The sequence below is a fragment of the Arthrobacter cryoconiti genome, from assembly GCF_020905375.1.
GTDB lineage: Bacteria > Actinomycetota > Actinomycetes > Actinomycetales > Micrococcaceae > Specibacter > Specibacter cryoconiti.
In genome coordinates this window covers 1-94,783 of sequence record NZ_JAJJBU010000032.1, presented here as the reverse complement: position 1 = coordinate 94,783, position 94,783 = coordinate 1, and the positions used below count along the sequence as shown (strand labels likewise).

Annotated in this window: 86 protein-coding genes; 30 read left to right on the top strand and 56 right to left on the bottom strand. The window is 56.9% G+C overall.

The window, feature by feature from the left end; all coding sequences use genetic code 11:
* Positions 1-254 precede the first annotated feature (254 nt).
* Both LOH53_RS15360 and LOH53_RS15355 read left to right on the top strand, forming a co-directional pair.
* Complete coding sequence (locus tag LOH53_RS15360) at positions 255-455, top strand: ribbon-helix-helix protein, CopG family (protein WP_230068637.1); 201 nt, start codon at positions 255-257, stop codon at positions 453-455.
* A complete protein-coding gene (locus LOH53_RS15355) occupies positions 452-820 on the top strand; it encodes a type II toxin-antitoxin system death-on-curing family toxin (protein WP_230068636.1) in 369 nt (122 codons plus the stop codon). The genes LOH53_RS15360 and LOH53_RS15355 overlap by 4 nt, the downstream gene beginning before the upstream one ends.
* Before the next feature lie 360 nt (positions 821-1,180).
* Here LOH53_RS15355 and LOH53_RS15350 read toward each other — a convergent pair whose 3' ends face one another.
* Positions 1,181-1,867, bottom strand: coding sequence for a FadR/GntR family transcriptional regulator (locus tag LOH53_RS15350; RefSeq protein WP_230068635.1), 687 nt, complete (start codon positions 1,865-1,867; stop codon positions 1,181-1,183).
* A gap of 238 nt (positions 1,868-2,105) precedes the next feature.
* Between LOH53_RS15350 and LOH53_RS15345 the strand changes: the two genes are divergently transcribed.
* The 4 genes from LOH53_RS15345 to LOH53_RS15330 all read left to right on the top strand — a co-directional run bounded on the left by LOH53_RS15345 (position 2,106) and on the right by LOH53_RS15330 (position 6,515).
* A complete protein-coding gene (locus LOH53_RS15345; protein WP_230068634.1) occupies positions 2,106-3,320 on the top strand; it encodes an aminotransferase class V-fold PLP-dependent enzyme in 1,215 nt (404 codons plus the stop codon).
* A gap of 79 nt (positions 3,321-3,399) precedes the next feature.
* Positions 3,400-4,704: an ABC transporter substrate-binding protein gene (locus LOH53_RS15340; RefSeq protein ID WP_230068633.1), complete on the top strand. Its 1,305-nt coding sequence runs from the start codon at positions 3,400-3,402 to the stop codon at positions 4,702-4,704.
* Between the two features lie 6 nt (positions 4,705-4,710).
* Positions 4,711-5,682, top strand: coding sequence for a carbohydrate ABC transporter permease (locus LOH53_RS15335; RefSeq protein ID WP_230068632.1), 972 nt, complete (start codon positions 4,711-4,713; stop codon positions 5,680-5,682).
* Positions 5,679-6,515, top strand: a complete 837-nt coding sequence (locus tag LOH53_RS15330) for a carbohydrate ABC transporter permease (RefSeq protein WP_230068631.1) — start codon at positions 5,679-5,681, stop codon at positions 6,513-6,515. The genes LOH53_RS15335 and LOH53_RS15330 overlap by 4 nt, the downstream gene beginning before the upstream one ends.
* Positions 6,516-6,705: 190 nt before the next feature.
* Here the strand turns inward: LOH53_RS15330 and LOH53_RS15325 are convergent, their stop codons facing one another.
* The 5 genes from LOH53_RS15325 to LOH53_RS15305 all read right to left on the bottom strand — a co-directional run bounded on the left by LOH53_RS15325 (position 6,706) and on the right by LOH53_RS15305 (position 11,447).
* Positions 6,706-7,827, bottom strand: coding sequence for an NAD(P)/FAD-dependent oxidoreductase (locus LOH53_RS15325; RefSeq protein ID WP_230068630.1), 1,122 nt, complete (start codon positions 7,825-7,827; stop codon positions 6,706-6,708).
* 19 nt (positions 7,828-7,846) lie between these two features.
* Entirely contained in the window at positions 7,847-8,947 is a 1,101-nt protein-coding gene (locus LOH53_RS15320) for a Gfo/Idh/MocA family protein (protein WP_326832800.1), read from the bottom strand.
* Positions 8,947-9,717, bottom strand: a complete 771-nt coding sequence (locus LOH53_RS15315) for an amino acid ABC transporter ATP-binding protein (protein WP_230068629.1) — start codon at positions 9,715-9,717, stop codon at positions 8,947-8,949. Before LOH53_RS15315 ends, LOH53_RS15320 begins: the two co-directional genes overlap by 1 nt.
* A complete protein-coding gene (locus tag LOH53_RS15310) occupies positions 9,714-10,502 on the bottom strand; it encodes an amino acid ABC transporter permease (RefSeq protein WP_230068628.1) in 789 nt (262 codons plus the stop codon). The genes LOH53_RS15315 and LOH53_RS15310 overlap by 4 nt, the downstream gene beginning before the upstream one ends.
* An 87-nt stretch (positions 10,503-10,589) precedes the next feature.
* Positions 10,590-11,447: an ABC transporter substrate-binding protein gene (locus tag LOH53_RS15305; protein ID WP_230068627.1), complete on the bottom strand. Its 858-nt coding sequence runs from the start codon at positions 11,445-11,447 to the stop codon at positions 10,590-10,592.
* A 179-nt stretch (positions 11,448-11,626) separates the two neighbouring features.
* Between LOH53_RS15305 and LOH53_RS15300 the strand changes: the two genes are divergently transcribed.
* Positions 11,627-12,727, top strand: a complete 1,101-nt coding sequence (locus LOH53_RS15300; protein ID WP_230068626.1) for a LacI family DNA-binding transcriptional regulator — start codon at positions 11,627-11,629, stop codon at positions 12,725-12,727.
* Positions 12,728-12,817: 90 nt separating this feature from the next.
* Here LOH53_RS15300 and LOH53_RS15295 read toward each other — a convergent pair whose 3' ends face one another.
* From LOH53_RS15295 to LOH53_RS15285, 3 genes are all read right to left on the bottom strand, one after another.
* A complete protein-coding gene (locus LOH53_RS15295; RefSeq protein WP_230068625.1) occupies positions 12,818-13,921 on the bottom strand; it encodes a LacI family DNA-binding transcriptional regulator in 1,104 nt (367 codons plus the stop codon).
* Positions 13,922-13,928: 7 nt separating this feature from the next.
* Positions 13,929-14,831, bottom strand: a complete 903-nt coding sequence (locus LOH53_RS15290) for a PfkB family carbohydrate kinase (RefSeq protein ID WP_230068624.1) — start codon at positions 14,829-14,831, stop codon at positions 13,929-13,931.
* 78 nt (positions 14,832-14,909) lie between these two features.
* On the bottom strand, positions 14,910-15,911 hold the full coding sequence (locus tag LOH53_RS15285; protein ID WP_230068623.1) for an SIS domain-containing protein: 1,002 nt from the start codon (positions 15,909-15,911) through the stop codon (positions 14,910-14,912).
* A gap of 323 nt (positions 15,912-16,234) precedes the next feature.
* On the opposite strand from LOH53_RS15285, the gene LOH53_RS15280 reads away from it, so the two are divergent.
* The 6 genes from LOH53_RS15280 (at position 16,235) to LOH53_RS15255 (ending at position 21,741) form a co-directional block, all read left to right on the top strand.
* Positions 16,235-17,554: an ABC transporter substrate-binding protein gene (locus LOH53_RS15280; RefSeq protein WP_230068622.1), complete on the top strand. Its 1,320-nt coding sequence runs from the start codon at positions 16,235-16,237 to the stop codon at positions 17,552-17,554.
* A 245-nt stretch (positions 17,555-17,799) separates the two neighbouring features.
* Positions 17,800-18,516 carry a carbohydrate ABC transporter permease gene (locus tag LOH53_RS15275; protein ID WP_230068621.1) on the top strand — a complete coding sequence of 239 codons (717 nt, stop codon included), beginning with the start codon at positions 17,800-17,802 and terminating at the stop codon, positions 18,514-18,516.
* Positions 18,517-18,524: 8 nt separating this feature from the next.
* Positions 18,525-19,358 (top strand): carbohydrate ABC transporter permease, encoded by an 834-nt coding sequence (locus LOH53_RS15270; RefSeq protein WP_230068620.1) that lies wholly within the window; start codon positions 18,525-18,527, stop codon positions 19,356-19,358.
* A 2-nt stretch (positions 19,359-19,360) separates the two neighbouring features.
* Complete coding sequence (locus tag LOH53_RS15265) at positions 19,361-20,224, top strand: sugar phosphate isomerase/epimerase family protein (protein ID WP_230068619.1); 864 nt, start codon at positions 19,361-19,363, stop codon at positions 20,222-20,224.
* Positions 20,225-20,353: 129 nt separating this feature from the next.
* Complete coding sequence (locus tag LOH53_RS15260; protein ID WP_326832799.1) at positions 20,354-20,581, top strand: DUF1059 domain-containing protein; 228 nt, start codon at positions 20,354-20,356, stop codon at positions 20,579-20,581.
* Positions 20,578-21,741, top strand: coding sequence for an EAL domain-containing protein (locus tag LOH53_RS15255; protein WP_230068617.1), 1,164 nt, complete (start codon positions 20,578-20,580; stop codon positions 21,739-21,741). The genes LOH53_RS15260 and LOH53_RS15255 overlap by 4 nt, the downstream gene beginning before the upstream one ends.
* Positions 21,742-21,875: 134 nt before the next feature.
* Here LOH53_RS15255 and LOH53_RS15250 read toward each other — a convergent pair whose 3' ends face one another.
* The 5 genes from LOH53_RS15250 to LOH53_RS15230 form a co-directional block, all read right to left on the bottom strand.
* A complete protein-coding gene (locus LOH53_RS15250; RefSeq protein ID WP_230068616.1) occupies positions 21,876-22,820 on the bottom strand; it encodes an esterase/lipase family protein in 945 nt (314 codons plus the stop codon).
* 341 nt (positions 22,821-23,161) lie between these two features.
* Entirely contained in the window at positions 23,162-23,746 is a 585-nt protein-coding gene (locus LOH53_RS15245; protein ID WP_230068615.1) for an SOUL family heme-binding protein, read from the bottom strand.
* A gap of 151 nt (positions 23,747-23,897) precedes the next feature.
* Entirely contained in the window at positions 23,898-24,437 is a 540-nt protein-coding gene (locus LOH53_RS15240) for a flavodoxin family protein (protein ID WP_230068614.1), read from the bottom strand.
* A gap of 72 nt (positions 24,438-24,509) precedes the next feature.
* Positions 24,510-26,150 (bottom strand): ABC1 kinase family protein, encoded by a 1,641-nt coding sequence (locus tag LOH53_RS15235; protein ID WP_230068613.1) that lies wholly within the window; start codon positions 26,148-26,150, stop codon positions 24,510-24,512.
* A gap of 96 nt (positions 26,151-26,246) precedes the next feature.
* Positions 26,247-26,903 carry a class I SAM-dependent methyltransferase gene (locus tag LOH53_RS15230; RefSeq protein WP_230068612.1) on the bottom strand — a complete coding sequence of 219 codons (657 nt, stop codon included), beginning with the start codon at positions 26,901-26,903 and terminating at the stop codon, positions 26,247-26,249.
* A 135-nt stretch (positions 26,904-27,038) separates the two neighbouring features.
* Between LOH53_RS15230 and LOH53_RS15225 the strand changes: the two genes are divergently transcribed.
* Positions 27,039-28,460: a dihydrolipoyl dehydrogenase family protein gene (locus tag LOH53_RS15225; RefSeq protein WP_230068611.1), complete on the top strand. Its 1,422-nt coding sequence runs from the start codon at positions 27,039-27,041 to the stop codon at positions 28,458-28,460.
* Positions 28,461-28,495: 35 nt separating this feature from the next.
* Here LOH53_RS15225 and LOH53_RS15220 read toward each other — a convergent pair whose 3' ends face one another.
* From LOH53_RS15220 to LOH53_RS15190, 7 genes are all read right to left on the bottom strand, one after another.
* Complete coding sequence (locus LOH53_RS15220; protein WP_230068610.1) at positions 28,496-28,744, bottom strand: MaoC/PaaZ C-terminal domain-containing protein; 249 nt, start codon at positions 28,742-28,744, stop codon at positions 28,496-28,498.
* Complete coding sequence (locus LOH53_RS15215) at positions 28,741-29,895, bottom strand: acyl-CoA dehydrogenase family protein (protein ID WP_230068609.1); 1,155 nt, start codon at positions 29,893-29,895, stop codon at positions 28,741-28,743. Before LOH53_RS15215 ends, LOH53_RS15220 begins: the two co-directional genes overlap by 4 nt.
* Before the next feature lie 110 nt (positions 29,896-30,005).
* Positions 30,006-31,688: a long-chain-fatty-acid--CoA ligase gene (locus LOH53_RS15210; protein WP_230068608.1), complete on the bottom strand. Its 1,683-nt coding sequence runs from the start codon at positions 31,686-31,688 to the stop codon at positions 30,006-30,008.
* A 14-nt stretch (positions 31,689-31,702) separates the two neighbouring features.
* Complete coding sequence (locus tag LOH53_RS15205) at positions 31,703-32,164, bottom strand: SDR family NAD(P)-dependent oxidoreductase (protein ID WP_230068607.1); 462 nt, start codon at positions 32,162-32,164, stop codon at positions 31,703-31,705.
* Between the two features lie 12 nt (positions 32,165-32,176).
* Entirely contained in the window at positions 32,177-33,349 is a 1,173-nt protein-coding gene (locus tag LOH53_RS15200) for a thiolase family protein (protein WP_230068606.1), read from the bottom strand.
* A 108-nt stretch (positions 33,350-33,457) separates the two neighbouring features.
* Positions 33,458-34,981 carry a class I adenylate-forming enzyme family protein gene (locus LOH53_RS15195; RefSeq protein WP_230068605.1) on the bottom strand — a complete coding sequence of 508 codons (1,524 nt, stop codon included), beginning with the start codon at positions 34,979-34,981 and terminating at the stop codon, positions 33,458-33,460.
* Between the two features lie 2 nt (positions 34,982-34,983).
* Positions 34,984-35,865 (bottom strand): CoA transferase, encoded by an 882-nt coding sequence (locus tag LOH53_RS15190; RefSeq protein WP_230068604.1) that lies wholly within the window; start codon positions 35,863-35,865, stop codon positions 34,984-34,986.
* A 93-nt stretch (positions 35,866-35,958) separates the two neighbouring features.
* Between LOH53_RS15190 and LOH53_RS15185 the strand changes: the two genes are divergently transcribed.
* The gene (locus tag LOH53_RS15185) at positions 35,959-36,573 is read left to right on the top strand and encodes a TetR/AcrR family transcriptional regulator (RefSeq protein WP_230068603.1); all 615 of its coding nucleotides are present in this window, start codon (positions 35,959-35,961) and stop codon (positions 36,571-36,573) included.
* A gap of 50 nt (positions 36,574-36,623) precedes the next feature.
* Here LOH53_RS15185 and LOH53_RS15180 read toward each other — a convergent pair whose 3' ends face one another.
* From LOH53_RS15180 to LOH53_RS15130, 11 genes are all read right to left on the bottom strand, one after another.
* Complete coding sequence (locus tag LOH53_RS15180) at positions 36,624-39,032, bottom strand: glycoside hydrolase family 65 protein (protein WP_230068602.1); 2,409 nt, start codon at positions 39,030-39,032, stop codon at positions 36,624-36,626.
* 24 nt (positions 39,033-39,056) lie between these two features.
* The gene (locus tag LOH53_RS15175) at positions 39,057-41,516 is read right to left on the bottom strand and encodes a plasma-membrane proton-efflux P-type ATPase (protein WP_230068601.1); all 2,460 of its coding nucleotides are present in this window, start codon (positions 41,514-41,516) and stop codon (positions 39,057-39,059) included.
* Positions 41,517-41,553: 37 nt separating this feature from the next.
* Positions 41,554-44,010 (bottom strand): phosphoketolase family protein, encoded by a 2,457-nt coding sequence (locus LOH53_RS15170; protein WP_268251225.1) that lies wholly within the window; start codon positions 44,008-44,010, stop codon positions 41,554-41,556.
* A 16-nt stretch (positions 44,011-44,026) separates the two neighbouring features.
* On the bottom strand, positions 44,027-44,938 hold the full coding sequence (locus tag LOH53_RS15165) for a carbamate kinase (protein WP_230068600.1): 912 nt from the start codon (positions 44,936-44,938) through the stop codon (positions 44,027-44,029).
* Position 44,939: 1 nt separating this feature from the next.
* The gene (gene argF / locus LOH53_RS15160) at positions 44,940-45,971 is read right to left on the bottom strand and encodes an ornithine carbamoyltransferase (RefSeq protein ID WP_230068599.1); all 1,032 of its coding nucleotides are present in this window, start codon (positions 45,969-45,971) and stop codon (positions 44,940-44,942) included.
* A gap of 10 nt (positions 45,972-45,981) precedes the next feature.
* Positions 45,982-47,277 carry an arginine deiminase gene (locus LOH53_RS15155; RefSeq protein ID WP_230068598.1) on the bottom strand — a complete coding sequence of 432 codons (1,296 nt, stop codon included), beginning with the start codon at positions 47,275-47,277 and terminating at the stop codon, positions 45,982-45,984.
* Positions 47,274-48,704: an amino acid permease gene (locus tag LOH53_RS15150; protein WP_230068597.1), complete on the bottom strand. Its 1,431-nt coding sequence runs from the start codon at positions 48,702-48,704 to the stop codon at positions 47,274-47,276. Before LOH53_RS15150 ends, LOH53_RS15155 begins: the two co-directional genes overlap by 4 nt.
* A 99-nt stretch (positions 48,705-48,803) precedes the next feature.
* A complete protein-coding gene (locus LOH53_RS15145) occupies positions 48,804-49,571 on the bottom strand; it encodes an amino acid ABC transporter ATP-binding protein (RefSeq protein WP_230068596.1) in 768 nt (255 codons plus the stop codon).
* Positions 49,568-50,566, bottom strand: a complete 999-nt coding sequence (locus LOH53_RS15140) for an amino acid ABC transporter permease (RefSeq protein WP_230068595.1) — start codon at positions 50,564-50,566, stop codon at positions 49,568-49,570. Before LOH53_RS15140 ends, LOH53_RS15145 begins: the two co-directional genes overlap by 4 nt.
* Positions 50,567-50,569: 3 nt before the next feature.
* Entirely contained in the window at positions 50,570-51,553 is a 984-nt protein-coding gene (locus LOH53_RS15135; protein ID WP_230068594.1) for an ABC transporter substrate-binding protein, read from the bottom strand.
* Between the two features lie 76 nt (positions 51,554-51,629).
* Positions 51,630-53,246, bottom strand: coding sequence for an amidohydrolase (locus tag LOH53_RS15130; protein WP_230068593.1), 1,617 nt, complete (start codon positions 53,244-53,246; stop codon positions 51,630-51,632).
* A 158-nt stretch (positions 53,247-53,404) separates the two neighbouring features.
* On the opposite strand from LOH53_RS15130, the gene LOH53_RS15125 reads away from it, so the two are divergent.
* Positions 53,405-54,322 carry a LysR family transcriptional regulator gene (locus tag LOH53_RS15125; RefSeq protein ID WP_230068592.1) on the top strand — a complete coding sequence of 306 codons (918 nt, stop codon included), beginning with the start codon at positions 53,405-53,407 and terminating at the stop codon, positions 54,320-54,322.
* On the opposite strand, the gene nrdF is transcribed toward LOH53_RS15125, so the two are convergent.
* Together nrdF and nrdE are read right to left on the bottom strand one after the other, a co-directional pair.
* A complete protein-coding gene (nrdF, locus tag LOH53_RS15120; protein WP_230068591.1) occupies positions 54,319-55,353 on the bottom strand; it encodes a class 1b ribonucleoside-diphosphate reductase subunit beta in 1,035 nt (344 codons plus the stop codon). The genes LOH53_RS15125 and nrdF overlap by 4 nt on opposite strands.
* A gap of 32 nt (positions 55,354-55,385) precedes the next feature.
* On the bottom strand, positions 55,386-57,557 hold the full coding sequence (nrdE, locus tag LOH53_RS15115) for a class 1b ribonucleoside-diphosphate reductase subunit alpha (RefSeq protein ID WP_376991274.1): 2,172 nt from the start codon (positions 57,555-57,557) through the stop codon (positions 55,386-55,388).
* A 463-nt stretch (positions 57,558-58,020) separates the two neighbouring features.
* On the opposite strand from nrdE, the gene LOH53_RS15110 reads away from it, so the two are divergent.
* From LOH53_RS15110 to LOH53_RS15100, 3 genes are read left to right on the top strand one after another with little or no spacing between them, the layout of a single operon-like run.
* On the top strand, positions 58,021-58,962 hold the full coding sequence (locus LOH53_RS15110; protein ID WP_230068590.1) for a metal ABC transporter substrate-binding protein: 942 nt from the start codon (positions 58,021-58,023) through the stop codon (positions 58,960-58,962).
* The gene (locus tag LOH53_RS15105; RefSeq protein ID WP_230068589.1) at positions 58,959-59,702 is read left to right on the top strand and encodes a metal ABC transporter ATP-binding protein; all 744 of its coding nucleotides are present in this window, start codon (positions 58,959-58,961) and stop codon (positions 59,700-59,702) included. The genes LOH53_RS15110 and LOH53_RS15105 overlap by 4 nt, the downstream gene beginning before the upstream one ends.
* Complete coding sequence (locus tag LOH53_RS15100; protein WP_230068588.1) at positions 59,699-60,574, top strand: metal ABC transporter permease; 876 nt, start codon at positions 59,699-59,701, stop codon at positions 60,572-60,574. The genes LOH53_RS15105 and LOH53_RS15100 overlap by 4 nt, the downstream gene beginning before the upstream one ends.
* A gap of 42 nt (positions 60,575-60,616) precedes the next feature.
* Here the strand turns inward: LOH53_RS15100 and LOH53_RS15095 are convergent, their stop codons facing one another.
* From LOH53_RS15095 to LOH53_RS15070, 6 genes are all read right to left on the bottom strand, one after another.
* The gene (locus LOH53_RS15095; protein WP_230068587.1) at positions 60,617-61,297 is read right to left on the bottom strand and encodes a metal-dependent transcriptional regulator; all 681 of its coding nucleotides are present in this window, start codon (positions 61,295-61,297) and stop codon (positions 60,617-60,619) included.
* Positions 61,298-61,333: 36 nt separating this feature from the next.
* Entirely contained in the window at positions 61,334-62,119 is a 786-nt protein-coding gene (gene mtnN, locus LOH53_RS15090; RefSeq protein WP_230068586.1) for a 5'-methylthioadenosine/S-adenosylhomocysteine nucleosidase, read from the bottom strand.
* Positions 62,098-62,565, bottom strand: coding sequence for an S-ribosylhomocysteine lyase (locus LOH53_RS15085; protein WP_230068585.1), 468 nt, complete (start codon positions 62,563-62,565; stop codon positions 62,098-62,100). The genes mtnN and LOH53_RS15085 overlap by 22 nt, the downstream gene beginning before the upstream one ends.
* A 102-nt stretch (positions 62,566-62,667) precedes the next feature.
* Positions 62,668-63,090 (bottom strand): alternative ribosome rescue aminoacyl-tRNA hydrolase ArfB, encoded by a 423-nt coding sequence (arfB, locus tag LOH53_RS15080; RefSeq protein ID WP_230068584.1) that lies wholly within the window; start codon positions 63,088-63,090, stop codon positions 62,668-62,670.
* 44 nt (positions 63,091-63,134) lie between these two features.
* Positions 63,135-64,295 carry an acyl-CoA dehydrogenase family protein gene (locus LOH53_RS15075; protein WP_230068583.1) on the bottom strand — a complete coding sequence of 387 codons (1,161 nt, stop codon included), beginning with the start codon at positions 64,293-64,295 and terminating at the stop codon, positions 63,135-63,137.
* A gap of 41 nt (positions 64,296-64,336) precedes the next feature.
* Complete coding sequence (locus tag LOH53_RS15070; protein ID WP_230068582.1) at positions 64,337-64,603, bottom strand: hypothetical protein; 267 nt, start codon at positions 64,601-64,603, stop codon at positions 64,337-64,339.
* A gap of 125 nt (positions 64,604-64,728) precedes the next feature.
* Here LOH53_RS15070 and LOH53_RS15065 point away from each other — a divergent pair, with 125 nt between their 5' ends.
* Together LOH53_RS15065 and LOH53_RS15060 are read left to right on the top strand one after the other, a co-directional pair.
* Positions 64,729-65,193: a GatB/YqeY domain-containing protein gene (locus LOH53_RS15065; RefSeq protein ID WP_230068581.1), complete on the top strand. Its 465-nt coding sequence runs from the start codon at positions 64,729-64,731 to the stop codon at positions 65,191-65,193.
* 126 nt (positions 65,194-65,319) lie between these two features.
* On the top strand, positions 65,320-66,819 hold the full coding sequence (locus LOH53_RS15060) for a flotillin family protein (protein WP_230068580.1): 1,500 nt from the start codon (positions 65,320-65,322) through the stop codon (positions 66,817-66,819).
* A 70-nt stretch (positions 66,820-66,889) separates the two neighbouring features.
* On the opposite strand, the gene LOH53_RS15055 is transcribed toward LOH53_RS15060, so the two are convergent.
* The 9 genes from LOH53_RS15055 to LOH53_RS15015 all read right to left on the bottom strand — a co-directional run bounded on the left by LOH53_RS15055 (position 66,890) and on the right by LOH53_RS15015 (position 76,999).
* The gene (locus LOH53_RS15055; RefSeq protein WP_230068579.1) at positions 66,890-67,621 is read right to left on the bottom strand and encodes an SRPBCC family protein; all 732 of its coding nucleotides are present in this window, start codon (positions 67,619-67,621) and stop codon (positions 66,890-66,892) included.
* A 21-nt stretch (positions 67,622-67,642) separates the two neighbouring features.
* Complete coding sequence (locus tag LOH53_RS15050; RefSeq protein ID WP_230068578.1) at positions 67,643-68,506, bottom strand: FAD binding domain-containing protein; 864 nt, start codon at positions 68,504-68,506, stop codon at positions 67,643-67,645.
* Positions 68,503-70,905: a xanthine dehydrogenase family protein molybdopterin-binding subunit gene (locus LOH53_RS15045; protein WP_230068577.1), complete on the bottom strand. Its 2,403-nt coding sequence runs from the start codon at positions 70,903-70,905 to the stop codon at positions 68,503-68,505. The genes LOH53_RS15050 and LOH53_RS15045 overlap by 4 nt, the downstream gene beginning before the upstream one ends.
* Positions 70,902-71,426 carry a (2Fe-2S)-binding protein gene (locus LOH53_RS15040; RefSeq protein WP_230068576.1) on the bottom strand — a complete coding sequence of 175 codons (525 nt, stop codon included), beginning with the start codon at positions 71,424-71,426 and terminating at the stop codon, positions 70,902-70,904. The genes LOH53_RS15045 and LOH53_RS15040 overlap by 4 nt, the downstream gene beginning before the upstream one ends.
* Before the next feature lie 111 nt (positions 71,427-71,537).
* Positions 71,538-72,677 (bottom strand): XdhC family protein, encoded by a 1,140-nt coding sequence (locus LOH53_RS15035; protein WP_230068575.1) that lies wholly within the window; start codon positions 72,675-72,677, stop codon positions 71,538-71,540.
* On the bottom strand, positions 72,670-73,788 hold the full coding sequence (locus LOH53_RS15030; RefSeq protein WP_230068574.1) for a vWA domain-containing protein: 1,119 nt from the start codon (positions 73,786-73,788) through the stop codon (positions 72,670-72,672). Before LOH53_RS15030 ends, LOH53_RS15035 begins: the two co-directional genes overlap by 8 nt.
* A 3-nt stretch (positions 73,789-73,791) precedes the next feature.
* A complete protein-coding gene (locus tag LOH53_RS15025) occupies positions 73,792-74,691 on the bottom strand; it encodes an AAA family ATPase (RefSeq protein ID WP_230068573.1) in 900 nt (299 codons plus the stop codon).
* Positions 74,692-75,307: 616 nt separating this feature from the next.
* Positions 75,308-75,568, bottom strand: coding sequence for a hypothetical protein (locus tag LOH53_RS15020; RefSeq protein WP_230068572.1), 261 nt, complete (start codon positions 75,566-75,568; stop codon positions 75,308-75,310).
* A 357-nt stretch (positions 75,569-75,925) separates the two neighbouring features.
* Positions 75,926-76,999, bottom strand: a complete 1,074-nt coding sequence (locus LOH53_RS15015) for an alkene reductase (protein ID WP_230068639.1) — start codon at positions 76,997-76,999, stop codon at positions 75,926-75,928.
* Positions 77,000-77,163: 164 nt separating this feature from the next.
* Between LOH53_RS15015 and LOH53_RS15010 the strand changes: the two genes are divergently transcribed.
* Genes LOH53_RS15010 through hrpB form a run of 3 tightly spaced genes read left to right on the top strand, consistent with a single transcriptional unit; the run spans position 77,164 to position 80,796 of the window.
* Complete coding sequence (locus LOH53_RS15010) at positions 77,164-77,829, top strand: MBL fold metallo-hydrolase (RefSeq protein ID WP_230068571.1); 666 nt, start codon at positions 77,164-77,166, stop codon at positions 77,827-77,829.
* A 34-nt stretch (positions 77,830-77,863) separates the two neighbouring features.
* Positions 77,864-78,187 (top strand): putative quinol monooxygenase, encoded by a 324-nt coding sequence (locus LOH53_RS15005; RefSeq protein ID WP_230068570.1) that lies wholly within the window; start codon positions 77,864-77,866, stop codon positions 78,185-78,187.
* A 5-nt stretch (positions 78,188-78,192) separates the two neighbouring features.
* Complete coding sequence (hrpB, locus tag LOH53_RS15000) at positions 78,193-80,796, top strand: ATP-dependent helicase HrpB (RefSeq protein WP_230068569.1); 2,604 nt, start codon at positions 78,193-78,195, stop codon at positions 80,794-80,796.
* Here hrpB and LOH53_RS14995 read toward each other — a convergent pair.
* On the bottom strand, positions 80,789-81,409 hold the full coding sequence (locus LOH53_RS14995) for an L-threonylcarbamoyladenylate synthase (RefSeq protein ID WP_230068568.1): 621 nt from the start codon (positions 81,407-81,409) through the stop codon (positions 80,789-80,791). The two genes, hrpB and LOH53_RS14995, sit on opposite strands and share 8 nt — an antisense overlap.
* Positions 81,410-81,447: 38 nt before the next feature.
* On the bottom strand, positions 81,448-82,215 hold the full coding sequence (locus tag LOH53_RS14990; protein ID WP_230068567.1) for a YggS family pyridoxal phosphate-dependent enzyme: 768 nt from the start codon (positions 82,213-82,215) through the stop codon (positions 81,448-81,450).
* Between the two features lie 197 nt (positions 82,216-82,412).
* On the opposite strand from LOH53_RS14990, the gene LOH53_RS14985 reads away from it, so the two are divergent.
* Together LOH53_RS14985 and LOH53_RS14980 are read left to right on the top strand one after the other, a co-directional pair.
* Positions 82,413-84,713, top strand: a complete 2,301-nt coding sequence (locus tag LOH53_RS14985; RefSeq protein ID WP_230068566.1) for a transglycosylase domain-containing protein — start codon at positions 82,413-82,415, stop codon at positions 84,711-84,713.
* Positions 84,714-84,806: 93 nt separating this feature from the next.
* Positions 84,807-85,253, top strand: coding sequence for a universal stress protein (locus tag LOH53_RS14980; RefSeq protein ID WP_230068565.1), 447 nt, complete (start codon positions 84,807-84,809; stop codon positions 85,251-85,253).
* Here LOH53_RS14980 and LOH53_RS14975 read toward each other — a convergent pair.
* From LOH53_RS14975 to LOH53_RS14960, 4 genes are all read right to left on the bottom strand, one after another.
* Entirely contained in the window at positions 85,215-85,841 is a 627-nt protein-coding gene (locus LOH53_RS14975; protein ID WP_230068564.1) for a hypothetical protein, read from the bottom strand. The genes LOH53_RS14980 and LOH53_RS14975 overlap by 39 nt on opposite strands.
* A 218-nt stretch (positions 85,842-86,059) precedes the next feature.
* Positions 86,060-87,025, bottom strand: coding sequence for a heme o synthase (gene cyoE, locus LOH53_RS14970; protein WP_230068563.1), 966 nt, complete (start codon positions 87,023-87,025; stop codon positions 86,060-86,062).
* Positions 87,026-87,137: 112 nt separating this feature from the next.
* A complete protein-coding gene (locus LOH53_RS14965; protein WP_230068562.1) occupies positions 87,138-87,557 on the bottom strand; it encodes a pyridoxamine 5'-phosphate oxidase family protein in 420 nt (139 codons plus the stop codon).
* Between the two features lie 15 nt (positions 87,558-87,572).
* Positions 87,573-88,673, bottom strand: coding sequence for a LacI family DNA-binding transcriptional regulator (locus LOH53_RS14960; protein WP_230068561.1), 1,101 nt, complete (start codon positions 88,671-88,673; stop codon positions 87,573-87,575).
* A 245-nt stretch (positions 88,674-88,918) separates the two neighbouring features.
* Here LOH53_RS14960 and LOH53_RS14955 point away from each other — a divergent pair, with 245 nt between their 5' ends.
* From LOH53_RS14955 to LOH53_RS14945, 3 genes are read left to right on the top strand one after another with little or no spacing between them, the layout of a single operon-like run.
* The gene (locus tag LOH53_RS14955) at positions 88,919-90,052 is read left to right on the top strand and encodes a Gfo/Idh/MocA family protein (protein WP_230068638.1); all 1,134 of its coding nucleotides are present in this window, start codon (positions 88,919-88,921) and stop codon (positions 90,050-90,052) included.
* A gap of 11 nt (positions 90,053-90,063) precedes the next feature.
* Positions 90,064-91,290 carry a dihydrodipicolinate synthase family protein gene (locus LOH53_RS14950; protein ID WP_230068560.1) on the top strand — a complete coding sequence of 409 codons (1,227 nt, stop codon included), beginning with the start codon at positions 90,064-90,066 and terminating at the stop codon, positions 91,288-91,290.
* Positions 91,291-91,294: 4 nt separating this feature from the next.
* Entirely contained in the window at positions 91,295-92,197 is a 903-nt protein-coding gene (locus tag LOH53_RS14945; RefSeq protein WP_230068559.1) for a sugar phosphate isomerase/epimerase family protein, read from the top strand.
* Positions 92,198-92,225: 28 nt separating this feature from the next.
* Here the strand turns inward: LOH53_RS14945 and LOH53_RS14940 are convergent, their stop codons facing one another.
* Positions 92,226-92,861, bottom strand: coding sequence for a uracil-DNA glycosylase family protein (locus LOH53_RS14940; RefSeq protein ID WP_230068558.1), 636 nt, complete (start codon positions 92,859-92,861; stop codon positions 92,226-92,228).
* A gap of 333 nt (positions 92,862-93,194) precedes the next feature.
* Here LOH53_RS14940 and LOH53_RS14935 point away from each other — a divergent pair, with 333 nt between their 5' ends.
* Positions 93,195-94,427 carry a pyridoxal phosphate-dependent aminotransferase gene (locus tag LOH53_RS14935; RefSeq protein WP_230068557.1) on the top strand — a complete coding sequence of 411 codons (1,233 nt, stop codon included), beginning with the start codon at positions 93,195-93,197 and terminating at the stop codon, positions 94,425-94,427.
* Positions 94,428-94,783: the final 356 nt, after the last annotated feature.

Below are 94,783 nucleotides of genomic sequence, written 5' to 3'. Positions count from 1 at the left end.
GCTGCGTAACGTGTCAATGACCTTCGCGTCCTCGATCGCGCGCAGTGAACTGTCCCGGAAATGATGCCTCCGCCTATTTTGACGAAAATGGGCATGTTGGCCTTTTGCTAGAGTTCGGCGCGTGGCGATATTGTGGGGAATGTAGGTGCCGACGTCTGGGTGCCTCCTGTGGCGAGCGGGACCACTCGAGCCGGGTCGAATCTTCTGGATTGATGAACAGCGCTAGTACCGGATTGGTACCATGAGGTATGGCTATGAATCTGCGATTACCCGAAGAGCTGGATCGAGAGCTGGAGAAGCTTGCTCTTGAAGAACATACCTCAAAGTCCGCGTTGCTGCTTCAGGGCGCCGAGATGGTGCTGCAACGTCATCGGCGTCGTCGTGAGATCGCTGAGAGCATTGAGTTCGTCAAGAGCCATGATGCCGAGCTGTTGACCCGTCTCGCTGATGCATGACGGCGTTTCTCGATATTGAGGATGCTCTTCAAGTTGTCGACGGCTATGGCTTTCATGACCGGGACATCGGTCTGCTTGCCTCCGCCCTTGCCCGTCCGGGAACCACCGTGCTGGGAACGGAAGCTTATCCGGACCTTGCCTTGAAGGCGGCGGCGTTGCTGGATTCGGTGGCGAGGTTTCACCCGCTTCTGGACGGAAACAAGCGCGCTGCCTGGACACTGATGGTGTCATTTCTTTGGATCAACGGATACAAGCACATCTTCGGGACAAACGAGGCGTTTGACCTTGCCTTGGGAGCGGCCGCTGGAAATATTGGATTGGAACAATCGGCCGCGGCGATCGTATCCCATATTGTTCCTCGTTAACCCATGGCTAGGACGGCAGGCCCCAGTCGGAGTCGGCGGGCGTACCTAATCAAGATTCATGAAAATGGGCTTGTTCCTGCCGGGAACAGTTTTCCTGTTGGACTGGCTCGGACTGTGTGGAAGTGGGCTGTATTTCCGCAGGAATCCGTTACCTCCCAGAGTCTGCAAGGGGTAAAAGCCGGTTCGAGTCCTACCTCGGGCACATTTCAACGAAGACCCCCTGGTTACAGGGGGTCTTCGTGTTTAAGATCTTCCCTAGACACCAAAAGTTGGGTTAGGGGCTCACTAAGACGGCTCCGTCGGTACGGTTGTCGGCCATTGTGGGCCCCTTTCGACGAAGTCTCTTGGTGGTGGGGGGACCTAGAGGTGGGGTTCGGGTCTGATGGTCTTGAGCCAGTGCTCGGTCTGCGCGATGTGTGCAGCCGTCGCAGTTGCCGCCGTCGAGGGGTCACGATCGCGAATGGCCTCGCGAATCGTGCGATGTCCTTTGTTGCTGGACTGGCGCACAATTTCTCCCCCAACACCGTCGAGAACATTAAAGTGGCGCCCACGCGAGCGGAACAGTTTTACAAGTGCCGCGAGAGTCGCGTTTCCGCTCGCCTGGCAAATGGCGTCATGGAAGAGTGCGTCCAGGTGAGAGATGTCAGCGGACTTCTCGCTCTGCTCCATTTTTGCGGTGAGATCCTCTAACGTCGCGATCAGTTCAGGTGTGCTGCGTGCAGCCGCTCCAGCGGCGGCGTGTGATTCCAGGACGCGCCGAATTTCAAACAATTCAATGACGCTATCCAAAGGGAACAAATCCACCAGGAGCGAGAACCCCTGTAGGAGCTCAGCGGGTTCAAGCGAAGAAATGTAAGTGCCAGAACCGTGGCGAGCTTCCATGACACCCAAGGCGGACATGGCGCGGATGGCCTCTCTGAGAGAGCTTCGGGACACTCCCAATTGCGTGGCCAGTTCCCCTTCGGGCGGGCACTTTTGGCCAGGGGCCAGTTCACCAGAGGCAATTTTGGCCCGCAGACCTTGAATGGCATCGTCAACTGCGCTCACTCTAAAAGCCCTCTTTCATCTAAGTAGGCCAGCCATTTTGAGCTGCACTCACACTATGAGTCATCATATCTCTTCAAAAAGTCATCTGATCTATCTAGAACATTTGATCCTAAAAAGACCAGAATGACCGACGAATAGTAAAAGTCATATGATGAATCATTCGAGCAAACCCTTGTCTCGGGCAATTCTGTGATGTAGCTTACAGAGAATTCGTAGACATTCGAGCAGAGAGCAACTCGTGGCAATTTCCGCAGCAACAGCACCTTCGCCCATGTTGGCACCTTCGGGGCACCTGGCCATTACAGACTGGTCTCTGACCCCGGGGAAGATCCACCTCAATCACGGTTCCTACGGTGCCGTCCCACGCCGCGTGCAGGAGCGGCAGCTGGAACTCAAGGCTGAAATGGAAGCCAACCCTTGTGTCTGGTTCATGGGCCAGGCAGCATCCCTACCGCCTGTACGGGTGGGTGTTGCGAACTTTCTTCGGGTAGACGCGGATGATCTTGCCTTGGTGACTAACGCCAGTGCCGGCGTCAGCGCAGTCTATAAGTCCTTGCCATTTAGCAACGGCACGCAGATCGTCACAACGAATCATGCTTACGGTGCCGTGCTAGAAGGAGCGAAGCGCCTTGCCAGAACGCACAATGGGGAAGTTCGAATTGCCGATGTTCCGCTCGACGCTGATGCCGCACTTGTCTGCGAGCTGATAGTCGCCCAGATTACAGAACGTACGGAACTGATAGTTGTCGACCAAATTACCTCTGCGACGGCACGACGCTTCCCAATTGAACAAATTGCAAAGGAAGCGAGCAAGCGAGGTATTCCTCTTTTAGTTGATGGTGCCCACGCTCCCGGAGTATTGGCTGACCCAATCCCAGACTTCGAAGGATTCTGGGTTGGAAACCTCCATAAATTTGCCTGTGCCCCGCGAGGAACAGCCGCTTTGGTGGCTCGCGGTCCATTGCGAGAACTCGTAGATCCGCTCATTGATTCGTGGGGCTTTCCACACTCCTTCCCGGAGAGCTTTGATCATGTGGGAACGCAAGACATCACCTCGTGGATGGTGGCTTCGACTTCATTTGACACCATTGAGGAGCACTACGGCTGGGACACTTTCCGCAGCTACGCAGCATCGTTGGCGAACTATGGCCAACGCATCGTGCAGGACGCTTTTTCTGCCCTGACAGGTGAAGATAGCCGAGTCGACGTCGGCATGCAGATTGATCCACTGCGCATGGTGCGGCTACCGCGCGGGCTTGCCACTACACATGAAGATTCGCATGCGGTGCGAGCCTATATTTCCGAGCAACTGGATATTGAAACAGCCATTACTACTTTCGGCGGAGCGGGTTTCCTGCGACTCTCAACGCACCTTTACAACACTCCTGCTGACTATGAAGAGTTCGCAGAGCGGGCCGTTCCGGACCTTGTCAGGCTCGCCAGAGCCAGCTAGCCCGGCACCAAAAGCACCTTGTACTTCTCACATTCACCAAAACTAGATTTTCACCTGACTACCCTTCGAAAGGTCACGAATGAAATCGAAACTAGCAACCATAACGGCAGTGGGCCTGGCAGCTCTCTTGACGCTCTCCGCATGCGGAGGTGGCGCAGGCACTAAGGACGGTGCCAACGGCCAGGTCACCCTCAAAATGGTTGAAAGCCTGACCAACCCGACCCGTACTGACACCATCAAGAAATTACTCGCGGGATTTGAAAAGGAAAATCCGAATATCAAGGTCGACTTGATTTCACCTCCCACCGACTCAGCAGACCAGAAAATTCAGCAGATGCTCCAATCGGGCAAAGGGATCGATGTCGTTGAAGCCAGGGACATCACTGTTGGTTCATTTGGTGCCAACAAGTGGCTCTATGACATGACAGCAGATCTGAAGGGCTGGGATGGTTGGGGGAACCTAACTGAGAACGCTGTCAACTATTCCAAACAGGATGGAAAGACTTACTATATTCCTTACGGTTTCTATGGTCTTTCCCTGTTCTACCGAACGGACATGGTCAAAGAAGCTGGGTTCTCTAAGCCACCGGTCAGCTGGAATGACCTGCTGACACAGTCCGAGAAGCTCAACGATCCGGGCAAGAATAAGTTCGGCTACGCCTTCCGCGGGGGAGCCAACGCGAACTCTAATGCCGTGGCCGTGATAGAGGCCTACACCGCTGATCAGGTGGACAAAGAGAACGCGTTCAAGCTGTCCAATGGAAAGACCATCTTCTCCGCGCCGGAGGCGCAACAGGCCATGGATGACTACCTTGAGATCTTCAAAAAGGGCTCACCGCCGTCGTCTGTGGCGTGGGGTTACCCGGAAATGGTCCAGGGCTTCAGCAATGGGTCTACGGCCTTTCTGCTGCAGGATCCAGAGGTCATCGCCACGATCAAGGAGTCTAAGTCTCTCAAAGCGGAGCAATGGAATGTGGCTCCGCTGCTCGTTGGACCCACCGGAAAAGCGATCCAGCCAGTGGCCACTGCCGGATGGGGCATTGCTGAATCCAGCAAAGCCAAGCCCGAAGCTGTCAAGCTCATCAAATATCTCTCTCAAGGCGAGCCAGCAACGGAGTTCAGCAAGGACAACAGTTTGGTGCCAATCCTGAAGTCAGCCGCCAAGGACCCGTTCTACAGCACCGGCCCGTGGGCTGCCTACGTCACTATGACCGAAAATCCTGGCACCTACATCTCGGCCGTCCAACCACGCGGCGTGTCCTGGTGGACTGAGTGGATCAAGAAGTCCGACGGTGAACTCCAGCGCGTCCTGACCGGCAAGATGAGCACTTCCGAACTCTTGGCCAGCTGGGATAGTTACTGGACCGAAAAGATGGCTGGCTAGTCCATAGTGGCCATCAATTCTGAACGCATGGTGGTGCGTGGACCGAACACTGTCACCGCACCACCGCAGCCCCAGGCGATCCATCGACGCAAGAAAAGGTTTAACACCAGGACAGCGTTGACCCTGTTAGCCTTCATGGCGCCAGCGGCCATCTTCGTCGGCATCTTCACCTACTACCCGATGATCGCGGGGAGCCAAATGGCTTTCCGCAACTGGAACCTCAACGACCTCTCCGATACGTCGTGGGTGGGTTGGGGAAACTTCATCAAGCTCTTTGAATCACCGGAGTTTGGCGGGATTGTGCGTAATACGGTCGTATGGGTTGTGGGTTCCCTCGTGCCTCAAGTCGTGATCGGCTTTGCCTTGGCTTTGTTCCTTAAGCGCAGGTTTAGGTTTCGCAGCGGATACCAAGCATTTATTTTCTTCCCTTGGGCCGTTTCCGGCTTTCTTATAGGCATGCTTTTCCGCTGGATGTTCAACGCAGAATTCGGTGTGGTCAATGATCTGCTAATGAAAGCGGGATTCATCGAGAGTCCTATTCCGTGGTTGGCTGAGCCCGGCTTCGCTATGACGGCGGTGATCATCGCCAACATTTGGTACGGAGTGACATTCTTCGCCATCATGATCCTGGCTGCTCTGCAATCAGTATCTGAGGACATGTATGAGGCGGCGGCTTTAGATGGGGCAGGTAAAGCGAGGACTCTGTTCAGCATCACGTTGCCGGCCATTTCGGTGACCTTAGGCCTGACGATCCTTTTGCGAGTGATTTGGATTTTCAACTTTCCCGATATTATCTGGGCCATGACAGGCGGCGGGCCAGCCGATCAGACCCACATCATCACCACTTACATGATCAAAATTACCCAGGAGGGCGATTATGGTCAGGCATCAGCGCTGGGACTCATTGTGGTGTTCACCCTGATGTTGTTCGCGGTCTTTTACTTGATGGCCATGCGCCCTCGAAAGGCAAATAGATGATTGATAAGCAAAGTACGTTCGGGAGGATCAGCAAGGTCATCTTCTTGTCCTTGTGCCTGATCGTCACAGTTTTTCCGCTGTATTGGATTGTCGTCACATCGTTGAAAGCACCCGGCAGCATCTATTCGCTGCCGCTGGATTACTGGCCACGTGAAATTTCCTTCGAAAACTACGTAGGCCTGTTTACAAAATCTGATTTTGGGCGCTACATGATCAATAGTTTGTTGGTGGCCACCGTCGCTGCGACAGTCGCCACATTCATCTCGCTCTTGTCCGCGTACGTGCTTGCGCGTTTCCACTTTGCCGGTCGCGGTGCTGTGATGGTTGCCTTTCTGCTTACACAGATGATTCCTGGATTCATCGCGCTCGGTCCGTTGTACATAATGATGACCAACATGAACCTGGTCGATTCCGAGACCGGCCTGATCTTGGTCTACATCGCCATCTGTATCCCGTTCTGCACCATCATGCTCCGGGGCTTTTTTGAAAACGTCCCCGATGCCTTGGAGGAAGCCGCCATGATCGATGGGTGCTCCCGCCTCACAGCACTGTTCCGGGTTCTAGTACCCGTCATGCTTCCCGGTATTGCAGCAAGCTTTATCTTCAATTTCGTCAATTGCTGGAACGAGCTGTTCCTATCCGTGACACTGATGAACAGTGATGAGAACAAGACCATTCCGACGGCCCTCGCTGGATTTATCTCCAGCTTCAACATTGACTGGGGCTCCATGTCCGCCGCCGCCGTGTTGACAGTGGTGCCTGCACTGGCGATCTTTGCCTTCGCCAGCAAATTCATCGTCCAGGGGCTAACCGCAGGCGCAGTCAAGGGATAGCGCCCGCGGAAAAGAACCAAGGGGGAACGGTACACGGTCGACGCTGAAAAACAGTATCTCGATGAGATAAGAAGCAGGCGTCCGGCTTCTGGCTATGGAACTTTAGACACGTTCCACAGCCAGAAACCGGACGCCTTCATTTTCTTAATCAGCGACGCCGGGTGTTTCTCTCATGCGCGGGAGCAATCAGCTAGCTGAACCGTTCCGGCCTGAAAGTCGCCAACATGGGATGACGGTTTCCAGTCAGAATCTCGTGAGACATCAATTCTCCGGCTATCAGAGCCAATGTTGCCCCTGAATGTGTGAAGGCGACGAAGCATCCTGGTACTTTTTCGAGCTGCCCAAAAACTGGTTCCCCGTCTCCGGGAATTGGCTTCCGCCCAATTTTCCACGATGCCGCTTTTACGTCCGGGGTACCTTCCAGTAGCTTGGCTGCCTCATTGGCTAGTTCCTGGACGACTTCTTCGGGAATACTGAACGAACCATCGTCGTGTTCTGTGATGTCGGATTCGTACCAATCATGATCCAAAGCAAGTGTATTGCCAGGATTGGGTCGGACGGCCGCACGAGGAGTGTTCATTACGGCTTTTAGTCCATGATCGAAGGGTTCGGTGATGACCAGCATGGAAATTGGTGAGGCGTTGGCAATAGTCACACCAAGGGGAGCTACGACCTCCGGAGTTGCTGCCCCGCACGCCACCAGGACGGCATCGGCAGCATAATTTTGACCGTCACCGGTGGTGACGCCAGTAGCATGACCGTCTTTGATATCTACCGTAACCTTGCCAGCGTTCAGGATCAGTTTGCCGCCACGGGCGTTGAACTCGTCCATGAGGAAGTCCACAAGATGGGGAAGGCTAACCCACCCTTCGCCCGGGTTGAAGATCGATTGTGCGGGTACAGCCTGCGGATCAACCTTGGGGACGACTTCTGTTACAGACTTGGGGGAGTGCAAGCATGAATCGTAGGCTTGAGCCGTTTCGTAGGAGTGACGAGCCAAAGTGTCTTCTTCATGACCGGTCTGCGCCCACTGGAGACCGCCGCCGAATTGGAGCCATTCACGTGTCGGGTCGGAAGTGTAAAGCGTGCGGTAGCGATCGACGCCGGCCATCCGAAGGTCGTGGTATGGCCGAGGGCGTTTGCCTGCAGAGTTGAGCCAAGAGAGGGATCGACCAGTTGCTTCACTGGCTAAGAGGGTTTCGGTGAGTAGCGTGACTGATGCTCCTTCGCGCAGTAAATGCACGGCGGTGGACACGCCTAGGATTCCACCGCCGATGACGGCGACGTGCTTGGTGGTTGTTTCGACTAACATGGTGATTCTCTCTTCTTAATTAGGTGGCGATGGTCAGTGCAGGTGTGGCCCGAGTAAGCGACTGGCTTGAGGCAGTTTGGTGGATCTTTTCGATGATGCGCAGGACCTCAAGGGAGTCAGCCGGATCTACTGGCAGCGGGCCTGCGCCACGAAGCGCACTGGCCAGGATGCGATAGAACTCTGGATAAGATCCTTTATCCGCCGGCACCTGCTTCGTGTCCGGGCCCACGCCTAAGCGTCCCCAGTTTTCTTCCGGCTCGACGCCGTAATGGTCTTCCGTCGGAAAAGTTCCGGCGTCCAACAATGGCTCTTGGATGTCCAGTCCCCACTTTGTGTATCCCGCAGCCGACCCTAGGACATGAAACCGTGCCCCGAGCTGAGCCGCCATCCCGTTCATCCACAGTCTGGACCGGACGCCTGAACTGTGCAGGAGGGAAACGAAGGCTTCTTGGTCCGCATCTGAAGTCGTGGGTTCATTGATCCGTCCGGTTTCGCCATGGTATTGGGCTACTGGCCCAAAAAGGCGGACGGCTTGATCGATCAGATGCGCACCGAGGTCGTGGAGAATGCCGCCGCCTTCTGAAAGCTTCGCCTCATCCCGCCAGTTTTGGAAACCCTCCGGGCGCCACCATTCGAAGCGCGACTCAAAGGTTCGGACGTCGCCTAGCTCACCGTTCTTGACGAGCCGCTGGAGGGTAAGGAAATCCGCGTCCCATCTACGGTTCTGAAACACGGTGAGCAGGACGCCCGCCTTCTCAGCTTGGACGATGAGTTCTTGGGCTTGGTCCGAGTTGGCGGCAAAGGGTTTGTCAATCACTACGTTGAGATTGAGTTCGATGGCGGTGGATGCGAGGGCGAAATGGGTTGCCGGCGGAGTGCCGATAATGACCAAGTCGAGGTTGCCGGCGTCGGCAAATAGTTCCTCGGCGGTGGCCACAACCCGGGCGTTGGGATGCAGTGCCGCGGCTTGAGCAGCCCGTTCCGGGTTGGATGTGACGATCACGTCCAACGAGTACGCTGGGTCGGCGGCGATCAGGGGAGAGTGGAAGACTCTGCCGGAGACGCCGAACCCCATCACGGCAGTTCGGATTGCTTTGGTGCTCGAGAACGTATCGGTCACTAGAGGACTTCCGAGAGGAATCGCTGCAGACGGTCACTTTTTGGCCGGTCAAAGAGATCCTCAGGGCTCCCAGCTTCTACGACTTCGCCCTCGTCCATGAAGATCACTTGGTCAGCGACTTTGCGTGCGAAACCCATCTCATGAGTGACAACAGCCATTGTCATGCCACGTCCGCCAAGACCAGCCATCAGAGTAAGCACTCCCTTGACAAGTTCAGGGTCCAAAGCACTTGTCGCTTCGTCGAACAGCATGACTTCCGGCTCCATAGCCAGCGCCCTAGCGATGGCCACCCGCTGTTGTTGACCACCAGAAAGGTCGCGTGGTCGGTGCTCGGAGCGCTCTGCTAAACCAACTTCGACTAGGCGGCGCATTGCTCGCTCCTTAGATTCGGCCCTTGACATACCTTTCACGTTGCGCAGCGAGAGGGCCACATTTTCAAGGGCAATATGGTCCGGGAACAGATTGAAGTGTTGGAACACCATACCGATTCGCCGCCGCAGAATATCGGGCTTGAGGCCCAGTGCGCTGTCTCCGTCAAGAATGACGTCCCCGCTTTTGGGTTCATGAAGACGATTGATGCCCCTCAAAAGGGTGGACTTCCCGGAGCCAGACGGTCCGATGATACAGGTCGTGGTCCCGGGTGCGATTGTAAAGGAGACATTCCGGAGAACTTCAATATCTCCATAGGCCATGCTGAGATTCTTAAGTTCTAGACTTGAACCGCGAAAGGTCTCGACGTCCGCTGATGCGGTGTTTGTGCTATTGCTCATGTGTTGCTCCCGTTAGTTAGCGGCGAGGCCGCACTGAGTTCCTTCACTTCATTGAGTCCGCTGATGGGTGGTGCTGCGCGGCGCCGGCCAGTGCGGAAACGGTTGTCGAAGTAGTTGACCAGATGGGTTAGCGGAACCGTGATGATGAGGTAGAAAACTCCGGCCATCACTAAAGGGGAAAGATTTCCTGAGAGAACCGCAGCATCCTGACCGACCCGGAACAGCTCACGTTCTCCGACCATTAGACCGAGGAAATAGACCAGCGAGGAGTCTTTGACAATTGAAATGAACTGATTTACTAGGGCTGGTAGGACTCGGCGGATTCCTTGGGGAATTACCACAAGCGCCATCGCCTTGGTGTAGCTCATACCCAAAGCCCGGCATGCCTCAATTTGCCCGTTGTCCACACTCATAATTCCTGCGCGGAAAATTTCGCCGATGTAGGCGCTCGCGATCAGGCTCAGTGCAATTATGCCCAAAGGATACGGCGAGGGACCGAACACGGACTGGCTAAGTCTGGCAAAGCCCTGTCCTATGAGCAATATGGTCAGAATGGCTGGAAGGCCTCGGAACAGGTCGGTATAGATTCGGGCCGGGATCCGCAACCATTTGGATGGCGAGATGCCCATCACGGCCACGATCATCCCGAGGACAACGCCTATAACGGTCGAAGCGAGAGAAATGATGAGTGTGTTAAGCAGACCGATAGCAAGCAGCTGGGGCATGACATCGGCCATTGCCTTGAAATCGAAGAACGTATGAGTGATGGTGTCGAACCAGTCCATGGATTGCTCTCAGAGATAGTTTTGGGGAATTCAGGAAATGGGTGTGGGCCGGGCGGAAGTTCGTGACGGCCCACACCACTGGGTCAACTAGCTAGCTGGTGCCGCACTGGTGGCTTGCTCGGCCGTGGGCAGGTACTGCGTGGGCATTGGTGAGCCCGGGAACCATTTCTGGTATAGCTTCTTCCAGGTGCCGTCTTCCATGGCTGCTTTGAGCCCTTTATTTAGCGCGTCTAGAAAGGCAGGATTGTTCTTTGCAACCGCGAAACCTGCGGGGGCATCAAAGGACGGAATGTCGGCTGCGCTCACTAGGCCGAACTGCTCCGCATAGGCTTTCGCGTTCTCGTAATCCAGAAAGTGAGCGTCAACTGTGCCGCTGTTCAGGGCTGAAATAGCCGTGTTGTTATCGGGGAATCGGACAAGGTTGGCGGCGGGAAAGTTCTTCACAGCGTAAGCCTCTTGCAAGGTGCCCTGGACAACGCCAAGACGCTTACCGTCCAATCCGTTGGCATTTGTGATACCGGACTTTTTGGTGGTGATGACGGTGAGATACCCGGCTAGGTAGCCATCCGAGAAGTCAACAGTTGCCTTGCGCTCTGAGGTTATGCCGATGGCAGCCACACCGACATCGAACTGGCCGTTTGCGACGGCGGAAAGCAGGCCGGAAAAGTCTTGGCCCGTGAATACGACGTTGTCGACTCCAGCGCGGTGGGCCACGTCCTTGAAGAGCTCGACATCGAAGCCCGTGAAGGTGCCTTGAGCATCTGTGAATGTGTAGGGCTTGGCGTCTCCGAGGCTCGCTACGCGAATGGTCCCTGATTGGATAAGTCCAAAGGGGTTTGCCTCCGAGCTGGCCGAGGATGCGCCACCGCAGGCGGTTAACGTGAGTACGGTGGCCAAGGCAACCGCTGTGACGCCTGCCAATCGGTGTTTGTTGCGTTTGAACATTTCTAGTTCCTATCTTGGGGAGAAGAGCTCAACGAAGGGATTGAACTGCGTGGGGGAAATATCGTGACTACTCTTGCTGAGTCCGGTCTCACGATCTAAGCTTGAGACCGGACTCACAATGTTTAGTAGAACTGTAATTCATCTCACACCGCCCGTCAACATGTCCCCGAAAGGCAAAAATGACCCACTCATCGGCTCGACGACGAGACGTTACTGTCGCCGATGTCGCCAAGGCAGCCTTGGTATCGAAAGCTCAGGCAGCCCGCGCATTGGGTGGCTACGGCGCAGTTAGCGAAGATGTCCGTGAGCGTGTATTGGCGGCCGCCGAATCGCTTAGCTACAGGCCTAATGAGCTGGCGCGGACTATGAACACTGGAAAGTCTCACACCATTGGTGTTGTTGTCGGCGACATCGAAAATCCACACTTTGGACTGGCCATGAGGGGAATCTCGGATAGGGCCAAGGCCTCCGGCTTTGATGTCATCTTGATTAATACCGGGGAGGATATTAGGGCAGAGACTGACGCAGTACGTGTCCTTCTGGACAAGCGCGTGGATGGGCTTATTGTTGCGCCTGTATCGTCACCCGAAAAGGGCCACCTGGAACGTGTTTGCGCTTCTGGTCGGCCCTTGGTCCTTTTCGACCGCAAAGTTGATGGCCTCGATGTTGACGTTGTCGCTACTGATATGACGGAAGTTTCACGAAAATCGACCGCTGAGTTGATTCACGCAGGTCACGAACGCATTGCCTTCATTTCGACACTAAAATCGCAGGAGCCGTTCTGGAATGGAATGGACGTTTCTTCGACCCCCATCGCGGAGCGTTTGAAGGGGATGTCTTTGGCCTTCCATGACGCTGGGCACTCCTTTCCCTCGGATCTTGTCAGACTCAATGCCGGTAACTCTGACTCGGTTGTGGGCATAACCCAAGATCTACTTCGAGGTCCCGCTCCCGCAACCGCAATTGTTGCCTCCGATGGGTTGGTGGCCCTCGGAGTGGTTGAAGGGATTCAGACGATGGGGCTTTCCATTCCCCAGGACGTGTCGTTTTTGATGTACGACGACTTGGCGTGGACGAGACTGACGAATCCGCCACTAAGCGTCATTTCACAGCCTGTGTACGACATGGGCGCTGCAGCCGCGGCTGCGCTGATTCAAAGGATCCAGAGACCGGGCGTGAAATCTGAAATTCCCGAATTTACGGCCACATTGATCAATCGAGGATCCATCGGTGCCGTTCGTGGGGCGGCTTCTTGCTATTCGTTGAGTGAGTCACCCTAACGGACAGACTAAAATTCCCTACGGGCGCCGAACTATCTCTCGAGCACTGTCACGGAAACCCTAAGGGTCTGGCACGGGAGGTGCAGTGCCTCACTCGCCGGCATTGAGGGGACCCGTGACGGAAGATCGTTCGATGAGCACAGTGGAGAGAACATCGACGGAGTGTTCGGCTCGGTTTCCGTCAATCCGGTTGATGAGCTGTTCGGCAGCGCGTTGACCAAGCTCTAGCATAGGTTGGGACACCATGGTCAGGGGTGGATCAATGACTCCGGCCCAAGGATTGTCGTCGAATCCTATGAGCGAAATATCCCGCGGGTAGCCAAGACCGGCACGCCGGATCGCATTCAGGGCTCCGATGGTTGCGTCCGCCTCGGTGGCAAAAAGTGCCGTGGGACGGCAGGGAAGTGCGAGCATTCTAGCAACTCCGCGTTCCGCGTCCTCCCGGTTTTTGGGTGTAGTCGTCACCAGATCGGCGTCGAATTCTATTCCTGATTCAAATAACGCGGCTAAGTAACCTTGCAGACGTTCGCCGTCGCTCCACAGAGCGTTTTCAGCGGCAGCGAGGAGCTCGGAGACCGAGACTGGCGGTGACGCGGTCTCAGGCCCCCAGACAAAACCAATCCTTCGATGACCATGGCTGATGAGGTGGGCCACTGCAAGACGCGCTGCGTCACGATTATCGATCAATACAGTGTCAAAATCGAGCCCTCGAATGGCACGGTCCACCAGAACCACCGGGGTGCCTCGCTTGACTGCCGCACTAATGTGGTCAGCGGATTGGGCTTTGATGGCTGCGGACGCTACGATCAGCCCGTCAACGCGCTTATTTCGCAGCAATTCTACTGCTGAACGTTCTTTCGCAACGTTTTCGTCTGTACTGAGAACAACGATGTTGTATCCACGGTTTTCGCAATAGTCTGAGATTCCGCGCACGACGCCGGCAAAGAACGGATTGCCGATGTCGGCAACGACGACTCCAAGCGTTTTGGTTTCCCCCGTTGACATACTGCGGGCAAGTTCGTTGGTTTGGTATCCGAGACGCAAAGCAGCAGCCTCAACCTTGTTTCGGGTTTCTGCCCCGACAGAGCCGTAACCGCCCAGTGTGCGCGCCGCCGTCGCCCGGCCCACACCTGCAGCCTTGGCCACTTCCGAGATAGTCGGTGCCGACGCTGGGACGTGGCGGTTGGTCGTCATGAATTCATCATACTGTCGGCGTCGCATCACGGGCTTGAGACTCATTTGTTCGGAATGGGATTCCGTACCCGAATGATCCTTCCGTCAAACACTGTTGCGCCGCATACTCGGCACCAGCATTGAATGCGCCTTTGATGGCCTCCGGAGTTGGCAAGTGCTCTTTTGTCCAACCTGCGCCAAGAAGTTCCAGGGCAAATGCGGTCAGATATGCGTCACCGCACCCCATGGTATCTTTCACGTCGTTAGGGTCCAGAAGCACGGAATATCCGCGGTGGTACTGCGTTCCATCAAAAAATATGGCACCTTCCGTGCCCATGGTCGCCAACACACTGCCGGCGCCGTGGGAAACCATGGCCGTCATGAGCAACTGGATGTCGGGTTCGTCTAAACCAGCGCATGACACCAAAGCTAAGTCGATGTAAGGGCACACGGAGGATAAGTACTCGTGGGTGCGGTATTTGGAACCACTGGAGAAATCGAAACTGAGCAATGATTGCGTGGCAGCCAGCGCGGGAAGAGAAGGTTCAACGCGGGAGTACGCGCTGGAGTGGATGAGCCGAGCGCCAGCGATCTGAGCTAGTTGGCCAGAATCTAAGTCCATGGGCTCTGCGGTCGTTATGCCACCCCCATTCCATGCGCCAAAAATTCGCTCACCCTTCACCAAGCTCACATTCGCCCACCCGCTGGGGCCGGTCTTGATCACACAATGACTCATGCCGACGGCCTCCTTGATCAGACTGGCACGCAGATGGTCAGCTAGCATGTCCGTACCGAAGACGCCCAAATATTCTGAGGATGCTCCGAGACGGCTGGCGAATACAGAAAAATTGAGGGCGTTGCCACCCGGGTAGAGAATCCTTCGGTCCACAAATCGGTCGATGATGTTGTCACCGAAACCTATTACTTTCATCTGAGCGATCTTTCGGGGGATAGCGGCCGGTGGAACTCATGTGGAGCTCCGCCGGCCGCTGGCGAATTCTTGGAGGTCTTAGTATTCGACTACTCGATAGTAGCGACGGAGATCCAACGAGTGGTCGCGTTGCTTCTCCAAATGCTTGCTGATCCGAGAAGCTGCGGTATCAGCGACCAACGGACTGAGCAAGCCTCGGAATTCGGGGCTGATGCCTTCCAATGGGTAGTCGGCGGTATCGACGACAGTGACGTTATGGGAGTACTTGTTGGCGAAATCCACGACCCGATCCATCAAGGGCCTGGTCTCGTCCTCCCCGCGGAATAGCAGCAGGCTTGTGTCCTCCTGGATCAACTCAAGGGAACCGTGGAAGAATTCTGCGCCGTGCACCCTCGTGGTGTGCAGCCATTGCATTTCTTCCAGAATGCACATGGAGTAGAGGTATGTAAATCCCCAAAGATTGCCGGTTCCGGAGAGGAAATGGTAGTTGGTGTCTTTGTGCTTGAGCGCAAAGTCGGAGGCCGGGGCATCGGCCTGCCGGGCCACCTGAACCATGATTTCAGGGATGGCTGCGAGCTCGTCGGCGAACTTTTCGTAGCCGGAGAACTCTCCCCGGTTTGAGAGGAGCCGCGTAGTGAAGAGCAGGAGCTGGACATCAAATGGCCAGGCTTCGGGCTCCGAGATGAGAGCTTCGTCAACCATTGAGGCCAGTGGACTTTCCGCGTAGCCGGTGAACCCGATAGTCAGCGCGCCATGCGCCTTGCAGTATTCGACGGCGCGGAGTGCGTCATCTGTGGTTCCTGACACAGACGTGAACACGGCTACTGTGCCTTCTCCGAGCGAAGCATCTCCAGAGGTGATGAGTTCGGCGGCGATAGCGGAACGAACGGGCAGGGTTGAGAAACGATGCGCTAGATGTTCATAAGGCCAAACGGCCGCAAAGGTTCCACCGGCCCCGACTAGCAGCACATTGCGGATTCCTTTGGTGGTCAGCCGGTCGACGAGTGCTTCGATCTGCGGGCGCAGTGCAACGGTGCTTCGGGACTTTTGTAGGAAAGCGGTTTCATCAAAGCTGAGCATTGGCGGGTCCTTTCAGGGTTCCCAAACGGAGGCGTTGGTTCACGCACAGTGATACCGGTATCACTCGAATGTCATGTTTGCACAGTAAAGGTTGTGCAGTCAATAAGCTACTGCCAATGAGCTCTGAATATCGGCCAATGTGGATCACGTTTGAAGCAATGTAGCGGCCGAGTTCCGCGGTGAACTTCAGGAAACAAAAAAATATTTAGTGAAAATGATACCGGTATCAGGTTTTTTTGTGTAATCTAGTTCACACCCACTCGGCTGTCCTTAGCGGGAGCAAAGCCCTGTACTACACGGATTGAATCCAATGGAGGAATGTAATGAAGAGAAGGACTTTCCTCACCACTGCCGCTGCTGCGGCCGTAGTGACCATGATTTCTGGCTGCGGATCCACTGCGGCTGCACCGTCCGCCGCAGACCCGCAAGCCACTGTGGACTATTCAGGTACCTTGTCCGTCCTGACGAAATTTGGGGGAGACCCGCTCCAGCCGTATTTCGAGAAGATCGCCAAGAGTTATCAGAAAATGCACCCAGAGGTGAAGATCCAGCTCATACAGGAAACTGACCAGAGCATCAAAGATAAGACCAAAACACTCACCGCCTCCGGGGCGCTGCCTGATGTGTATTTCAGCTGGACGGGAAATTGGGCAGAAAATTTTGTCAGCGGTGGGCTGGCTGCAGACCTGAGCGCGGTAATCGGCCCGGACTCTGCGTGGGGGAAGACCTTCGGTGCTGCTTCTGTCGACGCCTTCAAGTTCGACGGCAAGTACTACGGAGTGCCGCTCTACAACGACGCGAAATTCATGGGATACAACAAGGCAATCTTTAGCAAACTCGGAATCAGCGTCCCAAGCACGTTTGACGAGCTCTTGGGCGTATGTGCAAAGATCAAGTCAGCAGGCTACGAGCCCATCGCCTTCGGCAACAAAGACGGTTGGCCAGCCTTGCACTTCGTGCAGCAATTGCTGGCATACAACGTGCCGGCCGCCATACTTGCGGCCGACTACATTCCCTCGACCGCAAAGTTTGACGATCCGGGCTACGTCAAGGCACTGGGGCAGTTCAAGGAATTGGCTGATCAATGCACCGGATCTGGAGCCCAGTCCAATGGAGTGCTTTACAGCACGGCTCAGCAGGCTCTCGCTTCTGGCCAGGCTGCAATGTATTACCAAGAAATCCTAGAGTTCGACAACGTCGATGCGCCCGCCAACCAGATCAGTAAGGACGGGTTCGGGTTCTTTCAACTCCCAGCGCCGTCCGGTGCCAGTGGGGATTCGAAAGCTCTTGAAGGAGCGCCGGAAGGCTATCTGATCAATGCAAAGTCGAAGAACGTGGCACTCGCTGTGGACTTCATGAAGTTCGTCACTGAGAAGGAAAACGCCTCACTCCTGTCATCTGCACCCTATGGGCAACCGAGCACCGTCTTGGGCGCCGTCGATTCCTCCAACTCCTCAGCTTCGGTGGCAGCTGGAGTTGAACAGATCAACAAGGCAGATGTCCTGGTTCCCTGGCTTGACACCGCAAACGTTCCAGACGTTGCGGACACGTGGTTGAGTGCAACTGAAGGCCTGATCACCGGAAACCTCACCCCAAGCCAAGTAATGGACCAAGTTCGTAAAGCATCTGCGGGGGCGAAATAGCCGTTCAGGGGGAAATCCTAACGACTGAGCCAGTAGCCCAGCCCCAGAGGTCAGCCCCCCGTGTTCAAATTTCACCGCGCCGCCATACTCCGCGATGGCAAAATCTTGTCTGGATCCTGCCTGCTCTCATAATTCTGGGCGCTTTTGTTTACTGGCCGCTGATACAAAATCTGTTTTTCAGCGTTACCAAGTGGAACATCTATAGCAATGAACAAGATTTCGTAGGAGCTCGGAACTATAGCAAGATGATGGCCGACCCGGTGTTCTGGACAGCATTGATAAACAATGTTTTCTACGCTGTAGTCTCCGTGATTGTTCAGGTGTCCGGAGCTCTGGCCCTCGCGGCTGTCATCGAAGGGCTGCGTAGCGAGCGCCTGCGCGGCATTCTTCGGGCAACGTACTTCATTCCTTCGGCAATTTCGCTGACAGTAGCTGGTCTGCTCTTTTACTTCATCTATGAGCCAGAGTTGGGTCTGCTCAACGGGCTGCTAGATTCGCTGGGTCTGAACCAGCTGACACAAGCGTGGCTTGGTCAGGAGAACACCGCGATTTGGGGCATCATTGCGATGAGCCAGTGGCAGGGCTTCGGCTACAGCACACTCTTGTTCGCGGTTGCGATCCAGCGGATACCCTCCGAACTCTACGACGCGGCGGCCATTGACGGCGTCGGCGGACTGAAGAAGTTCTGGACAATCACCATGCCACTCACGCGGGAGATGACAGGGCTGATGATGATAGTTACCGTTGCTGGGTCCTTTCAGGTCTTCAACGAAGTCATGGTCATGACGTCAGGGGGGCCAAACAACTCCAGTCAAGTATTGGGAACATGGCTTTATCGGAGCGGTTTCGTTCGGAACGACTTTGGTTATGCAGCTGCGATTGCCACCGTCATTTTCGTCGTCACCATTGTCCTGGCACTGATTCAGCTTTGGTACGGACGTAGGAGGCGGGTGGAATGGTGACTAAGACCATGTCAAAAACAAAGTTCATGGGATCGATCGGACGCATATTTATAGCTTCGTTCTTACTATGCCTGGCCGTCGTTGTTATCTACCCACTGCTATGGATGGTGATGAACGGCTTCAAATCCAACGGGGATATGCTCTCCAGCCCGTTCTCATGGCCGCGCGAACTGAACTGGCAAAACTATGTCAAAGCATGGAATAGGGGAGTCAGTAGCTACCTCACGATCAGCATCCTCGTCACGGTCACCTCAACACTTACCACCATACTTATCAGCGCATGGGCCGCGTATGGGCTGACACGCGTGGCTATCCCATTCAACAGGCTAATGACGACCCTCGTTTTGGGCGGCCTAATGTTAGCCCCCGCAGTGGCGCTTGTACCGCTGGTCAAGCTATTTCAAGCCTTGGGTCTCTACAACACCTACTGGGCTCTGCTCATCCTCTATACCGCCTTCCGCATACCCTTCTGCACTTTCCTCATCCGCTCCTACATGCTGGACCTTCCCAGAGAAGTCGATGAAGCTGCCGAGATGGATGGTGCCAGCCCAGCAGCAACATTCTGGCGTGTCATCTTGCCAATGTGCCGGCCCATCATCGTCTCCGCCGTGGTGCTAAACGTCCTCTTCACCTGGAATGAGTACCTGTTCGCGATGGTCTTCACCAGCGGGGGAGACTTTCAAACGCTCCCAGTGGGGCTGACGTCCCTGATGAGCAAAAACGGCACTGACTATCCGGTCGTTTTCGCCGGGATGGTCATAGCCGCGATACCCGTCGTCGTACTGTTCTTCGCAAGTCAGCGCTACTTCATCCGGGGGCTGGCGGACGGGATGGGTAAATAGCCATGAATGACGATAAACGCGCCGATCCGAGGTTTTGCGGATCCAATTTTGCCTACCAATACTTTCCCTTCACACATTTCCTCAATGACATGGTCGAGCTGGGCCGGAGCAAACTCGAGCTCTGGGGAATCGCACCGCATCTCTCCGTCCCCGAATTGGCGCGAAACGGTGCTTCGCACATAAGCAAACAGCTTCGCGAACGGGAACTGGTAGTTCACTGTTTTACCCCGGAGCAGGTGATGTATCCAATCAACTTGGCCGCGGAGGAGCCCTGGCTTTTGGCTTCTAGCAGACAGAGCATGGAGGAAGCGATCCATGTCGCAGCGCAGCTCGAATCTCCGCTCATGCTTGTCACTGCCGGACGGGGATACGAACATCGGAACATTGCGCCGGCATGGGAGAGAGCCCTGGAGTCTTTGGGCATTTTAGCGGATAAGGCACACCGCGAAGGGATTAGCCTGCTTCTGGAACCGCTTCAGAGGAGCGAATCAAACATCGTAACGACCGCTGCGGAACTCGATAAGATGCTCGGGGAGATCGGCCGGGCAAACGTCCAGGTAGTCCTCGACACCGTGGCTGTGACCGTGGCCGGAGATTCGGTTGAAGACTACTTGCGCCGATTCAAAAAGAGAATTGGGCACGTTCACCTTGTGGACGGTAAGCCTAGCGGCCACTTGGCCTGGGGAGATGGTTACCTGCCACTGGCTGACTACGTCAGTCATCTTGAAGGTTCCGGCTATCAAGGTCAGTACACTTTCGAACTCTTTGGAGACTATGCGAATGACCCCAGGGCGGCATTTCAACGTTGTCTGAGCCGTGCTGTTGCTAGTTGTATCCGGGGGGATGGGTGCGATGTTCCCGCCTAGATGTACACAGCAGAAAATTGATTTAAGACTGCACTGCACTGCGCGGTCCGGTGCACTGCATGTGGGGACTGGGGATAAAGGGGCCAGCATTGGCCGCGAGAGACTCCCCTTTTAGACGTCAACAGGGGATTGCGCAAACCCGTATACTTCTTTCGTCTATCGAATAATAAGGGGTGTGCGTTGAAGTCTTTTGCCTGTGGCGATGTTGTTCCCGGTTGCGAAGCAGTCTGGGTGTGTAGCACTGAAGATGAAATCCTTGCTAGTTTGGCTGGGCATGCTGGTTCAGCCCACGGAATTCACGATGTATCCGCGGAAATGGTGAAAACAGTTCAAGAAGCCATCACCACGGTTTCTTGACGTCCGGAGAAGGCGCAGTCAGCCAGGCAGACACCTTGGGGCCGGCGGAGGCGCGCTGGCTCTCTGATTTAGAGATTGCGTGCCGAGGGGATGGGCTGGAAATAGTTTTCCAGCCCATTGTCGATACTGCGCGTGGAACAATAGTTGGTTACGAATCCCTGTGCAGGTTTCCGGGATTCGTGGAAAAGAACCCAGAAGTTTGGTTCGCTACCGCTCGACGCCTCGGTAAGTCTGCCCGGCTCGAAGCTATGGCGCTGAGGTTAGCGCTGGACATGCGTCCGCTATTACCGCCTAATTGTTTCCTCACTCTCAACGTGTCCCCTGAGCTGCTTGCAACGCAGGAGATTCGGTCCTTGTGGGGTGAACAAGGGAACCTCGGTGGGCTCATCATCGAGCTGACTGAGCAAAGCCGCATAGAGTCCTACGTTGATTTGGAACCAGACCTTGACCGACTTAGGTCCGCAGGAGCTCTGATTGCAGTTGATGACGCAGGGGCAGGCTATGCCGGGTTGCGGCACCTTTTAGCACTCAAACCCGCACTTATTAAGATCGATCGCGAATTAGTTCAAGGTGTGGATCGAGATGAGGCAAAGCGTGCCCTCATCCGCATGTTGGGTATGTTCGCTTCCCAAGTTGACGCGTGGCTTCTTGCCGAAGGCGTAGAAACAGTTGAGGAACTAGATGTCCTAGCTTCTTTGGGGATTCCGTTGGTTCAAGGCTACGTTTTGGCGCGGCCAGCCCCGGCATGGGCTTCACTCGACGTAGACGTAGCTCACCGTCTTGCGTCCAGATCCATCAGTTCCCCCAAAAATACCCTGCGCAATATCATAGAACCTGCAAAGGCTGAACTAACTGTCACTGCAGCATTGTCCGCTTTTCAGGCACATCCTTCGCTGGAGCATGTGGTTCTTTTAGAAGAACATAACCGCCCTGTGGCATTGTTAGGCGCCACGGAAGCGCGGCTGGGAGTGGTAAGTCCTGGGATGCGGGTCAACTTGGACACACCCGTAAGCCAGGCTTTGCAACGAGCAATTACACGTCCGGAATCCGGTAGATTTCAGCCTCTGTTGGTGACCGATAACGCCGGTAGGTTCGTGGGAATCGCCCGTCTGGAACGGCTCATTACCGCCCTGAGTGATCAATTTAGTGCCGAAAATTAGAACCGTGGGCCAAGTGAACACGGCAGCAAACGAAACGTTCGCTAGTCGGGCAGAAATCTATAGTCCGGGGGCAGGCTGCTAGCCGAGGGCCTGTCCCGTCCGAAGACGAAACCGGCACCCGGTATCACAGTTGTTTATAAGAACGGTGTTCCGTAGTCGCGGCATGATGGCCTGAAACTGCTGGGACCATCGTTGAGCGCATTCATGGTGAATTGCAAAGTTGGGTCATCAAGGTACATGCCAATGTGACCGGTGAGGTCAAACGGGCAGTAATCCTGGATGTGCACGTTGTGGGCAGGTGTGGGCAAAACTCCATTGGTGTAAGGGGTCAAAACCTCGTCATACGTGCTGAAAATAGAGGTGTACTTTGGGCCCGCGGGAAGTGGAATTGACGCGAGGTTCGTGATGAACGGGCTGCCAGCGAGCTGATCTTGGACGCCCTGTGCACTGAGCACTGCGTACTGCGGCGGGATGAAGCCTAGGGCTCCTATGGCTTTACTGAGCGAATCCAGGCCAGATCCTGTGGTTCCGTTAGAACTCTGGGCCCAGCCGACGTAGTGGGCGACTTTGTCCGAACCGCCTGCTTGCTTGATGTAGGCGATGGGGAGCAGCCCGCCTTGGGACCATCCAACCATGTCTACTTTGCTAGCACCGGTAGCTGTGCGCACGTGCTCAACGAAAGCGGCGAGCTCGGTAACGGAACTCTCTACTGGGGCAAGCCCGGACATGCGCCCAAGCGAGGCAGAGTTGAAGCCGTAGTTCAGGGCGAAGACGCAGTAACCTGAGTTCTTCAAACGGGGTGCCATCTTCACAAATGTCGCTCCATGATTGAAGAACGTGCCCGGAATGAGAATGACTGGATTAGGGTGCTCAGCGGTAGGTTTGCAGTTCCAGTCGTTGGTACCAACGCTCGTGTCGGGGGATGCCACAAATTTGAAGACTGAATTTGCTATGCCACCCTCAGGAACGTCCGCCCGGGCTGGTGCACTGAATCCAAGAAGAAGAGCGCAGGCCGTTGCAGCGGCAAAGATGACCTTGCGGGTTTTGGCGTGCTTTTGGGGATTCGTTGGTCGTTTCACATGTTCCTCCATCGTCGAGACATCATTGCTCGTACAGCTCCTGACACGCTGTGCCAAATTTGCAAGCGGCGTAGAGGACGGTAGTTCCCGTGGTGCCATCTGCACAGTTCAGACCCATACCGACAACAAAGAACTATTGAGGTATTTCCCTGATAAGCCGTTGGGTTTTGGCTTATGTTGAACAACTGTACGGTTTTTTATGTTTCCGTACAATGGGTGTTCATAATTTTTGACCGTGGTGAGCTGGGCAAGCTACAGCTGACGGCTCGAAGACGCGGTTTAGGCGAAAATGGAGCTATGTTATCCACTAATTTTTCTAGAGTCGGCAGCCCGCCTTAGACTCAGACTGAACTTTCCATATTAATCATGATCTCGTTGTGGCGCATAAACCAAGGCTTCATCGGCGGATCGAACCTGGCGAAACGTGGCGCACCAAGAGAGCTGAAGCCAGCCTCTTTCATGGCACTCCTCAAAGTGGTCAAGTGCCGTTCGTAACTCTGCGCACTCCATCTGCCGCTGAACCGGATGACCGCCGCAGTGCTTTCCGGAACTACCCTAAGAACAACGCGAGGGTTAGTCGGCCAAGGAGCATTCTCAAGTGTGAAACCTTCCGGTAAGACAAAGGCAACCCGATAACTCTCGGATCCGATATCCGTAGCCGGATCTGAGACTTCCTGCTGAAGAACCGGGGCAGTCATTTCAATTTTCATCGAAGCCACGTCCTGCACCACAGGTGCGGTCATTGCCACTTTCTGGTTGGTCCGGTTCTCTCCGGCGATATAGGCAAAAAGAAACCGGAACGCGCGGTTCCCGGCGTCCTCGAATGAGCTCTCAATGTTGACTTGTGCCACAATATGTTCCGGGTAGAGCCGGACCTCAAAGTGTTCGAACTTACGGATAACTTGGTAAGGCAGTTCTTCAGTCATTTAGCCACGGTACTCCTGGCCCTAAAACGATGCCAGGAGAAGTGCTCCAGCGTTAGTCCTGCGCTGTTAAACCTGCGCTGAGGCGCGGTTGGCTTAGGCCCCGGGACGAATAGATCGGTGGTCACTATGCACAGGGCCGTGTCAAGCAGTCTTAGTGGTGAATGTACGTTTCCATGGCTTTGCCCACATTGGTGCCCCATTCGCGAGCTCTAGCTAGCTCTATTTCAGGGAGGATGTTCTCTTTTGACACCAAGAAGCTCATGGGAGATACGACGGCGCGCGAGCCTCGTTTTGTTAGCGCATGTTCTATGTGCCCGGAGGCAGCTCCCGTCAGGATCTGCATCATATCTACTCGGGTGTCGAACGCCGCACACAGTGCGGGGACCAGATCAAGGCTTTTCATCCACTCGCGTACCCCCGTTCCGGGTGATGATGGTTCCAGCGCTAGGCTCTTAGCAGCGTCCTTCGTCCGGGCTCTTGCTTCTTCGCGTGACGACGATCGGCTCATGCCGTGGACATGCGTAGGCCCGCCCAGAACCAACAAATCAGCAAAGCGCGTAGCTTCCCCGGAGCGTGGATCGTTGACGTTGGCTGTGACAACCACGCCGAAGGGGGTGAGCCCCTCAGCGATGGCCTCAGCAATTTTGCGTGTGTTGCCGAACATGGACTCATAGACGACGACGATGCTCATCGTACTGGCCTTTCTTACCGCTGATGGGTTGGTGGATCATGCCGTAAAACGGTGGTGAAGAGAAAGCAACGCCTAGTTGACACCGGGTCGGCGCCGCGAAGTCCAAGCCAGATAGCCGCCCAAGGCCGCTACTACTCCAACACCACCGGCAACCAAGGGGTTTTGCCACGTCCGCAGCTTGTCTTGGTCCGCTGCTGTCAGTTCACCAATCCCTCGCAGAAACGCGGCAGCTATCATTCCAGCCACAAGACGGTTGCCTATTCTTTCAGCCCGAGCCACCAGAGGAGCCAATTCGGCCGCGCGCAAATGGACCTCGACGCCGTCGTCCAAGTGATCAACTAAGCTGCGGAACCTCTCTGGCAGATCGGCGGCAAGAACCGCTGCATCCAATCCCCACTGGGAGAGGTTGTGGACAAAGTCGTGGGGGATCGCGCGGTCGAAAGCTAGCCGGCTGACATAAGGCTTGACGACTGTCCCTAAGTTGAAGTTCGGATTTAGTCGGGCACCCATTCCTTCAGTCATAAAAATCATTTTGGTAAGCATGGCTATATCGCTGGGCAGTTGAAGATGGTGGTTTCGCACAATACCCAAGATTTGTTCAATGAGAGGCGAAATTTCAATTTGGCCCAACGGACGTCCTTGATATGTCTTAATGAAGCGCCGAATGTCTTGGCGGAACTTTCCACGATCCGTGGTGGGGCGATTGATCGAGAGTTCCACCAGTGCTCGGGCGATCCGGTCTGCGTCGTTTGAGCTCAGGGCCAACAATAAGTTCCCCAGGTGTCCACGGAGCTCCTTGTCGACTTCACCCACCATGCCAAAATCGATCAGGGCAATTCGAGCACTTGATTCAACAAACAGATTGCCAGGGTGCGGATCTGCGTGGAAAAAACCGTCGTCGAAGATCATTTTGACGGCAGCCTTCGCTGCTAGATCCGCCAGAATATTTTTCTCGGCAGCTGGCATGGCAAGGACTTCTTCGTCGTCGATCTTTAAGCCAAAAATTCGCTCGATTGTCAGTACTCTGGACGTGGTCGTGGACCAGTAAATTTTGGGAATGTGGATGCTGGGATCGTCGGCGAAATTCTTGGCGAACCGTTCTGCGTTGCGTCCTTCTTGCAGGTAGTCGAGTTCGGCGCGCAGCGTTGCAGCGAAGCTGGCAGAAATTGCCTCAAGGTTGTAATCGGCGACGGCAGCCCAGTTGCGGCTCACCTGCTGGGCCAAGTTTTGCAGGATTTCCAGATCCTCCTGCACTGCTGCCACGACTCCCGGACGTCTGACCTTGATCACGACAGCGGTCCCGTCATGCAAGGTTGCTGCATGAGCCTGACCAATCGAAGCGCTTGCCAAGGGAACATCGCTAAAGCTGGCAAAAAGTTTCTCTGGTGTTTCCCCCAACTCTTGTTCGATCAGGGACCTGATAATGGCCGCAGGCACTTCTGGAGCGCTACTTTGAAGTTTGGACAGCTCACGCAGATAGTCCGGCGGCAACATATCAGGGCGTGTGGAAAGGACCTGGCCTAGTTTAATAAAGGTCGGCCCGAGTTCTTCTAGTGCACGCCTCAACCGTTCTGGATTGGAAAGTTCCTCGCTGCGCTCTGGCCCAGACCCAAGGTTTAGCCGACCCAGACCCATCCTTGCGGCCACGGAGCCCAAGCCATGCCGCACCAAAACTTGTGCCACCTCTGCATACCGTTCAAAATGGTTTCCCATCTAATGCCCCTTTCATGGAGAACTCAGAACGGTTTACTACTGTAGCTGCGTCAATTTTAAGTGGAGATGACGAGCCACCAATAGAGTCGAAGGTCCTCATTCGTTGTGCAGCGGCAGTGTGGTTCCTGACCGGATTTGGAGATGGCCAGCACGCGCCGATCCCCGGACGACGTCGGCGCACTGTTCTTCGAGTGCCCGCCAGGGGGCGGCATGGATGTTGGAACCGCCCAGCGCGCAGGCAAGCCGAGCAAGCGGCGTCAGCCAACGTGCTCCACCTAGGGGGTCCGCCATGTCAACTACACAGACCCTGCCGTGCGTATCAAGAAGGGCGGTCATGGTCTTCCAGGCTCGCTGCCAGTCGTTCATGAGCGAGAGCGAATAGGTGGCCAACGCAGCACCAGACAAAGCTGATCCTCCTGCCTCCTGGATGCGTGTGGAGAGAGTTTCAGGGTCCGTCAACGCCATATCCGCCTGCAACAATATGACATTGTCCCAGCGGTGATTCTCTACGCGGCGGCGGGCCTGGTGGAGCATTGCGGCACTGCGGTCAATGCCGATGATCGTACCGCTGGCGCCGACGCTTTGTTGCAGTAGAGCGAAGTTAAGCCCCGTTCCACAGCCGATGTCCAGCACTTGTTGGCCGTTACCAGAAGCTAACGCAGTGATACCCAGAACCCTCCCAGAATGATAGATGGGGTATTCCCCGGAGAGTAAGTTATAAAAAGGAGCAAAGCGGGTGTAACGGTCTCCCACGGCGGTTCCTTTCTGTACATTCGGGCTCGTTCTGCGCAGGGCTTCTGCACACAGGGCTTCTTCGGCAGTGGCTCCGGCAGAGGCGCCTCCTACGGATTTATGACAGCATTCAATCTCACTGAAAAGGAGTCCACCATGATAGTCAAGCACCAAAAAGTTGACTTGCTGGTAGTCGGTGGAGGTACGGCAGGAATAGTGGGTGCCATGACGGCTGCCGGGTTCGGGGCCCGGACCATGTTGGTCGAGCAGTCGCGTACAGGAGGTGACTGCCTATGGACTGGTTGTGTTCCGTCCAAGACGCTGCTTTCAGCAGCTGCGCATGCCGCGACCATTCGGACGCTGACGGGGCAATCACCACAATTCGCTGACGTCCAAAAACGAATCTTGGCCGCCATCAAAACCATCGAGCCAGTTGATTCACCTCAGGCGCTAGAAGCAGCCGGAGTAGCCGTGGTCAAGGGCGCCTTGACGTTCCTTGCCCCTGGTGTTGCGGAGGTCGACGGCGAGCGGCATAGTTTCCGGCAAGCGCTCGTTGCCAGCGGTGGAACACCGAGAATTAATGTGATCCCCGGGTTGGCTGAGAACTTGGTGCTGACTTCTGAGACCGTGTGGGAAATAGAAAGGCTTCCGGAGCGGCTGGTCATCGTGGGGGGTGGTCGCATCGCGTGTGAGCTTGGTCAGGCCCTAGCCCGTCTGGGAGCAGAAGTGAGCCTGGTGATCCGATCTTGCCTTCTGCCACAGGAGGACCCGGAGGCGGCAATGCTGGTGAAAAGTTCGCTTGAATCTGACGGCGTCAAAATCTTAGAGGGTGACGTGATTACGAGTGCGGAAAGCACGCCACGGGGAACCCGACTCCGACTGATGAACGGAAAGACCATTGAAGCTGACAAGGTCCTGATGGCTATAGGACGTTCCCCCCGGACGGGCGGACTTCACCTAGAACGGGTGGGTGTGGACTTGGACGCTGGCGGTCACATTGTTACGGATGCGAGGATGAGGACCAGTAACCCGCTCATCTGGGCTGCTGGGGATGTAACGGCGAACCCACAATTCACGCATTTGGCGGGCGTCCACGCCTCCGTGGCCGCTGCCAATGCAGTCCTTGGATTGCAACGCCGCGTTAGCGAGACCGTGCCTCGAGTGACTTTTACTTCCCCGGAAGTGGCCGCCGTCGGGCTTACCACAGCCGCAAAAAGCTCAGGGCACCGCATAGTGAGTGTTTCCCACGCGCACGTGGATAGGGCCGTCGCCGAAGATGACACAACAGGGTTCACCAGATTGGTGGTCAATAGTCGTGGAAAAGTTCTTGGCGGCACCATCGTCGGACCGCGGGCAGGGGAAGCCCTGGCCGAATTGACGCTGGCTGTCCAGAAAGGCTTGAGCACTTCAGACATCGCTGGGACAACTCATCCTTACCCCACGTATTCGGACGGAGTGTGGAACGCTGCCGTCATGGACGTCAGGGGGCGCCTCAGCTCTCCAGTGACAGGGAAAGCGTTGTCTGCGTTGTTGTGGGGACGGCGGCGTTGGCTAGATATCAGTGGTCTTCGACGCTGACAACAAAAACCCAGAATTCTCCGAGCCGTTCCAGCCTACCCCTTTACGTTAAGCACGCCCAGCACCGAAAGTCGCTGAAAAATTGAAAGCGTATGCAGGCCGCTGGCAATCAGCCCGCCAAAATGACTTTCGTGGGCGGTCTCGGGATCAGTGTGAAAGTACTGGCTGTCCCACTCCGAGGCGAAGCGAATGATCTCCGCCTCGGAGACTGAATGGGAGCCAAGATCGACGCTCTGACCAACGGGAAGGTGCTCCGCGGCCAGCCGTGACAATTTAGGCGTCATAGCGATCTGGCGACCAGTTCCTTCATGATCTCGTTCGTTCCACCATAGATTTTCTGAACACGTGCTGCCACGAACCTGCGGGCTATGGGGTACTCGATCATGTATCCATAGCCCCCAAAGATCTGCAGACAGCGATCGATGACTTTGTTCTGCATATCGGTGCACCAGAACTTTGCCAACGAAGCCGTCGGCGCGTCGAGATCCCCAGTGACATGAGTACTAATGCAGTGGTCGATCAGTGTTCGGGCGGCGAGGCTGTCGGCGACGCATTCCGCGAGCACGAACCGGGTATTTTGGAAACCCAATAGGTTCTGGCCGAAGGCTTCGCGATCTTTCGCGTACGCCGTCGTCTCGCGGAGCGCATATTCACACTCGGCAGCGGACGCTACAGCGATCGCAAGGCGTTCCTGCGGAAGCTGCTGCATAAGCTGGATGAAACCGTGGCCCTCTACGCCACCGAGCACATTGCCTGCGGGAACTCGCATATCCACAAACGCGAGCTCGCGGGTATCCTGACCGTGCATGCCGATCTTTTCCATGACGCGCCCACGCTCAAACCCGGCCAGGTCTGTGGTTTCGGCGACGATCAGAGACAATCCTTTACCGCCCTTATTATCGCCTGTGCGGGCGACGATAACCAGAAGATCGCAATGAGTGGCATTGGTGATGAACGTCTTGGCGCCGTTGATGACGTAGTTCTCACCATCCAGTTTGGCCCGGGTACGGACACTTTGAAGGTCGGAGCCCGTGGTCGGCTCGGTCATCGCGATGGCCCCAACGAGTTCGCCGGAGGCCATGCCGGGGAGCCAACGCTGCTTCTGCTCTTCCGTGCCGAATGCGGCAATGTAGTGTGCCACGATGGTGCTGTGAACCACATTTCCCCAGGCTGAGTCAGCTATGCGGGACTGTTCTTCCATGATGACGGCTTCATGGGCGAAGGTGCCGCCACCTCCACCGTATTCCTCCGGAATGCTGATGCACAGCAGCCCGGCTTCCCCTGCTAGCCGCCAAAAATCTCGATCGACCGCATGTTGCTGAGCCCAACGGGCTTGGTGTGGCGCAGATTCCTTTTCCAAGAAGGCACGCGTCATGTCCCGAAGATCATCAAGTTCTTCCGTGTGCCACGGCGAAACATAGTTATCTAAAATCATGGTGGTACTCCTATTTTCTTTCAAGTGCTGCGTGCGTTGATAGGTAATTTCTTCGGCGAAAAGACCCATAGCTACTATCGAGTGCCCGGTGCCGCTGGCGGGGCCGCCGGTCAGGTGTCCGAAGACGCTCTCGCGTAAACGTCCGAGTGCTGGCTACGGATGACTTTCTTGTCAAACTTACCCACACTGGTGCGCGGGATTTCGTTCACAAGTTCCATAGCCTCAGGGAGTTGCCAGCTAGCGAATGCGGAAGACAGATGTGTCCGGACGTCCTCAAGCGTAATGGTTGCCCCGCTCGTAGGCACCAGAAGCACGAAGGGCCTTTCCTGCCACTTGGGGTGGGGAAGACCCACGACGGCGGCCTCTGCGACGTCCGGATGATTCAGCAGCAGATTCTCCATGTCGATCGAGGAAGTCCACTCTCCACCGCTCTTGATGACGTCCTTGATTCTGTCGGTGACCTTCAAATAGCCATCAGAGTCTATTGTTCCCACATCGCCGCTACGCCAGTAACCGTCAACAAAGCGACCCTCCGCATCCTCTGCGGGCATATTGTGATAGCTGCGCGTGATCCAGGGTCCGCGTACGCAAATCTCTCCCTGGGTCACACCATCCCACACCACATCCTGATCGGAACCGTCGAGCAGACGGATATCGACGCCAGATACGGGCAGTCCCTGCTTACGTTTAAGATCAAGGAGTTCCTCCGAAGTCAGGTGTTCGCGGACACTTGCCTTATACCGGTTCATCGTTACCAGTGGTGTTGTTTCTGTAGCGCCGTAGGCGTGCACTGTCTCAGCGCCCGTGAGCTCCTCGAAGCCGCGCATCAGGGCTAAAGGTGGTTCGGTGGCACCGGATAACATGCGCAAGCGGCTCAGATCCGGGGCAACCTCGAGTGAACGGATGTAGTGGAGCATGGGGATGAAGATGACCGGCGCACCGTTGGTGATGGTGACGCCCTCGGCAATGAGCGCATCTGTCAAAGCGCCGGTGTCCTCTGCCTGGTAGCGGCCCGGCAAGATGATCTTGTTAGCCATTAGCGTTGCAGCCTGTGGCAGGCCCCAAGCCTGTCCGTGGAACATCGGGGTGATCAACATGGTGCAGTCGTTGAGTGTCATCCCGGTGTTCGCCGCAATCGCGTAGGAGTGTAAGTAGATGGCCCGGTGTGAGTAGAAGACGCCCTTGGGGCGGCCCGTTGTGCCGGTGGTGTAGCAGGCGCTGTAGGCGGAACGCTCGTCAATCTCTGGCCAATCGATCTCCGGTGAGCTGGCAGCGATGAGGTCCTCGTAGTGATGGGCATTGGGGAGCGTAGTCTGGATTTGAGACATTGGCTTGTCCGTCATGATGATCCACGTTGTGACGCTGGGCATAGACGGAGCCACGGCTTCTGCCAACGGCAACAGCGATTCATCGACGCAAATAACAGACGTTTCACTGTCGCTGATGACGTAGCTAAGATCTTCAGGCCCCAGTCGAAGATTGAGTTGGACCATGACGGCAGCAATACCGGGGATGGCCCAGTACAGTTCAAAGTGCCGGCGGCTGTTCCAATCAATGATTCCAACCCTGGTGGCCGGGCCAACTCCTAGCTTGCGCAACGCATTGGCGCCGCGCTTTATTCGCTCATATGCGCCCGCATAGTTATACCGCTCCCAACCACCGTCAGCGCTGCGGTACACAATCTCGCGCTCTCCGTGGGTGCGGGCGGCATGGCGGATCAGTGTGGTGGTGTTGAGTTGGACGTCGTCGCCCATAGTGGAGGGAAATCCGGAAAAAATTCGCTGTGAATGCATCGTGACTTTTTCCTTTACCTAGCTGCCATACGCAGTGCCCCGTCAAGACGGATCACCTCGCCGTTGATCATTTGGTTTTCTACAATGTGAGCCGCCAGTGCAGCGAACTCATAGCCACCCTGACCGATTTGGCCATCGAACGCTGCCGCGGATGCGGTTCCAATGGTGAGGACCCGCAGGAATTCATCTAGAGGAGGGGGGCCGTCCCTGCCCAACACCTTGGTGGCAATGCCGATTCCAGCACAGTTGACGATGCCTGAGAGCGGACCGGGTTGCTGGGAAGCTACAAAAATGGCATGTGCCACCTGATCAGGATTCGTGACGCAAGTTTCTACGAAGACGGCACCTTCAGAGGCTGGGCCTCTCGGGTCGGCTGCGATGACGTATGCTCCGCGTTCCAGCAGGGCTTCGGTGGTCGCGGCGCCAAGACCAGAGGCTCCTCCCGTGACAATGAACGTGCGGTTCTTAATTTCCACAGTTACTCCTACCTAGATTCTTTCGATGATGGTGGCGTTGGCCATGCCGCCGCCTTCGCAGATGGCCAGGAGACCGTACCGTGCATCGCGTCGCTCAAGTTCGTTGAGCAACGCGGTGAGCAGCCTGGCGCCTGTGGAGCCGAGGGGGTGACCGATGGCTATCGAACCTCCGTTGACGTTGAGTTGGTCTTGCGGGTAACCGAATTCGTGCGCCCAAAGGAGGGGTACGGGGGCGAATGCTTCGTTGACTTCAACGATGTCGATGTCGCCAATACGCAGGCCCGCCTGATCCAATGCCCGTTGGGTCGCTGGGATTATTGCCGTGAATTGCAGTACTGGATCGTCAGCGCCAACCGCCATTGAGACGATGCGCGCCCTTGGGCGCAGCCCGGCTGCCTCAGCATGCGCGCGGTCAGCGATCAGCAAGGCGGCCGCGCCGTCACTCGTCTGGGATGCGTTCCCTGCCGTAATACTGCCTTCGGGGGAGAACACCGGGGTGAGCGTGGCCATACGTGCCGCATCGATCGCGGATCGAATGCCTTCGTCGCGGGTCATGGCAGTGACTAGGCCGTCTTTGGTGGTGCCCTCCACCGGAACCAATTGCGAGGCGAAATAGCCGGCATCAGTTGCTGCACCGGCACGTTGATGGCTACGAACGCTGTAGTCATCAAGTTGTTCGCGAGTAAATCCCCACTTTTTGATGATGAGTTCTGCGGACGGACCTTGGGCTGGAATGGTGCCATTGAAGCGCGCCAGTGCCCTTTCCCCGTACCACTGACCGCGTGGCCCGCCCGGGATGAAGAGCGGACCCAAATCAACGCGTGACATCGACTCAACGCCAGCACCGATAGCGAAGTTGTATTCACCTGACTTGATGGCTTGAGCTGCGAAGTGCACTGCCTGTTGCCCAGATCCACATTGGCGGTCGAGCGTGGTTCCCGGCAATGACACCGGGAAACCGGCCCCGAGGATGGAGTTGCGGGCAACGTTCCCTGCCTGCTCTCCACTTTGGATCGCGCAGCCAACGATCACATCTGAAAGGGAACTGTGCGCGATCCCTGTGCGGTCCGTAAGAGATGAAAGGCTTTGGGCCAGTAAATCCACTGGGTGCCACTGCCGTAATTGTCCACCGCGCTTGCCCACGGGCGTTCTCACGGCGTCGATAATGACTGCTTCTCGGTTCATGAACGATCTCCTACGCAGATGAAAAATTCGGTTCTCGGCAGTGCGGGCAAGTGCCTGGGCGCCCCAGCTCAGATGTCAGGGGTGCCAAAGATGAGAGGCGTCGCCTCCCTAGCCACGGACCTGATCCCTGAGCTGATGTTTGAGGATCTTTCCGGAAGGGTTGCGCGGAATAGCAGGGATCACCAGCTCGCGTGGCAGCTTGTAGTCGGCGATTCTCTCCCGTGCGTACTCGCGTAGTTCTTCCAGCGTTACGGTCTGGTTTTCCCGGGGAGTCACCACCGCGACCACCGTTTCGCCGTATTCATCGTGTAGACGGCCGACGACGGCGACGTCGCCTACCGCTGGATGGTCGGCTAGCGCGCTTTCGACCTCGGCGGAGTAGACGTTGCGGCCACCGGTGATGATCATGTCCTTCAACCGATCAACGATCGTGATGAATCCTTCTGCGTCCACCTGAGCTAGATCGCCGGTGTGAACCCAGCCATCGATGATCGTTGCAGCTGTAGCTTCGGGCTTGCGCCAGTAGCCCTTCATCATGGTCTCTCCGCGCATGATCATCTCCCCTACCGTCCCGGGTACGGCGTCGTTGCCGTCGGCGTCGACGATCCGGACTTCAGTGTTGGCGATGGCAAAACGACCGCTCGCGGATGGCCGCTGAAGTACTTCGTCATGCGTGAGCAGAATTCCTCCCGGCCCCCCTTCTGTTTGACCGCACGCCTGCACGATCCAGGCGTTAGGCAGCGCTTTCACGATCTGCTGTGCCAGCCCGGCTGGCATAGGGGCTGCGCCGTACATGCAGATGCGCAGGCTTGACAAGTCGCGAGTCGCCAAGCTGGGGGCTCGCATCAGGAACGCGTACATTGTGGGGACGCCGAAGAAGAAGCCGATGCGCTCCTGCTCGATGGTTTCCAGCACTGTTTCTGGATCGAAGGACGGCAAAATGACGTGCGTGGCACCTAGCATCATGCCGGGGATAAGTACCAGGTTCAGATCGGCAGAATGGTAGAGCGGGGCGACATGGAGGAGCCGTTCGCCGACCCTGAGACCAAAGCCTACGGAGGAGTTGATGCCTACCCAAATGATGCGGTGGTGATCGAACAGTGCGCCCTTGGGTCGGCCGGTGGTGCCGGAGGTGTAAATGATCAGCGCGTCGTCATCCTCTGCGAGGTCGACGACGGGCGGCTCGCTTGGCTGATCGGCTGCACAGGCGAGTACATTCTCGTAGCCGGGTGCCACTCCTAGGGCAAGGGCTGGGACATCTGCCGCACGCCCTTCCATGGACATCCACCCAGAAATGGTGCTCACTACCTCCGGACCAAAAACAAGGATTTTTGCTTCTGTGTCGCTTAGAAAGTAGTCGATCTCTCGGGGCGCTGATCGCGGGTTCACAGGAACAACAATTGCACCGGCCCGCAGTCCCGCATAAAGCGCAATTACGAATACGTCACTGTTTCCGGAGACGAGCAGTAGCCTGTCTCCCTTCCGGAGACCGCGGCCGATTAACTCGTTGGCGAGCTGGCTCACTCGCCGGTCAAATTCTGCATAAGTGTGACTCACCCCGCAGTAGCTCAAAGCGATTCGGTCGGGACAGCTGCGGGCCGTTCGCGCCAGAATTCCTGCAAGATCAGGCATGATTACTCCGATTCGTGGTTGTTGGTGGGGAGGGACTGGGCAAGAGCGAGTTCGGGAACGGCCCTTGCAGCTTCGCGGACGGCGACCAGTGGGATGTCGTGGATTTGGCCCAGCTCGGTCCAGTGCGCTGTGGGGTGAAGGGCAAACTCTCGCGTCAAGTCCTGGCGAGTTTGTCCGACGTGTGCTGCGAGCCGGGCCGCAAAGTGTGGCTCGAGGGCGGCCACGGCGAGAAAGCCATCTGCAGTTGGATAAATTCCGTATAAAGGCGAAGCGCCACCGAGCATGGCTCCAGGGGATGTTAGCCCGTGCCGGACGCCGGCTGAGGCCGCGCGGGCGGCCTCTTCAAGCACTACCCTCTCGCGCACATCAGTTTCACCCTGCTCCCGTTGACGCAATGCGGAGAGGCAAGCGACCACAGCGCGTTCGGCGCCAAGTACGTCTGCGATCGGCACGAGAGGCAGGGTCGGGGGTTGAAGTGTCCCTTGAGTTGCCTGATAGGTCAAGTCATGGCCGGGCTGTTCTGCCCGTGGGCCATCATGACCCACGATCTCCACCAGAGCGATTCTCCTGCGCTTGAGGATTTCCTCGAGGTTGAGCCTGGCTAGCGCGGAAGGTCGCATAGACGTCAAAAGCATATCGGCGTCTACTAATAGATCTTCAAAGCGGGATCGATCGGACGGGCTTTTCAAGTCAAGCTCAATGACTTCCTGCCCCGCTGTCAGCTCCGCGTACCATGCAGGAGCCACGCTCTTAAGCGGATCACCGGTGGGCGGCTCAACCTTGATAACCCTTGCGCCCAGTTCGGTCAGCCTCGAGGCTGCCAACGGTCCCGGGAGGTTGATGGCCACGGTAACTATAACGATTCCGGAAAGCGGCTGGGACATATTTGCTCCTGACATCAATGTCTTGAGTGCTGTTTGTACATTTGTACAGCACTCCGTACATTAGTTCAAGGGTTTGTGGTCTAGCATTAAAGGGTGAGCACAGAGAAAGAACGAACAGCGGACGCACTTTCAACCTCCTGGGGACCAGACGATCTGACCTCAAAGGCACGCATTCGTAATGCGGCCCTGAGTCTTTTTGCCCGAGACGGTCAGGATGGCACCTCATTGCGCGCAATCGCGACAGAGGCGCACGTGACCGTCGGGCTGGTTGCCCACCACTACGGCACAAAAGAGGGCTTACGCGAAGCGGTAGATACTCTCATTGTTGATCTCTTCGCCGATACCCTTCGCTCAGCGCCCATGAGTGGCACCGCTCGGGAAATCGTTACCCTTCGCGATGGCGCGGTGGCCCAGATGCTGGCGGCGAACCCAACAATTGTCGACTATCTTCGTCGTTCCTTGCTCACGGGCCAAGGACAAACTGGTGACGTGCTGAGTAGGCTGGCGGTGCTGACCGCGGAGCAGGTCAAGGCCCTGCGAGAAATGGGCTTAGCATCAACTGATCGCAGTGTTACCGAGCAAACTCTGACTACTCTTGTGCGCCAGTTCGGACGGCTGCTCCTACAACCTTTGGTCAACAGAATAGTTGACGAGTTTGGAGAGCCAGGTGAGCATCCTCCTGAACTTGTCGTGAGCGTTAAAAGCTAAATGACGTTCAGGAGCGCCCACTCTGGCGAACTGTAAGACTCGCCCATTCATTAGGGTCTGGCGTGCTGGTGCTCCGGGGCTCGGCCGACGGGCTGCGTCGGCTCCTGACCCACAGCCTTCTGACGGACCGCAGTCGGCAGGCTAATCGGGATCCCGCACTTAACCGTAAAAGGGACGCCATTGTGGACAAGGGACAGCGGCTCGCCGTTATACAAGCTGTAGGTTGTGGTGCTCAGTGTAATTGACACCCTCAACCGCTGCCCACGTACGCAGAGATTGACTCTCAACCCGGTGATGCCCGGAGGCAGCCGGGGAGTGAAAGCCAGTGTGCCTTCACGTTCACGCAGGCCAGCCAGGCCAGGAACGAGCGCTATCCAGGTTCCAGCGAGTGACGCTGCGTGCAGTCCGTCGCGGGTGTTGTGTTCAAGGTCGCCCAAGTCCATCAAAGCGGCTTCGCTCAGGTAGTCATACGCTAGTTCCAGATGACCAGTCTCCGCGGCCAATACCGCTTGAGTGCAGGCAGACAGGGATGAATCGCGGACTGTGAGTGCTTCATAATAGGCGAAGTTGCGAGCCTTTTGCGCGGCAGTGAAAGCCTCCCCGCGCAGATGCATGGCAAGGACGAGATCGGCTTGTTTGAGGACTTGTTTGCGGTAAAGATCGAAATAGGGCACGTGCAACATCAAGGGGTACTGCTCCGCGGAGGTCGCAGCAAAGTCCCAGATCGCGTGACGGGTGAATCCCTCGGATTGGGGGTGCACCCCCAGTTTGCGGTCATAGCAGATGACCATGGAGCATGCCATAGCGAGCCAGGCTCCAGATTCCGCCTCGTCAACGTTGAGTTCTCGAGCCTGATCCGGGTAGCGGCTGGCGGCGTCGGCCGCGCTGCGGAGATTGTGGGCCGCCATGAGATTGGTGTAGACGTTGTTATCTGCCACCGCTGAATATTCGTCTGGACCGCTCACCCCGTCGATGCAGAAACCACCCTGCGCATCGTAATGTCCCAATGAGGACCATAGCCGTGCCGTTTGCACCAAGAGCTCAATACCAACATCATGCTCGAACGTGTGGTCGCCGGTGACATTGACATAGCGCACCACAGCATCGGCGATGTCTGCCCCGACGTGGAACGCTGCCGTGCCTGCCGGCCAGTACCCGGAACACTCTTCCCCGTCGATGGTGCGCCACGGAAAGACTGCCCCTGCCAGCCCGAGCTGCGCAGCTCGCTTACACGCTTGGGGCAGAATTGAATGCCGCCACCGCAGGGCATCGCGTGCGGCTTCGGGCACTGTGTAACTAAGCACCTGCAGAACATAACTTTCGGTGTCCCAAAAGGCGTGGCCGTCGTAACCGGGCCCGGTCAATCCCTTCGCTGCAATGGCTCGGCCCTCGGCTCTAGCGCCTGCCTGCAGCAAGTGAAACAAGGCAAACCGCACTGCCTGTTGCACACGGGCATCACCGTCTAGGCTGACATCCGCCCGTGCCCAGAAGTCATCCAGATACGTTCGCTGCGCGGCCACCAAACCATCCCATCCGCTCTGCTGCGCGCCCGCGAGCGCGGCAACGATCTGATCGGCAACTGCCGGCTGGGAGCGAATTGCTGACCAGCCGTACGCGACGAATTTGATGAGCCGCAGTCGTTGTCCTGGTTTTAGGGTGGTCGTGAACGTCACCCGTGCCAGATCGGGGAAGCTCTCCGCATAGACAGTGACCGCGTGCTTTTCTTCGAGCGTTGTGACCTTCTGCCGGTCTAACGCGTCAGCGGCCGGACCGTGGACCGTGTGTGCCATAGCAGCGCCCACACGCAGTCCGCTGACCTGGGTGTGGTGGAGCAGCGATCCACCCAAGCCTTGGCAGTCATGGCGCTCCGACGTTAAAGGTGATAAAAGTGCGGCGGCCTCGCGAGGATCACCTCCGTTGGGCGGTAATGCCTCATTGGCCACCAACTCGGACTGGAGTACTATCCGAACCTCTTGGTCTAGTGCTTGCACCTCGTAGCAGATTGCGGCTATGGCGCGTTGTGTCAGAGACACCAGCCGCTGAGATTTCACCCGCACGCCATGCCCACCCGGGGATACCCAGTGGACCTCACGGGTCAGCAGTCCGGACCGAAAGTCAAGAACACGTTCGTGGGAGAGGACGTCCCCGTACCTGATATCGAAGGGCTGGTCATCGACCAGTAGACGGATGAGTTTGCCGTTGGTGACATCGATGACAGTCTGCCCGGCTTCAGGGTATCCGTAGCCCGCTTCGGCGTAAGGCATGGGCCGGGACTCGTATACCCCGTTCAGATACGTTCCCGGGAGACCGTGAGGTTCCCCTTCATCCAGGTTTCCACGCCATCCCAAATGACCGTTAGATAGCGCAAATAGAGATTCGCTTTGCGCCAGCACATCGAGGTCAAGGCAGGTCTCGCGAAGACACCAAGGCTCCCGCGTGTACGCCGGATGATTGATCATCTGAAACCTTTCATGAGGCGGGCGTTAATAAACCGACTGTTCGGATGGATGAGGCGAAGAGTGTGCGTTGGCAGAATCAAGGACGCGGTAGGCGAGAAGTTTGACACGGTCGCTAACCAGTGCCCAAAGGATGGCATAGCCCCAGACGAACGCTGCCCAACCCCAGCCCAGTGGAGTCATAAACAATCCATAGACGGCTATAAGTGTCGCCACTATCTGGGTTCCCAGCACTGCCATCCACACGATGGGAGCTGGCCGGATTGACCAGAACGGGCCGCGAGTGCGGGTGAGGAAGATGGTGAGGTGACCGGCGACCGAAAGCATTAGGTACATCATGGTCTGCAAGTGTGGACGGTCCAATGCGAACACTCGCTCGCCGAGGTAGAACAAGGAGAAGGCGGCGATAGGGCCCACCACGCCTAGGACGGTTGCGATCCCCAACACCATACGCATGTTCCAGACTTCGGGCTTCATCTTGAAATGGACGTTGTCATAGGCGATTGAGAGAATTGCGCCGTCGTTGAGCAGTGCCAGCATCACAATCATGATGGCTGTGACGGGAAAGAAATTGAAGACAAGGATAGATCCGGTCACAAAAAGGAGCACACGCAGCGTTTCGGCAATGCGGTACATGGCGTAGGAATTCATCCGCTGAAAAATCTTGCGACTCTCTTTGATCGCGTCGATGATCACAGCGAGACCAGGGGTGAGTAAAACGATCGCGGCGGCGGCGCGGGCTGCATCCGTAGCGCCGGAAACGGCTATACCGCAGTCGGCCTTTTTGAGGGCAGGGGCGTCATTGACGCCGTCGCCGGTCATCGCAACGATGTGGCCACGCTGTTGGAGGACGTCGATGATGTGGTATTTGTGCTCGGGAAAGACTTGGGCGAACCCATCTGCGGTTTCTATGGTGCGTACGCTCTCAGGACTCTCCTGCTTCTTCACGTCGCCCAGACCCGCGGCATCCAGGATATTGGTGCCCAGACCGAGTTTGGCCGCGGTCTCTTTGGCGATGGCGATTGCGTCCCCGGTGACCATCTTTACGCGTACGCCCATGGTTGTGGCGGTGGCGATCGTGGCGGCGGCGTCCGGACGGGGTGGGTCGAAGAGGGGGAGCACCCCCAAAAACTCCCAGCGATCCTCGTCATCGGTCCGGGCTACCCCTAGGGAGCGGTAGCCGCGGCTAGCGAAATCGTTGACCGCAGCTTCTATGGCCGTCGTGTTTTTGGCGCTTCCGGTAGCTAGGTTGAGGATGACCTGCGGCGCGCCCTTGCTGACCTTGAACGTCTTCCCGTCGTTGGTGTGCACGGTGGCTTCGGTGCGTTTATCGACCGAGTTAAAAGGTTCGAAGTGGCTGATTGTGTATGGCTCTAGTGAGTTGTCCTCTTTCAACGCAGCTAAAATGGCTAAATCGATGGGGTCTTCGTTATCGTCCCGAGAGGCCAGCGCCGCTGCCAAGATGACGTCGGAACTGCTGGCTGGTTCCAGAGCGAACGGTTCACCGAGCGTGAGTGAATTCTGCGTTAGTGTGCCTGTCTTGTCCGCGCACAGGATGTCCACGCCAGCAAGCTCTTCAATGGCGACAAGTCTGCTCACGATCGCCTTCTTGCGAGCTAGCAGCCGGGCACCAACAGCCATGGTCACCGAAAGCACCGTGGGCATGGCAACCGGGATCGCAGCAACCGTGAGCACAAGTGCGAACTCCAGCGTGGTCAAGAGTGCGTCCCCACGCATCAGGGAGACGAGCACTATCACCGCCACGAACACGCCCGCCAGAGCTATGAGGTAGTTGCCGATCTTCAGGACGGCTTTTTGGAAGTGGCTGACGGTGCGGGCGTCGGCAACAAGTTGGGCAGTCTTTCCGAAGTACGTGTGCGTTCCGGTTGCATAGACAAGCGCTCCGGTTTCTCCGCGCCGAATGATCGATCCCGAGTACACCGGATCGCTCGGTGAACACGTGATGGGCAAGGACTCTCCGGTGAGGGCAGATTGATCGACCTCAATTTGTGTCCCGTCAAGAAGACGGGCATCCGCGGGGATGATGTCCCCCTGCCGCAGCCGGATCACATCCCCTGGGACTAGATCGTAGGCGGCCAGGGCTGCCCATTCACCATCGCGCCGCACACGAGCAGTGATAGCCAGTTTGGCTTTCAACGCTGCAATGGCGTTGCCAGCTTGATGCTCCTCCGCGTAACCAACCACGCCATTGGCCAGCAGCAGTGCGAAGATGATGAAAAAGTCGGGCCAGTGTCCTACCGCGCCGGAGAGGATCACCGCGGCCTCGATCATCCACGGGATCGGTCCCCAAAAGTATGAGAGGAATTGCAAGAGCGGATTGCGCTTGTGCTCCGTGATCTCGTTTGGCCCAAAGCTGAGGAGTCGTTTCGCGGCGTCGACACTCGTGATTCCCGCAGCGGAAGTATTCAGGAGCCGCTCCACTTCCGGCAGCGGCAGCGTCTTCAAGCTTTCTGCAGGCGTGTTCATGTTCCCGGTTCCTCCCGGGACGAATGCTGACACTGTATCAGCTGGCATTTTCCGCACCGTGGGGGGCCCAAGTCCAGTTACGGATCTCCGGGAGGTCCTGGCCGTGTTGATTGATGTAAAAATTGTGTTCGATCAGCTTATTGGCCATTCTTTCTTTGAGGTAGTCTCCGGTTGAGCCAAGCTGTGGCAGCCGATCGATCACGTCTTGGACTAGATGAAAACGGTCCAAGCGGTTCTGTACGCGCATGTCAAAGGGTGTGGTGATGGTGCCCTCTTCGTTATACCCGCGCACATGCAAGTTGTGATTGGTGCGCCGGTACGTGAGGCGGTGGATAAGGCTCGGATATCCGTGGAAGGCGAACACAATGTGTTTGTCTTTTGTGAACAACGAATCGTAATCGGCATCGGAGAGGCCGTGTGGATGCTCGCTGGCAGATTGGAGTTTCATCAAATCCACCACGTTTACCACCCTTATTTTTAGCTCAGGCAAATATTCATGCAGGATGGAGACGGCACCAAGTACCTCAAGTGTGGGCGTGTCCCCACAACACGCCAGAACGACGTCGGGTTCAGTCCCTTTGTCGTTGCTGGCCCACTCCCAGATCCCTATTCCTTTCGTGCAGTGGAGCTCAGCTTCCGCCATGGAAAGCCACTGCGGCATCGCGTGCTTGCCGGCGACGATGACATTGACGTAGTGGCGGCTTCGCAAACAATGATCGGCTACAGAGAGCAGGCAGTTGGCATCCGGTGGGAGGTAGACCCGGACGATATCTGCCTTCTTATTGACCACATGGTCAAGGAAACCGGGATCCTGGTGGGTGAAGCCATTGTGATCCTGCTGCCACACGTGCGAAGCCAACAGGTAGTTAAGCGAAGAAATGTCACGCCGCCAAGGAAGAGCCTTGGTAATTTTGAGCCATTTTGCATGCTGATTAAACATGGAGTCGACGATGTGTATGAATGCCTCGTAGCAGTTGAACAGCCCGTGCCGGCCGGTGAGCAAATAGCCTTCCAACCATCCTTGGCATTGGTGCTCAGAGAGCATCGAATCCAGCACCATCCCGGATGGTGCCAGTGACTGATCCCCTTCGACGACGCTAGCTTCCCATTGTCGGTCTGTGACCTCAAAAACCGCATCTAACATGTTTGAAAGAGTTTCGTCGGGGCCAAAGACGCGAAAGTTGCGTCGTTCCGTATTCAGCGAGATGACATCGCGCAGAAAACCTCCCAAGACACGTGTGTCCTGAGCTGTCACCGCCCCAGGAACGGTGACCGCAACTGCGTGGACACGGAAATCGGGCATCCGCAGTTCCACCAAGAGCAACCCGCCGTTGGTGTGTGGGTTGGAGCCCATCCGTTGTTCTCCGGAAGGGGCTAGCTCTGCGAGAGCGGGCAGCAACCGGCCGTTGTCATCGAAAAGCTCTTCTGGCCTGTAGCTGCGCATCCAATCTTCTAGCTGTTGAACGTGCCCAGGATGTGCCTCATCCACAAGTAGGGGCACTTGGTGTGAGCGGTAGGTGCCTTCGATCTGCACCCCGTCAACCATTTTCGGTCCGGTCCAGCCTTTGGGGGAGCGCAGCACGATCATGGGCCAGCGTGGTCGCAGTGTGCAGCCATCCACGCGGGCATCAGACTGGATTGAGCGCACATCTTCGATGGCTTCATCCAGAACGCTGGCCATCAGCTGGTGCATCACTTCTGGATCATCGCCTTCGACGTAGCGCGGATCCCAGCCACAGCCACGTAAGAACTGGTCCAATTCCTCGTGCTCAATCCGGGCTAGCACGGTTGGATTGCTGATCTTATAGCCGTTGAGATGCAGGATCGGAAGGACCGCCCCGTCACTGACCGGGTTGAGGAACTTTGTGGACTGCCATGCAGTAGCCAGAGGGCCGGTCTCTGCCTCACCATCGCCGACCACGCAGGCAACAATCAGCTCAGGATTATCGAAAGCGGCACCAAAGGCGTGGCTGAGTGAGTAGCCGAGCTCTCCGCCTTCATGGATGGAGCCTGGGGTGGTGGGAGCGACATGGCTTGAAATACCGCCCGGGAAAGAAAACTGCTTGAACAGCTTCTTCATCCCTTGTTCATCCTGGCTGATGTCAGGGTAGATCTGCGAATAGCTACCTTCTAGGTACGTGTTGGCTACCAGCGCAGGCCCACCATGCCCGGGCCCTGCGACATAAAACATGTCCAGCCCGTATTTGACGATCACCCTGTTCAAGTGCACGTAGATGAAATTCTGGCCCGGTGTTGTTCCCCAATGACCGACCACCAGAGGCTTCACATCAGAGAACACCAAGGGACGTTTGAGTAAGGGATTTTCATAAAGATAGATCTGTCCCACGGACAGATAGTTGGCCGCACGCCAGTACGCATCCATTCTGGATAACAAGTGTGGATCTAGAACCTGCTCCAGTGCGGTGCCTTCTGGGTGTGCTGCTGCGGCGGGGACGGAAATTGCTGTGTTGGTGGTCTTTTTCGGCTCAGTCATGCGCTTACTCCTTTTGTCATGGGTGAGACGTGATGGTGGTTCCTGCGCGCCCGCTCAGAACTTCGGCGCCCTGTACGAGGGCCCCAATGGCAGACGGGTGAGAGGTTCGGGCTGTAAACCATGCCGCTGCCGCGACCTTGGGCCCCATCGAACCGGCTGGCAGGTTCAGCGTTGCTAGTTCGTCAACGCTGATGCGATCAATGGCACGTGCTGCTGGCGTTCCGAAGTCATTCATCACGGCTTCGACGTCGGTGAGCAGGAGCAGTCTGTCCGCACCCACGTTGACGGCAATGCGTGCGGAGGTATAGTCCTTATCGACCACAGCCTCAACTCCACGCAGCTGGCCTGCGGGATCCAAGATCACGGGAGATCCGCCACCGCCGCCACACACGACCACTGTGCCTAGGTCTAAAAGACGTGAAATGGAGTCTTGTTCGATGATTCCGATAGGCCGCGGCGAGGCAACCACCCGACGCCACCGGGCGCCGTCGGCACGCACCTCCCAGCCATGGCGTGCGGCCAGCTCCAGAGCTTCCTGATGGGAATAGGAGCGTCCAATGAACTTCGTCGGAGAGGCAAACCCTGGATCGAACGAATCAACCAGAGTTTGGGTGATGACGGCGACGATGGGGCTCACGACACCGCAATTGCGCAGTTCCTGGGTGAGCCAGTAACCGATCATGCCCTGAGTCTGGGCTCCAAGCGCATCTAGTGGATAGGGCCGGCTCAGTGCGGGATCGGCTTCACTCTCCATCGCTAACAGCCCCACTTGAGGACCATTTCCGTGACAAATAATGAGTTGATGATCGTGAGCCAAAGGGGCCAGCGCTGCTGCTGCGTCACGGATATGGTGGCGTTCGACGGCGGCATCTGGCTTGTCCTTTCTCTCTAGCAAGGCGTTACCGCCCAGCGCGACCACGATCCTCATATCAGCTGCCGGTATTCATCGGGGCGAAGGACGCGAGCATGATCGCCTTGATGGTATGCATGCGGTTCTCGGCCTGGTCGTAGACACGTGAGGCGGGGGAGCGGAAGACGTCATTGCTCACTTCAGCCCCGTCCAGTCCGAAGCGATCGTAGATCTTCTTCCCCAAGACCGTGGTGCTGTCATGGATGCTGGGCAAGCAGTGCAGGAACTGAGTCTTCGCATTTCCGGTCCCATGCATCAGATCCACGTCAATACGGTAGGGCAAGAGCAACGGAACACGCTGATCCCAGAGCTCATCAGATTCACCCATGCTCACCCAGACGTCCGTGTAGAGAAAGTCAGCTCCGGCGATCGCGGCGTTAACATCGGTGGTGACAGTGATCCGAGCCCCGGAACGGCTCGCTATAAGACGTGCGGCGTCGATGACTGCTGGGTCTGGTTGGAGGAGTTCTGGGGCCCCGATTCTCACATCCATGCCGAGGATTGCCGCGGACGTCATGAGGCTGTTGGCCACATTGTTGTGACCGTCGCCGAGGAACGTGACAACGATGTCCTTGAGTGGTTTTTCGCTGGTCTCTCGCATCGTGAGCATGTCAGCCAGTGCCTGAGTGGGATGCCATTCATTAGTAAGTGCATTCCAGACGGGGATTGAACCATGCTCGGCGAGTTGATCGACCCCACTCTGGGCGAACCCGCGGTAGGCGATGCCGTCGAAAAAACGGCTCAGCACGTGCGCCGTGTCCTCGAATGACTCGGAGCTGCCCAAGTGACTGCTCGCTGAATCCATGTAGGTACATCCGGCCCCCTCCTCGTGCAGTGCCACTTCAAAGGCGCTGCGTGTACGCGTCGAGGGCTTTTCGAAAATGACGGCGACGTTGAGCCCGCACAAGTGTGGCTGAATGCTCCCGGAGGCTTTTTCTCGCTTGAGGAGGGCGGCGTCCGCTAGTAGCTGCTCATAGACGGGGCGGGAGAGGTCGGTGTCACGCAGCAGATGCTTGATAGTGGCTGTCTGCGGAGTCGTTGTGATGGTCATGGGGGTGTCCCTACTCTGCGGTGTCGCGCTGGATGGGACAGGACATGCAGCGCGATCCGCCGCGACCACGGCCCAGTTCACTACCGGCCACGGTAATGACCTCTATCCCGTTTTTACGTAACAGGGTGTTGGTGGCGACGTTTCGGTCGTAGCCGATGACCACTCCGGGCTCGAGCGTTAGGTAGTTATTGGCGTCATCCCATTGCTCCCGCTCCGCGGCTCTACTGTCTTCGTCCGCTTTCAGTATCCGTAATGTGGGCTTTCCCAGGGCTTCGCTGATGAGCTCAAAGAGCCCTCGCTCCGGACCCACCAGGAGTGCTCCACTTGCTGGCTCCTGTGTGGCCGTGATCTTCCATGCCCGCAATGATGATTCTTCGACGTTGGGATACAGCACGAAAGTGTCAACATCGACCATGGTCATGAGCGTGTCCAAATGCATCAGAGCGTGTGACTTTGGGAGTTTAATGGCGATCACGGAGGTCGCCTGCCCCGTGGCGAACAACTGCCGGGCGAGTAGTTCGACGGCCATTGGGCTTGTCCGCTCGCCCATGCCGATGAGCACGCACCCGTATCCCAAGACATGGATGTCACCACCTTCAATGGTGGAGTGGATCCTGCTTTCATCAACGTTGTACTCAAGGAAGGTGCTCTGGGCGAACATTGGGTGATATTTGTAGATCGCACGGACGTGATCAGTTTCGCGAACACGGGCGGGCTTGGCCATTACGTTGACGTTGACCCCACCATAGATCCAGGCAGAACTATCCCGGGGGAACAAAGAGTTTGGCACGGGGGCGACTAGGAACCCGTCGGCGCTGAGGGCTTGCCCATAGAGGCTCGGTTCAGATGCGTCCGGAAGGTCCTCCGCCAGGATGCCGCCTATGAGCAACTCGACCAGCCTGTCAGGCGCTTGAGTGGCTAAGAAACTGCGAAGGTGTGGTGAAAATGTTGGTCCGAATGAATCCGGTGTGCAGAGTCGATCAAGGACGAAGTCTCTGGCCTCTTTGATCTCCATGGTCTGCGCCAAAAGATCGGAAAAATGATGGACTTCGATCCCGCGTGAGACCATGACGTCTGCGAAGCCATCGTGCTCCGAGCGGGCTCGGGCCGGCCACAGAACGTCATCGAAGAGCAGTTCCTCGCGGTTCTGCGGTGTCAGCCGGCTGAGCTCAGCGCCTGGCCGGTGAGTGATCACTTGGCGCAATTTGCCAACTTCGGAATGTACGCCCAAGTTCTGAACGGCGTTTCCTTGAGCGGGTGCGGCTCCGGCCGGATGCTCGCTAAGTGCAACGGTAGGCATTGTCATGGGAAGACTCCAATTTCAAGGGTAGACGGGGGAGAAGTGGTCAAAGGTTGGGCAATGGTGGCGCTGTCGGCCACAGGGCCGAGCGGGGGCTTTTCGCCGTCGTGCGGGGTCGATACCCGCAACCAGATGTACAGGGGCACACCGAGAAGAAAGCAGAAGACTCCGTAGTAGGCAGCTTGGGCTCCGCTTCCAGCCAGTGCCCAAAATGTGAAGGCTAGGGCAACACTTGCGATGGTGACGTCCTTGGCGAAGTGCGCCCAGGAAGTTTCGCGACGGTGCGAGAGTAACCAGAACACTTGCGCGCCAGCGGAGAGCATGTAGGGGATCACAGCGGTAAACACCGTCAGTAGCAGCACCGTGGTGAATACATTGGCGAAGCTTGTATAGGCAAGAACCGTCAGCAGCGTGGCGAGGATCGTGGAGGAGAGAATGCCAAAGATTGGCAGACCGCGGCGCTCGCCGGCAAAAATGCGTGGAAACATTCCATCCTTGGCCGCAGCGTACGGCATTTCGCCGACAATGAAGGTCCAACCAACCAGAGCGCCGAGGCCGGAGATGATTGCCGCGGCAGCGATGAGCTGGCCGCCGACGGTTCCACCGAAGATGGCATTTGCCGCATCACTAAAGGGGGCGATTGAGAGCCGAAGCGCCTGATTATTGACTGTGCCAAAGACCACTAGCGTCCCCAGCACATAAATGACGGCGCAGACGACAGTGCCCCAAATGGTGGCCCGGCGAACGTTCTTCTCGGGGTTGCGGACTCGACCCGCTGCCACTGAAGCTGTCTCAATGCCGAGGTAAGCGAAGAGCGCAATCGCTCCGGCCCCTGCAATTGCGCTCCAGCCACTGGTGCCAGAGGAGTTGAATGCGCCAAAGTTCGCTCCCTTGAGGAAGAACAGGCCCACAATGGCGATGAAGACCAGCGGCACGATTTTTAGAAGCGTGAAGATTGCCTGCGCCGCACCTAAAGTTCTGATGCCCACCACGTTAATGAGCACCGGGATCCACAAGCCCACGGTAGCGATCACGATGGACCAACCGATGTTGTGATCCTTATTGATAAAGACTTCAACATAGCCGGTCAATGCGACCACGATAGCGGCGTTGCCCACCCAGGCAGTAACCCAATACGACCAGCCAGTGAGGAATCCTGCGAAATCCCCGAACGCGTCGCGGGCATAGAGATAGGGGCCACCGGATCCTGGAATCCTTTGGGCAAGCCACCCGAAGACGATCGCGAGTGCCAACGCTCCAATGGTCACGAGTACAAAAGCAACGAGGCTGATGGGGCCGAACATGGCAAGGGCAGAGGGGATACCGAAGACACCGGTGCCTATGACTGAGCCGATTACCAAAGCAGACGCGGCGGGGAGGCCCAGCTGGCCGGGAGACTTTTCTGATGGGCCCGGCTTCGCAATAGTGTTCATACGTTGATCATCCGGCGGGGCCAGCTCCCGGGGAAGGGTCTTTGGTCCTGCCTCGCGCTGCGGGAGAGAAACTACTCTCTCCCGCATTATTTCTGTGAGCTAAAGAACTTTAGCGAGAAAGGCCTTGGTGCGATCCATCTGTGGGTTAGATAAAACATCGTTGGGCTTTCCCGATTCCACGATCGCCCCGTTGTCGAAGAAGTTCACGGTGTCGCCCACTTCCCGGGCAAATCCCATCTCGTGCGTCACCACAATCATCGTCATGCCCTCCTGTGCCAGTAGCTTCATCGTCTCCAGGACTTCATCAACCAGCTCCGGATCAAGTGCTGACGTGGGCTCATCGAAGAGCATGACTTCTGGATCCATGGCTAGTGCGCGCGCGATTGCCACCCGTTGCTGTTGCCCCCCGGAGAGTTGGTGCGGGCGCTTATGGCTGTGGTTGGCTAAGCCGACCTTGCGAAGCTCCTCTAAAGCACGCGTTCTTGCGGCGGACCTATTGATACCACGCACTTCTACCAGTGCGCACGCAACGTTTTCCTCTGCGCTGAGGTGACCGAACAGGTTGAACCTCTGAAAGACCATGCCCAGTTTGGACCTGAACGCGGCGAATTGTTTGTTCGACCATTCATAATATTTTCCATCCCTGTAGTCATAACCGACTTGTTGGCCATTCACTGCCAAGGTGCCGGCGTCGTACGTCTCGAGAGCGTTGAGGCACCGAAGGAAGGTAGATTTGCCCGAGCCGGAGGGCCCGATAATGCAACTTACCTCCCCAGGGGCCACTGTGAAATTAACTCCGGTTAGCACTTGGTGTGATCCAAAGGATTTGGTCACCCCTTGTGCCTGAACGTGAAGCGGCAAACTCATGACATCTCCTTGCCCATGGTGGTAACGTCTTCGCGAACATGTGCCGGCTGCGGTGCCGAGGATTCAGCATTGCTGCCTACCCGCAAAAATAGCCGCTGAATGAACCCGGGCCGCCGGACAAGCCGGACCGCGTCCGCTCCGAATTTGGCCTCCAATTTGGATTGAAAGAACGTGGCTATGGCCGTCATAACCATGTACCAAATCGAGGCGACGATCAGCAGTTCCATGATTAAGTTGTTTTGCTTGTAAATCTGGGATGCGTTGGTCATGAGGTCATTTCCTGCCACGACGTAGACCAACGATGTGGTCTTGAGCATGGAAATGAATTCGTTGCCGGTAGGCGGAATAATGATCCGCAACGCCTGCGGAAGCACAATCTTGCGCATGCGCTTGCCATTTGTCATACCCAGAGCGAGCGCCGCCTCTGATTGGCCGGTGTCAACAGCTTGAATACCGGCACGAACAGTCTCGGCAAAATATGCCGCCAGGTTTAGCCCAAGGCCGAGAAGTGCCGAGGTGAAGCCTGTCATGACGTCGTTGGTGTCCCACATGTAGCCAATCGTGGTGAAAGGAATCTTCACTACCAAATGCGGGAACAGGAACGCTAAGTTGTACCAGAAGATCAGCTGAACGAGCACCGGTGTCCCGCGGAAAAACCAAATGTAAAGAGTGGCTAGCCAATTCAAAACCGGGTTATGGGCAAGCCGCATCACAGCTAAGAGGATGCCGAGCAGCAAACCCAATACCGTCGCCACCACAGAGATCATCAAAGTGACCCAGATACCGCTGATGATTTTTGGGAAAAACAGGTATCCGGCCACCTCGCTCCAACGGATATTTTGGTTGGTTGCCAATGTGAAGGCAAGCCAGGCGAAGACGGCGAGGGCCAGTGCCCCGACGAACCACTGATCCAAATGTCTGAGTTTGACAACCGGCGCGAGGGCTCCATCGGGGCCCTTCAACTGGGCTGGACGTAACACGCGTTGCTTGGGCATTGGCTACTTGCCGTCATTGACGACGGCGGATGTGACAGCCATCTTCTGTACGTTCCACGCGTCAAGAATTTTTCCGTAGCTGCCCTCAGTGATGAGTGCCTGAAGAGCCTTTTGGACGGCTTCAACGACTTTGGGGTCCTTTTGACTCATGGCGATACCCCAAGGGCTGGTGGGCCCATCGATAACTGCGGCATCCAAGACGCCATCAGATGTTTGTGCACGGTAGGCTGCCACCGGATAGTCGTTGACGCCTGCGTCTGCGCGACCATTGCGTACTTGGAGGATCGCCTCTTGGTCGCCGGCAAATTTGAGGATGTTGATTGCTGGTTTCCCAGCCGCTACGCAATCTTTATTGAATCCTTCCACGAGTGCAAGAGAAGATCCGTTGTCGATGACGGCGATCGTCTTCCCACACGCGGTGTCAGGAGCGCCTAGCTTGGCAGGATTGCCCTTCTTGACCACCCAACCGGACCCGGATTGGACGTAGTCGACGAAGGAAACTGTCTTTCTCCGTTCCGGATTGTCCGTCATGGAAGACATGATGATGTCATACCGTCCGGTCGTAATACCAGGTATTTGGGCATTGAAATCTTCATTCTTGATGGAAATAGCGACGCCGAGTTTATTGGCAATTGCGCGTCCAAGTGAAGGGTCTACCCCGATGAGAGTACTGCCGTCTGTGGCGAACATTTCCATGGGCGGGTAGCCTTCGGAAGTTGTCATGCGAAGTCCGCTCGACCTCATGGACGCCGGAAGCATCGCGGTCAGGGCTGGATCGGCTTTGATGGCGTCGATGGCGGTTTTGGCTAGATCTTCTGTTGGCGCCGGCGTTGCGGTAAATGCGCTATCTGCCGGCGCGGAAGACTGGCTATTCCCTGAGAGGGATTGCCCGCCACATGCAGTGGTCATGAGCAGTGCGCTGACGGCAACGCAGGACAATACCCAGCGGGACACGCTCTTCGTTGAGGTGTTCAATGAACTGTGCATAGTATTTCTCTTTCAGTAGTTTTGTTCGCTAAAAATGGTGAGTTCTAAAGTTCGTCAGGTGACTTCGGTGGACGTGTCAAGCATCTTTTCGATACCGCACTTTTCCTCCCACCACGGTGGCTTCTACGGGAAGGTCGCGCACGTCTTTTTCGCAAACCTTGAAGGGATCCTGCGCTAAGACTGTGAAATCAGCCAGCATTCCAGGTTCTATTCGGCCCTTGATCGCTTCCTCTCCGGAGGCGTGGGCGGCGCCGCTGGTAAATCCGGCGATCGCCTCACTAAGTGTTAGACGTTGTGCGGGCTGCCAACCACCGTCGGGTTTGTTGTTTTTGTCCTGCCGCGTGAGCGCCGCATGGATGCCGTGGAGTGGATTGGGTCCCTCCACGGGAGCGTCGGAGCCGAAAGCCAGGATCGCGCCGGCGTCGGTCAACGACCGCCATGCGTACGAAGCCACGTTGCGTCCGGCCAACAAGGTGGAGACAAGAGGGTAGTCGCTGGTGCAATGCGTGGGTTGCATGGAAGGAATGACGCCGAGCCGAGCCAGACGGGTGACATCCTCTGGAAGTAGATGTTGAGTGTGTTCAATGCGATGCCGGAGTTGGCGTGATCCAGGTGTCTGTTTGGACGCTTCAAGAGGATGGTTGGACAGGTGCTCGTAAGCGTTGAGTACCAAGTGATTAGCCCGGTCGCCAATGGCATGGGTGGCCACAGCAATGCCGGCGCCGGCCGCGCGACGGACAAGGCGCAGTAAGTCGTCGAAGGGCATAACTTCGATGCCAAGATTTCCGGATTCTCCCGGGAACGGCTCGGAGACATGACAGGTGTGCGAGCCCAGTGCGCCGTCGGAAAATAGTTTCACTGGCCCGGTCCGAAGCCATGGAGTTCCGCTGCCGGTAGTCCTGCCCTCGCTGATGGCCTGCTCGAGCGCCTCTGCAGGAATCGATTTGTAGACGCGCAGTTTCAGTTCGTCGGAGGCTTGCAGGTCCTTGTAGGCAGTCAGGCATTCCTCGCCATCGAAGTCGTGGACACCGGTCAGTCCGACAGAGAGCAAGAACTCCTGCGCACTCTTGAGTTGGCCACGCAAATCTCCGGCGGAGGCACTGTGCATGATGGCTGAGAGGGCATCGTGAGCGGTTTCGCGCAGTATTCCTGTCGGCTCTCCAAAGGAATCGCGTAGTATTTCCCCGCCCACCGGATCCGGGGTCTTTGCCGTAATTCCGACCGCGCGAAGTGCTGCCGTATTTGCCCAGACCGTGTGTCCGTCCACGCTGGGAAGTGCTGCAGGGTGTCCGCTTGTCACAGCGTCCAGAGCCTGTCGGTTGGGCTGTATGGGAACCGTCCAAGAATTGAAATCCCAGCGCCCACCGAAAATCCAAGCACCGGGTGTCAGGCCCGCTGCGAAGTCACGGATCTTTTCTAGGGCTTGTTCTACGTTCGCGGTGCCGCGTAAGTCAACGGCGGCCATTTCCCTGGCCAAATTCGCGGTGTGAATGTGGGCGTCCGTCAGGCCAGGGATGACGGTGGAACCGCCAAGATCGATGACCTCAATTTTCCCGGTGGTGTGCTGTCGCAACTCTTCGGCTGTGCCCATAGCCACGATCTTCTCGCCGCGGACCAGAACGGCCGCAGGGGTTGAACGATCCCGACCGTTGGTATGGAAGTGTCCGTTAACGAACAGGCTTTGTTCAAGCATTACTAATCCTTCGAGTGTTAGTGCGCCTGAGGAATCGTTGATTCAGGAAAAATAGGAGAGAGTCACGAAAGCGCTGAATGCTAACTCTAGGGGATTTTGTGTCAAAATGTGAGCTATTGCACGCTGACAATATGCTCCACTGACTTCAAGGAAATCTAATGCTCAATTTGGCTCATATTCGGACTCTGACCGAGGTTGTGAGGCTTGGATCGTTTACTGCGGCGGGGAATCGTCTCGGGTACACAGCCTCGGCCGTCTCACAGCAGATGGCGTCCTTGGAACGGGAGACGGGTATACGCCTATTTGTTCGGAGTGCAAGGAGCGTTCAGCCAACGCAAGCGGCACAGGCCATGAGTCAGCATGGCAGTAAACTCTTGCGCGATGCGGAGATGCTGGTTGCTGCTGGAAACTCCGCGGGAGGTAGCTCGGAGGCAACACTGCGGGTCGGCGTTTTTCCTTCTGCGGCGACGTTCCTCTTGCCAACCGTTCTGCAATCCCCGCAGTGGCAGAGGCAAAATGTCAGCCTGAACATTGTCATTGGAGAGCCCAGTACCACCGTGCCTGGTTTGCGAGCCGGTGGTGAACTGGACGTTTGCATCGTGTATCAAGTGGGGGAGTCGGGGCTTGTCCTTCCACAAGGAGTGAGACGAACCTGGCTGGCCGAGGATCCCTACAAAGTTCTGGTTCCGGCAAAATGGGGGCTGACCGCCGGGGAGCGTGTTCTAGCCAATGACATCGCCGAGATGCCATGGATTCTGCATTTGCGTGGCTCAAGCGACTCAAATGTTGTGGAGTCAGTATTAGCCAACGGGGGAATGCATCCAAAAGTTGTTGCTTCCAGTGATGACTTCAACGCCACGTTGAGATTAGTGGCGGCTGGGCATGGGGTTGCCTTGGTCCCCCAACTGGCCATGACACAGTGCCCTGCTGGCATCACCGTCGTCCAGGTTCCGGAAATTGCCTTGTCGCGTAAAGTGATCGGTCTCTGCGCAGAAGGCGCCCCCACGGATGTGGTGGACGCCTTCTGGGAAGCTTTGGGCCAGACGAGTATGGAAAAAGATGAGTCAGGGAGCTAAAATTCCCAATCAGAGTCCGTTGTGTCTTCTCCTTTGCCCATCACGTACGAGGACCCTGATCCCGAAAAGAAGTCGTGGTTTTCATCGCTGTTAGGTGACAACGCGGCCATGATCTCCGGATTCACTGCTGTCTGCTCCGGTGTGAACCGTGCCGGGTAACCCAAGTTCATCAGTGCTTTATTGGCGTTATATCTGATGAAGACCGCGACGTCGTCCATGAGACCCAGTGGCTCATAGAGCGCTCCGGAGTATGCGAGTTCGAGTTCATAGAGCTCGTCGAGAAGGTCATAAGTGAATTTGCGCATTGCGTCCTGGGTAGCAAGTGTCTGTGTTTGAAGTCCACACTGGTACTTATAGCCGGAGTAGTATCCATGGACGGCTTTATCACGCAAGATGAGTCGGATCATATCGGCGGTGTTTGTCAGTGTTGCGTGCACGGAGAAGTGCAGTGGTAGATAGAAGCCGGCATATAACAAAAGTGAAGAAAGCAGGGTGGAAGACACTTTGCGTTTGAGTGCATCATCGCCGAAGTAGTGATACAACACCTTCTTCGCCCGTTCTTGCAATAAATCATTACCCACTGCCCACTCGTAGGCGTTGTCGATTTCTTTGGTGCTGGTCAGAGTGGAAAACACAGAGGAGTATGAGCGGGCATGTACGGATTGCATGAAAGCAATATTGGTATAGACGGCTTCCTCATGTTCGGTGCGGGCATCCTGGATCTGGGCGATCTCACCGACGCTGGCCTGAACAGTGTCAAGCATTGTTAGACCCGTGAATACCCGCATCGTGAGCGTTTGCTCCTCAGGACTGAGTTTCTGCCAAGCTGGGATGTCGTTGGAGAGCGGAACCTTCTCCGGGAGCCAGAAATTGGCTGTCAGTCGATTCCACACTTCGAGGTCCTTCTCATCGGTGACACGGTTCCAGTTGATGGGGCGGATACGGGAACTGGGGTCATGCCGGTAGGACGGTGGTGTCACGGAGACGGAAAGTAGACCTTCGTGGACGGGGGATGGCTGGATGGCGTTCATTTTGGTGGGACCTTCTTTTCTTGGAGTGGATTTCACAGCGCGCAGGAGACGCAGTTCTCGATTTCGGTCCCACTAAGTGCGAGTTGGCGTAGCCGAATGTAGTAAAGGGTTTTGATGCCTTTGCGCCAGGCGTAGATCTGCGCCTTGTTGATGTCCCGGGTGGTGGCTGTGTCTCGGAAAAATAAAGTGCACGATAACCCCTGGTCGACGTGTTGCGTCGCGGCAGCATAGGTGTCGATTATTTTTTCGTACCCGATGTCGTAGGAGTCTGTGAAATATTCGAGGTTTTGTGCCGTCATATGTGGTGCCGGGAAATATACGCGGCCAAGTTTGCCTTCCTTGCGAATCTCGATCTTCGCGGCGATTGGATGGATCGACGCGGTGGAATTGTTGATGTAGCTAATTGATCCTGTGGGAGGAACTGCCTGTAAGTAGGCATTGTAAATTCCATGGCGCTGCACCGAGTCCCGCAGAATTCCCCAGTCTTCTGGAGTAGGGATACGCACCCGGGCAGAAGCGAAGAGTTCTTGTATTCTTGGAGTTGATGGCGACCAGGAACCATGAACGTACTTCTCGAAATAGGACCCATCGGCATACGTACTTCTCTCAAAACCTTCAAAGGCGGTTTGGCGTTCGATCGCGATTTGATTTGAGGAACGAATCGCATGGTAGGTGATCGTGTAGAAGTAGATGTTGGTGAAGTCTAGAGCCTCTTCGCTGCCGTAATGGATGTATTGGGAGGCGAGATAGCCGTGGAGGTTCATCTGTCCGAGCCCGATCGCATGCGAACGTTTGTTCCCGTTAGCGATGGAGGGAACCGCGTCGATGTTGGAGTGATCGGAGACATTCGTCAATGCCCGTACGGCAGTTTCGATACTCGCCCCAAGATCGGGTGATGCCATGGCCGCCGCGATGTTGAGCGAACCGAGGTTGCACGAAATATCGCGCCCTACGACCTGATACCCGGCGGCGCTGTCATAGCTAGAGGGGGTGTTGACCTGAAGGATTTCCGAGCACAAGTTCGACATATTGATCCGTCCCTCCAGAGGGTTTGCGCGGTTTACGGTGTCTTCGAACAAGATATAGGGGTAGCCAGATTCGAATCCTAGCTCGGCAATGGTCTTAAAGAACTCGCGTGCGCTGATCGTGGTCTTCTTGATCATTGGGTTGGCAACGAGGTCTTCGTAGTTCTCGCTCACTGACAGATCAGAGAGCGGAACCCCATAGACGCGATGAACGTCGTAAGGCGAAAATAGGTGCATGTCTGCCCCGCGTTTGGCAAGCTCGAAGGTGACATCGGGTATCACGACGCCGAGGGAGAGAGTCTTGATCCGGATCTTTTCATCCGCGTTTTCCCGCTTCGTGTCTAGGAAGCGAAGAATGTCGGGGTGGTGGGCGTGCAAATAAACCGCACCTGCTCCCTGTCGTGCGCCCAATTGATTGGCGTAACTAAAGCTGTCTTCCAGGAGCTTCATCACGGGGACCACCCCTGAGGCCTGGTTTTGAATCTTTTTGATCGGTGCACCCTGTTCGCGAAGATTCGTTAGCAGCAAAGCCACGCCTCCGCCACGCTTGGAGAGCTGTAAAGCGGAGTTGATACTGCGCCCAATTGACTCGAGATTGTCCTCCATGCGCAGCAGAAAACAGGAGACCAGTTCGCCTCTCTGGACCTTTCCGGCGTTAAGGAAGGTTGGTGTGGCTGGCTGGAACCTGCCGGTCATCATTTCTTCCACCAACTTGGAAGCGAGTATGGCATCACCTTTGCCAAGGAAGAGGGCTGTAGAAACAACCCGATCTTCAAAACCTTCTAAGTAGGTGCTCCCGTCGAAGCTTTTCATGGCGTAGCTGGTGAAGTACTTGAACGCGCCAAGAAAAGATGCAAACCGGTGACCGTGTGCGTAGGCCTCCTGATATAGATTTTTCACAAACCTCCACTTATAGGCCTGGATTGGTGCAGCTTCGTAGTACTCATTGTTGATGAGGTAGTCGATCTTCTCCTTGAGGCTTGCGAACCGCTGAGTATTCGGCGCAACATGCTGGGCCATGTAGAGAGCTACTGCCTCGTGGTCCTTCTCGAACTGGATGGATCCTTCAGGTGTGAAAAGGTTCAGCGCAGCATTGAGTGTGTGGTATTTCTTGCGTGCACCAATTCCCATGGATACCGGTTGCATAGCGGGGGATGGGTTTTGTGTAGAGGTGCTCATGAGGGCTCCTTCAATAGTGTGGCGGCGGGTGTTGTGGCGATGGGGTTGCGCTCCCCGAAATCCGCGAGGTCTTCGCGTCCGCGAAGGGTACCTCGGTCGGTGCCAAGAAGCTCTAAGCGATATAGCTGGGGAACATAACACCTGGCGGAGGTAATGGCCGGGCTAGGGCATAATGCTCACCGAAAGTGGTGTTGCTTGCAGTTGTGACGGCACGGGGAAGTCCGTGGTTTCCTTCGCGACCATAGAGACCTCCTTCGTTGACGACAATTCAGCGCGACTACATGTTGTGGTTCAAACTTGCTTCAGACACCACATCTAGTACTACATGACCAATCACAGCTTATCTACGTCCGGTTGTAATTTGCAACTACGTCTAGACGAACAATATGATGAAGGTATTCGAGTGACCAAAGGACTGGCCCTCAAATCTTGAGCCGCCGTGCAAAAGAAAGAACAAAGACCAATGCCCCGACAGTTGATTCCACACGCGTGCCGCACCCTCTCGTTCCTATGCGTTGCTGCGCTTACGTTCGTGCTGTCTGCTTGCGGCAACGCCGACGCCGAAAGCGCGGCCAGCGATGATCGCCCACTGGTGTTGACTACGTTCACAGTCCTTTCTGACATGGCCGAGAACGTCGCGGGAGGGCATCTGGAAGTTAAGTCAATTACGAAAGTCGGGGCAGAGATCCATGGCTACGAACCAACGCCGGGGGATATCAAAAAAGCCAGCAAGGCGGACCTAATTCTTGATAACGGGCTGAACTTAGAAGTGTGGTTTAGTCAGTTCTTGGACGGGTTGAAAGTTCCGCATGTTGTGGTCAGTGCTGGCATTGACGAACTCTCCATCACCGAGGACGCATATGCTGGTAAACCGAACCCACACGCGTGGATGAGCCCCCTGAATGTGCAGATCTACGTTGAAAACATGATCACGGCTTTTAGCGCTTTAGACCCACAGCATGCGGGGGACTACAGGGCCAATGGTGATGAGTACAAGCAGAAGCTCCAAAGTATCCAGGATGAGCTTGTCAAAGAGCTGGCAATGCTTCCAATGAACCAGCGGGCACTAGTTACCTGTGAAGGCGCCTTCTCCTATCTAGCCCGCGACGCAGGATTGAGTGAGAAGTACATCTGGGCTGTTAATGCCGAACAGCAGGCCACGCCGGCGCAGATCGTGTCTGCGATCGAGTATGTCAAGGCCAACAAAGTGCCGGCTGTATTCTGCGAATCCACCATCTCTGACGCACCGATGCGCCAAGTCGTTGAAGCGTCCGGCACGAGCTTTGGTGGCACCCTCTACGTTGACTCGCTCTCAGAAGCGAATGGTCCGGTACCGACTTATCTGGACCTGATCCGCCATGATTCAGCTGTGATCATCAAGGCACTCACCGGGAAAAATTCATGAGCGTCCCGTCCATAGAGGTCCGCAACGTCACGGTCCACTACGGCGAAGTATTGGCACTGGACCACGCCAACATCACTCTGGATCCGGGCCGCGTCTGCGCACTTGTGGGGATGAACGGGTCAGGGAAGTCCACCCTCTTTAAGGCGATTATGGGTATGGTTCGCCCAGATTCGGGAACAGTGCTCATTAACGGGGCAAGCCCGCTAAAATCCCGCAAGAGTGGTGCAATCGGGTATGTGCCGCAAAGTGAGGAGATTGACTGGGATTTCCCGCTGTCGGTGCGAGACGTCGTCATGATGGGACGCTTCGGCCACATGGGATTGAGACGACACGCAAAGAAGAGTGACAACGACGCCGTCGATCATGCGCTTGAACGCGTCGAGCTCACTGACTACGCGTCGCGTGCGATCGGGCAGCTCTCCTGCGGGCAGAAAAAACGTGCCTTCGTGGCACGCGGAATTGCCCAAGGTGCGTCTGTTCTCCTGCTGGATGAACCATTTGCTGGGGTCGACAAACGCTCGGAAGCAACGATGACCACCTTATTGCGCGAACTCTCTGCTGACGGTGCCACGATCCTTGTCTCTACCCACGATCTGCACGCTGTTCCCATCTTGGCGGACGAGGCAGTTTTGCTCATGCGCAGGGTGCTGATGCACGGAGATCCACATGAGGTTCTGAAACCTAACAACCTCGCCCTCGCCTTTGGTCTGGACGTTCTGAACAGGGGTACCACAGTATGAACCTGATAGTTTTCTTCCTCGAACCTCTCAGCTACGACTTTATGGTTAGGGCCCTAGCGACCACGCTGATCGCTTCAATAGTGTGTGCACTACTCTCTTGTTGGCTTGTTCTTATTGGTTGGTCATTAATGGGCGACGCCGTTTCTCACGCGGTTCTACCAGGGGTTGTTCTCGCGTACATCGTGGGGGTTCCCTTTGCGGTTGGCGCAGTTGCCTTCGGGTTCCTTGCCGTGGGACTCATCGGTTTGGTGCGCGATACTAGCAGGGTTAAGGAGGATGCCGCGATCGGAATCGTCTTCACCACCTTGTTTGCTCTGGGCCTTGTCCTGATTTCCATCACGCCATCTCAGACAGATCTGTTCCACATCATCTTCGGGAACTTGCTGGGTGTCTCATGGGCGGATCTCACCCAGATCATCGTCTTGGGTGCCATCACCTTCACGATTTTAGTGATCAAACGCCGGGACTTTACCCTCTTCGCTTTCGACCCCACCCATGCTCACGCCATCGGGCTCAACCCCAAGTTGCTTGGCGCCGCACTCTTGGGTCTTCTTGCCCTCACGGCTGTGGTCGCACTCCAAGCGGTGGGAGTGGTTCTTGTCGTCGCGATGCTCATCATTCCTGGGGCTACGGCTTACCTTCTCACCGATAGATTTGGACGGATGCTGGTCATCGCTCCCGTAATTTCAGCGATGTGCGCTGGCATTGGCCTATACCTGAGTTATTACCTAGACACCGCCTCCGGGGGCATGGTGGTTCTCACTCAAGGGGCAGCTTTCACTGCCGTTTACCTTTTCAGTCCGCGGCATGGGCTTGTGGGTCAACGGATATTGGCCCGACGACGTCGAGGATCCCTAGAGCCCTCTAGCTAAGGTCAAGGTTGCCGCCGTCGTACTTTTTAGAGTGACAACCGTTCAATTCTGGACAATGGAGACGTACAGGGCATCAGTGGCTGCGCGGCCGAGGGCGAGCGATGAAGTAGAGCCAGCCACCCGAACGTCTATCGAGTCTGAGAAAGGCGCCCCAGCGCCGATCTGAAGCCGTGCCCCCAAGACGATTTTTTGTTCTAAGAAGAACTGCAGTAGAAGTGGATCCGCATCCGAGATCCGTTCCACCAGAACAGCCTGACCAGCACCAACTTCCGTCAGCTGGACGGCGTCAGGAAAGACGACTGTGCCATCAGCGGCCGGGATGGGATCGCCGTGGGGATCCCGAGAGGGGAAATTAAGGAACTCATCGATCCGGTTCACCAGAAAATCGGAGACCGCGTGCTCCAGGTTCTCCGCTTCATCGTGTACTTGATCCCAACCATAGCCCAGCACACTCACTAGAAATGACTCGATCAATCGATGCCGCCGTACCATTGCCAACGCATACTCTTGCCCCGTGGGCGTTAGTTCAACAGACCCATACGGGGAATGCACCAATAGCCCCTGCGCAGAAAGCTTGCGCACCGCGTCCGAAACGGAAGATAGCTTCAGTTCCGTCTTCGCCGCGATCAAGGTTGCGGTGACCGGAGTCTGTGACCACTCGGCCAGACTCCACACAGCTTTGAGGTAGTTCTGAGTACTCGTGGATAAATCAGAGACGGACATGATCTAAGGGTATGTGCTCAACGTTCGGCTGCGCCACTACGCCGTTGTGGGGGCCTGCACCCGCTGTGACAGACTGGCCAGCCAAGAGTCCATGACGCTCAACGCAACTTCGGCTGAGCGCTCGGCAGCATCGTCAACATGGCTCAGGAAGTCCGCATCGGCGCTTGGCCCGCACAGATCGGAGATCCCGCGAATAGCTAGAAAAGGCGCCTCGTAAGCGCGAGCCGTTTGCGCGATTGCCGAGGATTCCATGTCTGTCGCCAGAACTTGTTCAAACTGGCCTTTGATGAGCACTGCCCGTTCGTGACCAACAAAGGCGTAGCTGGAAACGATGAGTCCATGATGCACTCGAGCAACTAGCCCCTCCGCAGGTGGAACGAAAGTGCTGACATCGCGAAGAAACGCTGGGACAGGGTAGGAAGCTGGCATGCCCGGGACTTGGCCGAGCTCATAGCCAAACGCCCGGGCGTCGGCGTCGGCGTTGATGTGATTTGTTCCCACCACCACATCCCCTACGCGTACCTGCTCACCGAGCCCACCTGCACTTCCTGCACTAATAACGAGCGGAGCCGGCGCTTTATGCTCGCGCGAACCGGCACCGAGTAGGGCTGAAGTTGCAGCGCCCGCGGCGTTGACAAGTCCGATTCCACCTTGTACCAACCGCACGTTAGCGCCCTTGATACTAACTGTGCGGTGAATTGAGTTGCCCCGATGAACAGCATCACTGACCGCGGTGGCACGTTCTAAGAAGGGAATAATTTCCTCTTCCATGGCTGCAATGACAATTACGTCAACGTGCTTCACGCGATCACGTTCTCCCACTGAGCACGTTCCTTGAGGAACGCGCGGGCGGCGTCCTGAGCTGCCTCGAGTGAGTGGTTGGCACCCCACCCGCATTGAGTTTCGTTGGCGGCAGGTACCTCGACAGCGGCCAATACATCCGTCAGGGTCGCTTCGATGAGACTGAGCACGGCAGGGATATCAGGCTCGCCTTCCATGATGAGGTAAAACCCCGTTTGGCATCCCATCGGAGAGAAATCGATAACGGCCTGTGAATGGTTGCGCGAATGTTCGGCAAAGAGATGCTCAAGTGAGTGGACAGTCTTCATAGCCAGATGGGCCGCATTTGGTTGGGTAAATCGCACGTCATATTTTGTAATGACGTCCCCATGACGAAGTTCCTTACGGTCGGCAACACGCACATAGGGTGCCTGAACGCTTCGGTGATCGAGGTTGAAAGACTCTACATTCATCCGACGTTGGGTCATGGCGGTGCTTTCCTATCTGTGTTTGAGCTCTGTGTTTGATCGCAGCTTGTCTCTTTGCAACTTCCAGCCTAGCGGGGGAGAAGCAGGCACCGAGAGCGCAATCTAATCGGCGGACGGTCGCTGGCGAAGCTGTTTGGTGGCTGAGCGTTGCTGCTTTGCGGCCTGATGGCGTCTGCGTGAGCTACGGCTTGCTTTGCTAGCACGGCGTTGCGGCCCCTGCGGGGCAAGCGCCTGGGCGAGGATTTTTGCCATTTTATTCAGCGCAATCTCGCGGTTGCGCAGCTGTGAGCGATGTTCGGAGGCGGTCACGATGAGTGTTCCTGCGATCAAGCGAGCCGCCAACCTGGCGCTAATGTTATCCCGTTGTTCCTCGGAAATTGCCAATGATCCGGTGATGTTCCAGGAGAGTTCTACTCGGGTCTCCGTTTTATTGACGTGTTGACCGCCGGGACCGGAGGACCGGGAGAACTTCCACGCCAGCTCAGCTGCTGGAATTATCAGCTCAGGTGAAACGTTCAGGTCCATGTATCAAGTCTTACACGGTGGCGAGTCTGTTCCGCCGGCTAGCATCATCGGAACGCCGGAATACCGGTGATGTGATGACCAAGGATCAGCGTATGGACTTCATCGGTGCCCTCGTAGGTACGCACGGATTCAAGGTTGTTCGCGTGGCGCATGGGCGAGTAATCAAGAGTTATACCGTTCCCACCGAGCAAGGCTCGCGCATCGCGGCAAATCGAGATCGCTTCGCGGACGTTGTTGAGTTTACCCAATGAAATCTGGTGCGGTAACAAAGCGCCGGCATCCTTGAGCCGGCCCAGCTGCAATGCCACCAGCATGCCTTTGTTGATCTCCAACGCCATATTAACCAACTTTTCCTGAGTGAGCTGGTATCCAGCCAGTGGCTTGCCGAATTGGAGTCGTTCTTGAGAGTATTTGACCGCCGTTTCGAAGCTGTCGCGAGCAGCTCCCATCGCGCCCCAGATTATGCCGTATCGAGCTTCATTGAGGCATTCGAAGGGTCCGCGCAAGCCTTTCGCCAGGGGGAGCATTGCCGTTTCAGGTAGCCGGACGTCCACCAAGGCGACGTCGCATTGGATGGAAGCTCGCAGGGATAGTTTTGGCTCGATTTTCGACGTCGTGAAGCCTGGCGTGTCAGTGGGCACAATGAAGCCGCGTACGCCTTCGGAAGTCTGTGCCCAAACGATGGCGATGGCAGCGATCGACGCCATTCCTATCCAACGTTTGGTGCCGCTGATGATCCAGTGCGCTCCGTCCCGGCGGGCGAACGTGAGCATGTTGCCGGGATCGGATCCCGCACTTGGTTCTGTCAGGGCGAAGCAGCCGATGATCTCTCCAGCAGCCATCCGGGGCAGCCACTCGTTCTTTTGCTCCTCGGAGCCGTGTTTATGTATGGCGCTCATGGCTAAAGACCCCTGAACGCTGACGAAAGTGCGTAGGCCCGAGTCTCCGGCTTCCAATTCCAGGGCGGCAAGGCCGTATTCGACGGCGGAGCCTCCTGGACAGCCATATCCGGAAAGATGCATGCCCAACAGTCCGAGTCCAGCCAGCTCAATGACGATTTCTGGCGGAAAGTGTGCTTTTTCATACCACTGGCCAATGTTGGGCCGGACAGCGGTGTCCACGAAGGAACGAACTCGCGTGCGCAGCGCCAACTCCTCGGCGCTCAGGAGGGAATCTAGATTCAGAAGATCTGAAATCTCAGGCATGGTAGCTCCAGTCGTGTCCGGGTGTTTCAAGGCAATGGGTGTTAGTGAGCCATTCCACTTTGGACGGGTACGTGGTCCACAGCGTTGCGCTTGTGCCCGATTTTCTGGGCGTTTCGCTTATAACCTTTGGCATCAAGCTGGTTGCCCGCCCGATACGAGGCGAGGGCGTCGTCATAAAGACCATTGAGCCGACGTCCAGAGTATTCCTGTGCCGTGCCGTCACTAAACGTGATGGAGACCTGCACGCTGGCGGGGAAATGCTTGCTCATACGGATATATCCGTCGGAGTCTTGGAGGAGGGTGATCATGTCATGCCGCTTTCGTGGGTGGTGGAACCCCAGTCTACGATGCGCAGCATTCGAACTGGCACGGAGGATAATTGACGCTGGGGTGGCTAACGGTCACTTCTTTCAACCCCGAGAAAAGGAACACAATGTCTTCGCTGAAACAGCAGCTTAAGAACGATGTCGTCGCTCACATGAAGGCTGGAAACAAGGTGGCGCTGGCTACTATCCGGAATGTGTTGGGCGAAGTTGAGACGAAGGAGAAGTCCGGCAAGACCCCGGTTGAATTCGACGACGCAGCACTCATTACACTGCTTCAGAAAGAAGCTCTCAAGCGCCACGAGAGCGCCACTATATACGCGGATGCGGGGGAAGCTGGCCGTGCTGCTGCCGAAATTGCTGAAGCACAAGTCATTGAAGGGTACTTGCCTCAGCCGTTGACCGAAGCCCAGGCACGCGCCATTGTTCAGGAAGTCATAGCAGAGCAAGTCTTAGCCGGGGATCCGCTGACTATGCGCCAGATGGGCCAAGTTATGAAGCCTGTTCAGGCGAAGATCGCCGGACGTTTTGATGGAAAGGCAATCTCGGAGATGGTGCGGGCTCAACTAGCCTGAGACACTGCCGGGCCCGCCTTTTTCTCCATCATGTGGAGAACCTGGGCAACTTCCGTAGGATCGAGTCATGGGCGTTAGCGATCGTTAGCGCCCACGATCACACTCGACAACGTTTGTAAGGGCCTCATGATACTCACACTCATCCCCTTGTTCATTGGAATTGCCGCACTGGTGGTGGTCCTTGGCTTAGTTGCCGTCGTCTCGAAGATGGCCTTGCACATCGCCAGCCCCGACCAGGCTTTGATCATCTCCTCCAAGGACAATAAGAGCCAGCCGGACCCCAATAGCCAGAGCGTGGTGTTTGGCCGGATCTTCATCAATCCGTTCACGCAGCGCGCATATCCGATTTCATTAGCCTCTCGTCAGGTAGCCCTGAAGATTGAAGGCATCTCACAAAATGGCATCAAGCTTCACCTCACGGGTGTGGCTCAGGTGAAGGTTGGTGGGGATGTGGACGCCGTGCGGAAAGCTGCCCAGCGTTTCTTGAATCAGCAAGATGCCATTGACCACTACACGCAGGAGACCCTTTCAGGTTCGCTGCGATCAATTGTGGGTACCTTGACGGTGGAATCCATCATTAAGGACAGGGCGTCTTTTGCTAAGAGTGTTAAGGAAGAAGCCGAACACTCAATGCACAATCAGGGCCTGGAAATTGATACCTTTCAGATCCAGTCGGTCGACGACGACTCCGGATACCTACTAAACCTTGGCCGTCCGGAGGCTGCTTTAGCTGAAAAAAGGGCAAAAATTGCGGAGGCCCAGTCGCTACAGGAGGCCGAGCAGGCTAAGGCAATCGCCGACGAGCAGGTGGCGTTGGCTCAGCAGCAGCTGATCATCAAAAGGGCAGAGCTGAAGGAAGAAGCAGACGCTCGGCAGGCTAGGGCTGATGCCGCGGGACCGCTGGCCGCAGCTGAGCAGCAAGAGCAGGTCATCATTCGCGAGCAACAGGTCGCATTGCGCCGTGCAGAACTGCGCGAGAAGGAACTGGACACCGAGGTCCGCAAGCCTGCGGACGCCGAAAAATACCGTCTCATCCAGCAGGCAGACGCCAAACTGGAGGAACGCCGTCGCGCTTCTGAAGCAGCCGAGATTGAGGCAACCGTGGAACTTGCCAAGCGGAAACTCACGGCTGAGGGTGACCGGGTTGGTGCCGAGGCAGATGCCGCTGCCAACACGGCCAGGGGCAACGCGGATGCTGCTGTCATTGAAGCGAAGGGACGAGCAGACGCATCAGTAATCCGTTCCCGTGGTCAAGCGGAGGCAGGGACCACGGAAGCCAAGGGCCTGGCGGAAGCGGCAGGTATAGCGGCCCAGGCGGAGGCCTATGAGAAATTCAATGAGGCTGCCATCCTCAGCAAGGTCCTTGAGGTCCTCCCTGCGATGGCGCGTGAAGTTGCAGCCCCAATGTCTGCCATCAAGAATATGACGGTAGTTTCCAACGACGGTGCCAGCAAGTTGAGTCGAAATGTTTCTGACGGTGTCCAGCAGACCACGCAGTTGATCAAAGACTCCACCGGACTGGATCTGATTGCGTTGCTCCAAGGCATGGGGAAGTCTACGACTTCCAAAAAATCTGACATAGCGCATGAGCCGGTTCTTACGCACGAACCGAGCACCAGCGACTAAGCAAGAGACGTAAACGGCCACACCCTTTTGGGTGTGGCCGTTTACGTCTCGGGGTGCTTCGCGCTGAGGTTTAACGTCTCTTGGGTTTTTTACACCCGCCCATTTTTTTGCCCTGACCGAGGCAGACAGCGAGCGCCACGACCGCGATCAAGGCCACAATGAAGGGAGCAAAACGTTTTGCCAGCACCGGCAGCACGGCTGAACCGAGGTCCAATTCGGGTTGGTCGGTTTCGGTGCGGTCTTTGCTGGCACTGTCTTTGCTGACACTGTCTTTGCTTGCGCGGTCTTGCAGGGGAGGAGTCGCACTGGCCGCGGCTTCGTCAGTGTGGCTAGCGGCCGGTTCGCTAACGTCCTCTTCGGCACCGGTTGCTTTGCTGATCACGCATTGCACAAACGCTTCTAGCAGTTTGTCGGAAATATCCTGAATAACGCCCCTGCCAAATTGGGCTGGTTTGCCCGTGACGTTCATGTCGGTGGAGACGTCCACTACTGTGCCGTCGCCGTCGGCAGTTAGAACAGCAGTCACAGTGGCCCCAGCGGTTCCATTTCCGCGTTTATCTTTGCCTTGGGCGCTAATCACGACCGTGTGCGAGTCTTCGTCACGGGAGAGAAATTCCCCGGTCCCCGTGTACAACATGGCGATGGGCCCGAGTTTGACCTTGACGGTACCCGTAAAGGTGTCTCCTTCTACCGAAGTGAGGACGGCGCCCGGGAAACATGGAGCTATCTCTTCTAGCTGGTTGAAGGAATGCCACGTTTCCGCTAGGGAACTTGGGACGCTGAAGTGATGTTTGAGTTCCATCGCTGCCTTTCTTTATGGTGTTTAGAGGCCGGCTGCGGCCAGAACAGCGCGTTTGGCAAGCACTGTGGAGAGATGCTTGCGGTAGGTGCTATCACCGTTGAGATCGCTGGCAGGCTCCGTGCCCTCCGCGGCCAAACTGCACGCCGCAGTGATGGATTCAAGCGTTGCGTTCGAACCCACAAGTGCCTGTTCTACCGCTGTGGCCCGCAGCGGAGTGCTGGCCATGTTGGTCAATCCCAGCCGCGCTCGTGTGAAAGTGCCATCCTCAATCTTGACCATGGCAGCAACTGCCACGATCGACCACTGCTGGGCCACACGGGTGAACTTTTCATAATGAGCGCCCCACCCAGTGAATTTAGGTACCTGTATGTGTGTGAGGATCTCGTCGTCAGCAACCGCGGTGGTGAAATAGCCCTGGAAAAAGTCGGATGCTTCCACCCGTCGTTCACCGCGGGGGCCAGCCAAGATAAACGTCGCACCTGTGGCCAAGACCGGGGCAGGCATATCCCCGGCAGGGTCGGCGTGCACCAGCGCCCCGCCGAAGGTGCCTCTGTGGCGGACTTGAGGGTCTGCCACCGTCGCCGCAGCTTTGTGAAGCAACGGCAGATGTTTTGCCAGCAACGCGTTGGTCGCGATCTCATGATGAGGTGTCATGGCACCTATTAGGAGGGTGTCTTCCTGCTCGCTCACTCCCACAAGTTCACTGATCTTGCCCAAGTCGATGACAAGCGCGGGGTCCGCCATGCGCAGCTTCATCACGGGAAGCAGACTTTGCCCACCGGCCAGCAATTTCACCTCGTCTCCGGCAGATTCGGCCGCAGCCAGCATGGCCAACACCTCTTCCACAGTGGACGGGGCAGCGTAGTCGAATGCGCTCGGAATCATTGCATACCTCCGGTGGTCTTGGCCTCTTCCAATGCATGCCACACCCGTGACGGTGTGCACGGCATCTTGATGTCCTTCACACCCAAGTGCCGCAGGGCATCCAAGACGCCGTTCACGATCGCAGGCGTGGAGGCGATGGTGCCGGCCTCACCAACGCCCTTGGCGCCCAGTTGGTTCGATGTTGCCGGTGTCTCGGTACGGTCGGTGATGTAGTGCGGCAGGTCAGGTGCGCCGGGCACCAGGTAGTCGACGAAGGAGCCAGAGACTAGGGTCCCGGCGTCGTCGTACACGGCTTCCTCGTAGAGAGCCTGCGAGATTCCTTGGGCCAGTCCACCATGGACTTGGCCCTCAACTAAGACAGGATTGACCACCACCCCGATGTCATCGACGCAAACATATTTCAAAACATTCACGTGACCCGTCTCCGTGTCTACCTCTATTGCGGCCAGGTGCGTGCCGTGGGGGTAGGAAAAATTAACGGGGTCGAAAGTGGCTTCGGAATCGAGGTTTGGTTCTACGCCCTCAGGCATATTGTGGGCAGAGAAGGCGGCGAAGGCTATCTCTCCCAATGTCGTGGACTGCTCTGTGCCTTTGACGGTGAAACTGCCATTAGCGAACTCAAGGTCGCCTTCGCTGGCCTCCATCATATGCGCAGCAATAACTCTGGCCTTTTCAATGACTTTGTCGGCGGCAGCCAGCACGGCCATGCCGCCTACACTGAGGGATCGGGAACCGTAGGTATCCAAGCCGCGTTGGGAAATCGCCGTGTCACCATGGAGTACCTGTATGTTCTCGAACGGCACACCGAGCCGATCCGCAACGAGTTGGCTCCACGCTGTCTCGTGTCCTTGTCCGTGCGCGGAGGAACCGGTGACCACCTCGATGGTCCCGGTGGGCAGCACCCTTACCTGGGCATGTTCCCAGCCACCTGCCGCGTAGTTGAGGGATCCGAGCACTCTGGAGGGGGCGAGCCCGCACATTTCGGTGAACGTGGAGATGCCGATGCCCAACTGCACCGGATCGTTATTTTCCCGCCGCCGCTTTTGCTCGTCTCGCATGCCGTCGTAATCGAAGAGTGCAATTGCTTTATCGGTGGCGGCTTCGTAGTTCCCGGTGTCGTATTCAAGTCCCGCCACCGTGGTGAATGGGAACTCATCGTGCCTGATCCAGTTCTTGGCCCGGAGTTCCAAAGGATCCATTCCAAGCTCTGTAGCTAGCTCGTCCATCATGCGTTCGATGGCGAACGTTGCTTCAGGCCGGCCAGCGCCACGGTAGGCGTCCGTCCAGGGTTTGTTGGTGAAAATGTTGTTGCACTCAAACCTGTAAGCCGGGAATTTATAGATGGAGTTGTACATGAAGGCGCCAAGGATGGGAATGCCTGAGGTGATCAGCCCCAAATATGCGCCCATGTCGGCGAGCAGGTTCACACTCAATCCTGTAACAATGCCTTCTTTGGTGGCGGAGATCTTCAACCGCTGCACTTGTGCCCTGCCGTGGTGGCCTACTTGCAAGGACTCACTGCGCGTCTCAGTGAACTTGCAGGGTTTCCCACTCCTGCGCGCTGCCAGAACAGTGATGATCTCCTCGGGAGTCACCTGAAGCTTGCCACCAAATCCGCCGCCCACATCGGGGGCGATCACGCGAACCTTACTTTCGGGGATGCCCAACGTCAAAGCCAGCATAAGGCGCAAGATGTGAGGTATCTGAGTGGAACTCCACATGGTGAGCTGTTCACCCGTGGGGTCCACCACGATTGAACGGGGTTCCATGAAAGCGGGGATCACTCGCTGCTGGTAGAGGGTTCGCTCCACCACCACCTCCGAATTTGCCAAAGCATCCGCGATGGAGGTGCCGGTTCCGGCCTCTGCCGAGTCAAAAATCCAGGTAGCGGACTTATTTGAATCCAATGTGGAGTGCGCTAACACCTGGTCGGTGAACGCCTCCTCTAAATCCAAGACAACGGGTAGTTCCTCATAGTCCACGTCCACTAGTTCGACGGCGTCGCGGGCCGCGGCCACGCTGCGGGCGATGATGACGGCCACTACCTCCCCGGCAAAGGCGACTTCGTCAACGGCGATGGATGGGTGAGCCGGGGCCTTTTGGTCAGGCGTCACAGGCCAGGCGTTGGGGAGACTGCCTTGTTCCTGTGCTACGTCGGCACCTGTCAGTACTGCTAAGACGCCCGGAGAAGACTTCGCCGCGGTGACGTTGATGCCCGTGATCTTGGCGTGGGCAAATGGGCTTCGGACCATGGCCAAATGAAGCATCCCGGGGAGAACCATGTTGTCAGTAAATCGGGAGCGTCCAGTGATCAGGTGCGCATCCTCTTTCCGGAGTCTGGCCTTGCCAATTTCTGGCTTTTGCGCTGCCGCTGGGCTGGATTCTGTGGTGCTAGTCATGACACACCTGCCGTTTTGTCTGCTCCGGACTGCACTCCGGAGTCGTCATATTCGACGCCGTCGGCCACACTCTTTACCGCGGCCACGATGTTCTGATACCCGGTACACCGGCAGAGATTGCCTTCCAAGCCCTCCCGAATCTCCTTTTCGGTGGGATGCTGGTTTTCGGTCAGAAGTGATGCGGACGCCATGATCATGCCGGGGGTGCAAAACCCGCACTGCAACGCATGACACTGGTGGAACGCTTCCTGCAAAGGGTGCAGTTTGCCGTCCTGTGCCATCCCTTCGATAGTGGTGACCTTGTGACCGTCCGCCTGGACCGCCAGCATTGTGCAGGACTTTACGCTGACGCCGTCGAGATGGACGGTGCAGGCGCCACAGTTGGTGGTGTCACAACCTATGAGTGTGCCTGTCTTGCCGAGCCGCTCTCTCAGGTACTGGACTAACAAAAGTCTTGGTTCGACGTCGTCGTTGTAGTTGGCTCCGTCAACTTCGACGGTGATGTTTTTCGAACTCGCCATTGAGGACTCCTCATCGTCAAGGAGACACGCATCTGCCCGCCTCCAACCCTGATGTGAGTCACGTTACATCACCGGCTGGCTTTATGTTAGGGGCCCAGATATCGCGAGCAGCTACTCGTGATCGGCGTCAGCCAGTGGAACGTGGTGGATGCGCACATCCATATGGCGAAGCCGGCCACCCTGTCCACCCCATCGTTGGGAGATGATCTCAGCGGCAATGGACACTGCCGTTTCTTCGGGTGTTCGGGAACCTAAATCCAGACCGATGGGACTGGACAGCCGCGCCAATTCATCCTCGCTCAAGCCAGCCTGCCGTAGCCGTTCCATCCGCTCCACATGGGTCTTGCGTGAGCCCATGGCTCCCACATAAGCGAGCTCATGGCGTAAGGCGACTTCCAGTAACGGAACGTCAAACTTAGGATCATGGGTCAAAACGGCAATGACTGTGCGCGCATCGATTGCCCCGGCGTCGATCTGGGCCTGGAGATATCGGTGCGGCCACTCAACTACCACCTCATCCGCAACCGGAAACCGTGCCTTTGTGGCGAAAACTGCGCGTGCGTCGCACACAGTGACCCGATACCCAAGAAAGCTGCCCTGCTGGGCAACTGCCGCAGCGAAATCGATAGCCCCAAAGACAAGCATGCGCGGCTGCGGGGCAAAACTAGCCACAAAAACGCGCATTCCCTCACCCCGGCGCTCCCCATCTGGACCATACATGAGTGTGGTATTGCGGCCAGCAGCCAGTAGTCCCATGGTGTCATCACTGACGGCGTGGTCAGCGCGATCGCTTCCTAGGGAACCGAGGAAACCATCCGGGCGCACCACCAAATGCCGACCCAACCACGCGGGGTCCGGGTGTTCTATCACGGTGACCACGGCTACGGGGTCGCCAGCCTGGACGTTCCGTGCCACCGCCGCCAGCTCAGGGAAGGTGTGTGCCGAAACGGGTTCGACAAAAACGTCCATGATTCCCCCGCACGTCAGGCCCACGTCAAAAGCTTCATTTTCGGTGATCCCGTAACGCTGGAGGACCGGCTGGCCTAGCCTTGCGACGCTTGTGGCGAGTTCGTAAAGGGCACCCTCCACACAGCCACCCGAGACCGAACCGACAGCACGGCCGCCGGCGTCGACCATCATGGACGCTCCGGCGGGCCGTGGGGCAGACTTCAGGGTACGAACCACGGTCCCCAGCCCTACTGTCTGACCTGCCTCGACGGCGTCCAGAAGGTCTTTTAGCACTTCACGCATCGCCCACCACTTTCAACAGTTCTTCAAAGCTTTTCAAAGAATGGCCGCCGATGAAGCCATCGACAAAAGGCAGGACAGCTTTGATGCCCTGTTGCACGGGCTCGTAGCCTTGCTTGCCCTTATGCGGGTTGGACCAAATGACGCGTCGGGCGAGCTGGTGGAGACGCTGAACTTGCCGACCTAAAAGGGCTGGATCGCCACGTTCCCAGCCGTCACTGGCGATGACGACGATAGCACCTCGGGCTATGGCCCGCTGCCCCCAACGGTCGTTGAAAGCGCGCATGACTTCCCCTAGCCGGGTCCCGCCGGACCAGTCGGGAACAGTGCGCCCAGCCTGGGCCAACGCATCGTCCGCATCCGTGCGGCGAAGTGCGGCGCTTACGCGCGTGAGTTGGGTGCCAAGCGTAAAGACCTCGATATGGTCTGGGTCGGCGTGGAGTGTACGGTGTGCCAGACGCAAAAGGCTGTCCGCATACGGAGCCATGGAACCAGATACGTCTATGAGCCAGACCAGCCGGCGTGGGGCTCGAGGGGCGCGGGCACGGCGAAGTGGTCCCGGTTCACCACCGCGGCGTAACTGTTCACGCAGTGTGCGGACCCTGTCGATCTCACCGTGCCGATTGCGTTTCTTGCGCCTTCCGCGCCGGGTGGGCAAGGTGAATTCCAAGGTGGCGAAGATTCGGTTAAGTGCTGCACGCTCCGTGGGGTCCAGGGTGGCCACGTCCCGATGCCTGAGCATTTCGCGACTACTGGCTTGTAGGCGCAGAGCCTCGTCAGATGTTTCGCTGCCAGTGCCGCCGTCGTCGGCTAGGGATGCCTGCCGGACTGTCGTGGCACTGGAATCAGGGCCCACATTGCCTCGATGCACCGGGGCAAACCACGTCTCGAAGGTTCGCCTGTAGGCTTCCATCTCTTCGGGACCGGCACAGAGAGTGGCCCGTCCGGCCCAGAAGACGTCCGCCCGGACTCCCATATCAAGGCGGCTTACAGCGTCCACAAAGCTGCGTGCGCGGTCAGGGGTGACTTTCACTCCGCCGGCGCGCAGCGCGGAAGCGAAGCCCAACAAAATTTCCTCGGCCGAGTGGGCTTCAAGGACGCGGGAGGCATTCACGGCTCATCCCAGAATCCGGGCAAGGGTGGCCATGACCCGCTCTGTATCCTCGCGGTACTTGCAGAGAGCGCCGATGCTGGCGGCCGCGGAGGCAAGATCCAGTTCGGCGCTGCCCAATTGGTGCAGGGCTCTGGCCCAGTCAAGTGTCTCTGCCACTCCAGGGGGCTTGAGGACATCGTCGGTAGCCCGAATCGCTTGCACGGCTCGGACCACTTGTTCGGCGAGAAGCGCTGGAACACCGGGGAGTCGAGTGCGCACTATCTCCACTTCACGTGCCAGACCGGGGTGCTCGATCCAATGGTAGAGACAGCGTCGTTTGAGTGCGTCGTGCAAGTCGCGGGTCCGGTTGGAGGTGAGGACAACGATGGGGGGAGTTTGAGCCCGGACAGTACCGAACTCCGGAATGGAGACCTGGTAGGTGGAGAGGACTTCCAACAGGAAGGCTTCGAATTCATCGTCAGCTCGATCAATCTCATCAATGAGCAGGACGGCTGGGCTTTGTTGGAGTGCCTTCAGGATGGGTCGGGCGAGTAGGAACCGCTTGTCATAGAGGGTGCTTTCGAGCTCTGCTGTGCTCATCGTGGTGCCATTACCGAAGTGATTTCCTCCAGCTTCCACGCTGCGAAGGTGAAGTATCTGCGCTGTGAAATCCCAGTCATAAAGCGCCTGAGTGGCGTCGATTCCCTCGTAGCACTGGAGTCGAATCAGCGGCAGCGACAAAGCTTGCGCAAGTGCCTCGGCTAAGCCAGTTTTGCCTGTGCCGGGCTCTCCTTCAAGCAGTAGCGGCCGTTCCATAGCTAACGCTAGGTAGGCAATTGTTGACAGACCCTCATCAGCCAAATAGCCAGTGGAGGCTAGTAGATTGGAGAGCTCTGCTGCGTTCAGCGTTGACGTCTCTGTCATGGCACCAGCATAGGGCCAATCCGCTGTAGCACGGGTTAGCCGAACCCAGGCATCGCAATTGAGCGCGGGGAGTTTCTTAGTTTCTCTCCATTACGGGGTTTTCAGTTGAGAAAGGAGAGACACGGGAATTCACGTTCAGCGAGTGTCGGTGCTGCGCCGGCCTTCAATGACCGTGACCCGATCCAAAATTTTGGAGTAGGTAACATGCGGCTGCGCAAGATCAGTGCATGAGTCTACTGATCTATCCGCAGTACGTGTTGCTTGTGTCTGTCCGGATCAGACCCATGAAGTCCTTGGTCGATCTTTATCTGGGCCATCTGCCTGACTCTTGGCCTCGGCAGATGGCCGATTCCGTGGTGAGCATGATGAGAGAATCCTGCAGGCTGAACGAATATACCAAGTGGGGTCACCCGTACTGCGGCTTTTTCGCGACCAGGCAATACCAAGCGGGTTGAATGACCTCATCCGCGAGAGCATCGTGTTTGCGCAGCAGGCTGGCAAGCCGAGCCACGACTGAGAGAGGCAGAATTCATGATCTGCCCAAATGCACGAACAGTTAGTCTCGGGAATCGCGGGGAACCCGGCACTCGAGGAATATTCACAAGAGCACGCTGGATCAATCCTGCCTGGGTCTAAAGACGCGCCGAGCATGAGCTACGGAAATGAAGGCTACGGCGGCAAGTAACAGCGGGAACCAAAGCGCGGCATTTCCGCTCCACCCTAAGCCGACTCCGTTGCCGCCGGAGAAGGTCGTGACGTTGGGGAAGAAGAAATGGGAATGGAATTCCCCGCCTGCCTGCATGTTCACTGCAAGCATTCCTACGTCATAGGTGAAGAGGAACATCCAGTAAATCATGAGCGTGCAGAGCGCGGACACTGCACCCGCTGTCCACAGTGGCCGTGATTTTTCGGTGCCTTAGGCGCAACTGCTTGCCAGGTCGCCGGCTTGTCGAAGTTGTCACTTCCGCACGGCCGGGAGTGAACGACTGCATCCGCGCTCTTGCCCTCGACATTCATGGCATGCGCCGTTCCGATTTGCGCTCCACTTCAATGTTCACAGTGGCAGGCCCCACTGCGCCACTGCGGCAATGTCCCGCCAATTTTGGGCCGAATCCTTGCGTGCCTGTTCTCCCACACCGGTGAGTGCGTAGTACTTCCTGAATGGTCCGGATACTGACTGGTGGACGTAGCTGGTGAGCTAGCCATCACTCTCGAATCGGCTTAATACCGGATATTAGTTAGCCCAGAACGGATAGTCCGTGTACCCCTTGGATCCCTCGGTGTAGAAAGTGGAGTAGTCCGGCTCATTCAGAGGCAGTCCCTCGCGCCAGCGCCGTGCCAGATCCGGGTTGGCCAAGGCAGGGCGCCCTACCACCACAGCGTCCGCCAAACCGTTGGCAGCAACTGCCTGCGCGTCCGCCAATGATGTGATGGTGCCGAAACCGGTGTTGAGTAAGAATGGTCCGCCAAAGCTGGTGCGCAACGCAGTGAGCAGTGCACCTGTCGTGTCCTGGTGGAGGACGCTGAGGCCTGCAAGATTCAGCGGAGCAAGCCCCTCCATGAGTGCTCCGTATGTCGCTGCTGTTTCGCCAGCATCAACTTCCATGGCGCCTTGGACATTGTGCTCTGGCGAAATACGCAACCACGTCCGGCCGGCACCAATGGCCGCTGCCACTGCCCGGACCGTTTCGAGAACAAAGCGGGCGCGGTTCGAAGCTGTGCCACCGTACTCATCAGTGCGTTGGTTGCTGGACGGTGCCAAAAATTCGTGGAGCAGGTAGCCATTGGCGCCGTGGAGTTCCACGCCGTCGAATCCAGCGGCCAGGGCGTTACGGGAGCCCTGAACGAACTCTTCAATGATGCCCGGAAGTTCCTCCGTCGTGAGCGCGTGCGGGACGGGATAGGGCACCTTTCCGTCATAAGTGCGGGTCATGCCCTCGATCGCGATGGCGCTTGGGGCGACCACAGTCCGTCCATCCGTGATGGACGGGTGTGTCACACGCCCAGAGTGCATGACTTGAGCGATGATCAAACCGCCTTCTGCATGCACGGCGTCCGTGACGTTTTTCCACCCTTCACATTGGGCAGGCGTCACGAGGCCGGGCTGGCGCACAAAGGCCTGACCGGCGAAGCTGGGGAACGTGCCCTCTGAGACGATCATGCCCATGGACGCACGCTGCCGGTAATACTCGACGACGTCTGCGCCTGGAACGCCGTCCCGGCCAGAACGGGACCGGGTAAGGGGCGCCATGACGAGACGGTTGGGCAGCTTCAGTTCGCCAAGTGTGACGGGGGAAAACAGATTCATTGACGCTCCAAAATCATTGGTTCCCAAAATCTGGGCTGTGTACTCCAAGGTGAACGTGATGGGAACAGACGCTATTCCCGTCAAGGGACGTCTGTGAGATTTAGCTGCGAGATCTCCGATGAAAGGAGACTTCCCAAGCGACCACGGACAGCTAACCTTGGTCCATGAGCGATTCCACGTTGTTGTACGACCTGCCCACCGTCACCGTCCGCCGCACCATAGTCTCGGACATGGCGAACAACGTCTATCTGATCACCCACAAGGGCCATGGCGCACAAATACTCATTGACGCCGCTGACGACGCTCCGGCCATCCAGCGGTTACTTTCAGATGCCTCCCATGACGCTGACGTTCCCCCGCGTCTGTGTCTCATCGCTACGACCCACAGCCACTGGGACCACATCCGGGCGCTAGCAGAGATCACAGTGCAAACGGGTGTTCCCACCGCTGTGGGCAGAGAGGATGCGGCAAGTATCAAGGAGGAAACCGGGGTGGGAATAGACCGCTTGCTTGATCACGGAGATGTTCTGGACGCAGACGGCCTAATCCTCACGGCCGTTCATCTACGGGGTCATACGCCTGGCTCGATGGCCTATATTTTGGAAGCTGGGCCATCCACGCTCATCTTCAGCGGCGATTCACTGTTCCCAGGGGGAGTGGGTAACACCGGAGGGGACCCTGCTCGCTTTATCTCTTTGCTCAACGACGTACAAGAACGCCTATTTGATGTGTACCCGCTGGACTCCGCGGTGCTTCCAGGCCACGGCGAAGCCACCACGCTGGGGAGTGAACGCTCCGAGCTTTCACTGTGGCGTGAGCGCGGCTGGTGATTCGCGTTGCTGCGCAGCTGGCTAAGCTAGGACTATGTATTTCATCGTTGTAAAGTTCCATACCCTACCGGGGTTCAGCGAACGGTTTATGGATATGGTGGCACCGTTCACTGCAGCTACACGTCAGGAAGCTGGCAATCTCTGGTTCGAGTGGTCTCGAAGTGTGGAGAGCTCTGAGGACTTCGTGCTTGTGGAAGCCTTCGCTGACGATGCCGCTGCGAGCGCACATGTCGGCAGTCCCCATTTCAAAGCGGCCATGGAGGACATGCGTCCCGCTCTGGCCGCCACCCCAAAGATTGTTTCGCGGAAAGTGGAAGGCGACTCTTGGGGTGAAATGGGAGAGCTACAGATCGGCTAGATCTGATGCTCTTTGATCTGGATTCTATTGGTGCGGGTTTGGCTTTTGCCAGTTCGTTGCCAGCCCTTCGTGAGGTTGTCTGCGCACCGGGTGCGGCCGCCGTCGTTCAGTCACCTCCTGGAACTGGGAAGACTACGCTGGTTCCCCCGTTGCTGGCCACGCTGCGTCAGAGAGGTGCCGGACGAATCATTGTCACCGCGCCGCGCCGGGTGGCCGCCCGATCCGCTGCCAGGCGACTCGCTGCCTTAGATGGCACCGCGCTGGGCGGACGGGTTGGCTATACCGTTCGAGGTGAACGCCACGCCGGGCCCAATACCATAGTGGAGTTTGTCACGCCCGGGATTTTGCTGCGGCGCTTACTGAGCGATCCGGGGCAAGACGACGTGGCCGCCGTCGTCCTGGATGAGGTCCACGAACGGGGGCTTGAAACCGATCTGCTGTTGGGAATGCTTGCAGAGGTCCGCGAACTGCGGGGGGACCTGACCTTGGTGGCGATGTCTGCCACGGTAGAGGCACCGCTCTTTGCGGCCCTTTTGAAGGACGACGCCGGCAACCCGGCTCCGATCATTTCCTCCCCGTCGGTGCTGTTTCCCCTGGAATGTGTGTGGGCGCCAGCACAGGGACCACGAATGGATCAGCGCGGGGTGAGCAGGGCATTTTTGAACCATGTGGCGTCTGTCGCGGAGCAGAGTCATGCCGAGGCATTGGCCCGCAACACTGAAGCGGACGCGTTGGTCTTTGCCCCCGGAGCCTGGGAAGTTAGCTACGTTGCAGCACGCCTGCGGGAACTTGGTGCCAGAAGTCCCGATCGCGCGAGGAGTCTGGTAGCCGAAGTCATTGAACTGCACGGGCAAGTGCCCGCCAGCGCCCAAGATCGTGCCGTGTCAGGGAGGCTGCCCGGCGGTCCGCCACGCATCATTGTCTCCACAGCACTCGCCGAATCCTCGCTTACCATTCCGGGAGTTCGCTTGGTCGTCGACGCAGGGCTATCACGAGAACCCCGCCGGGACGCCGGTCGGGGCATGAGCGGACTGGTCACAGTGTCCTGTTCACAGGCATCGGCGGTCCAGCGAGCCGGCCGTGCAGCCCGGCAAGGCCCCGGCACCGTAGTTCGTTGTTACGCGGAAAAAACGTTCGGCGCCGCAGCCGCAAACCAATTACCGGAAATCTCAGTCGCTGATCTAAGTGCCGCGGCTCTGGTACTTGCCTGCTGGGGAGCGCCCGGTGGAAAAGGGATGGCCTTACCCTCGGCGCCGCCCCAGGCAGCCATGGCAGAGGCCATCGAAGTACTTACCGAACTGGGTGCTGTAGATGCCGGAGGCCAAGCTACTCCTCTGGGTAAGACCTTGGCCCGGATTCCGGCGGATCCCAGACTAGCTCGCGCACTGCTGGACGGAGCTGCAACTGTGGGCCCACGCAAGGCTGCTGAGACTGTGGCGCTTGTAGCTGGAGATTACAGGGCACCGGGAGCTGACCTGCCCCGCCTGCTGACATCGCTGCGCTCTGGACGGGATCCGTCGGCACGCCGATGGGTTGAGGACACGTCCCGGATGGAGAAAATTGCACGAAGACAAATGCTGCCAAACGTAGCCGATCTCGGTGGAGCAGGAGCGGATGACTGCTGGGGCCTCGTTGTGGCGCTTGCCTATCCGGATCGGGTTGCTCGGAGGGTTGGGGACACCCGACAATACTTGCTCGCCTCAGGTACTCGTGCCGGGCTGCCGCTCTCCAGCACATTATCCGGGAACGAATGGCTTGCCGTGGCCGAGGTATCAAGGGCTTCGGGCCTGGACGCGGCAGGAACCGGTGCGGTGATCCGAAGTGCAGCACCCCTGAGTGTTGAGAGTGCCTGCTTCGGAGCCAGGCACCTTGCCACGGACACAGTGGTGGTGCAATTTAGCAAAGGCAAGCTGTCCGCCCGCAGGGAACGCAAGCTAGGGGCCATCCTGCGCTCATCCACTCCCGTTAGAGCTACGAAGGAGCAGGGCCGTACTGCAGTGGCCCAAGCCCTTCAGGTAGAAGGCATGGGAATGCTGCGCTGGTCTATGGCCGCTGACGGGCTGCGGCATAGATTAGCCATGCTCCACCGAGTGCTCGGGGATCCCTGGCCAGACGTGAGTGATGCTGGCCTATTGGAGCGGATTGCGGACTGGCTCACGCCAGAACTTGAAGCGATTTCAGCTGGGCTTCTCGTTGAGAAAGTGGATCTCCTTGAGCCCTTGCGCAGGCTCTTGCCCTGGCCGGAGGCGGCTCGGCTGGCAGAACTGGTGCCTGAGCGCCTGAGGGTGCCTAGTGGTTCCTTGATCCGCATTGATTACGCCGACGCGGATGCAACGGGCCATCCGGTAGTGGCGGTGAAACTGCAGGAGTGCTTCGGTTGGGCAGAAACGCCAAAGATCGTTGCAGGACGAGTACCGGTGCTTTTCCACTTGCTGTCTCCAGCCGGGCGCCCGCTCGCTGTAACAGGGGATCTGGCCTCATTTTGGTCTGGGCCCTATGCTCAAGTACGTGCGGAGATGCGTGGACGCTACCCCAAACATCCCTGGCCGGAGGATCCGTGGACGGCCCGAGCTACAGCCAAAGTAAAGAGCCGGATGGAGCTTAAATAAACCGAGCGGCGTCACCCATGCCCTGCCGAACCACCTCAGCATAACCCCTGGAAAAATCGATCACAGTTGTTGGTTCCGCTCCCACGTCGCCGGAATCGATGACGGCATCCACTACGTGTTCTAGCCTCTCTTTAATTTCCCAACCCTGCGTCAGCGGTGTTTCTTCATCCGGGAGCAGGAGTGTGCTGGAGAGCAAAGGTTCGCCCAATGCATCCAAAATAGCGTGGATGAGGGGGCTGTCTGGGATACGCACGCCTACTGTTTTCTTCTTGGGGTGAGCCAGACGTCGCGGTACCTCCTTGGTGGCGGGCAGAATGAACGTGTAGGGTCCCGGGGTGACGGCCTTGATGCTGCGGAAGATGTCATTATCTACCATGACAAATTGGCCCAGTTGGGCAAAGTCCTTACAGACCAGTGTGAAGTGGTGCTTGCTATCTAGGTGTCGGATGGAGCGGATCCTATCCAAGGCTTCCCGATTTCCAATTTGAGCGCCAAGGGCATAACACGAGTCCGTGGGGTAGGCGATTAAGCCTCCGGACTTAAGCAGTTCCACCACTTGGGCTACTGCTCGAGGCTGGGGGTCTTGCGGGTGAATGTCTAGGAACTTGGCCATGTCGTTAGCTTACGTCTGTGACACTGGCTGCGCTATTTTTACGGGCCTGGCCAGTAGTAGCTATCCGGCAGCGACCGGGCTCCGAAGATGGCTTGACCCACGCGAACCACTGTGGCGCCTTCCTCTACGCCGAGCTCGAAGTCGCCGGACATGCCCATTGATAAACCGGTGAGCTCGACGCCGTCGGGCGCGGTTTGGTGCAGAACATCACGGAGTTGGCGCAACTCTCTAAAGCAGCCTCGCACCCGCTCTGTGTCGTCACTGTTGATGGCCAGGGTCATCAAACCTTTGACCTTGAGCCGCTCGAACGCCGGCAACGCGGCTAAAAACGCGGCGACTTCGCCTGGCGGCAGACCATACTTGCTGTCCTCTTTTGACGTGTTGACCTGAATGAATACTTCTAGGGTGCGGTCTTCAATCTCAAGGCGTGAGTTGAGGGCACGGGCCACCTTGAGGCTGTCAAGGGCCTGGAATTCGTGGGCGAACCGCGCCACGAATTTAGCTTTATTGCTCTGGAGATGCCCGATGACATGCCATCGCAAGCCGCCTACGTCAGCGAGCTCGACACTTTTCCTCAAGGCTTCTTGGACCTTATTTTCACCTAAGTCGGTGATGCCAGCGCTGAGGGCAATTCGGATACGTTCGGAATCCACGGTCTTGCTCACGGGAAGCAGTGTTACGTCAGAGGACGCGCGACCCACCCGACCGGCAGCCATTTTGATGCGGTCCTTGACTCGTTGCAGACGTTTCGCAAAATCTGCAACAGTGTTAGCGGAGGGATAAACAGCTTCTGCTGGCGGCGTCATAGTGGTTCCTTTAGCAGTGGAATTGCTCTCTTTCAAAGCTATCACCGCCGGTCACAGTCATTGCCGCAGGAGCTGGCGGGCAGGCATTAGCCGGGTTTTCAGCAAATTCTCACGTTAAGGGTGCAGACTGCTCATGTGCCTTGTGAGATTTTGGTTCTCGCAGGCAGCAATTTTGTCACCAGGAAGGCCAAATCCCTATGAGCAAACCAAACCGCGGAGCGCAGAACTCATCATCCGTCTGGCGTAGTGGCGGGTTCGCTGTGGGAAACCTCCTTCGGCTTGCTTTGGTTTGCGGTCTCTGCGGAGTTCTGGTGGCTGCCTTATTCGTTCCTGCCGGTGCATTGGCTACGGCGGCTGTTGCCGGATCCAACGTTATGTTGGATCAACTGCCGAGCACGCTGGACTTCAAGGCCCCGGCACAATCCACCAAGGTTTTGGCCAGTGATGGCTCCACCATTGCCAGGTTTTACGAACAAGACCGGCAAGACGTTAGCTTGGCTGACATGTCTGCCTACATCAAAAGTGGTGTTGTCTCGATCGAGGACTCACGGTTTTATGAGCATGGTGGCATAGACCTCACTGGCATTGCCCGCGCCCTTGTCGCCACAGCGCAGGGAGGCCGCGAAGGTGCCTCGACCATTACTCAGCAGTATGTCAACAACGTCATCATCGAGAAGCTAGTCTCCAGTGGCAACACTGACGCGGCCAAACTGGGCCAGCAAAAGACGATTGCGGACAAGCTCAACGAGATTAAGTTGTCCATCGGCTTGGAAAAGAAGATGTCAAAAGACGACATCCTGGCCGGATATCTGAACATCATCTACTTCGGCAATGGCGCCTACGGTATTCAAGCGGCATCGAAACTATATTTCAACACGTCGGCCAAGGACCTCACGCTGGCCCAGGCTGCAGCCCTGGCCGGCGTCGTCAACAGTCCCGCCTACTATGACCCGCTAACACAGCCAGAACATGTCACGTCAAGGCGCAACGAGGTCCTCTCCAAGATGCTCTCGCAAAAGAAGATCACGCAGGCGGACTATGACACGGCGCTGAAGACGCCACTTACTCTTGACGTGCACAAGTCCACACAAGGTTGCGTTGCGGCCGCTACGGCCCCGTATTTCTGTGACTATGTTCAGCAGCTGGTACTCAACGATCCGGCATTTGGTGCCACAGCGGATGACCGAAGCAATACCCTTTACCAGGGCGGACTGACCATCACCACCACACTTGACCCTGCTTTGCAGCAGGTAGCACAGGACCAGGTAAATGCGACCATGGGTGCGACCGACCCCCTGCAGCGTGGTGCCGCCGTCGTCAGCGTTCAACCGGGCACGGGCAAAGTCTTGACCATGGCCCAAAACACTGTGTACAACCCGGCCAATGTGCCCGGGAATTATATGGGCAACTTTGCATTGCCGGTGAATGATCTCAATGGGAATCCCTTGCATGGTGCTGGCGGCTTCCAAATTGGCTCAACGTTCAAGCCGATCGTTTTTGCGCAGTGGCTAAACTCGGGACATTCCATGATGACGATGGTGAATGGGGCGGTCCAGAAATACCCGCAAAACTTCCCGTGGAAAAATAGTTGTGGCACAACCTCGGGTGCCTATGATCCTGCAGTACCAGGGTCCAATCTCCTCCCGAATGACGATAGCCATCACTACTTCCCACAAACAGCTTTGGAAGGACTGTATAACTCGATCAACACCATCACGTTCCAAACAGCGGCGGCTTTGGATTTTTGTGACATACAGAAAATGGCGACGGCTTCCGGGATCCTGGATGGTGGGACCAACAAACCCTATGACCTCTCCTCGATCCCAGCATTGATCGGAACACCCAATGTGGCCCCATTGAATATGGCGACCATGATGGCGACCTTTGCCAACAACGGTGTTCGGTGCGATCCAATCGCCTTAGTTTCGGTAACGAATTCTGCTGGCAAGAGCTACCCGGTGCCGGGGGCTAACTGCCAGCAGACCATCAATAAAGATGTTGCCAACGGAGTGAAATTTGCGTTGCAGCAGGTACTGGTTCGCGGCTCCGGCTATCAAATTCCACTCAATGACAAGGCGAATACGTTTGCGAAGACGGGTACCACCGACTACAACGCCAACACCTGGACGGTAGGGGCTAACTCCGGAATCTCAACGGCTTCATGGTTTGGCAGTTACAAGGGTATTGGGAAGGCCTGGGCGAACCAGAACATTGTCATCAACGGTCGCTATTGGCCAGTGGTGGATGGCGCAAACTTGGCCGGTACCCAGTGGTCAGCGATCATGAACGCGGCAGCGACCAACCCCGCATATCAAGCAGCCAGTCTGGAGCGGCCTCCGGCGATCATGCTCTCGGCTACACCGCCCCTCGTTGTTGGTTCGAACGACCCTCTTGGAAGCGATCGTGCCCCGGCGAAGACGGTAGTTCCACCAGCGGCCAGCAACGATAACGGAAATGGGACAAGTACCAGCACGCCGAGCGCTGGGAACGGCAACTAATCCTTGGGTGTCTTTGCACAGTGATTTCAGTCTTTGGAGATTCTGGGTAAGACTAGGGGTTCGGAGCAAAATGAGCCCCTAAAGGAGCCCGCCTTGACTGACTTGAGCGTCGGCATGCGATCGGAAGCACAGCCACGGATAGTGGTGGGTGTAGACGGGTCGGAAACATCCGTCCGTGCCGTGCAAGAAGCCGTCCGTCTCGCGGCGGAACTGGGTGGCGTTGTTGAAGCCGTGGCGGCGTGGGAGCCACCAACAAAGGGGTCCAGCTACGAAGCCTTGGGGATCGGCAGCTTTGCCGAAGGCGCCCGACACGTTCTTGACGGAGCTCTGGCAGAAGCCTTTGGGGAGAGCCTCCCGGCCCTACTGAGCAGCAGGGTTGAGCGGGGCTCCGCCGCTACTGTTCTTGTGGCTGCTAGCGAAGGCGCCCGCTACGTCGTAGTAGGACGCCGTGGACGCGGTGGCGTCATGGGCTTACTTCTTGGTTCAGCAGGCGCAGCGGTGTTAAACCAAGCGCACTGCCCCGTCATGGTGGTTCGCTAGCATCTCCGAAGCAAAGGTCTCAGCGCTCGCATGGGCTGCATCTTCGGCTATCACAAAACTAATTTCCAGTGACGTCACCGCGGCTTCGTAGTCATGAAATTCTCCGTCGGCGGTATCTTGGCGCATCTTGCTAGCCACAGCGTAGGCCTTTGTTAGCGCCGAAGTCTCCGGGACATGGACGTCGCTCATGGATGGAAAGTCGATGGCCGCTGCTGGGTCCAGTTCGTAGTGGCTCCAGCGCATGAGAACCGCATTGTGCCGGTTTGAAAGTTCAGCAAGGACGGCATCCGCACTCACGCTTGCGGATAGTTCCTTGGCCTGCATTAGCCGCCGGCATACCATCTTGTTGACATGCCACCACGTGGCCGCAGCGATTGCCACCATGGCCGCGCCAGCCCATCGGTTCACCACTGCTGTCCCCAGAATTGCCGGAAGAAGAATAGACATCCCGGCAAAGCAGTACCAAAACTGAGTGTCGGGATCACGCTCCATTGCTGGCCGGACTTTTACCAGCCAGATAGTTCCAGCTGTTGTCACCACCACCAGTATGGCCACTGCTAGAAATCCGGCTAAAGCTGATCCCATCATTTTTGCGCCTCCCGATCACGGGACTGGACTGCTGGCACGCCTGCCTGCACGCGGTCCGATCGAGCCGGTCCCTGTCTCCATTCCATGCTCTTTCTATGGTTTGGTCAAGGGTAAAGCGGGAGGGATGAGAGATCCTAAGGCAACTTCTCAGCATTTCCAGAGGTGTCCCACAGAGAAGGCGACCTCCGTGCCGTCACGGCTCTAATTTCGTCTGAGTTCTAAGGTAGGCGAGGACCGATGGAAAGCATGAGCGAAATGCTGGTCATGATTACCAGTGCACACCGAAACATTAGCCTCGCCCACTTCTGTGGATTGGCGGTTTTTAGCCCGGCAACGCTCATAATAATCCAGCCGATTCCGAGTGTACCCATGACGATCGTGTAGCTCCATCCCACGTAGCCAAATGCTTGGGGCAGTAGTGATACTGCAACGAAAGCTATCGTGTACCCCAGAATCTGAACTGTGGTGTAGGAGATGCCACGAATCACTGAGATCACGGGTACCCCGGCCTTGGAGTACTCGCTGTGGCGGTAGATGGAGATGGAGTAGAAAGCGGGTAGCTGCCAGAAGAACAGTATGAGAAAGACGATCACCGCACCAGCGTCGAGTGCATTTGAAGCTCCCACATAGCCGCCCAGGATGGGTGCCGCCCCTGAAACGCTGCCCACTAGCGTGCCATGGAGGGTCATTCGCTTGGACAGCATGCCATATAGCACCACGTAGGCCAGATATCCGAATAATCCCACGGCCACTACTAAGACATTCGTCCAAAGCACGAGCACGGTCATGCCGGTGACCCCGAGTACAACAGAGTAGATGACAGCGTTTCGCGCCTGTACACCTCCGGTGACGGTTGCACGTTTCTTGGTCCGCTCCATAACACTGTCAATGTCACGGTCAAGAACGTTGTTCAGCACGCACGCGGAGCCGATGACCAGAGTAGTACCCAGGCAAACGGCAAGGAACAGGAACCAGTCAATGTACCCGGGGCTGGCGAACAAGAAACCCGCGGCCGCTGTCATGACATTTCCGTACAGCACTCCTGGCTTAGCGAGCGAGTAGTAGCGCAGAAGTGAATCACGCCATGAAGTCCCTGTGGCGCGGGCCGCAAGTGCGCTATCTGTGCCGTCCAGAGCAACCCGTGTTATGCCGTGGTGAACTCGCTTTGAACGTGGCGCGGACATGCGTGTGGACTCCGATCAATGCTGGTTTAGTCCAGCATATCGGCTGCTTCCCTTCTTGTGGGGTGTGTGTGGCGCCGCTCATGTGTATCTGTGAATCATGTCAGCTTCGTGGTCAGCGTTCCGGTTCAGTTCCGAGCGTGAAACGGTATCCACTGATGCTCACGGGAGCAATGTGAACGTAGGTGTACTTTCGGGTTGGAATCCAGGGTGCGAGTGGGAGCTTGTCGAAGGTGTCAATCTCGTTTTGGGACTCAACGATCCGCGCAGTTCCCTTGAGCACCACACTCCAGGCATGGTTTTCTTCCAGACCGTCAATTTCAAAGGCAACCGTGGCATTGACGGCTAATTCTGCGAGTTTGGTACCAGGGTTGGTCCGTAACAACAGCTTGCCTTCGTGGGCTAAGTAATTAATGGGGAAGATGTCAGGGATGTTCGCGACACTGAGGGCCAGCCGACCAAAGCTGGTGTGCTCCACGTAGCGCCAAGCGTCTTCTGCGGTGATGGCGTGGCCGGGCTGCTCGTCGGTGTTCATGAGGTTGATTATGCCCTATTTTCCGGTTGTCGGAGCCGTAAATCCGGCACTTTCGCGCAAGACAACCTCGCCGGTGATCGTGACTGGACTGCGCAATTGTGGTTCCAGCGCCAGTTCCGCAGCCCGTTGTCCCATCTGTTCCAAAGGTAGCCGGTATGTGGTCAGCGCGGGGGAGTGGTCGCGAAGTGTGGGGATGTCATCAAAGCCCGCAACTTGAACGTCGTCCGGAATGCGGAATCCGTGCGTTCGCAGTGCCGTCATTGCACCGAGGGCCATGACGTCGTTTGCCACCAAAATACACAAAGGAGATCCTGATGGGCTAGGGAATCTGCTGGTATCTGCGCCGGTCGTGGTGTTTGGAGTGGGGGCAAGCAGGCCGAGCCTGTGTATCAAATCAACAGTCGCGTCGTAGCCACCTCTGCTCGTGAAGGGGCCATGGACTGTGGCCAACGGCACGAGAGAGGCCGCCTGTAGGCCCTCCACAAAACCGTCCACCCTGGCACGGGCAGTGTTGCGTTCCGCCGGTCCTGCCAAAATGGCAAAGTGAGTGGTTCCGTGTTCGATGAGTGCGGTTGCCAGTGCCATGGCACCGGCCTTGTTAGCAACCATGAGGGAGCTAGCCCCTGCAATCTTGGTTGCTCCCAGAACTACTACGCGGCCCCCACTATTGATGTAACGCTCTAAAGCCGCAGCCAAACGAGGGTCTTCGTCAGTGACGCGGGACGCCGCCAAAATGATGGCATCCGTGCGATAAGAGATGAATGCTCGCACAGCTGCCAACTCAGCGTCACCGGGGGGGGCATCCTCGCTGGGAAGATCGGTCCCCGCTAGAAGAACCTGATGGTGGGAGAGGCTGGCGACTTTTTGTACACCGTGGGCAAATGTTGAAAAATAAGGGTCTGCGATGTCATGAACTACAAGCCCCACAAGCCCGGTGGTCGATTTCGCCAAGGCTTGTGCTTGCGCATTCGCCACGTATCCCAATTCTTCTGCGGCCGCCCGCACCCGTTTGGCTATATCTTCTGCAGGGGTCCTCGCTGAGCCGTTCAGTACACGAGAGGCGGTGGCGAGCGATACCCCGGCCTCGCGGGCTACTTCGGTGAGTTTCACAGGCACGGAAGTGTCCTTGTCGTTGAATGAAAAAATCTCTACATCTTAGCCAGAATGACCCTTGACGTTGCTACTTCTACAGCATATATTGGAAAGCGCTTTCCAAGCTTGAGGCCACGCCGATTCTTACGGTCTGGCAACCCTGCACACCACTAAGGGAGAAACCAGTGACCCAGAGCGCCGCTGAGCAAAATCAGAGAACTACCGGCCAAGCATCGACCCTCAATAATCCTGCTGTCATCCGTATTGCCATGAACGGCATCACCGGTCGCATGGGCTACCGCCAGCATCTACTGCGATCCATCCTGCCCCTACGGGATTCGGGCCTCACGCTAGACGACGGCACCAAAATTGCAATAGAGCCGATCTTGGTGGGCCGCAATGAGGCTAAAGTGCGCGAACTGGCACAACTTCACAATGTGGAGCACTGGAGCACTGATCTGGAAGCAGTCATCGCTGATCCGACTGTTGACGTTGTCTTTGACGCATCCATGACAAGTCTGCGTGCCGCCACTTTGAAGAAGGCCATGGCCAATGGCAAGCACATCTTCACCGAAAAGCCGACGGCAGAGACACTGGAAGAGGCCATCGAGTTGGCCCGGATCGGAAAGAACGCCGGTGTCACGGCGGGTGTGGTTCACGACAAGCTGTACCTGCCGGGGCTAGTCAAGCTGCGTCGCCTTGTTGAGGAAGGCTTCTTTGGCCGGATCCTTTCCATCCGTGGCGAATTCGGATACTGGGTGTTTGAAGGCGACCACCAAGCCGCCCAGCGCCCCTCCTGGAACTACCGCAAGGAAGACGGCGGCGGCATGACCACCGACATGTTCTGCCATTGGAATTATGTTTTGGAAGGGATTATCGGGAAGGTCAAAAGTGTCAACGCCAAGACCGTCACGCATATCCCGGAACGCTGGGATGAAGCCGGAAAAGAGTATGAGGCTACGGCCGACGACGCCGCATATGGAATTTTTGAGCTGGAGACGCCGGCAGGGGAACAGGTCATCGGCCAGATCAACTCATCCTGGGCTGTCCGTGTCTACCGTGATGAACTCGTTGAGTTCCAGATCGACGGAACCCACGGTTCCGCTGTTGCTGGACTGCGCAAATGTGTTTCCCAGCAGCGAGCCAATACCCCTAAACCGGTGTGGAACCCAGACCTGCCTGTCACTGAATCGTTCCGTGAGCAGTGGTCCGAGGTCCCCGCGAACGCGGACTTGGACAATGGATTCAAACTCCAGTGGGAGGAGTTTCTCCGCGACGCCGTCGCTGGCCGCGAGCACCGCTTTGGCTTGCTCTCAGCCGCTCGAGGCGTGCAATTGGCCGAACTTGGCCTGAAGTCTTCGGTGGAACGCCGCACGCTGGATATCCCTGAAATAGCGCTGTAGGGAAGGCTGCTATGAACATCTCACTGACTTTGCCCTCACCAGAGGGTAGCCTCGAAGCCCTCACGTTGAACCCGACGGGCCCGTGGCGCAAGCCCACAGACCTCATCACCTCTCGTAAGGTCTATGCGGCCGCTCATGTAACTCCCAGAACGCTCGGGAATAACGTTCCCGGTGCCCCCGCTGACATCGATTGGGAAGCCACGTTAGCTTTTCGCCGTGAGCTGTGGAGTTGGGGAGTTGGCATCGCCGATGCCATGGACACCGCGCAGCGGGGGATGGGACTTGACTGGGCTGCCACGCAAGAGCTCATCAACCGTTCCGCTGCGGAGGCCGCCCTCATCGCAACCCCGGAGCGTACTGTCCGCGATCTGCTCGCTTGCGGCGCCGGGACAGACCAACTTGATCCAGCCGACGTCGAGCCTGGCGAAGCGGGCCTTGCGGCCGTTCTTGAGGCCTACCGGGAGCAAATCGCGGTGGTTGAGGCGTCTGGGGCGAAGGTCATTATTATGGCTTCGCGAGCTTTAGCTAAAGTGGCCTCCGGGCCCGCTGACTACCTCTCCCTCTATGGCACGCTGCTCTCCGAGGTCAAGGAACCTGTGGTTCTACATTGGCTTGGCACCATGTTCGATCCGGCGTTGGCTGGCTATTGGGGCAGCACAGATATCGCAGCGGCCACCGGCACGTTCAACGAGCTCATCCAAGCGAATGCAGCCAAGGTAGACGGGGTGAAGGTTTCCTTGCTCGACGCTTCTCATGAAGTGGCGCTGCGTGGGGGCCTACCCGACGGTGTGCGTTTGTATACGGGTGATGACTTTAACTATCCGGAACTGATCGACGGCGACGGCACCCACCACTCGGACGCGTTGCTGGGCATTTTTGCTGCGATTGCGCCAGCGGCTTCTGCTGCGCTGCAAGAGTACGACGCTGGCCGTCCCACCGAAGCCAGAGCCATCTTGGACTCGACGCGAGAACTGGGGCTGCACATCTTCGCCGCACCGACGTATTACTACAAAACCGGCATCGTATTTTTGGCGTGGCTTAACGGATACCAAGACGGTTTTGCGATGGTTGGGGGCCTGCAGTGTGGCCGTAACGTGAACCATTTGGTGAAACTATTTCGCTTGGCAAACTCAGCTGGCTTGTTGATGGATCCACCACTGGCAGCCACTCGAATGGCATGTTTTCTCAATACTGTAGGAATTGCCTGCGTTGTGGCTTCGACGGACCCGGAAAGGTAATCGCGTGACGACTTTCGAAAAGCTCTCCATCAACACGGCAACGATCAAAAAGGCTTCGCTGGCGCAGGCCCTGGAACATACGGCTGCTGCCGGACTGTCCCATATTGGCTTGTGGCGGGACAAAGTGGCCGAAGTTGGCTTGGACACTGCAGTTGAGATGGTGAAGGCGTCAGGTCTGACGGTCTCTAGTCTGTGCCGAGGCGGCTTCTTGACGGCGGCCGACGCACCCGGCCAGGCTACCGCACTTGCCGATAATAAGGCTGCCATTCTTGAGGCTGGCGCATTAGGGGCCGCAGAAATCATCATGGTTGTCGGCGGACTTCCGGACTTTAGCGTTTCGCCGGGCGCCGTGGATGGTGGGGGAGCCGCCACAGCTCTCGCGGGAGGTAAGGGCAAAGACCTTGTCCTGGCACGCCAGCGCGTTGCGGACCGCCTTGGCGAGTTGGTGCCTTTTGCCCTGGATCATGGGGTGCGGCTGGCACTTGAGCCGTTACATCCCATGTATGCCGCAGATCGTGCTGTGCTATCCACTTTGGGTCAGGCCCTGGACCTTGCCGCCCCGCACCCTGCCGCCGCCGTCGGCGTCGTCGTGGATACGTTCCATCTCTGGTGGGATCCGTACCTGCGCGAGCAGATTGCACGGGCAGGTGAGCAGGGCCGAATTGCCTCCTACCAAGTTTGCGATTTCAATCTTCCCATTGCCGCGGACGCACTGTTATCCCGTGGGTTTATGGGCGACGGCGTGATCGACTTTGCCCAGATCAGCCAGTGGGTTGCGGACGCAGGATACGACGGCGTCGTCGAAGTTGAGATTTTTAATGAAGACATTTGGGCGCTGCCCTATGCCTCCGTTGTTGAGAGCGTCAAAGCCCGCTACGCCGAGCTGGTGGCACCCCACCTGAGGTAGCTCATCAGCTTCGGCGTGCGGGAAAAACTCAGCGGCCCTTGACCCGGATGCCGTTGCGGGTCATTGACTCCGCATAAGCTTGCGCTGATTCGTCCAGCCATTGTTTCTGGCGTTCTGCGGAACCGGCGAAACTGCGCCCGCTGAGAGAACGAACCTTGCAGATGCCGAAACCGCGCTTGTAAAGCATGGGACCTTGGGCTTTCAGCAGCTGATCGGCTAAACGGTGAGCCTCGGTGCCGTGGGCAACAAGGGCCGTGGCGCGAGGCACCTTGGTCAGAAACTTGACCAAGGGGCGTAGGCCCTGCTCGATCTGTGGTGCGCTCAAACGGCCATTGGCCTGCCCCGGGGTAAACCAAGGGTGGACGTTCCATGGCATGACGTAGCTAGGCCGCAAGCCTATTTGCCAATGGATTCCGAGTAGGCGAGTTGCCGCCTGCTCGTCACCGGCTGTGACAAATCCTGATGAGTCGATCTCGCCCACGTTGGAAAACAAGCTGATGATGCGGCACTCATCGATGTCGTGAACCGGATCCACATACGCCACTCGTTGCTCTGGCCGAGCCTCGGCCAGAGAGTCGCACAGTTCGGTTACGGGTGCAATGTTCTCGTCATAACGACGACTCCAAAGCTGTTCACGCAGTGATTCAGTTGCCACGAAAGTCATTGAGGGCTAGGTCTCCTTGAGGGTGGATAGGTGGGGTTTTGCGCTTCCCCATAAGCGACTTGGTCCAACGACTCACTCTACCAATTTTTCCTTGTTCATGGGTGATGAAGTGGTGTGCTAGCCCCTCTCACTAGAGACAGATTGTGAGAAACTCAACAGCGCGGGAGTGTTCAGTACGTTTGTGGGCACCTGCAAAATGGCCGACGTCGTGCTTCTGTCTTGCTTCTTGCAGGCAGTTTGATTGTCAGTCTGCGGGTGGCGAAACTGTTTTGAGACGGACGAGACTTGTTTAATTACGGCTGAAAGCCACGTCTTTGTGTGAAAATGGAAGGCATGCGCCCCATGCAACACTCCAGTAAATTGGCAAATGTTCGGTACGAGCTTCGCGGTCCCATCTTGGCTGCTGCCAAAAAAATGGAGGCCGAGGGGCATCGGATTCTGCGCATGAATCTGGGCGACACGGCACCGTTTGGGTTGGAAGCGCCAGAATCTATTGTGACGGACATGATCCATCACCTGCGGGGCGCCCAAGGCTACAGTGACTCGAAGGGGATCTTTTCGGCGCGTACGGCCATCTCGCAGTATTACCAGACCAAAGGGCTGATGCAGATAGGCGTCGAGGACCTCTTTGTCGGCAACGGGGTCAGCGAGTTGATTTCTATGACGTTGCAGGCGTTCTTGGAAAACGGTGATGAAGTTCTTATCCCCGCTCCGGACTATCCGCTGTGGACTGCCTCCGTCACGCTGACCGGCGGTGTCCCTGTGCATTACATGTGCCAGGAAGACAACGAATGGTGGCCGGATATGGCCGATGTCGCGGCGAAGATTACGCCAGCTACCCGAGCCATTGTTGTCATCAACCCGAATAATCCAACCGGCGCGGTTTATCCCCGGCACATTTTGGAGCAGTTCGTGGAGTTGGCCAGGAATCACGATCTGGTGATTTTCGCCGATGAAATCTACGAGAAAATTCTTTATGACGGCCGCACGCATATTCATATGGCATCCATGGCCGATGACGTATGTATGCTCACTTTTAGTGGGCTCTCCAAGGCGTACAGAATGCCCGGCTACCGCGCTGGGTGGGTGGCGCTGACTGGACCGCGGAGCGCCATGGCAGATTTTAGGGAAGCGCTGGAGCTGATTGCCTCGCTCCGGTTATGTTCCAACGTGCCAGCTCAGCACGCCATCCAAACATCGTTGGGTGGGTATCAGAGCATCAACGACCTCACTAAGCCTGGTGGACGGTTGCATGAACAGCGCGACCGCGCCTCAAACCTACTCAATAGCTTGCCGGGAGTTTCTTGTGTTCCGGCAGCCGGCGCCATGTACCTGTTCGTCAAATTGGACCCGTTGATGTATCCGATCACTTCCGACGAGCAGTTTGTGATTGACCTGCTTCAGGACCAGAAGATCTTGGTCTCTCACGGCACCGCCTTCCACTGGCCAACGACTGACCATTTCCGCTTCGTGATACTGCCTTCGGTAGATGACATAGAAGAGGCTGTTCGACGTATTTCCGTATTTTTGGCCGTGTATCGGCGCAAATACTCGGTCAAGGTCTAGCGGGGGCCAGCTCCCGATTTGTCCGAACTCGATCTTGGGCCTAGCTCCTTGTGCTTGGAACATAGAGTCTGGCGTTGATGCGGGGAGCCGATACTCATTTTTTAGCTCACTAGAGCTCGGAACGTAGCAACGCAGGCGTGTGGTATTCAGGCGTGTTGTTTGGGTGCGTCGTTTGGACTAGCCGAGTTCTGAATGCTGAGGATTGAACTTCCAGGATTGAACGGTTTCCGTGGCGTTACAACGGGTTCGCTGCTGGGTTGGCAGGGTTCTCCTGCCACTATCCGAGAAGCTGCCCTCGGGTCGACGGGCGGAGGGCGGAAGGCGGAAGGCGGTGGTTCCGTCACCATGTCTTTCGT

Bases quoted from the DNA above. Each gene is read 5' to 3' on its own strand.
- LOH53_RS15360 (WP_230068637.1), top strand. From the start codon at position 255: ATGAATCTGCGATTACCCGAAGAGCTGGATCGAGAGCTGGAGAAGCTT.
- LOH53_RS15355 (WP_230068636.1), top strand. From the start codon at position 452: ATGACGGCGTTTCTCGATATTGAGGATGCTCTTCAAGTTGTCGACGGC.
- LOH53_RS15340 (WP_230068633.1), top strand. From the start codon at position 3,400: ATGAAATCGAAACTAGCAACCATAACGGCAGTGGGCCTGGCAGCTCTC.
- LOH53_RS15330 (WP_230068631.1), top strand. From the start codon at position 5,679: ATGATTGATAAGCAAAGTACGTTCGGGAGGATCAGCAAGGTCATCTTC.
- LOH53_RS15325 (WP_230068630.1), bottom strand. From the start codon at position 7,827: ATGTTAGTCGAAACAACCACCAAGCACGTCGCCGTCATCGGCGGTGGA.
- LOH53_RS15315 (WP_230068629.1), bottom strand. From the start codon at position 9,717: ATGAGCAATAGCACAAACACCGCATCAGCGGACGTCGAGACCTTTCGC.
- LOH53_RS15310 (WP_230068628.1), bottom strand. From the start codon at position 10,502: ATGGACTGGTTCGACACCATCACTCATACGTTCTTCGATTTCAAGGCA.
- LOH53_RS15305 (WP_230068627.1), bottom strand. From the start codon at position 11,447: ATGTTCAAACGCAACAAACACCGATTGGCAGGCGTCACAGCGGTTGCC.
- LOH53_RS15300 (WP_230068626.1), top strand. From the start codon at position 11,627: ATGACCCACTCATCGGCTCGACGACGAGACGTTACTGTCGCCGATGTC.
- LOH53_RS15295 (WP_230068625.1), bottom strand. From the start codon at position 13,921: ATGACGACCAACCGCCACGTCCCAGCGTCGGCACCGACTATCTCGGAA.
- LOH53_RS15290 (WP_230068624.1), bottom strand. From the start codon at position 14,831: ATGAAAGTAATAGGTTTCGGTGACAACATCATCGACCGATTTGTGGAC.
- LOH53_RS15285 (WP_230068623.1), bottom strand. From the start codon at position 15,911: ATGCTCAGCTTTGATGAAACCGCTTTCCTACAAAAGTCCCGAAGCACC.
- LOH53_RS15280 (WP_230068622.1), top strand. From the start codon at position 16,235: ATGAAGAGAAGGACTTTCCTCACCACTGCCGCTGCTGCGGCCGTAGTG.
- LOH53_RS15275 (WP_230068621.1), top strand. From the start codon at position 17,800: ATGATGGCCGACCCGGTGTTCTGGACAGCATTGATAAACAATGTTTTC.
- LOH53_RS15270 (WP_230068620.1), top strand. From the start codon at position 18,525: ATGTCAAAAACAAAGTTCATGGGATCGATCGGACGCATATTTATAGCT.
- LOH53_RS15265 (WP_230068619.1), top strand. From the start codon at position 19,361: ATGAATGACGATAAACGCGCCGATCCGAGGTTTTGCGGATCCAATTTT.
- LOH53_RS15245 (WP_230068615.1), bottom strand. From the start codon at position 23,746: ATGACTGAAGAACTGCCTTACCAAGTTATCCGTAAGTTCGAACACTTT.
- LOH53_RS15240 (WP_230068614.1), bottom strand. From the start codon at position 24,437: ATGAGCATCGTCGTCGTCTATGAGTCCATGTTCGGCAACACACGCAAA.
- LOH53_RS15235 (WP_230068613.1), bottom strand. From the start codon at position 26,150: ATGGGAAACCATTTTGAACGGTATGCAGAGGTGGCACAAGTTTTGGTG.
- LOH53_RS15225 (WP_230068611.1), top strand. From the start codon at position 27,039: ATGATAGTCAAGCACCAAAAAGTTGACTTGCTGGTAGTCGGTGGAGGT.
- LOH53_RS15220 (WP_230068610.1), bottom strand. From the start codon at position 28,744: ATGACGCCTAAATTGTCACGGCTGGCCGCGGAGCACCTTCCCGTTGGT.
- LOH53_RS15215 (WP_230068609.1), bottom strand. From the start codon at position 29,895: ATGATTTTAGATAACTATGTTTCGCCGTGGCACACGGAAGAACTTGAT.
- LOH53_RS15210 (WP_230068608.1), bottom strand. From the start codon at position 31,688: ATGCATTCACAGCGAATTTTTTCCGGATTTCCCTCCACTATGGGCGAC.
- LOH53_RS15200 (WP_230068606.1), bottom strand. From the start codon at position 33,349: ATGAACCGAGAAGCAGTCATTATCGACGCCGTGAGAACGCCCGTGGGC.
- LOH53_RS15195 (WP_230068605.1), bottom strand. From the start codon at position 34,981: ATGCCTGATCTTGCAGGAATTCTGGCGCGAACGGCCCGCAGCTGTCCC.
- LOH53_RS15190 (WP_230068604.1), bottom strand. From the start codon at position 35,865: ATGTCCCAGCCGCTTTCCGGAATCGTTATAGTTACCGTGGCCATCAAC.
- LOH53_RS15180 (WP_230068602.1), bottom strand. From the start codon at position 39,032: ATGATCAATCATCCGGCGTACACGCGGGAGCCTTGGTGTCTTCGCGAG.
- LOH53_RS15175 (WP_230068601.1), bottom strand. From the start codon at position 41,516: ATGAACACGCCTGCAGAAAGCTTGAAGACGCTGCCGCTGCCGGAAGTG.
- LOH53_RS15170 (WP_268251225.1), bottom strand. From the start codon at position 44,010: ATGACTGAGCCGAAAAAGACCACCAACACAGCAATTTCCGTCCCCGCC.
- LOH53_RS15165 (WP_230068600.1), bottom strand. From the start codon at position 44,938: ATGAGGATCGTGGTCGCGCTGGGCGGTAACGCCTTGCTAGAGAGAAAG.
- argF (WP_230068599.1), bottom strand. From the start codon at position 45,971: ATGACCATCACAACGACTCCGCAGACAGCCACTATCAAGCATCTGCTG.
- LOH53_RS15155 (WP_230068598.1), bottom strand. From the start codon at position 47,277: ATGACAATGCCTACCGTTGCACTTAGCGAGCATCCGGCCGGAGCCGCA.
- LOH53_RS15150 (WP_230068597.1), bottom strand. From the start codon at position 48,704: ATGAACACTATTGCGAAGCCGGGCCCATCAGAAAAGTCTCCCGGCCAG.
- LOH53_RS15145 (WP_230068596.1), bottom strand. From the start codon at position 49,571: ATGAGTTTGCCGCTTCACGTTCAGGCACAAGGGGTGACCAAATCCTTT.
- LOH53_RS15140 (WP_230068595.1), bottom strand. From the start codon at position 50,566: ATGCCCAAGCAACGCGTGTTACGTCCAGCCCAGTTGAAGGGCCCCGAT.
- LOH53_RS15135 (WP_230068594.1), bottom strand. From the start codon at position 51,553: ATGCACAGTTCATTGAACACCTCAACGAAGAGCGTGTCCCGCTGGGTA.
- LOH53_RS15130 (WP_230068593.1), bottom strand. From the start codon at position 53,246: ATGCTTGAACAAAGCCTGTTCGTTAACGGACACTTCCATACCAACGGT.
- LOH53_RS15125 (WP_230068592.1), top strand. From the start codon at position 53,405: ATGCTCAATTTGGCTCATATTCGGACTCTGACCGAGGTTGTGAGGCTT.
- nrdF (WP_230068591.1), bottom strand. From the start codon at position 55,353: ATGAACGCCATCCAGCCATCCCCCGTCCACGAAGGTCTACTTTCCGTC.
- nrdE (WP_376991274.1), bottom strand. From the start codon at position 57,557: ATGAGCACCTCTACACAAAACCCATCCCCCGCTATGCAACCGGTATCC.
- LOH53_RS15110 (WP_230068590.1), top strand. From the start codon at position 58,021: ATGCCCCGACAGTTGATTCCACACGCGTGCCGCACCCTCTCGTTCCTA.
- LOH53_RS15105 (WP_230068589.1), top strand. From the start codon at position 58,959: ATGAGCGTCCCGTCCATAGAGGTCCGCAACGTCACGGTCCACTACGGC.
- LOH53_RS15100 (WP_230068588.1), top strand. From the start codon at position 59,699: ATGAACCTGATAGTTTTCTTCCTCGAACCTCTCAGCTACGACTTTATG.
- LOH53_RS15095 (WP_230068587.1), bottom strand. From the start codon at position 61,297: ATGTCCGTCTCTGATTTATCCACGAGTACTCAGAACTACCTCAAAGCT.
- LOH53_RS15085 (WP_230068585.1), bottom strand. From the start codon at position 62,565: ATGACCCAACGTCGGATGAATGTAGAGTCTTTCAACCTCGATCACCGA.
- arfB (WP_230068584.1), bottom strand. From the start codon at position 63,090: ATGGACCTGAACGTTTCACCTGAGCTGATAATTCCAGCAGCTGAGCTG.
- LOH53_RS15075 (WP_230068583.1), bottom strand. From the start codon at position 64,295: ATGCCTGAGATTTCAGATCTTCTGAATCTAGATTCCCTCCTGAGCGCC.
- LOH53_RS15070 (WP_230068582.1), bottom strand. From the start codon at position 64,603: ATGATCACCCTCCTCCAAGACTCCGACGGATATATCCGTATGAGCAAG.
- LOH53_RS15065 (WP_230068581.1), top strand. From the start codon at position 64,729: ATGTCTTCGCTGAAACAGCAGCTTAAGAACGATGTCGTCGCTCACATG.
- LOH53_RS15060 (WP_230068580.1), top strand. From the start codon at position 65,320: ATGATACTCACACTCATCCCCTTGTTCATTGGAATTGCCGCACTGGTG.
- LOH53_RS15055 (WP_230068579.1), bottom strand. From the start codon at position 67,621: ATGGAACTCAAACATCACTTCAGCGTCCCAAGTTCCCTAGCGGAAACG.
- LOH53_RS15050 (WP_230068578.1), bottom strand. From the start codon at position 68,506: ATGATTCCGAGCGCATTCGACTACGCTGCCCCGTCCACTGTGGAAGAG.
- LOH53_RS15045 (WP_230068577.1), bottom strand. From the start codon at position 70,905: ATGACTAGCACCACAGAATCCAGCCCAGCGGCAGCGCAAAAGCCAGAA.
- LOH53_RS15040 (WP_230068576.1), bottom strand. From the start codon at position 71,426: ATGGCGAGTTCGAAAAACATCACCGTCGAAGTTGACGGAGCCAACTAC.
- LOH53_RS15035 (WP_230068575.1), bottom strand. From the start codon at position 72,677: ATGCGTGAAGTGCTAAAAGACCTTCTGGACGCCGTCGAGGCAGGTCAG.
- LOH53_RS15025 (WP_230068573.1), bottom strand. From the start codon at position 74,691: ATGACAGAGACGTCAACGCTGAACGCAGCAGAGCTCTCCAATCTACTA.
- LOH53_RS15015 (WP_230068639.1), bottom strand. From the start codon at position 76,999: ATGAATCTGTTTTCCCCCGTCACACTTGGCGAACTGAAGCTGCCCAAC.
- LOH53_RS15010 (WP_230068571.1), top strand. From the start codon at position 77,164: ATGAGCGATTCCACGTTGTTGTACGACCTGCCCACCGTCACCGTCCGC.
- LOH53_RS15005 (WP_230068570.1), top strand. From the start codon at position 77,864: ATGTATTTCATCGTTGTAAAGTTCCATACCCTACCGGGGTTCAGCGAA.
- hrpB (WP_230068569.1), top strand. From the start codon at position 78,193: ATGCTCTTTGATCTGGATTCTATTGGTGCGGGTTTGGCTTTTGCCAGT.
- LOH53_RS14995 (WP_230068568.1), bottom strand. From the start codon at position 81,409: ATGGCCAAGTTCCTAGACATTCACCCGCAAGACCCCCAGCCTCGAGCA.
- LOH53_RS14990 (WP_230068567.1), bottom strand. From the start codon at position 82,215: ATGACGCCGCCAGCAGAAGCTGTTTATCCCTCCGCTAACACTGTTGCA.
- LOH53_RS14985 (WP_230068566.1), top strand. From the start codon at position 82,413: ATGAGCAAACCAAACCGCGGAGCGCAGAACTCATCATCCGTCTGGCGT.
- LOH53_RS14975 (WP_230068564.1), bottom strand. From the start codon at position 85,841: ATGATGGGATCAGCTTTAGCCGGATTTCTAGCAGTGGCCATACTGGTG.
- cyoE (WP_230068563.1), bottom strand. From the start codon at position 87,025: ATGTCCGCGCCACGTTCAAAGCGAGTTCACCACGGCATAACACGGGTT.
- LOH53_RS14965 (WP_230068562.1), bottom strand. From the start codon at position 87,557: ATGAACACCGACGAGCAGCCCGGCCACGCCATCACCGCAGAAGACGCT.
- LOH53_RS14955 (WP_230068638.1), top strand. From the start codon at position 88,919: ATGAACGGCATCACCGGTCGCATGGGCTACCGCCAGCATCTACTGCGA.
- LOH53_RS14950 (WP_230068560.1), top strand. From the start codon at position 90,064: ATGAACATCTCACTGACTTTGCCCTCACCAGAGGGTAGCCTCGAAGCC.
- LOH53_RS14940 (WP_230068558.1), bottom strand. From the start codon at position 92,861: ATGACTTTCGTGGCAACTGAATCACTGCGTGAACAGCTTTGGAGTCGT.
- LOH53_RS14935 (WP_230068557.1), top strand. From the start codon at position 93,195: ATGCGCCCCATGCAACACTCCAGTAAATTGGCAAATGTTCGGTACGAG.